This is a genomic window from Streptococcus sp. SN3, from assembly GCF_030439905.1.
In genome coordinates this window covers 1-115,343 of sequence record NZ_JAQFJF010000008.1, presented here as the reverse complement: position 1 = coordinate 115,343, position 115,343 = coordinate 1, and the positions used below count along the sequence as shown (strand labels likewise).

The following is a 115,343-nucleotide window of genomic DNA, read 5'->3' as shown; positions in this document are numbered from 1 at the left end:
CAAAATCACAACAGCTGCTGTCAGCCAGATGGTCGCCAGTTTGAAAATCTTATGCTGGCGCTTGGAGACTAGTGTCTGCTTCTCTGCTTCTTCTGCAGCCTTTTCCTGATAGGATTTCTCCAAAACAGCAACCGCATCTTCCAGACTGTCAGCCTCACGCAGTTCCACTAGGAAATCTGGCAGAGTTTCTAGCTCCAACGAGCCCTTGTAAAGCTCCATAAAGTCCAGATCTGCAAAGAGCGTCACCGCAAAGCACTTGGCCTGGCGCAAAAAGTCCTCCCGAGAAATAGCCTGAGGTGTCATGATGCCGGGAACTCCGCGATAAGCAATCTTCGCCTGCGCATCCTTGGTAATAAAGAGATTGCTAGGATGCAACAAAAAAGTAACCGGCAATTCCAGTGCCGCTTCTAGAGCAAAAACATTAAGAGCCAGACGAATCCGCTCAGAAATCGTGCGCTTTTCAATCTCTTCCTTGGACAGCCCCAAAGGCTCAATCTGATAGGTGAAGTAGACACTATCGTGGTCGGCCTTAGTCTCCTGTTCCAAGAAAAGCGGATGGTGCAGGTCCAAAAGCAAGAGCTCCCGCAAATCTTGCGTTGCTACATCCGAACGCTTCAGTGTTAGGCTCCAATTCTTGTCATTTTTTTCATAGATAAACTCTTGTTCAGCAAATACAAATTTTTCCTCAGTCACCTTAAATCTCCTCAATCTCTACTAAATCTCCTGTTGTGACTGGATAATCAGCCAAAACCTTGCCCTCATCCAGTATCAGCCCCTTGTTAATAATCCGCAGCTGATACTTATGGCGCTTCCCTTCGATATTGAAAATCTGATCAATCTCCCGAATGAAACGACGGACCTCAATCCGCTTAGGAATGCGAATATCCACGTCCTTATCCCGCAAACGGAGGGTGATGTTGATATGTCCTTCCATTTTATACTTCTCCCTTACTGATACGATAGCTGACAAAGACAGTCATACTGACCAAGAGTATGGCTGCTACAAAGTAGACTACTCCTGGCAGAAAATCATCCCAGCTGCTTTCTTCATCGCTTTTCAAACTCGTCTGCAGCTTGGACAATTTTTCCGTTCCCGGCTGAAAAAGCTCCTTGGAATGGTAAATATCCGTCGGCCCCTGTATAGCAGAAAACAGTTGTCCCGCTTCTGTGGCCAACTGTTTATTTTGATACTGCTTCATTTCCTGAATTTTTTCCTGATTCTCAGCAACGAAAAGAGACTTGGTGCCTTCCGATTGTGCACCAAAGTTCAGTTCTTGCTCTTTTTCAATCCGCGAATTATCTATCTGCAGGCGATTATCCTTTAGCTCATCTGCGGCGACAGCCGTCACCGCAAACGAACTTAGAAGTAGGAATAAAAACAGAATTCTTTTCATACTCTTTTAAACTTCCTCAGTTTTTAATGTTCTAGTCTTGATAAAGATATTAGCTGCAACTAGCAGAGCCAGCAAGACAATCAGACCAAAGATGGCAAAGAAGCCAGCGGTCTTGCCGTCAAAGTAACCTGACAGCATGCCTTCTAGCACAGACAAGGCATTCAAACTCTTGATAAAGGCCGGGAAGCCAGTCAGACTAGCTGTCGTACCAATAGCATTAGATAGGTAGACAAAGCTGATAATCATGAAGAAAGCTAAGCCCATGCCCATCACGCGCAGATGCTTGAGGAATAAATACTGCCCCTGAATCAAGACAAAGCTAGCAACCACAATCAACAAGACCCAAGATGGAACATATTCCTTGCCGATATGAAGCTGCATGCTGGAGACAATCCCAATGACCAGACCAATCGTCAGAGACAGGAAGCCTAGAATGCCCACAGTCATAATATCTGTATCTTGTAGTTTATTAAGCTTAAAGCGATCTTTAACCTTGCGCACAATATTTTGCGTTGCAAAGATATAGGCCGTAAAGAGACTAACAACCTCCAACAAGAGAATCCAAGTAAATGGACGGTAAACATTGACAGTCGCTTTGACAGATGAAGAAGACTGAGCAACTGGATTAGACAGGAAGTCCAGTAACACTTCATTAGGAACCCCGTTCTCATAGGCATTATTAAGAACCTTGACAAAGGACTCCACAAAGTTGCCATTATCTTCCAATTCCTTATTGAATTGCCCCATCAAACTTTCAGCATTCGCAGACAATTTCTCTGTCGTTCCTTGTGCATTTTCCAGTTCACGATTGAAGCTACTGAAGATCTGGTTGACACTATCAGCTGCCTGCACATTGGTCTGTGAAGAAGACTTAACACCAGAAGTTGAAGACAGCAAGGATGAGAATTCTGAATTCAGAGATGACAAATCAGCATCCGTCTTATTCAGTGCATCAGTAGAGGATTCTCGTGAAGTCCTCATGCTTTCCACCTTCTCTGTCAATTGAACATACAAAGCCATCTGCTCCCTCATGCTGTCTGTCAGGGCCTTATTGCTATCTTCAATCTGTTGAAGATTAGCTGTTAAGTCTGGTCCCAATTTGTTCAGCTCACTCAGAGCATTATCCAATCTCTCTTTAATGCTTCCATTTTCTTCAGTTTTTTTCTGATTATCTTGATTTTGATTCTTATTATCTTGATTATTAGCTTTTTCAATACTGTCCTGATAGCCCTTAAGGTTGCTTTGAACAGCATCAAACATCAGATTAGACAAAGCCTTGGAAACATCTTCATTTTTGAGTTTGACAAAAGCAGAATAGACATCCATCAGATTTTTAGCATTTTGATAAGCAGAAGAAAGTTCTTGGACTTTAGCACCGTATAAAGCGGCAGCTTTTTGAGCTTCCTTTACATTCACAGGTGCGCTAGCAACCGCGACGCCATTTAAAGAAATATCAATTTGGGTATCGAATGGATTGGCTACAGCATCACTAGCCACACTGTATTGAACAGAAAAACTACCATTTGCATCTAAGTCAATCGCCTCACCAACTGTTACTGGTTTCCCATTGTAAGTAATAGAGTTAACTGTTACCCCAGCTGGTGAATGAACAGAAACAGTAGCTTTGCTGCCGGCTTGGCCACTAACCTGATCGGTAGTAGAACTGGCTGCTTGATTTGCCGCAACTGCTAGTGCTCCCAATTCATCAGCTCCATTTCCTTTTGCTCCCCCAAACTGCTGAGCCGCTTCATAATCAAAACCATTCATCGAAACAGAAAGTTCGAATTCCTTTTCAGCAGGATAGTTTTTTGGTACAGTCGCCAATGCTGCGATTATTTGGTTTCTCAGAATCTCTTCATAGCTATTGAGGGCAGTCGAACCATCCCTTCCGAGCAATGTTTCCAAAGTAATTGATGTATTTTCATCGACACCATAGTAGGATGCTAATTTTGTCTTAACAAATCCTTCAATGTTTTCTTTAGTTGTATGCTCATCCAATTTAGCACGTTCAGCCTTCAAACTATTTGTTAAAGCTGTTATTTGATCATTAACATCTCCAGTTAGTTGTGCATAAGACTTATCTGCACTTTCGGAAGAACTCAACTGCTTTTCCAATTCTTTAAGTGTCGTCTCCATTTTAGCATAAAGCTCTTGAGTATTATTATGGACAACTTTTTCGTCCATTTCCATCAGTTGCTTCATAAATGCGGCATAGTTAACTTGGTCATCCGCTCGCTGTTTGAGAAGACTATCAAAATTCTTTCCATAAGTGGCCTGAGAGTTATCCAAGTCGTCAAAAGCCTTAGCATAAGTCTCCAGAGTCGTCTTCAGAGAGTTATTGGCTTCGACAGATGAGGCAGACATACTAACCAACGTTGGGAAGATATTCTTAGACCCAATAGCAGACTCCAACAAGTTGGTTCGATAATTGCCAATATTGGTAATTTGCACCTCTGAACTAGCCTGCACATTTTGCTGGGCTGTATAAAGATTGCTCAGGATACTAGCCATATACATATCAACCAACTGGCTATTCAAATCCGCGATAATATCCTTAGCTAGATTATTAGCTTCATTTTCAATCTGCTGATTTCCAGCAGCATTGACCTTATAAGTGACGATTGTCCGATCTGCGCTGATAGCATTAACATCTAGCACCTTCTCTGAAAAGTCACTTGGAATCGTTACGACCAGTTGATATTTGCCATTTTCGAGACCAGTATCCGCAGCTCCACGCGTCACAATATACCAGTTTTGAGAGTCATCTCGTTCCAGATTCTTGACATAGCTAGCACCAAGATTGTACTCTTTCTTGTCAACCTTGACAGCCCGATCCTCATTGACAACCGCAACATTCAGTTTAGTCTTTTGGTCTGTTTTGATCTTGCTGTCTCTAGCACTGCTTGTATTCTTTTGCACTGCGACATTCAGCGTCACTACTGCAGCCAGCAAGGCGATAACCAAAACAACGTTTCCTATATACTTAAGTAATTTTTTATTTCCCATGGATGTAAATTTCTTTTTCTTTTTAAATTTCTTTAGTTTATTGTTACATAAAAAAGCACACAGAAAGACACAAACAGCTCTAACAGTCTAATTCAGATATTGATTCAGATTGTCAGAGCTTGCCTTTACATTGCAGCGATTTTCTTATCAAACATGAAAGAAACTGCCATTTTTTCATTTTTAATCTTTACAAAAATAGGAAGGCTCTTGCCTTCCTAAAGCCGTTATAACAAAATTAGTGAATTTGTGCAGCGATATCTTGGTCAGTTTGCTCAACAATGTCAGCAACTTTAACCAATTGAGCATTAATATCTTGAAGCAAGGTTGCAAATTCTCTGATTTTTGGAGTCAATTCATTGAATTGTGCTTCAAAGCTATCAAATGCAGAACCATCCCAGTTATCTGAGATAATACCTTGTTCACGAGTCAATTCATTAAGAACTTGAGTTACATTTTCAGAACCTTGAGTGTATCTTTGCGCAGATGTGCGTAAATCTTCTGGAGTTAATTTAATTTGTGCCATAGTTGTTTCTCCTTTAGCAAATTTATATAACGGGCACATTATATCAATAATCACTTTATGTTTCAAGCTTTTAATGATATTTTTTTCAAAAATATGTTGACACATTGTCAACCCGTTTCGTCGAATCTTTTGATACTATAACGTTTATGCCTGTTAGACTCAAGCCTTTAAAACCCCAATTTCTCAAAAATAAGCTGATAGTTTTCTTGGATTTGGTCTAGGCTAACAGTAATCTCTTCACGATTATGGTTGTTCTTAACAGTCACCTGACCGCTTTCCACTTCGCTTTCACCCAAGGTGATAAGAGTTTTGGCCTTAAAGATATCTGCGGATTTGAACTGAGCCTTGAGCTTGCGGTCAAGATAATCCCTCTCTGCTGCAAAGCCCTGTGCGCGGAGAGCCTGCACTAACTCCAAAGCTCTTCCATTGGCACTAGCTCCTAGAACAGCTACATACACATCCAGAGCGGTTTCAATCGGCAACTCTACTCCTTGCTTGTCAAGTACGAGAAGCAAACGTTCTAAGCCCATACCAAAGCCAACACCTGGTGTTTCAGGTCCGCCAAAGTAAGCCACCAGCCCATCATAACGGCCGCCAGCACAAATAGTCAGCTGACTGCCAGCCACCTCTGTCGTAAACTCGAAAATTGTGTGATTATAGTAGTCTAGCCCACGAACCATGTTGGTATTGATAACATAAGGAATCTGTAAGGTCTCTAGCATAGAACGAACAGCCGCAAAGTAGGCACAGCTTTCCTCATCCAGATAATCCAGAATAGACGGAGCACCTTCAACAGCGACCTTATCCTCGGGCTCTTTAGAATCCAGCACGCGCAGCGGATTCTCCTCCAAGCGCCGTTGGCTATCGGCTGAGAGGCTAGCCTTCAGTGGAGTCAGATAATCAATCAAGGCCTGGCGGTAAGCAGCTCTGCTCTCAGGATTCCCCAGCGAGTTAAGCTCCAAGCTGACATTGGTAATACCAATATCCTTGAAAAATTGAGCCGCCATGGCAATCATTTCTACATCTGTAGCAGGATTGCTAGATCCAAAGCACTCTGCACCAATCTGGTGAAACTCCCGCAGACGGCCAGCCTGAGGCCGCTCATAGCGGAACATAGAGCCCATATAATAGACTTTGACAGGCTTTTGCACTTCAGGAGCAAAAAGTTTATTCTCTACATAAGAACGCACCACAGGCGCTGTCCCCTCTGGACGCAGCGTGATATGACGGTCGCCCTTATCATAGAAGTCATACATTTCCTTAGTCACAATGTCTGTCGTATCCCCGACAGAGCGGCTAATGACTTCATAGTGCTCAAAAATTGGCGTACGAATTTCACCGTAATTATATTTTCTAAATGTCTTGCGGGCAAAGTCTTCTACATACTGCCACTTGGCTGATTCCTGAGGAAGAATGTCCTGAGTTCCTTTAGGTTTTTGTAATTTCATCTTCTGACCTCCGCCTTCTTTAGTACTTATATTCTATCATAAGTCCGCCATTTTGAGGAGCCCGAAAGGGATTTTTCATTTGGAAGAACTAAATCCGTTTTCATGTTCCAAAATAGCTTGAAAAAAAGTCTGAATTGTGAGAAAATAAAAACAATTCAACTCAGATAGAAGGGAATAGCCATGAGAGACGATATCAAAATCAATGATCGAGCAGCTGCAATTCAGGATAAGTTGGTGGAGAAGCTCGAGCGTATTTACGATCCGGATGTAGAGCTGGATGTCTATAACTTAGGGCTGATTTATGAAATCAACTTAGACGAAAACGGCCACTGCAAGGTTGTCATGACCTTTACCGATACAGCCTGTGATTGTGCTGAGAGTCTGCCCATCGCCATCATGGACTCTCTTAAGAAAATTGAAGAGATTGAAAGTGCCTCTGTCGAGGTTACTTGGTCTCCTGCTTGGAAAATCACCCGTATCAGCCGCTTCGGCCGCATTGCTCTGGGAATCAGTCCTAGATAAGAAGGAACTTAGTTTATCTACATTTAAAATAAAAACACCAAACCCGCTAGAAAAACTAGCGGGTTCTTTTGTCATATATAGGCTATTTCTTACCTGTTTCTTCTGGTTTCCAGAAGTCAGTAACAGCACCTTTAGCGGCAGACGATACCATGTGAGCATATTTACCAAGTACCCCGCGACTATAAAGCGGTGGGATAGTTGTTTCTGCCTTACGTTTCGCCAGCTCTTCGTCAGAGACTGCCATGGAAATTTCCTTGGTATCTTGGTCAACCGTGACCATATCGCCCGTACGAAGATAGGCAATCGGGCCGCCATCCTGAGCTTCTGGAGCAATGTGTCCAACAACCAAGCCATAAGTACCGCCTGAGAAGCGGCCGTCAGTTAGAAGGGCCACCTTGTCCCCTTGACCTTTCCCTACGATGATAGAAGAAAGTGACAGCATTTCTGGCATACCAGGGCCACCCTTTGGTCCAACGTAGCGAACTACAACCACATCACCATCGACCACTTCATCGGCCAGTACCGCATCAATAGCGGCTTCTTCTGAGTCAAAGACCTTGGCTGGTCCAACGTGACGGCGCACTTTAACACCAGAAACCTTAGCAACAGCGCCGTCTGGAGCCAGATTACCATGCAAGATAATGAGCGGACCGTCTGCACGTTTTGGATTTTCAAGCGGCATAATGACCTTTTGACCTGGTGTCAGATCAGCAAATTCCGCCAGATTTTCTGCTACCGTCTTACCTGTACAAGTGATGCGATCACCATGCAGGAAGCCATTTGCCAAGAGATATTTCATCACAGCCGGTACTCCACCAACCTCGTAAAGATCTTGGAAGACATACTGACCTGACGGTTTCAAATCAGCCAAATGCGGTACCTTCTCTTGAATGACATTAAAGTCATCAAGTGTTAGCTCAACATTGGCCGCGTGCGCCATGGCCAGCAAGTGCAGAGTAGCATTTGTAGAACCACCCAGAGCCATAGTCACTGTGATTGCATCTTCAAAGGCTTCACGTGTCAAAATATCAGACGGCTTCAGCCCCATCTTCAGCATTTTCACAACAGCACGACCAGCTGCTTCGATATCCTCTTGCTTGTCTTTAGACTCAGCAGGGTGAGAAGAAGAGCCTGGCAGGCTCATGCCCAGAACTTCAATAGCCGTCGCCATAGTATTGGCTGTATACATACCGCCACAGCCACCAGGGCCAGGGCAGGCATTACACTCAATGCGTCGTACTTCCTCAGCAGTCAAGTCACCATGGTTCCATTTCCCAATTCCTTCAAAGACAGAAACCAAGTCAATGTCATTGCCGTCCAGATTCCCCGGCGCAATCGTTCCGCCGTAGGCAAAGATAGCAGGAATATCCATGTTAGCAATGGCAATCATGGAGCCTGGCATATTTTTATCACAGCCCCCGATGGCTACAAAGGCATCCACATTGTGCCCGCCCATGGCAGCCTCGATGGAGTCTGCGATGATATCGCGTGAGGTCAGAGAGAAGCGCATGCCTGGCGTTCCCATGGCAATCCCGTCCGCAACCGTAATAGTCCCATACTGGACAGGCCAAGCTCCCTCTGCTTTGATACCTTCCTTGGCTAGCTTGCCCAAGTCATGCAAATGGATGTTACAGGGTGTATTTTCCGCCCAAGTGGAAATCACCCCAACAATAGGCGTTTCAAAATCTTTATCAGTCATCCCTGTCGCACGAAGCATGGCACGGTTAGGAGATTTTACCATACTGTCATAAATCTTACTTCTGTGACGAATATCCTTATCTGTCATAGCTTTCCCTTTCATTGCAGTAATCTTTGTGCTTTATTATACCACACTTAGGCTGTATTTTACAGAGGAAAATTTTTAAATTTTCAGAATTTTTCAAAAAATGAATTTTCCTTAAAAATAATAAAATTCTAAAAAGTGCGAACCAATTTACCCCCACGGATATCCAACACAATCACCTCAGAATTCCCGCCTATACCGCTACCAGAACGCTCTCTCAAATCATAGCCTACTAGGTAATAACCATCCCAAAATTGACTGTAGTCTAACTTTTTAAGCTTTTGAAAAAATACTCCGGAGTACTTATCTCTAGCTTTCTCATCATCATACAAATCATCAACTAATAGCTCATAGTTCACTCGAAGCTGCAGAGTATGTTTTTGCAGATAAGACTCGACATCAACATTATAATAACCATTGAGAGGCAGGCCTTTCTGCCTGTTCTTTTGGAAATCCTGAACTAGCTCTGCTTGCCCAGCATCCAGCATTTCTGAGGTTATTTGATTATCATCCTGATGAAGCACTTCCATTGTTTCACCTGAAATTTCTTTTAAAGTCAGATCCTCATCTTCTAGCTTTTTGAAGACCGACTTCATTTTCTTAAACTGCTTCTGAACATAAGTCTGCTGCCACATGGCTTCTAGCTGAATGCTATCATCTAAGCCAGTTTCAGTTTCCTCAGGCACGGGACTTAATCTTGAAGCTTCGTATTGCTTGGTTGTCGGATCATAATCCACGCTATCTGAGAAGGTCAAAAGTCTTCCATCAATCTTTTCTTTATAGCTAAAGTCCATGGTCTCACCATAACCTGCCGGTCTATCGTAGTTTTTGACTGTCACTTTCCCCTTGTATCCCATTCTTTGGAAATCCATAGTCAGATGCTTTTCCACTTCTTTCATAGTTTGATAATCACGAAAACTTTTCACCCCCCAAAAGACTAAAATAATACACATGATTCCCAGCCAGAATAGACTAAGTAATTTTAATGCTGCTTTCATAGTCCGCCTCCTTTGTTCCTATTATAGCATACGGAAAAACCGGTTTCTTTTAAAAACCTAAGCAGAAAAGATTTAAAAAAATCTGTCAAGTAACTTTACTTTACAAAAAAGTTTTGTTATACTGTTAAAGTTGATGAAAATCATCAAATTGAATCGAATTCATAATCTAAAAGGAGAAACAAACAATGGCAGTACCTGCACGTCGCACTTCAAAAGCGAAAAAAAACAAACGCCGCACTCACTACAAAGTGACAGCTCCAACTGTATCTTTTGACGAAACTACTGGTGATTACTCACGCTCTCACCGTGTATCCCTTAAAGGATACTACAAGGGCCGTAAGATTGCCAAAGCTGCTGCAGCAGAATAATAGAAGGGAGCTACCATGCGCGTAAATATCACACTTGAACACAAAGAATCTGGTGAACGCTTGTACCTTACTTCTAAAAACAAACGCAACACACCAGACCGTCTTCAATTGAAGAAATACTCACCAAAACTTCGCAAGCACGTTGTGTTTACAGAGGTTAAATAATTGAGATAAAGAAAATCCTTTGAAATCAACATTTCAAAGGATTTTTTCTTTTGATTTTAGCAAAATAACTGAATTATAACTGATTAAAATTTGAATACATAAAATTTTGATATAATTATCATAAGAAAATCTTTAAAGGTAGATAATATGAAAAAGACAAACAGAATCAATTTCACTAAAAAAATTTCCGAAGTTTCCAAACAAATTGAAGAAGTCAAAATCACTTGTTTTTATATGTTGAGTACTGACTTATACAAAATAGACAATAATAATTTAACAGAAATAATAATTAAGAAATTTGAAAATCATCCTGCTACAATTATGACATTAATAGCAACCGACAATAAAAAACTTTTTCAAAAAAAACATAAATCATGGAAAATCCCCAAAGAGTTACGACATTTAAAAAGCGAGGTAGACGAGAAAACAAATTACTATTTAGATTTATATTTTACAAAACTAGAAAATGCAAAACAAAATTATCTATCCGGTGCTAAATCTAACCAATTTGTTAAATTTGTTTTTGCACCTCTGATAGAATTAAGTTTAGAAGATGAATTACATTTTTTCTTTGTTACGCTCACTATTTTTCAAAACGGATCAATAATAATAGAATTATTTGAGGACTTAAGATCTTCATTCTATGCTATAGACTTTTTCAGTTCCTATACAAAAATGAAAGCCAAAATGTTTCCTGATTTCAAACAAAAAAGTCGAATATATTCTTATAATTCAAGTCAACAACTTTTTGACATTTTAAATTACATTAAACAGGAGCTGTCATCTATAAATGGAGGAATACAATTAAGTGAACGTTACTTTTTCTTACATTTTATCACTAATATGAACGAAATGAATAAATTAGATTTCTTTAAAAAAGATAAATTATACACTCACATGGTTAATGCAGCTCCAAATGTTCCAGCAGATCCATTTTCTAAAGAACGGTCAAAACATTATTTAACAAACTACTTTGATTTAGATTATATTAATTATATAAACAAAGGTGCAAATTATATCATATGGAATAACGACAATCCTAATAATTTTGAATCTAATTTTCTAAAACAAGCTAGCTTCTTTTTATCTTCAGCTACTCCGTTCTTTCAGTTAGTTTGTCTAGATGAAACTATTATGGACGGACTCGAAAAATTTCAACTTTCAAATGATAAACAGCTAATTAAATTTAATGAGTGGATTCACAACTATAAAAGATCTTCTCTTTTTATCTATCGAATCAATCATCGAGCTGTTTTTGACTTGTTTACTCATTTACAAAAGAACTCTTACTTTAAGCATGATGAATATATAGAAAAAATTAAGCAAGAAGAATTCAATTTATTAAAAAAGCGAAACCAATTTAATGAGTTACAAAAGAATAGAATTATGGAAATTATGCTTTTCATTGTTAGTTCGGTTTCTGTTCTTCAGATTGTAGATATTTTTACTAATAATATTAAAATTTTATCAATAAGTGCTTTGATTACTATCCTTTTGGCTATTGGAATACTAATGCATAGAAATCATAAATGATATTTAAAACCTTTGAAATGTTGATTTCAAAGGTTTTTTTATTTTGGCTTCAATTCCTAATTAATCAACACACTTAATAGCAGGTCTCGAAAAGAATTATTCCTCCTCTTTCTGTCTGAGTTCAAAGAGATCTTCTACTTTTAGATTGAAGACTTGAGCAATTTTGAGAGCCATTTCCAGCGAAGGGTTGTAGCGGTTATTTTCCAAGTGCAGAATTGTCTCGCGCCGCATACCGATGCGGTCAGCTAGCTCCTGCTGAGTCATGCCCTTGGATTCGCGAACGGATTTGAGATTAGTGATAATCTTGCTTTCTTTGGCCATGATCATCCTCTCCGTTCTAAGATAAGATAGACAACTGCAAAGATGCAAATCAAGGCAGCTATGCTAATAAAGATCTGGCCCATGTAAAGAGTGAGAGACCCCATGTATCCAATGATAACTGCTAGGATCATCAGTGCGCCTAGTATAAAAACAAACATCAAGCTAGCTGCCTTAGCTAGATTAGCATAGAAACGTTCGTCTGGAGTTTCCTTGACATTTTTCAAAGAGAAAAAACCAAATACAATTGCTTCAATAACGAGGCCAACTCCCAAAATCCATTCCTTAATGCTGGATCCTTCGCTTGGGGTCGCAACCCAAATTCCTACTGTATAAAAAATGGTTGCTGCAAACAAAAGCATCGTGTATAGCTTAGCAGACAAGTCAAAAATAGTCTTTCCCTTACCTTTCTGACTCTTATGAGGCCATGGTTTCATGTGCAGCCAGCCCCAAATAGCTACAATCTGACCTAATACTGAAATACCAACAATAATCAACTTGGGTCCCCAACTAAGATTAGAACTAAATAAAACAGTAAAATCAATAAAGAGAGCTGCGGCAATCATCGCAATGAGACCACCCGTTTTTTGACTATTTTTCATGATAGACTCCTTTCCTTGTGTTAGAAATATTTAACACTCTTTATGTTATAAATATATCACACAGCGATTTGGAAATCAAGTATTTATGTGCTAAGGTGGCAATTATTTGAAAAAATTCTATAATAAAAGCTCTCGCCAGATAAATAACTAGCAAGAGCTTGTGTTTCTATTGACTATTCATAGAGTAGCAAAGTCCCTTATTCCATCTCTCTGAGATAGTTCAAAGCTTCGTTGAAGGTTTTGACAGGGACGATTTTCATTTTACTCTTGATTTTGATAGAAGCACGAAGTGCCTCATGGTAGTTAGAGCGCAACTTGGGATTGTACTGGGCAATATCGGCATCAATGGTGTCATCAGGGACAAAGAAAATCTCCGCGCCTGCCTTATCGGCAGCCATGACCTTCATCTCTATCCCGCCAATCCGGCCAACATTTCCCTTGTGGTCAATCGTTCCAGTACCAGCAATAGTTTTTCCTTTAGTAATGTCTTCAGACACGAGCTGATTGTAAAGCTCCAGACTGAACATGAGTCCACCAGAGGGACCTGCTACACCGTTGCTCTTAAACTCCGTCAGAGGATTCATGGCAACACTAGCTTTAGAACCCAATTCGATTCCCAAACCAGGTTTACCAGTTGTCTCATCCACAATTACAGGACCGCTAGCCAAACCGATTACACCATTTCGACTGTACTCAATTGATACCACATCGCCGACTGTCCGCTGTTCCATCTGATCAACGATGTCGTATGGGCTAGTGTAAGTCTGATTGTCAATCTTTAAAATCACATCGCCTTTCTGCAGCTCCTTTGACAGAGGTGTCTCACTGCTGATGCCACCTACGTAAATCTCTTTATGTCTAATCTCAACTGTACGACCAGCAGCCTGATAAGCCACTTGCAAGGCATTGAGATGGGAAGATCCCATAGTGCTGTTCTCTCGCTCTTCCCGTCCCTTTTCCTTATCGAAATAGTTTTCAGGAACAGAGACATACTCTGTTTCCAGCCTGTAATTAGGCAGCAGAGTCAAAAAGAGACTGAACACTCGGGCCTTGGAAACACCAACAGCCATGACATAGATTTTACCTTTTCCTTTATCAGTTCCTCCTTGAACTTGGACAAAGTCTTTGGCATTCAAAGCCGGCCTCACGGTCTCTAATTCATAAGGGAGAGGAATAAAGCCTATCCCAGTTAGCACCAAAGCTGTTATTAAGATTCTTGTTACTGATTTCATACCCTTCCTCTTGTTTCTATTAAGTATTGTCTGGTCTTTCTACTTCCTAAATTAATCACCAAAATCCACCACTTCGGCATCATTTTCCATCAGAGTATCAGCAAAAACTGTCCGAACAACCAGAACAAATACACAGTAAAAGCTACTGAAAACTAGGACAGGAATCATCTGAATCAGGTCAAGTAAATCATCCAGTTCCCCCAGCAAGGGACCAATATACTGCCTTATCAGATCCATCAGGAGATGAGTACCCAAGCCAATCATCCCACCAAAAGAAGCTAGAAAAAAGCTGAGCAGAACATAACGACCCCTGCGCTCCTTCATCAGCAGGACTGACTTTCTCAAACAGCCATAAAAAGAAAGCGGCTTGGCCAGATTGTCTCTTGAGCTAGTATCCTGAATGATATAAGACAGCAAAAAGAAGTGCGAATCAACCAGATAAGTGAAGAGCAGGTAAAAGACCATGAACAAGAAAGGAAAAAGAAACTGGAAAATTACAATGGCCTCTGGACTTACTGCTCTCCGATAAAAGGCAAAGAGACTAGCCACCCCAAGATTGATGCCAATTGCCGACCAACCCATGTACAGAATCAGAACCTGGACTGCACTGACAATGAAGGAATAAAAGAGGCGAGTAAGCAAGCCATCTGAGATACTGTACCAAACCGCATAGCCAAAATAGAGCTTAACCATCTGCGGATTTCGTATCACTGTCAAGGCAAATTTATTGACATAAGCAAAACCGAAGGCAATTATAAAAGCCAAACAGGTCAAGACTAAAATGGACCGGTAAGACCAACTCGAAACCAGCGGAAAAAGAAACCAGCCCAGCACTGCAAGCGGGATTCCGACCAGCAAAAGGCCTTTCAGCCAGACAAAATAATATTCTGTAACAAAAATCCAAGCTTCTCTGAAAACCCTTGTTACTTTTACATCATTCATCGTTCATTATCCTAAATCCTAAAACCCTTTCTAATTTTTTCATAAATATTAATCTCCAAAATTAACTATTTCCCGATCATAAGACATCAGGATGTCAGCCATGACCGAGCGGGCTGCCAAGGCATAAATCAGCAAAAAGCCATTTATCATACTAACAATCATTCCCACAATATTAGACACGCCAGCACTAAAAAGTAAACTCAAAATTTCTATCAGACCCAATACTACAGGAATAAGCTTTAAGACAAGCTCTACCAGTAAGTAACGCCCCCTCTGACCATTCATACAAGAAAAGGACTTGCCCAAGCTGCCAAAGGCTGACAGAGGACGCATTAGGTTATCAGAGGAGTTGGTATCTTGAATAATATAAGGCAACAAGAAGAAGTGAGAGACTATAAAATAACTGTAAAACAAATGGAATACCAAGTTAAACATTGGTGCTATCAAAAAAAGCAGGAAGAGCATACTAGCCATCTTCTCTGGGTTATTTGCAACCCAAATAAGCCCAGTTCCTATAATCTCTTGAAAATTTGCATCTGACATCAAGGCATTATAGAAGTATACAAAAAGAAGTAACATAGCCAAGAAAAACATGAAGACGTAAATAGACATAGAAAGCAAACGCCCAAAAAAGCCATCAGAAATACTGTAGCCAACAGCCCTCCAGAAGTTTCTTCGCACCATCTGCGGATTACGAACCATGGTCAAGGAAAACTTATGGATATAAGCAATCACAAAAGAACATAGAAATCCCAGCAGAATTATACTTGGAAGAAATGTAGAAGTCAATGGAGAAAAAAATAGAATTAACAGCCCCAGAATAAAAAACGGCAGTTGAATGATAGCAAGCCCTGCTGTCCATACAAAAAAGTAATCAACAGTCAGTCCCCAGGCTTCCTTTAAAACATCGCTTACATCAAACTTTCTTTTCATAAATCCCCTAATTAAGTCATTTTTCGCCATAAAAGACGATGTCGCAGAAGCAAGTTTTTATTTTTTAGTCCTGAGAGGATGATTAGGAATTTTTAGAGCCTCAAAGAGCAAGAAAAACCCCGTCAATAACCTCACCAAAAGAAATTCTTTCTATAATAAAGCAAGCTGAGACACGATTGTCCCAGCCTCCTTAACCTTTTTTCAAAAAATTTCGAATACGAATCATAATCTTGCTTGACCAAGTTTTGTCAGATGCGTATCTTACATTGATAGCAGCCATGCTCTTACCATTGTAGAACTGACCGCCAGGCTTGAGATAGTGCTCGCTGAGATAGCGGGCAACGGTATCTATACCATCATCAAATGTTGCGAAATTTCCTGCACTGGAAAAAGGACTGGAGTCATAAGCCATAAAACCAAACAGGTTGTGCTTGGCTTGAGCAATCTGACTGCGGCCGTAATCCGATTCGTGAATAGCCAGCCCTACGAGAAAAATTGCATTAACTCCATGATCTTTCTCTGCTTTTTTGAAAGCTTTTCCCAATCCAGCCATCGGTGTGCCAGCCAAACGACTATCAATGAAATCGGCTGACACTGTGCTTGGCACTGTTACATCTTCTGAAAAGACGACTGCTCCTGTCTTCTTGGCCTGAAACTGATCTGACACCTGCACTAAAGACGGATCCAAACTGGCCTTTTCATTTGCCGCTAGGCGGCTGACAGGCAACACACTGCCTGAAAGGACAGTAGCTGTCGCTAATGCTATGATAACTTTTTTCTTCCTAAACATTTTTTCTATCCATTTCTATTGTCGCTTTTGGTTTCCTAGATTCCTCCCCAGAAATATAGGATGACCGCCATGATACTCATAGCAGGACCAAAAGGGACTTCTTCTTTCAACTTAAATTTGAATTTCTTAAAGATGGTTGCGATTAAGAGAATAGCTCCAGCCACAAAGAAAGAACCATATCCCAAAATCAGCGTATTCAAAGGGCTAAACCAACTGCTCAGGGCAGCTAAGTAAAGGATGTCTCCCATCCCGAAAGCCTCTTTCTTGTAATAAGCCTTGGCCCCAAAATAAATGAGAGAGTAGAGACCAGCGCCGACTAGCAGCGAAAGGAGCAGGTCCCAATTAAACTCATTGGTAAAAAACGTAACAGCCATACGTCCCAGCCAGAAAACCAGCAGAACCGAGTCCGAGATGTACTGAGTATCAAAATCGATATAACCGATAATGAGACAAAGCGAAACCAAAAGACAGGCTGAAACAACCATCCATGGCCCCTGATCTTGAAAGATCAGATAAGAGGCCAACCAGAGCAGACCCGTCAGGAGCTCCACAATGAGATAGCGCGGTGAAATCGGCTCCTTGCAGTGCTTGCATTTAAAGCCCTGCATGATAATCGACACAACCGGAATCAGTTCCACCGAAGTCAAGACATGACCGCAGGACGGGCACATGGACCGACCTTTGGCAATGCTCTTTTCCAGCGGCACACGGTAGATGACGACATTGAAAAAGCTCCCAAATACGACACCTAATATAAATACTAAACTTGCAATCATAATTTTTCCCTTTTTATACTCTTTGAAAATCTCAGGTAACAATGTCAAACTTCGACTTCCCTTGAGTATCACTTAGATGCCAGAATGATGGATACTTGTCCCTCCTCCAAACTTAATGAAAATACCATATCTGTTTCTGTATTGTTTTGAATGGTCAATTCGGTCAAACCTTCAGCAGGCGTTCCGATGTTGAAATACTGTCCTCGATAGGAAATAACATTGGTCCGTGAAAAGGCGAGCTGCTGAATGGCATCTATAATCTGCTCAGCACCCTGACCGTAAACTTCTTTATTATCCTTGCCCTTGACTGGCAGATAGCCAGACTCCGCATTCAAAGCTCCCAGCAACTCTGAGATAGACTTGGTCTCGCCAGGAGCCAAGTAAACATTCTGCAGCTTATAAAAGGCCGTTTTCATGTTTTGAGCTTGGGCAGCGTTGGTCGGCAGTGGTACTTCCTTACGCTCTATAAAGTGCGTATATTGGCTCAGAAGCTCACTTTGATCTTCTGCTTCGACAGGCATACTCTCAACCTTGACATCATCAAATTTACCAGTCTTGGCAATCTCCTCAGATGCTTGGATAAAAGCAGCAGGGTCAATCTTATAGCCATTAGACTTGTCTCCCACCTTTACATTAGACTCGCCGTCCATGACCAGGTGATTGGTCGTTGGAAGCTGACTGAGAACATCGGGATGGGCAGCTAAGACATCGTTTAAAGGTCTAAGCCAAAAAAGACGGTTAGGATAGATGGAAATCTGTAGATTTTCCTTGGTATCGAAAAACGGTGTAAACTTATCCCAAACTGTCTTGGCTGAAATATTATCCAGCCGCTTAAGCTCTTCTTCTGTGAAATAGCTCAATCCTAAAAAGCGCATATCTACAGAGAAGTGTTGCCCCGTAGACAGCTGAAAAGTCGCCTTATAGGGCAGTTCTCTGTAAACTTCAATCTCAGCTTCGCTCCGAGAGCGAACCTTCATAGAGGGACGGCCATTGATACTCAGGTCAATCGTTGGATTAAAGACAAAAATGACATAAAATAAACTACCCAGCAGAAAGGCAGCAAGTGTCGCTGCTGGAAGTAGTTTTTGATATTTTGATGAAACCTTTCTTTTTCTTCTTGACATGAATCTCATCCCAACCTTATACTACGCATTCAGCTAAGCGGATAAGGAATTTACGGTCGATACGGCGAAGAAAATCAATGATGTCATCTGAAACAGTATCTCCGGCATTCAGGATTACTCCTCCATCTGCATTAACAAGATCTTTTTGCAGTGTTTTACCTACCAGAAGACGTTTTTGCCGATCGATAAAGTCATTAACAGCTTTCTTTGCTCCTGACTCTTCTTCAGCAACTGGCGCTGTGCTGATAGTTGTTTCTACTTCCTCAGCAGGGGCTGCCAATACTTCTTCCAAAGCAGCATCCAGACTCAGCGCTGCATCTGTTTCTTCAACTTCTTCTTCAGCTGGAGCTGTTGTTTCTTGTACCAAGTCTTGAACTTCTGGTTCTTCTGCTGTCTCTACGACTGCTTCAGAAAACTCCAACTCAGGAGAAGCAGCTCCCAGACCTACAGCAGCCAAGGCCTCTGTCAAATCTGTCGCAACTTCTTCTTTTACATCTACTTTTTCATCTACAACTGGCTCGAATACAGGTGCTTCAGCAACTACTTCCTCAATTTTTTCGGCAGGTTTTGCAGCTTCAGTTTCATGAAGCAGATCTGCTGCAGCCAGACGGCCCATTTCTACATCTGCTTCAAGATGAGGAGCTGTCTTTTTTTCATCATTGAGGATGATGTACTCTTTACCAATCATCAAGATGCGTGATTTAGGAATCTGAATTTCCTCGCTGGCATCTTCAGAATTAACCACCAAGTAACCAATTTCATTCTTTTCATCAATATGATAGTCAACAACAGTTCCCACCTTGTTTCCATCAATTGTGATGACAATTTCGTCAAAGACGCTACCCTGCTTGTCGTTCAAGACCTTCAGATCAGCCTCTTCCAGCTCTTGAAAGACTGAGCTGTTTTCTACCATGACCGCAAAGTCACCGATGCCTTGGATGTTCTTGCTAGACAGCAAGGCAAAAGGCTGTTCAGACTGCTTTGACTTAATAACAAAAGTCAGATTGACCCCCTCGTCAACAAAGACTTCATGGACTTCACCCAGTCCCATCCCTTTTTCAATCTCAATGACAACGGTCCCTGTGATTGTTTTACAACTTTTCATAATTTCCCCTAAAACCCTTCTAATTGATTACAATCAATTGTATGTTTATATAGTATTAATTTTTCACGATTTTGTCCAGCATGTTGAACGCTTCTTGACGAAGATTTTGATCTGAACTGCCTTGAACAATTTCTTTCAGATAGCTCTCAGCTTCTTGAACTGCATTTGAAGCCAATAATTCCTGACTTTCCAGTAGGAGGAATTGGAAATAGACTTCTTTATCTCCCGCTGTTGCTGCAGCTGGTCTTGCTTCTGCTGCTTCCTCAGCCTTGAGGATATCAGTGATTTTCTGAAGCAAATCTTCTTCTGTCTCATCTGTAGCCGGAACGACCGGAGCAGCTTTGACTTGTGCTTCCTCAGCTTTGAGGATGTTAGCAATTCCCTTGAGCAAGTCTTCTTCTGTTTCATCTGCAACTGCTTCTTGAATAGGCTCAGCCTGTGTCCAAAGAGCGTTTTCAGAAACTGATTGAACAACTGCTGGTTCAGCAGCTGCTTCAAACTCAAACGTTTCTGCAGCAGGTGAGAAGCTGCTTTCTTCCTCCCAAGTCTCTGCCACTTCAGCAGTCAAATCTTCCTCTTCAGATCCCAACAAATCATGCTGAATCTGGCTGAGAATATCTTGATAACCCTGAATATCAGCACGATCACGGCTAACCATAGACTCTTCAGTAGCAGAAAATTCTGGCTCTGCAGCTGCTTGACTGAAGGCGGAATCCATCTTAGCTTGTGGCTCGACATCTGAGTCAGCAAAGAAGAGAGATTCTAAGCTGTTTGCTGCTCTCGACTCTTCTGCTCTAACTGGCTTGATATCTCCCGTAGCAGCAAAAACATCTTCCAGGCTGTTGCCTACTTCTTCTGCCACTGGCTGCTGAGCTTGTTCTTGCTCAGTGAAGAATTCTTCCTCATCTTGAGAAACAACACCTGTCACCTCAACCGCCTGCGGTCTGAAGTTGCCATAGCTAGACTCAGTATAGGACATCGGTCTAATCTTAGACAGAACAGCAGTCTCAAAGGCTGGATCATCTATATCTGTATAGCCTTGATTGCCGGCTGCATTTGCTTCCGTAGGCTGAATCAGAGAGTTGGCCACCTTAATCTTAGTAGAACCCTTTCGGTGATGAAGCAGGGACTGCAAAAATTCATCATTGGCCTTTTGTGCGCTGTGGTCCATACCGACCTCAGCTGCCGCTAGCTGACTGTTTGGCTCATATTCTCCAAAGGCAGGAGCTGTAGCCAGATTATCAACCGGGTAGAGAGGTTTTACTTTCTCAAATCTTGTCATATCCTTTTTGATAGAACGGTCTGCTAGGGTGCGACCAGAAGCAGATACCCTCTGCCTTGCCGGACTTTCCTCAGCCTGAACCCTTTCTTTACTTTCCTTTCTCATCCTACCGGTTGAAGCATCGGAGAAGTTCAAATCTCTAGCAGATGACAAGCCTGCGCTCGTCGCTTCCACTTTCTTGCGTGAGCTCTTGGTATGCTTCTGGCTTCTGCTTCGCGCTGAAGCAGTTGCTCTCTTCTTGACAGGAGCTAGCTCCTGTGAAAAGAGCAGCACCATATAGACAGCCAAGGCCAAAGCACAGAGTCCAACAAAGGCTATGCCGGGAACTTGTTGAAAGAGGAATGGAGCACCAATCGCAAATAGCATGACCCATACTACGAGAAAAAGGCGCTTTATTAATGAAATCCTAGAAACAAATAAAATGCTAATCGTATGCAGCGCTATAAGCCCTGCTCCAAAAGGTAAAAAATATGCCATTTGAATATTTTCGACACCCCCCACTTTCTAAATGATATTAAACTTTTTCAATGCAAAACCAGTCTTGATTTTGTTTTTCCATAAACTCCATTAAAACCCAAAATAGACTCGGGCGTCTATTCTGAGTTTGCTTGTATTATACTTCAAATATCTCTATGTTTTAGTTTACTATAAATGCACCGTGAATACTAGTCTAATAACTTGGTTTTTAGCATTTTTTTAAGAAAAATTTACTCATGCTCTTGAAATTTTAAACCATAGACTTATTTGGTATTTTTTCAAAATGTTTTAGCTAACTACCAAGTTGTTCACAGATAGGTTATCCAGCTTCATAGTCGTTTCAGGGCTTTCTCCGCTCGGAGTTTCGAAGTAGTAACCTACAATAGTCATTGGATAGCTAAATCCTGGAATGTTTTCAGGATCGAAGCTAACTTCGCGCCAGCCAGTCCAGCTGTTGGGACGAATGACGTGAAGGTAAATCTTCTGCCCACTGGCATTCTTGACAATCAAGCCAATCTTGCCCTGCCATTGATTAGACAGAGATAGAGAGAAGCTGATAGCATCAGGCTTATTGTTCAAGGATACATACGGTGCTGCAAATTCCATTTCATACATAGTAGATGATTTTGTTGCTGGAATCTTAACCACGTTGGAACCTGAACCCTCTAGGAAGTCCGTATTGTCAACTGTCACATCATACTGATTGCTGCCGCCTGACTGAGTCAGCTTCAGTGGTGATTCGAAGCGGTAGATAGTTGATGAATTGTAATATGCTGACAGACCATCATTTCGACTAGACTGAGTGCTAAGCTGCTCCAAATAAGACGGAGCCAGATTGGTACTGCTGCTAGCATTTGCGCTGCTAGTTGTATTGGTTGTTGCGGCCCCCAAACTGCCCTTATTGCCAGTTGCATCAGTGCCGCCACCAGCTGTCGTTACAGATATAGAACCTGCCTGCCACGTTGGAATGGCAAATGGAGACTGCCAGTTAGCAAACTGAATCGGTGTCTTATCGACGTTGCTCTCTAAGGTCACATAGCGCTCGACGTCTTTAACCTGATAGAAACGCAGCTTGATTTTACCGCTGGTCAATTCTGGGTTTTTATTCTCCTCAGTGCTAGACAGGCTTTTCTTTCCGCCCAATTCCAGCTCACTGGAAACGATTTTTTGCTGATTGCCATCAATCAATTCCAACAATTTCAGAACCTGTGTATAAGTTCCTTCGAACTCAATGTCCGCTGTCATCTGCGTGATGTTAGTATTATTGGCCGTTCCGTTCCCTGGTGTTGCTGTATTAGCTGCAGTTGTTGTTGCAGTATTGGCATCTGATGAAGAGCTGCTACTAGATGAAGATGAGGACGATGTACCAGACGAGCTAGAGGTCGTACTGGATGAAGAAGACGTCTCACTCGAGCTTGAACTGCTAGTCGTTCCAGAATTGTTGGAATTTTGACCATTGGACGAAGTCGCAGCCAATCCCTCTTTCTGGAGTTCCAACTCTGTGCTCTCAGTGTAGTTGACAGACTTGAATTTAATACCGCTTTCGTTGACCAACTTGTCAATCAAGAAGATGAACTCCCCTTGATTGGTCGTACCATAGTACTTCTTAGCCTGATCCAGAGTCTTAGCATTCAAAGTTTGGAGCTGCTTGGTAAGAGACTTCCTCTGACTAATCTTGGCATTTTTGCCTTCCAACTCTGTCGAGATAGTTGCATGCTCTTCAGCTAACTGCGCCATCCGTGTATAAGAATTTGTTACCAGATACCCTCCACCAGCAAGGACCGCTACTCCTCCAACACAGGCCAACAATTTCTTGTCCCGCTCATTTAAATTACTCAGGATTTTTTTCTTTTCTTTCTCATTTTTGCTCTTCATTGAAATCTACATCCTTCGTCAAAATTTTAATGTTAAACTTGTACACTGTATTGTTATCCTTTTCCTCGCGAGTAATGTTATCCACAAAAATATGGTTAAACTTCTCTGACTTACGAAGCTCTTCCTCAAACTTAGCGATGGAAAGATGCTCTTGAGACGAACCATTGATTTCTACATTGTCGTTATTAATCTTGATATCGTCAAAAACCAGGTTCCGTGTCACGTTTTTATTGAGGAAGTCCATAAAGGCTTTGTTTACTCGGTGCAAGCGGCGGAAGTCGCCTTCCAGGCTGGTAAAGAGAAGTTCGTCATTCTTGACCGTAACAATCTTATCTTCAGTCTCAGAAACTGCCTTCAGCTCTTGAGCCATCTCTGGGCTCTTGAGCGTCTGCTCCGCTCGGTCAATCTCACCTTGGAGGTGCATAGCGCTAAACTGGAAGAAGCCAATCAGCACAATCATAATCGCTGCAATCCCAGCAAAAGCGGAAATAGCAGCAAGTTTCAGTGGACTGGTTTTAGCCGGTGCCACATGATATTTTGAAAAGTAGTTTAAATCTCTCCGCATTAGTTTGCTCTCCTAATCAACATGGCTGTAGCCGGAATGAACTCCGCATTAAACTCCGCAGAACCTTCCCACAGTACATTCTCATAATCTACATTATCAATTGAGATGAATTCCCGATTCATGTTCTGCTTCAAAATAGATGCCAACTGCCAACAGATGTCCTGGTCCCCAAAGACATAGAAACTGTCAATGTTGAGACCGGTTGATCCGCTGAAGAAGTTTTCAGTATTGAGAATGTGGTTCTTAGCATCAGCCACCCACTCATCCAAGGCCCTCTTCAAAAGACCTGTATCCAGATCATCTGAAGCCACTGCTGGAAGCTTCTGCAGCAGACTAGCGTCGTCTGCATAGCTTAGGATGTCCTTGTAGCCACGGTTGAGATAGTTACTAGTCACAAACTTTCCTTCTGAGTAGAGATAGACACCAATGAAGCTCTTGCTCAGATGTACCATGCCGACATTTTCCTTGGTCAGCTTCTTAGCGCGATTGTTAACCGCCTGAACGCGTTCCAGCCATTTTTCAAAGGTATTAGACTGAAGGTCAAAGACATAAGGTGTCAGCTTCAAATTCTCAGCCAAGCCCAGATATTGCTCTACCACGCCTTTTGGCACAGCATAGACCATGAGTGAGCGGGTATCTTCATCAAGCGGAAAAGCTGAATTAGACTCTTGCTCTTGGAATTGAATAACATAGGAAGTCGGATCAATATCCAGATATTGCTGGAGCTCGTAAGATACCAAGCCCTCAATATCCTCATCATTCTGCACACTAGCTGCCACATCAACCGAACGAGCGATGATATTGGTATTGCCCAGAGCAAAGAATGCATACTTAGCAGTGATAGCATGCTGCTCCATCAGGTCACTGATAATGTTTTTGAGAGTAATCGGGTCGATAATCTCACTATTCAGTACAACACCTTCTGGCAGATTGGCAGATGCCATTTTGATAATCTCCAGCTCATTGCGCTTCTGTCTAGCAACAACCAGATAGACTGATTCGTCAGTGAAGTCAATGGCCATCAGATTACCCTTGATTGGTTTACCAAACATAGTGTAAGGTGCATGCATTCTAGTGACCGGCTGGCTCGCCGCACCACTGCCTTTCTTAGCAAAGAGTGAACGATTGCCAGACTTAGCAGGCATGTCATCACTGCCACTATTCTTAGAAAAGAGCGGCTTGTTGAGCTTGGTTAAGAAGCTCCCTTTTGCTGTTGACTTTTCCTCATCGTCAAAGTCTTCTTGACGATCTGACTTGATTTGAACTCCTTGAATAGATAAGTGTTCTTTATGTTTCCCTTTTGATGAGAAGAGCGGTTTATTTAATTTTCCTAAAAATGAGCCTTTTTTCTCATTATCTTCTTCGTCCAGAGCTCTTCTGCGCCCCTTGGACGAAAACATATTTTTTGCCATAATCTCCTAATCTCCCTTATTTTTCCTAAAAACTATTTCCTTGTTAGCTTGCCTTATACTTATCGCGGAAGTATTCAGCTAGCTTGTTTATATCCGGATCTCTCAAAGCTGTTGTATAAATAGCAAACTCATTAATGTAAGTATTACCGCTAAAAATGACCTTACCACTGCTAAAGTTATGAGTCACTTGAGTACTGCTTAGTCTTATGTTCTCGGTATGTACTAACTGACCATTAACGAAAACTTCTATAACTAGACTTGTGTTGTTCACTACAGCACTCCGCACTTGGATAGAATTATCTTTGTTATAATCTATCCTCACTGATGACGGTTGCTGCCCCCCACTGTTATCTACGCTTTTATCTGTTTTAATAAAATCTAATCTACCATCTGCCTCTAGATTAATACCCCAAGACAAAGTGTTGTCTAACTGATAAGTCAGAATTTTCCCTGACTGCTGACGATTTCCAAGTAGGATAGATGTTGTCAGACCATTGCTAAAGTCTCTCGTAAATCCCATTTCTTTTTTATCGTTTGGTTTATCACTAAGAGCAATGAATTGACGTGGCTGTTTAATAGCTTCCTCATAGTAGCTCAACACCGGATAGTTCCCAACATACGGCTGATTTGGCTTGGCGTGATTTTGAATGTCAGTATCTGTATGAGAGACTCCATCAGAAGGTAAAAGAGATTTACTTCCATCCCCATTCTTCTGCAAAATCAAATCAGCATCCGTATGAACCTCTAAATTATTAGTGACAGGAAGTCCCATTACCCAAATACGTTTTTCAGCCTCTTGGTACTCGCCAACACGACCGAAAGAGTTAATAGCTCTTGCCGCATAAGTTAAATACTTCCCTCGCATACTATCAGTAATAGTAAACTTCCTATTGGATAAATTAGGTTTTAGAGTAAAATCTCCCGGCATACTTGGAAAGACAATGCGGGAATTGTTGCTTGCGATTCTATTCCCTGGTGTACCAATAGGAACAAGGCGTTCCCCGTCTTTTTCAATGTTTCTATCACCTTCAAACCAGCCAGATTCAAGATGAATTTTAGATTTGTTATTTTGCTGTCCCTGATTCAGACTTGCTTCACCTTCTGGAGCATCTTCTCCAACATAGTAGAACCCCTTTGAGTCTTTAAGTCTAACAGATAGGTCAGTTGGGATATCGAGGACACTTTCCTTGGCATTCGCTACAAAAAGACGAAGAACTTTCTTTTTATCATCATAAGAGAGGGTCTGACCTTTGACAGGTATGGACCGAGAAGCCTCGTTTCCCTTCCGATAGACAAAGTTTTCTGTCTCTGTTCCGTGGCCACCTTCTCGCTTAATCTGAGATAGTCTCTTCTCAAAGGACTCCTGCGCATCAAAGTTTTCAATGTTTTGACCACGCTGACGCATAATAGATTGATAACCTGTTGAGAAGAAGGCCAATAACGAAACAGTAACGACAGACAGAATAATCAAGGATATCAGAACTTCCACAAGGGTTACACCCCTTCTCTTTTGTAAAAAGTGCTGTTTCATATTTCCTCCTTACTACGGTCCATTTACAAACCACAAATCTTGCTCTACTTGCTTTTTGATATCAGCAAATGTCTGCTCAAGCTGCTTATCATCTGATACATCTGTATAGCTAGTTTCTGGAACCCCTTCTTTAATAGCAGCAGTTAACCTACTTCCCTGCTGCTTGTCAGCTTCCTTCGCTGAAAAACCAATGACATTTACTCGCTTGATTCCTTTTTTAAACTGCTTTGAAACCTCACCAGAATATTCTATAGCTCCATCTACTGCCCAGCTAGGATTCCCACCTGCAAAAGCAGAGTTTGCTCGGGTCGAATGGAAGCCCGTTGATAAGTCATACTTCCAAGTATTAAAATAAGCCTGGTTTACGAATCCATCCCTTGTTCTAGTTTCAATCTTATTTCCCCAATAATTATATTGAGGACCCACCATATAAGAATTTGGTACCCCATCTGTCAGTAGAACTACATATTTAAGTTGGGCCGCATTGCTTTGAAGACTAACCATTCCATAACGAAGACCATCACCTGGATTAGTTGCATGTTCTGGATTCAGATTATCAATCGCACTATTAATAGAAGTTAGCCCCTTGTCTAGCTCAATAAAATTTTGCTGTACAAAGCTAGCATGAGAATTAAACTGAACAAGATTGACACTGACATTTCCGATTGGCTGAAGATCCGCCATCATCTTCTTAGTCTTTTCTCTCAGGATATCAATACGACTTCTATTTTTCAGTGGGTTATTAGAATAAGGATTTACTTTTTCTGTACCATCCAAGCTGAACTCCATAGAACCTGAAGCATCAAAGACAAAGCTGATTGCTACATTGGCCTGACCTTCGATTGGATCATCACGATAAGCCAGAGCTATGCCTCTTTTCCCTTTAGCAACCTTAGAAAACACTTGCTTAGTATTAAGAGCTGACATAGCTGTGTGTATACTCAGCTGATTTTGAGAACCTGCGTATTTCCCTTTCAGTTCATAAGAAACCAGACGATTATCCTTATAGTCATCATTTTTCTTGAAATCTAACTCCATTTTCAAATCATAGAGTGATTTTGTTCCTAGCTCTCTGATTATCCAATCGTTATTTGCTTTATCCCATATATAGTTGAGAATCTTTTTCCCATCCTCAGAAAGCCCAACATAACTCCAGCCTTTAGTAAATTTTGATTTATTGCCATATTTAGAGTCATCGAGGATGAAAATCGCTGTAGATTTACTGATAGTTCTATCCACATATTGCATGGAAGTTCTCATATCTGCCTGAATGGATGCTTCCTGTTGAATCAGCTTTCGGCTTGTGAACATGGTATTAAAGATAACTCCCACAATCAGCAGAACCATTGAAGTTAGCATGATACTAACCATCAACTCGACCAGAGTGAAACCTTTTTTTAATTTGTTCATCTGCTCTCCTTTATTCATTTGTAACTAATCGCCCCTTTTCCGAACGAATCCCACTGGTAGCCCATTTAAAGACGACTGTGTGCTCATAATAACTTTTACTTCCAGTAAGATAGGATTTGGAAACTATTGTAATATAATAATTCTCGCTTCCACTAGTAGCCCCTTCAAAAGATCCATTGATTTCAATCTCTGCTTTGGCACCATCCTTAAAAGTGTGAGTTGACTTGATTGGCTCCCTAGATCTATTTCGACTTTCAGCCCGAGCTCCAAATTCATTATAAAGAATTTTTCCGCCTTCATCGCCAAAATAAGCTCCTAGAGCTAGCTGAGAACCTGAAGTCGCTGCATACTTTGCTTTCATATAACTATACATACGTTGAGTCTGTACCTGCCCCGTGTCCACGATAGATGCCATAATACCCAGCATAGCCACCAATAGTACAATGGTCACAATAACCATAGGCAGGGTTGACCCTTGTCTTTTTTTCCCTTTCATGGATAATATCTCCTAATTTTCTTTTTTGATATTGCCAAAATAGTTGTCATCACCTGACAACTACTTTGGTAATATCCGACTGCCTTGGCAGTCGGAATAGAGATTTTCTCTAATTTTCTATTATTAGCTAGCGCTATTAGATCTCCAGTCAAATTCCCAAGTAATAGGCTTCCCGCCACTAGCAGGCGTATAAGTCGAAATCAGCTTATGACTCGTCTTATTAACCTCATGGGCAATCTTACCATTATCTGCTGCGAGGGTCTTAGAAAGCTCTCCTGAACCCTGAGATTCTTTGGCTATATAAGGCTTGAGCGCATCAAGATCTGGCACATCAGCCGTTTCTGGTTCAACTTGCGAGCCAATATAGGACTGTACAGCCTGAACAAGCTGACGATGTTCCGACTGGATACGTGCCTTGCGAGCAGTGTCCTGGAAAGAAACAAGAGAAGGGATAGCGACTGCTGCGAGAACTGCGATGATGATAATCACCACAATCAACTCAACCAAGGTAAAACCTTTACCTTTTTTCTTCAAGTCCTGACGGAACTTTTGCAGTTTCTTTAGCATTCGTTGATGTTCTCCCTGTTTTTACATCTAACTGTTTATTATTGCGAATTACTGTTAGACTTCCAGTCATAGGTCCAAGTCTTAGCAGCACCGCCACTCTTTGGAGTATAAGTTGAAATCAACTTGTTACCAGTAATTACGTGAGCTGGGCCGTTATTTGTTCCATCTTTAGCAAGAGTATCGGCAAGAGTGCCTTTACCTTGAGAGTTTTTCGCAATGTAAGGGCGCAATTTCTCAAGAGTTGGTGCTTCAGCAGGATTTTCAGGATCTACTTGTGAACCAAGATAAGATTGAATAGCTGATACCAACTGGCGGTGTTCTGTTTCGATACGGCTTTTACGTGCGCTGTCTTGGAATCCTGTGATAGCTGGGATAGCGACCGCTGCCAAAACAGCGATGATGATGATTACGACAATCAACTCAACCAAGGTAAAACCTTTACCTTTTTTCTTCAAATCCTGACGGAACTTTTGCAATTTATTTAACATTTGAATTATTCTCCTATTTTTCTTGATTTATATATCTTACTTCTTTTTAAGTATCCCAAAGGTAGGGTTTTACTAGACTTTGAGATAACATCTTCAATTACAACGCTAGTTTTTTATTTTCCACCGTTAAGTGGAAAATTCACTAGATAAATTAAGGTGTTGCAGTTGGAGCGCTGTTTTCTTTCCAGTCATAGGTCCAAGTCTTAGCAGCACCGCCACTCTTTGGAGTATAAGTTGAAATCAACTTGTTACCAGTAATTACGTGAGCTGGGCCGTTATTTGTTCCATCTTTAGCAAGAGTATCGGCAAGAGTGCCTTTACCTTGAGAGTTTTTCGCAATGTAAGGGCGCAATTTCTCAAGAGTTGGTGCTTCAGCAGGATTTTCAGGATCTACTTGTGAACCAAGATAAGATTGAATAGCTGATACCAACTGGCGGTGTTCTGTTTCGATACGGCTTTTACGTGCGCTGTCTTGGAATCCTGTGATAGCTGGGATAGCGACCGCTGCCAAAACAGCGATGATGATGATTACGACAATCAACTCAACCAAGGTAAAACCTTTACCTTTTTTCTTCAAGTCCTGACGGAACTTTTGCAATTTGTTTAACATTTGAATAGTTCTCCTATTTTTTCATAATTTTTACTATTTCCGCCCACAGGGGCATTCGTTTTGTTCCTAGCTGGGAGACCCCACAAACTCCCAGCATCCGAACGGTTTTCCTAACTTTTTGTGCAGAGCAATTACTCTGCGAATCCTAACTTTTTTCTGTAAATAATCTTTTATTGATTTGCTTCAGCGCCCTGTTGAACAGCATTAGCAATTTCAAACATTGGTAACATAACAGAAGCAACAATACCTCCGATGATAACCCCCATGAAGATAATCATGGCTGGTTCCAAGAGTGAGAGCAACTGCTTGATAGCTGCTTCAAGTTCTTCTTCATAAAAATCTGATGTTTTATTGAGCATAGACTCCAGAGACCCAGACTCCTCACCAATCTTGACCATCGAGAGCATCATTGGAGGGAAGAGACCTGTCGAGGTCAGCATACCCGTCAGACGTTCCCCTTTTTGCAGACCTTCATTGGCAATTCTCAACTTGTCAATAACAACAGCGTTATTGGTCGTTGCAGCAGCTGAATCAATGGCCTCTACCAGAGGGATACCCGCACTGGTAAGAGTAGCTAAGGTACTGGCGAAACGAGCAGTGACAATCTTCTGCATCGGTCCTTTGACGACTGGCATCTTGAGCTTGAGCTGGTCCAGTTGATAGCGTCCTGCTTCAGTACTGCGATAACGCAGGAATAGGAAGACTAGAAGCCCAACCCCACCAAAGAGGATATACCAGTAAGACTGGACAAAGTTACTAGCTGCCAAGACGATACGTGTTGGCAAAGGTAATGCTACACCACTCTGCTCAAAGATTCCCGAGAAGTTAGGGATAACGACATAGAGCAAGACCAAGGTGGCAGCTACTGCCAGAAAGGCAAGGACCGCTGGATAGATCATAGCTCCGCGAATCTGGCGACTTGTCTTGAGCTCCTTATTATAGTGCTCAGACATTCTTTCCAGTACCTCGTCTAGCTTACCAGTCTTTTCACCGGCCTGTACCATACGGATCAAGAGGTCGGGAAAGAGACCATTTTGCTCGATTAGAGCCTTGGACAGCTGATTCCCTTCCTTCAGGCCTTTACTGATAACCTTCAGACTTGCCTTCAAGTTTTTGGCATCTGTCTGCTGCTCTAAGATATCCACTGCATTGTTGAGCGGGATACCCGAGTTTAACATAACCGACATCTGCTTACAGAAGAGCGATATGTCCTTGAGCTTAATCTTCTTACTTTGGAAAAGGGTGATTTCCTTAGAGCCCATGACCTTTTCTTCGACACTGATCGGCTTACCTTTGAGACGGATCCGATTGACGGCGTCTGTCCGGTTTGGAGCATCCACCTCTAGTGTAACGACTCCTTGCCGAGTGTCTAAGTATTTACAAACATATACTGTCATGCTCTAGTACCCCACTATTCCTAGGGATTTTTCAACTTGAGCGCGGTCCACTGAGTAGGACAGCAGCGTTCTTTGGTCGATGACATTGCGACGGTAGAGTCCCATGAGCGAAGTGTCCATGGTAATCATGCCTAGCTGAGCCCCTGTTTGGATTGGGGTCAGCAGCTGGTGGGTCTTCCCTTCGCGAATGAGGTTGCGAATAGCGGGTGTCCCCAGCATGATTTCAAAGGCGGCTACACGACCTTTTCCGGTCGCTGTACGCATGAGCTGCTGCGATACAACCCCTTCCATAACGGCTGAAAGCTGTACGCGGATTTGCTCCTGCTGCTCGGCTGGAAATACGTCGATAATCCGGTCCATGGTGTTTACGGCACCGACCGTGTGGAGAGTTGACAGGACCAAGTGACCTGTTTCCGCCGCACGCAGAGCGATTTCAATCGTTTCCTTATCCCGCATCTCACCGACTAGGATGACATCCGGGTCCTGACGAAGGGCACCGCGGAGGGCATTGCCGAAACTCTGCGTATCCGCTCCCAGCTCACGTTGGTTGACCAAGCACTTATTATGCGTGTGCATGTACTCGATCGGATCTTCAATCGTGATGATGTGCTCGTCCCGCAAGCTGTTCATGTAGTTGATCATGGTTGCCAGGGTCGTTGACTTTCCGCTTCCTGTTGGCCCGGTAACCAATATCAGCCCCCGGCGTTTCTCAGCCAGTTTTTTGATAACTGGTGGCAATCCCAGAGATTCCATAGATGGAATATCCTTGGGAATGACCCGCAAGGCGATCCCGCAGTTGTTTTTCTGCTTAAAGATATTGACCCGCAAGCGATAGCCATTGTCGACCTCGTAGGCACAGTCCACTTCACCGACTTCTAAAAGATGGGCAATCTGCTTCTCATTTAAAATATGCTTGGTGAAGCGAACCGTGTCTTCGTTGGTCAAAATTGTATTGTTGAGTTGTGTTAACCTCCCGTGCAGACGCATGCTTGGCTCAGCGCCAACCGTGAAGTGGATATCTGATGCACCCGCTTCAATCGCCTGCTTAATTAACTCATCCAAATTCATCCTAAACTTCCCCTTCTAGACTGAAGGCAATCTTCATTGCTTCTTCAATCGTTGTAGTCCCCTGTTTTGCGATATCAATGGCCTCCTCCGCCAAGTCTCGCATACCATTTTTCTTAGCTTCTGCTCGAAGCTGTGACGTTGTTCCACCATCATTAATTAGTGACTTAATCTCCCGTGTCACCGCCATGATTTCGTGGATGGCAATACGTCCATAGTATCCCGTACCGCTGCAGTAGTTGCAGCCGCGTCCGCGATACAAGGTGTCTCCTTTGTGAATACCGATACCTGCATGTTCATTTGTTTCTACAGTATACTCAGTCTTACACTTAGGACAGATACGCTTAATCAAGCGCTGTGCGATAATACCGACAGTCGCCGTTGAGACCAGATAAGGCTTGATGCCCATATCGACCAAACGGTTGACTGTACTAGCTGTGTCATTGGTGTGGATAGTCGAGAGAACGACGTGACCAGTGATAGCGGCACGAACCGCGATACTAGCTGTCTCTTCGTCCCGAATTTCCCCCAAGAGAACGATGTCCGGGTCCTGACGCAGGATACTTCTCAAACCACTCGCAAAGGTCAGTCCAGCTTTATTATTTACCTGAACTTGGTTGACCCCTTCCAATCGGTACTCAACCGGATCTTCAACAGTGATGATATTTTTTCCTACATCATTGAGCTCACGGAGCGCTGTGTAGAGAGTGGTTGTCTTTCCGCTTCCCGTAGGACCAGTCAGCAAGATAATGCCTTCTGGCGCCTTAAGAATATCTTCAAAGAGCTTCTGGTTGGTTGGCGAGAATCCCAGCTCCTCTTTACTAAGGAGAGTTGCATTCCGGCTCAAAATCCGAATAACGATTTTTTCACCGAATACAGTAGGCAAGACTGAAACCCGCATATCGACTTCTTTGCCGTCGATGGTTGTCTCAATCCGTCCATCCTGAGGAATCCGCCGCTCAGCGATGTCCAGACCACTCATGATCTTAATCCGTGTCGCAATGGCTGAGTGAGCATTGGCTTTCAACTGCATGTTTTCCACCAAGGTTCCATCAACCCGGAAACGAACACGAACAACTTTTTCAAAGGGCTCAATATGGATATCGCTGGTCCGCGTCTTGATTGCCTGACTGATAATCGAGTCAATCAAACGTACAACCGGAGCGTTTTTGATTTCGAGATCTTCTTCGACGATCTCTTCATCCACATTAAAACCTTCGATTTCGGTCGCTGCCTGTTGGGCTTCTTCTCCTTTGGAATAGTATTGATCGATATACTTCTCAATATCATCCCGAAAAGTTACATAAGGTTCTACCGCCATCTTAGAGACGATTTTAACATCGTCTAGGGCGATATAGTTGCTTGGATCTGCCATCGCAACTACTAACTTGGGTTCTTCTCCCTCTTCTCCATCTGTGAAAGAGATCGGAATCAATCCATGACGTTTAGCAACTTTTTCTGAAACCTTCTCGACAGCTTCCTTTTCTATCACAAACTGTGATAGATTGACATGAGGTACACGGTAATAGTAACTCATGACTTTCAGCATATCTTCTTCTGTCACATAGCCTTTGCTGATTAGATATCTCTCTAACTGCATGTTTGATTGTGGCATATCTTGAAGAATTTCTTCTTTTTGAGCTGCCGTTATCAGATTGAATTGAACCAATATAGCGATTAGTGCCATTTGTTTCTCCTGTCTGTGATTTTTTGTAAAAATCCTTCAATTCTTTCTATGCGTTAATAGATAACAGCTTTCTTAAAAAAATCTCCCTCGCTTAAAGTTTCCTTTAAGGTTTCTTTAAGCTTTTTAAGTTAGGCTAGTACATGGAAAATTTACCAATAGAACCAAACTTAATGTTTTAAGTTAGATGCTTTGAGCAGTATCTCCATCTGATAAACCTAGTAACAGTCCTTAAAACAATCCTAGGATTGATAAGGGGCGTTCTAATTTTGTCAAAAGGGGCGCAAAAAAGCAGATGCCAAAAACATTTGTTCTTGCGTTCTTAAATACTATACAAAGCAAGTTCTCTTGCAAAAATTTCTCATGCTTTTAGATGCAGGTTAAACCGTGTGTGTGTGAAGTTGGTTTAACCCGAATCATCAAGCAGCCAGTGCCATAAGATAAGAATTCTTGTCTTATGGCTTTTCTTTTTACCGATATGCATATTTTGGTAGGAAATGCTAGGAACAAAAGCTTTATTTGCTTTAAAAAACATTTACCTATCACAGTATATGACATAATTTACATCTTGTCAACAGGTTTGCCTCGAAAAAAATGATTACATTTAAAAAAATGTTTAATTTTGATAAAACCTTGTTATATCAAGCTTTTTGACACTTTTTTAAAGCGTTTTTTTACTTCGAGGATAAAAAAAAGCAAATTTTTTTGAGGAAATTTCCCCTTTACTGCTTCTTTTTCAACCTTCAGATGGACAGTGTGACAGCATCTGTCCTTTTCTGATCGGTAGTCGATATGCTTAGGAAAGGCGCTTCAGGACAAGGCTTAGCAAGCTTTGCCTGTTTCTTCCTACCCAATAGTATATGCTAAAGAAAAAGCATTGTCAATGTATTTGCATGGATTTTAAACTAAAACCTATCTAAAAATGCACATTGTGCGCGGCTTGTCTATTTTTTCTTGAAATCCCACAAAAACAAAAAAGCTAGAATTTTCAGACAGGGAAATAGAGGAATTAAATAAGAAGAAAATCATAAAAATAGAACCAGTTAAGTGATGAAAATTAGACTGCAAAACGAAAAAACAGCCCGAAATATCGGACTGCAGAGATATAGTTTATAGTAGTACTATTTAAGTATGAGGTTTTAAATCGCCCTCCCCACCTATGCACCACTCTTCGTGCTCTTCCAAGCTACTATCCGTCTGGATAGTGATTTTAGTAATCCCGTAGGCCTGCAGTTCTTGACGCAAAGTAGTCTGGGTCTCAATTAGAAGGTCTGGATTTTCAAGACAGATATGGATCATAGCAAATTTTTCCAAACCGTCTGTGGTCCAGACATTGAGCTGGGTAATAGCCTGAACGTTTTCAACTGCCAGAATTTCTTGATAAAGCTGGCTCAAATCAATATCGCTAGGGATATGATCCAAAAAGATCTTGATATTTTCCCAGAACTTAGGCAGGGCTTTGCTGAGGATGAAGCCTGCAATGAGCAGGGAGAGCAGCGGGTCAAGAAAATACCAGTCGGTAAAGCGCAAAACGATAGAGACCAGAATAACAGCCAGCCATCCCAGAATATCCTCTAAGAAATGGAGACTGAGAATGGACTCATTGTGACTGTGTCCATGGCTATGTCCATGACCGACTACCTTACTGGCTGCTAGATTGACCACAATGGCAATAATCCCCAGCACCAGCATACCGTCATAATTGACCTTTTCAGGCGCAAAGACCTTGGGTACATTTTCGATAATCACCAAGGTAGAGCCAACCAGCAAGATGACCGAAGTCAGCAGGGCTCCCAAAAGGCTGTAGCGCTTATAGCCCAGAGTGTATTTCTTGTCTTCTTTTTTATTAGAAATTTTTTCAAAAAGGGTGGAAAGTCCGATGGCCATCGCGTCTCCTGTATCGTGTACAGCATCGGCTAGTACAGCGCTGGAATTGAACATGAAGCCAAAGATAAACTCAAGAATGGCAAAGGAAAAGTTTAACAGAAAGGCAATAGTCATATTTTTACTAGATTTCACAGCAGCCTCCTTTCAGTTTGGCTAAATTTATAGTATAATGTAATCAAAACGGAACACCTTGTTCAGTTTTCTTCATCTTTATTATCCCTTATTCTCAGAAAGGAAACAAGAAGCAATTGAGGGGCTTTGTCCGTTACTGAACAATCCCGCTCTTTTGTTCCGAAATACTATGGACAGACGAGTCAAGAAATCACGCGCAGCTATTTACCAAGCTTTTATCAGCCTGCTGCATCAAAAAAGCTATGAAAGCATCACGGTGCAAGAAATCATCGACCTGGCAGATGTTGGCCGGTCGACTTTTTATGCCCATTTCGATACTAAGGAAGCCTTGCTAGAGGAGGTTTGCCAAGACCTCTTTCAGCATACCTTTCTTGAGCGCGACGACGGCAAGGATCTCTTTGAAGCAACCGCCCATATTTTCAAGCATTTCCAAAAGAATCAGGACAAGATTGCAACCTTGCTGCTTTCGAAAAATATCTATTTCACCAATCGCTTAAAGATTGAGCTGGAAAACTATCTCTTTCCGATGATTCAGGAGCAGCTCCTGCAGAAAAAATCCCAGCTGCCAGAAACCTTTCTGAGAAATTACGTGACCTCTACCTTTGTGGAGACTGTCAGCTGGTGGCTCCAGCAGAAGAAAACATTGCCAGAAACAGTTATCAGCCAGTATTTTCTGGATTTGATGAACTGATTTTATTTTGATACTTATATAGGAGGAAACTTAACTTTATGAAAAAGAAACATTCAAAATTTTTACTTCCAGGTATTCTGATGGTGGGGGTTGTCCTGCGGGCGCCTTTTGCAGTACTGCCCGTTGTTCTGGGTGATATTGCTAAGGGACTGCAAGTTCCCGTCAACTCACTGGGACTGCTGACTAGCCTACCCTTGGTCATGTTTGCCCTCTGCTCAGCCTTTTCCCCACGCCTAGCTCAAAAGGTCGGCCTGGAAAAGCTCTTTACCCTAGCCATGATTGTGCTGACTCTGGGCTCTTTTATTCGTATCTTTAACCTGCCTCTACTCTACGCAGGTACAATCATGCTAGGGGCTGCCATCGCTGTCTTAAATGTGCTCCTGCCTAATGTCATTCAGGCAAATCAGCCAGAGAAAATTGGATTTCTAACCACGCTCTATATCACTTCTATGGGACTGGCCATCTCAGTCATGTCTCCCTTGGCTGCGCCTATTGTCCGCTTAGCTGGCTGGAAAGGACTGATTCTCGCCCTGACTCTCATCTGCTTACTGGCCTGCTTAATCTGGCTGCCCAACAGTCGGCATAATCACAAACTGACTAGCAAAAGCCGAGAGCAGCAAATGGGGTCTCTGCTAACAAATCCTAGAGTATGGGCTCTGATTGTTTTCGGCGGCCTGCAGTCCTTGCTCTTTTATACAGCTATCACTTGGCTGCCGACTCTTGGCCAGTTGGCAGGACTTTCCGATGATGCTACTGGATTCTTAGCCTCTATCTTTTCAATTATCAGCCTTCCTCTGGCTATGACGATACCTAGTCTGACAACGCGTCTATCCGCTAAAAAACGCTTGGGGATGATTGCTCTCTTTTCTGTAACTGGTATGGTTGGTCTGGGCATGCTGTTGGTCTGGACAGATTCCTTTGTCTACTGGCTCATCCTCAATCTGCTAATCGGTATGTCCGTCAGCGCCCTCTTCCCTTACCTTATGGTTACTTTCTCGCTCAAAACCAGTACTCCTGAGCAAACCGCTCAGCTATCTGGCTTAGCCCAGACTGGTGGTTATATTCTGGCCGCCTTTGGTCCTAGCCTCTTTGGATACAGCTTTGATTTATTCCATTCCTGGACTCCAGCCATCCTCATTCTCATTGGCTTGGCTGCCATCGTGACACTAACTCTCTTTTACATTGAGAAGTTTGACAAGATATAATAAAGACGAAAAACGCTTAGAAATCCTAAGCGTTTTTGCAATAGTTTAGGCATTCTTCCAGGTCCACATCTCGCTCTAAGTGCTCTGGTGTCCAAGGAATCAAGATATCCGGCTCAACTCCCTTGTCATTCATGCCCTTTCCTTGATCAATCCTAGTGTCACGTGAAGTGGGAAACAGGAGCTCATAGTCACCAAAATCCTTCACGCAGCAATTGGAATAATCTAGAATTCCCATAGTCGGACGCCCTAGAACCGTAACCTTGGGCATCTTTTTCATGGTATCAACAAAATTATCACCTGAAGACCCACAGGTCACATCTGCTAGTACAAAGACTTTTTCAGGTCGAGCTAGGCCTAGAACGTCTGGCAAAAAGTTCTGATTGCTGTCCTCATCGCCATAAAGGACATACCCTTTCCCCCGATTTTCATCTAACTCTTTTAGAAATTCTTTGAGAATCTGGTGAGTTTCTGCTGACAAGTTTGGATCTTCTAAGAACTTTTGCATCAGTTGCTGACGCAAATCAACATTTCTATCCGTATAGAGAATCTCCATCCCATCATCGCTTGGCAAATCTAAGTCACTGAAGGCCTTCCCCTGAGGGAGAGTATATTTGAAAAGTGGATAATAAAGCGAGTCCGTCCCGCCATAATTGACTCGAACATCAATGATTAAATACTTGGCCTGCTCAATAGCTGCTTGGCTGTCTGCATATAGCTGGCTGATAGCAACCTCATCCGTAAAATCTTCTAACTTGAGATAAACGATGTCCTCAGAAAGATTGCGCCATTCAAACTGCGGTGGCTTCTTTGGGTGAGCGGTCGGCTGAACATGCAGTTGCTCCTCCTTGCCATTGCGTACCACCGTAACTTCTCCTGCATGCCCCACAAAGTAAGCCCACTCCTTGTGCTGTCGCTCTGGTGTGGAACTGACAAAATAATCCTTGTGATCTTGATACACCTGAGGCAAGGCTTTTCCATCTAAGGCTAGAATCTGGTCTCCACGTTTCAGCCCCGTATCGCTATTTGCCTGCAGGACGTAGAGGCAGTCTTGGTAGTATCTCAGTTTAAAGCCGGGCGTTTGCGTTTCCTTAAGTCCAAACCAAACATGAGACAAAATTCCAAAACTGGCTATATAACAATGCATCTGGTAAAGAAAGTCCTCTTGGCTCATCTGGTCTGTGATACGCGCTCGATATTCTTCGGGATTTGCACCCAGAATGTCTTTCTTTGTAGAGGAATCCTCTCGCATAATTTCTACGACTTGCTCAAAAATCTCTGTTTTCTTCATCTTTTACTCCTTCTTCCAAGTGTCCTCATCATCCAGCAGGCCTCGCTTGGGCACTTTTGAGACATGACGATTGCCGGCCACATAAAAGCCTAAGGGCTCCTCCCGCCAGGCATCTGTGCAGGTCACGCCAATCCGCGAACGGCTGGCAATCTGATTGGGAGTCAGATCATGGGCTAATTGCAGACTGGAAGTCGCTAAACTCTGTCCATCAAAGCGCTTATCAATCCCAGCATACTTGGTTAACTTGCCGGGGCCGTTAGCTAAAAGTCGGCCATCCGGCAGCTCCAAGGCTCGAATCAGTACGGCTTCAGCAACATTTTCAGCCTTGGTCACCAGATTCAGCATCTGATGGCCATGAATCTGATAGACATACCAGTGACCAGCTGACAGATACATGGATTCATTCTTAGGGGAGCGGCGCCCTCCAGCAGAATGACAGGCACTATCCTGACCTCCTAGATAGGCTTCTGTTTCGACAATTCGGCCTAGCTTCTGGCCATTTAGAATCAATTGCATACCTAGCAAAGCTCGCGCTGCTGCAACTGTGTCTGTCTCGATTAGTTTCTGAAAATCTCTTGATAACATAGGTTGATTATAGCATGATTTCTCCATTTACAGAGGAAAAGAAATGTTGCAAAAATGTTATTTTTCTCCTTCACATAGACTCATTATTTATTACAAAAAGATTACGATGCAAACAGCCAAAAAATCGTGGAAAAGCTTATAAAATCTATGCATTATCTATTTATCGTACATATATTTTGTAACATTTTTATTAACAGAGTATGTTATTTATGTATCAATCCAGTTTTTCATTGCTTCAAATGAAATATTTGTTTAATATTATACTAGAAGGAGGGGTAAGATGAAAAAATTATCTAAAATTTCTTTATTTTTATTACCACTAATTGCACTTTTCTTTTTAGCAGCTTGCGGAAATTCTGCAGATAAGAAGACTGAAGAAAGCTCAAGTTCCAGCTCAAGCGTATCTTCTTCATCTAAAGCTAAGACAAGCTCTAGCAGCACATCTGAAGAAAGCGGCAGTGCCAAAGTCAACGTAAACGGCGGTGATACTAGCGTTAATGTAAATGGCGATGACGAAAGCGGCGATGCTTCTGTTGAAACTAACGGAGACGGTAGTGCTAATGTACAAACTGACAACGCTGGTGTTAGCGTAAATGAAGATGGCGTTCATGTCCAAGGCGGCGGCGTTGATGTTAAGGTCGGCAGCGATGGATCTGTCAATATTCAAACACCTTAATTGAAAAATATATTTCGATTATTATAATTCATGAAAACCGAGATTTGCTCGGTTTTTTGATTTTCTCCTGCGCATTTCAAAAAACTTGTAAAACATTAAAAAGACTTGTAAAAACTTATTTGCTATGTTATACTCTATTTAGAAAAGCAAGGAGGGACAAGCATGTATCAAGAACAACGCTTAGCTGAAATCTTAGAGCTCTTAGCTGAGAAAAAACAGCTATCAGCCAAGGATATGATTGAGCATTTTCAGGTTTCTAAAGATACTATTCGGCGAGATTTTTCGATTTTGAGCGAGCGTAGGCTTGTACAGCGCACCCACGGAGGTATTATCCCGCTGGATACTAGCCGGCAAATCCCCTCCTTTAACGACCGCATCAGCCAACTAAGTCAAGAAAAAAAGGCTATCGCTCAGAAGGCCCATGACTTTCTCAAGCCGGGGCTGATTGCTTTCTTTGATGTCTCAACCATCGTTCTCCATCTGGCTCAGCGCATCAAGGAGCCTATGACAATCTACTCTCATTCTCTGGATAATGCAATCATGCTGAGCAGTCAGGACAAAGTTGACTTTCACCTCTTAGGTGGAAAATTCTATCCCAAAAACCGCTTCTACTACGCGCTCAATGAAGCAGAGCTGTTGCAGCAAATTTCCTTTGACATTGCCTTTATCGGAGCAGCTAGTGTCTCTGATGGTCTGGTCAGCTTCGAAGACGAGGCCGATGCTCACCTGAAAAAACTAGCTTTGAAACACGCCAAGGTTAAGATTCTGCTGGCTGAGCAAGACAAATGGCAGAAAGAATCTAAGTACATCCTGGGTCCTGTCAGCGACTTTGACTACTGGATTACGGACCAAGAGCCCAACCCTGAAGTCCAAGAACTGATAGGAGACAAGGTTAAAATAATTTATTAAATCGATCCATTAGACACAAAGGAGGAAGAGCTATGACAAACCAACCGATTCGCCTGATTATCAGCGACATTGACGGCACCATTTTGGATGACCAGCACCAAGTAGATTCTAAACTCAAGGACATGATTCCCCTGCTAAGCCGAGAAAAAATCCCTTTCGTTCTCGCTTCTGCCCGCTCTCCTCTAGGCATGGAGCCCATTTCGCGTGAGCTGAAACTGGGAGATAATCCGTTAGCCTGCTACAATGGCGCTCTGGTCATCAAGGGCGACCCGCAAGCTTATGAGACCATTATCGAGCACCCTCTGGATAAGGAAGAAATCCGCACTTTTCTGGAACTGGTCAAGGCTGAATTTCCTAGCGTGTCCATCAATCTCTACTCTGGTAAGGATTGGATCGCTGACCGTCTGGATAAGTGGGTGCAGATAGAGGCAGCTATTACAGGTGAGCGACCGATGATTCAGAATGAGCTAATCCCAGTGCTGAATGCGCAAATGCCTGTCCACAAGCTACTCCTGATTGATCAAGCGCCTGTCATCCAGAAACTCCATGACTACCTACAGACCTTGGACTTTGCCAAGACAGCCTTCTATCTCTCTAAGGACAACTACATGGAAGTCACGGCCAAGCATGTCTCCAAGGAGCAAGCCTTATACGAAATTGCCCAGCACTATCAAGTGCCTCTAGAGCAGGTTATGACAATCGGAGACAACTTCAATGACCTTCCTATGCTCCGCCTGGCTGGACTTGGAGTCGCTATGGGCAATGCCCCCGAAGCAGTCAAAACCGAGGCAAAAGCCGTCACCAAAAGCAACAATGAGCACGGAGTTGCAGAAGCTGTAGAAAAGTATGTTTTGATATAACGCAAAAAATCTGCTCAAGGGCAGATTTTTTTATTGATGATAGTCATAAGCCAGGCGAGGACTGCCATCAGCCACATAAATAATGCCACACTCCCTAAAGCCGTAGTTCAGCACAGCAGCCTGCATAGCTTGATTGTCCGCATGGGTATCGATTCGCAAGTAGGGAATCTGCTGGCGGCAAAAATCAAAGACCTGACGGGACAGGCCTCTGACTTGCCCGTTCGAAGCGATGCGGTGAATGGTGCCGTAAGGCTCTGCAAAATGCCAGGTTCCCTTTTCGATGACCTGATAGGTCGGGTCTTCTCCAATGATAAAGGCAAAGGTGCCAACCGGCCGCCCTTCTTCCTCGACAACAAAGGAGTGGCCAGTCGCAATGTCATCCTCAATCAAGCTCGCGCTGGGATAGCCTCCATCCCACTGAGTCGGATTGCCTTGGTCTTTCATGAACTGACGAGCCACATCATAAATCGCCATAATGGCTGGGATATCTTCTATTTGGGACAAACGAATCTTCATCTTTCCTCCTTTATAAAAATAAGGCTGGAAAGTCCCAACCTTATTTGAATTCTTCTGGTTTGCCAGTATACTGAGACCATTCCTTGCTGAAGAAGCGGTCATTGATCTGATAGTTTGGCGCCGGCTGTGGATTGGCTACAAAAGGATCAACCGCCTTGTCAAAGGCCAGCCAGCCATTCCAGCCCATGTGAATAGTGTCCTGCATGAAGTAAGGCTTGTCGCCGTCCTTAGAAAAATCAGCAATGTTGGTAAAACCCTGACTTTCCAGCTGGTAACGAATCTTGGCCACCGTCCGCTGGTACATTTCAGGACCGAGTCCTGTATACTCCATCCACTTAGAATTGACCGGTGGAATGATGAAGATGACATTGGTCTTTGACTTGGCAAACTGATCCAGAACCAGCTGCAAGTCGTTGTACTCAGGGGATTTTTCATAAGATTGTTTGGTCTGAAAACCTCTGAGCTTGGCAACCTTGCCGGCTAGACGGGTCTTGTAAAATTGATTGTCTATGCCGAATTGGTTATTATTGGTCTTCTTCTTGGCTTCTGCTGTGGCAATCTCTTCCAAAGCCTGATAGGAGAAGGTGTCTGGCAGATCAGCCATATAAGGCAAAATTCGCTGGTCATAGTTTTCATTATTGAGGGCAGCAAAGTTGCTGAAAAAAGCATCTTGGCGCTCATTAAGATGAGCCATCATCTCAATATGACGCTCTTCAAAGCTGCTCAGCTTTTTACCTTCAGACAGCTTCTGGACGCTCTCTGCCATAGCAACATCTGGATAAAGCTGCAGGAGGCGCTGGGCTGCATATTGCGCCGCCGCATCTCCTTGCTGCTGAGACAGATAAGCCGTCAGCTGATCACTGTTGAAGTACTGCTGAAAGGCCGAAGCATCATAGCCGGTCTTGGTAAACCACTGGGGCGACACCACATAGACCGCCGTTTGTCCCTTCAGCTCAGAGGACATCTGCTGCATGCCAAAGTACTGATTAAATGATGCTGCCCCGCGCTGGCCTAGAAAATAAGGCCGATAGGAGCGGTCGTACTTCTCGGCAAGGACCGCCGGATGCATGCTATCAAAGCGCAGCCATTCACTAGAGCCAAAGAAGGGAACAAAGCGCATCTTCTTATCGGTCAAGGCTGTCACCTTCTTGCTGCGGCTCTTGAAGTTTTCTGCTGTCAGGGTCACTGCCGAGCGCTTCTCTGCTTCTATATCATGCTTTTTATCAAGCGGATAGAAGAAAAAGAGCAGGGCAACCATGACCATGGCGCAGAAAACCGGCCCCAGAATCAGCCAGAGTCGTTTAAGCATTGCGAAGCTCCGTTACGCCTTCAACGATTTTATTGGCTGTGTTCCAGTCATCGCGGCCAAACTCTGACACTGGCACGCGGATATCAAAACGGTTTTCTAGCTCAACAATCAGCTCGACCGTTCCCATACTGTCTAGGACACCAGCGTCAAACAAATCCTCGTCCATCATATCTGACACATCTTCCATAAATAGTTCTTCAATAATTTCAATTACTTCTGCTTTTATATCCATTTTTCTTCCTCATTCATTTTTATTTTTTAAACCAAAGCTCATTTAAAAATCCAGAAAAGATTAAAAATGAGAACATGACTGCGTGAAAGGTCACCACAATCCCCAAAGCTTGGGTCCATTTATTGTCTGGCAGAGGCGGAAGCCCCTTAGCCTTGCGCTCTTTGTTTAGGGTTTTCTTCTTGCGCAGCCAGGCATCATTGACCACCAGCCCAGCTCCATGAAAGAAACCGTAGGCGATATAGTACCAGGTCACGCCATGCCAGAAGCCCATAATCAGCATGTTAATCAGATAGGCCACACTGGATGTCGTATTGCGGTTTTTAAAGACCTTATTGCGCATCAGGACCATGACCAGCCGCATAAAGACAAAATCACGGAACCAAAAGGACAGACTCATGTGCCAGCGATTCCAAAATTCTTTCAAATCACGTGAGAGAAAGGGCTTATCAAAGTTGATAGGGCTCTTGATTCCCATGAGATTGGAAATAGCTAGCGCAAACATCGAATAACCGGCAAAGTCAAAGAAGAGATCCAGACCAAAGACATACATAACGCCTAGAGTTCCCAGATTAAAGAAACCGCCGGTATAGAGAGCGTAGGTCTTGACATGCCCCAGCAAGAGATGTCCAAAGATATGGGCTAGGATAAACTTATAAAGGAAGCCTAGCATGATATACTTGACAGACTGCTCCAGCATATCCAGCAGCTCATCGCGCTCAGGAATGTTCAAATAGTCTTCATTGAAACGTTTGAAACGATCAATAGGACCGCTTGAAAAGGTCGGCATGAAGAGCAGGAAACGCAAGAACTCCCAGAGCGTGAACTCTGTCAGAACCCCATCGCGCATCTCAATCATCATCCCTACCGAGCGAAAGGTCAGATAGGAAATCCCCAAAAAGCCAAAGAGGGACTGATGACCGCTGATCGCGGGCTCTACCTTAACAAGCACAAGCGGCAGAACCGCCAGCAAGGTATGCAGATAAAAGATCCACTTGCTGTCCCGCGACCGGCGATAGAGCTTGTATGAGTAAACCCAAACTATCTGCCAGATGACATAGCCTAACAAAGCACAAAGCTGCGCCAGACTAGGACCTGTCAGCATCAGGACGATAAAGACCAAGCTGACCAAGGCTTCATAAAGGGGAAAGCGTTTCTTAAAGAAAAGTCCGACAAAGATTGGCAGAACTGCCAGAACGATATAGACAAAGTAAATTGGATTGCCGTAGGGTTCCAAGTGAGGCAGCTGTTTCAAGAAATCCATCATCGCTTATTGACCTCGCTAATCAGCCCCTTGATGTCAATCTTGCCATTTGGAGTCAGAGGCAGGGTCTCTCGATAGAGGAACTTGGACGGCATCATATAGGACATCATGATATCCTGCAGATCTTCCTTGATTGCCTTGGTAATATCAATTTCCCGCTCAAACTGCTCAGCCACACCGTCTTTGAGGATGACGTAGGCCAACAGATTTTGGACCTTGTGGTCCTTATTGTAGCGGGGCACAGCCACTGCAGATTCAACGTATTTCGATTTGTTCAGGTTCTGAGACACATCCTCCAACTCAATACGGAAACCATTAAACTTAATCTGGAAGTCCATCCGGCCGCCGTAGAGCAGCAAGCCTTCATCTGTCATCGAGCCGACATCTCCTGTATGATAGGCTGGCAGACCTTCAAATTCAAAGAAGGCCTCCGCTGTCTTCTCAGGATTATTCAGATAGCCTTTGGATACAGCTGGGCCGCAGACGATGATTTCTCCCTGCTGGCCATTCGGCACCTTCTGCCCTTCTTCATCAATGACAAAGGTCGGAGAGTCCGCCTTGGTATAGCCAATCGGCAGGCGCTTGCAATTTTGCAGCATCTCGTCTGTCACTGCTACCGCAGACAGGGCCACTGTTGCCTCAGTCGGACCGTAAGCATTGATAATGCGAGCTTGAGGAAAGCGATCGCGCAGCTTCTGAGCTGTCTTGACCGTCAACTCCTCGCCGTCAAAGTAGAAATGCGTCAGCTGAGGCAGCTTCTGGCTGTTAAAGTCATCCGACAGCAAGGCCATGTCCGCGAAGGAAGGTGTAGACGTCCAGATAGCAATAGGCAGACTGAGAATCGTCTCAAACAGCTGCTTGAAATCCTGAGTCACAGCCGAAGGCAGGGCAAAAAGAGTCCCTCCCAAGGCCAAAGTCGGCGCCCAATACATGACCGACAAGTCAAAAGAATAAGGCGGCTGAGCCAACATTTGAGGACGCTCCGGAGTCGCAAACTCTTTATCCGTAATCATCCAATTCGTAAAGCTGAGCAGATTATTATGGGAAATCTGCACCCCCTTAGGCTTGCCAGTCGTCCCTGATGTGAAAATGATGTAATAATTATCATCTCCCTGCACCGGATGGCTAAGCTCATAGGATGCTCCCTCTCTGAAAGCCGTCTGAACTTGCTCCGCACTAAAAATAGGAGCTGCCACATCTACCAGCGGAAAATCATTGATGGCAATAATCAAGCTTGGCTCAGCAACTTCCACAATCGCTGCCACGCGCTCCAAGGCTGAGTGGCTGTCGATAGGAATGTAGGCATGACCAGACTTAGTCAAGGCCACAAAAGTAGCCAGCATTTCGTATTCCTGGCCGCCAAAGACCACAACCGGAGACTTGTCAGGAAGTCCCAAACGGTCAATCTGAGCCGCCAGCGAATCGGAATCCTTCTTTAAATCGCCATAAGTATGAACTTGACCTAAAATATCATAGACCGGAAAATCCGGCTGCACCTGAGCAAAATGCTCAATAGCTTCAATCATATCATGTATCACTTTATTTGACATTGTTTCCTACTCTCTCACATTAAAATTCATTATAGATAAAGCCACCCTGACCCTGACCCAGATAGCTAAAGAAATAAAGCAAGGCCAGAAAGATAACAAAATATAGTAGGGTTTGGCCCAAAAACTTATATAGGGTTTGATGTTTTTTCATTGATCTCTCTTATATTTTTAGTTAGACTTACACCATTTTACCATTTTATGGAAGATGTTTTCAACACAAAAGCTAAGGAAGATGTAAAGTTCTTGTAAGGAAGAAAGGTACTTTGATGTGCCTTATAAACAGCCATTAAAAGACTTTTTCAAAAAATATATAAAAATTTTATATATTTTGCTTGACTTTTTCTCTAAGAGGTTGTAGACTATATATAGAAAGATTATATATAAATATTTTACACAAGGAGGTGGTCCTATGTCTTTCCCCACATCATCGGCTTTGATTGAGTTTCTCATCTTAGCCATCCTTGAAAAAGACGATTCCTACGGTTATGAAATCAGCCAAACGATCAAGCTGATTGCCAATATCAAAGAATCAACACTTTACCCTATTCTGAAGAAGCTGGAGCAAATTGACTGCCTCACGACTTATTCGCAGGAGTACCAAGGACGAAAACGAAAATACTATTCACTCACTGCCTACGGGCATGAACATCTACTCACTCTAAAAGAAGAGTGGCAAACTTATACTACGACCATCAGCGGTATCATAGAAGGGAGCATCCGTCATGACAAGAACCGAGTATCTAGCTGAGCTAGAAAAATATCTAAAAAAACTGCCACGCAAGGACTATGAGGAAGCTATGGATTACTTCACTGAGTACTTCGACGAGGTAGGCCCAGAGGGCGAGGAAGCCGCTATTGCTGATTTAGGCAGCCCAAAGGAAGCGGCTCACGAGATTATGTTGAATCTTTTGGACAAAAAAGTCGAGGAAGATAATCAAGACAGCAGTTCATCAAAAAACACTAAGAACATCGTCCAGATTGCTATCCTATCCATTTTGGCAGCACCCTTGGCTATTCCGCTCTTTATAGTAGCAGCACTTTTGACTTTCGTTTTCTTCCTCTTAGTCTTTATCTTTGCTCTCGTCATGGCTATAGGTGCCTTTGCCTTCTTTATCTTTGGCATCAGCCTGATCTGGGACACTTTGACAGTGGGACTGACAACATCGATCCCGGCCTTCCTGTTCACTCTGGGGCTCAGTGTTCTAGTTCTGGGACTGTCCGGCATCTTCTACGCAGGCATTTCTCCTGTTACTCAGTTTGGCAAGGCTGGCTTTGTCAAACTAGCTCAACTTTTCGCAAAGAAAGGAACACGTCATGGCTAACATCAAATTGAAAAAACCTCTTTTATCTGCAGCTATTTTAGCCTGCCTCTTTGGTGGAGCCCTGACAACTATCGGCTCCATTACAGGCGGTGTCAATGACTTGGTCAATTCTACCAAAAGCAAGGTAAAACTAACGAAAAAAGAAGAAAGTTTCTCTGATCTTTCTTCCCTAAATATCAACTTAGCAGCTAGAAACCTCGTCATCAGCGAATCTCCTGATGACAAGGCTCACTTGACCTATTACCAAAGAGACGGCAACTATCAGATTGGCGGCAGCATGCTTGGAAAAATAACAACAAGTTCTGAAAATGGAAACTTAAACATCAAGGAAGATGGTGCAGACTCCTTCCACATAAGCACTGACATCCGCTCCTTCCACATAAGCACTGGCATCCGCTCCTTACTCAGCTTATTTGACCAAGAATCTCAGGAGAAGCGTACTGTGGAGCTTTCCCTGCCCAAGGGGACCAAGCTTGAGACATTCAGCGGCAGTTCGTCATTAGGAGATGTTACGCTGTCCAATCTATCAGCCAAAAATGCTGACTTCTCTCTATCTCAGGGCTCGTTGACTGTGAATGATGGCCAATTCGCATCTGGTAAATTTAAGAACTCTCTGGGAGAGATTACCATCAATAACAGTCAGATTAGCTCTGGAAAAATCATTGATTCTTCGGGTACCATCACTCTGAGCAACAGCCAGTTCGCATCTGGCGAAATATCAAACTCTCTGGGAGAGGTCAATCTAAACTCGAGCAAAATCTCCGACAGCACTCTGAAAATCTCAAGCGGCTCACTGAACTCTGAACAGTTGGAATTAGCTGGTACAATCTCTATCACTAACCAACTGGGCGATATTAATCTGCATCTGGTTTCTGGCAGTTTGTCGCAGCTATCCTTTGATCTGAAAACGGATCTAGGTGAAATTGACATCCCTAGTAGTATAAGTGTAGAGCACTCCAAAGGCCATGAACTTGGCGGCTCTGCCATCCGTAAAGTCGAAAATCCGACAACTACACTTACTGCCAGCGCCCAAAGCGGTAGCATTAAGCTCAGCGAATAAATCATAGAAAAGAATATATACAATCAGGGAGTCCTCAGCGACTCCCTTTTTTAATAAAAATTCCCGTAATGCCCTAAGATGCTTTACAGGCCTTGGCCTTTGTGCTATGATATTCTATAAAAATTTATCACAAGGAGGTCCCTATGAAAAAACTCACACCTGGTATGCACATTCGAATCGTCAGCCCCTCGTCGTCAATCGAACGCCTTGGTGGCTTTGAGGCCAATCTAGCCGCCAAGGAGCGCTTGGAAAAGCTAGGATTTACCGTGTCTTTTTCGGAGCATTATCTGGAAAATGATATACTAGGCTCTGCCTCCATCGAAAGCCGAGTGGCAGACATCCATGCTGCCTTTTCAGATGACTCCGTTGATGCTATTCTGGCCACCATCGGCGGTTTCAACTGCAATGAGCTCCTGCCCTATCTGGACTTTGAATTGATTGCTAGAAATCCTAAGATTTTCTGCGGCTACTCAGACACAACAGCCTTGCTCAACGCTATCTATAGTAAGACCGGCATGAAAACCTACATGGGACCGTCTTACTCCAGCTTTAAGATGGATGCCCTGCAGGACTATCAGACCGAGAGCTGGCTCAAGGCCGTCAGCCAGACTTCTTATGAATTGACTCCTAGTGAAAAATGGGGCGACAATGCTTGGTATCTGCCCGATGCGCCACTGACCTTCCATAAGACGGAGTGGAAAGTCTATCATCACGGACAAGCCCAAGCCACTGTTATCGGCGGTAATCTCTCCACCTTCTCACTCCTACGTGGCACCCCCTACGCCCCGACAGATGAAAACTATGTCCTCTTTGTTGAAGAGGCAGAGGAAGATGATTATGTGGAATTTGACCGCAATCTTGCCGCCCTCCTTCAGGCCTATCCTAACCCGCAGGCCCTCCTCATCGGCCGCTTTCCAAAAGAATGCCATATGACAGAGGAGCTGCTCCTTTATATCTTGGATAAACATCCAATTCTAAAGACGATTCCCGTCCTCTATGACTTGGACTTTGCCCATACTCAGCCACTCTTTACCATTACCATCGGTGCTCAAGTGACAGTGGATACGGAGAAGATGTTGATTAAGATAGATGAGTAAGGCATATCATAATTACTGTGGAGGTAGTAAAATGTCAGCTCATAAATGGTTGTTTTTTGACATTGGCTCTACTTTGATTGATGAAAAAGAAGCCTATCAAGATAGAATTAGGAGAGCAATTACAGGGACAAATATTAACTACGATATTTTTTATGCTCGTATGGTTGAACTGTTTAAAGAAGGCAAAAAGGGAGACTTGGAGACAATAAAAGAATTTAACTTAGAACGTCCCATTTGGAACTCTAATTTGGAGAAATTATACCCAGATGCCCAAGTGGTCTTAAAAGAATTGCACAACCGATATAAAATCGGAATCATCGCCAACCAACTACCTGGCCTAAAAGAACGTTTGAAAAAAATGGGACTATATCAATGGATTGATTTAGTTGTCTCTTCTGCAGAGCTCGGACTTGCCAAGCCTTCCCCTGCCATTTTCACTTTAGCTTTAGAGAAAGCTCATTGCCCTTCTCAACAAGCTGTCATGATTGGTGATCGAATAGACAATGATATCATACCTGCTAAAGCACTAGGAATGACAACTATCTGGTTAAAACAAGGTTTTAGTGCTTATTACCAACCCCAACGACTAGAAGAAAAACCTGATTTCACCATAGAAAATTTATCGTCCCTCTTAAGTCTTCTATAAAAGATTGCTTTGCAGAAACATAGCTGCATCCCCGTCTTTTTCATAAATTAATAAGGCAGTTCAAATTGAACTGCCTTATTTTCTTATCGTCCACCAAAACCGCCTTGGCCGCCTGGGGCACCGCCGCCACCAGGTCCACCAGCGCCAGGTCCGTCTGTTGTGATTTCTGTTCGGCTTTCACCATTGACCGTGATGGTACCGCCAGTGTAGGTAGCCGTTCCATCAAAGTCAAAGGCAGATACCGTAGAAGTAATATCTAAGTTTCCTCCTGACATAATGACATCGCCGTTGGAGTCGATAGCATCGGTATCGCCTTCACCGACCTCGACCTTGATATCGCCACCGGTAATCTTGATAAAGATATCAGCGCCAGTTACGTCACTAGCTGCATTGATACCATCATCTGTCGCATAAAGATCCAGCTTACCGCCGTTAATGGTGACATTGGTTCCCTCCAGAGCTTCTACACTCTTAGAAACCGTAATCGTTCCACCATCAATCAAAGCGATATTGCTAGCGTGTAGACCATCATCACCAGCATTAATCGTGATGGTGCCGGACTGGATATAGAGATTCCCCAGAGAAGTATCTTCATCATTGTCCGCGTGGATAGCATCTTCTGTCGCTGTGATATCGATAGTAGCGTCCTTGATATTAATGGCTGAAGCTGCAGACAGACCATTCTTAGCTGCCTTGAGCGTATAAGTGCCACCTGTCACCCGCAAGGTCTGCTCAGACTTAATCGCTGTTTCATACTTGCCGTCAACTGTCAGACTTCCAGAGCCATTGAGAGTCAGATCAGAGTTACTATAGATAGCTGCATCTGCATCCGTATTGCTATGATTTGATGAATCTGAGATTGTGTTTTGGCTGCCGTCAGCCAGAGTTAGGCTTGTTTTACCCGCATTTTCTACTAGGATAGCTGCGTCTGTCCCGCTCATGGTTACACCATTTAGGACGATTTGAACCTTGTCGCTATCACCTGCTTTGACGACAATCTGCACATTTTCACTCGTTCCGGAAACGACATAGGTCCCAGCTTCTGAGATTGTTACAGTAGAGCCAGAAACACTAGCACCGTCACCATAAGTCTTAGCACTAGAGCCGCTCAGGCTGATAGTCGTCGCCTTAGACTCATCATAAGAAGCGCCTGAGTCTTCTGAAGCAAAGTAATCAGAAGTATTGGTCTTAGTCTGACTGGTGCTGGGAGCATTAGCAGTCTGAGTGGTGCTTGAAGCTGTAGAACTGCTGGCGTTTGAGCTACATGCTCCCAGCACTGCTGTCATCAAGACCAGTGGAATCATCAATTTAATTTTTTTAAGGGTTGATTTTGATTGTTTCATTTTTCTTTTCCTATCTATTTTATTTGCTGCTGATACAGTTTGCTTTTTTATAAGCAAAGCCATATTTGGAGAAAGAGCTAGGAGACAGCTGGTAGCGATCCATAATCTCGCTCAGCCATAGCGGACAAGCTTCTGGAATCTTAACTTCCATAATCACGTGGTTGGCTGGTAGGAGATGATCTCCATGGCGACCAGCCAAGAGACTCAGATCATAAGGACGGTAGGTCAGGTCGTGATCAAAGGTAATCCGAATCCGCTCGTCCTCAATCCCCTTCATAGAATAACGATTGTAGCCGATATACATCATAGGCTGAATGTTGCCAAAATGCTGGGTCAACCAAGCCATTTCCTTATCTATCTGAAGGTCAGTCAGCTGACTGTAATCACCGTCCAGGTAGGCTTCCGCTGTCAGCAAATCTGCTGCAAGACGGCGTTTGGTGACCAGATTCTCCGTCTTTTTCTTGATTTCCAAAAAGACTTGACTATCCTCGGTCGGATGCTCTTGATAAGTCCGCAAACGCACCTTCTCATCAAAGCAAGGATTTTCCAAGGACTCACGAATAAGCTGATAAGATGGCGTATCGTAGTAGAGATTGTTAATGGTCGAATAAGCTCGCTCATCCTCCACCAGATATCCTTCAAACTCTAGCAATAGATCCAGCAAAGTTTCCTTGGAAATGATGTATTTGGTTTCAAAGCGCTGAAAATGATGTTGAAAAAATTTTTCTGCCATGGGCTTCTCACCTCTCTATCTTTCTTGAATGTAATGCAATTTTAAAGATGAAAACTTAAAAGAAAGATAAAGAAAACTTAAAGAAAACAAAACATCTCCCTTTTCAGGAGATGTTGGTTAGAGAAAAAGTAAACGAATTACAGATAGACTTTTCATCTACATTTTTACAGATTCATAAAAGCACGAACCCTAAGCTAGCTGTTTTTTATCTGTTCGATAAACTAGAGTACCAAGTGTCATGAAAAGAACTAAAACAAAAGTAAGGAAGAGGACCTGAGTACCGATTTGACCATTCATGGAAATCGTTTGACGTAAGCCCGATACAGAATAGCTCATTGGCAGCCAAGGGTTGATAACTTGGAAAATCTTACTAGTCAGCTCCAGCGGATAGGTTCCTGCACTAGAAGCCAGCTGTAAAAGCAAGAGAATCAGAGAAGCAAAGGCGCCGAGCTTGCTATCCCAAGTAACCAAAGCCGTCACAAGAGCCATAAAGGTCATGCTGGCTAGGACAATCAAACCAAGGGTTGCCCACTCATGGTTTGCAGATAGGCCTATCAAGTGCACAGCACCATAGACCAAAACACCCGCTACGACAGATATGACTCCATTTACCTCTATACGGGCCTTCAACCAGTCTCGTCTCGTCTTAGGTTCTTGACCTGATGGAAGTGTGCTAAAGATGATATTAGTTGAAATAGCTGCCACAAATAAAGCTACTGAAATCATATAAGGCGCCATTCCAATGCCGTTTTTCTCTACCTTATTCTCATCTGTCTTGCTCAGTGTCAGAGGATCTGCTAGAGTTTTTGCATTGTCTTCCTTGGTTGAAACAGCCGACAATTTATCGCCTGCATCTGAGAGGCCATTGGACAAATCGCTCGTTCCCACGGTAAGTTTAGAGAGATTATCCGTTAAAGCACTGCTGCCATCAGCCAGCTTCTCTGTGCCACTCGCTAATTGATTGGTTCCATCTGCTAATTTCCCGAAACTAGAGGTCAATTCTGGCGATTTATCTGTTAATTGGGCAGCCCCGTTTGCTAATTTTGTTGTATTTGCTAGCAAATCAGGGTTCTTACTTGCCAAAGCTGATGTCCCCTCAGATAGCTGACCGACTGCATTGGTATAACTTGTCACCCCTTGCTCCAATTGTGTCGCGCCGGTCGTTAATTTTTCATTTAGGGTATCTACACCTGCGACTAGTTGATTGGCTCCTCCGCTTGCTGAACCGAGGCTAGTACTCACCGTTGACAAGCCATTATAAAGGCCATTTATCAGATTAGATGCTTGGGGTAAAACCTGAGTAGAAGTGTTTCCCAATTGACTAATTTTCGTTTGACTGGTAGCTTTTATCACTTCAAGAGAAGCCCTCATCGTATCAACTTCTGATAAAATTGCCTGAGCAGATTGATCACTTCCTGCTTGACTAGCACCGACTGCTGCGTCAATCTCAGCCTTAGCCTCACTAGAAAGCCCTTGATAAGCACTGGTCCCTTGGACACTTGCCAAAGCTGCGGCCTTGGCATCCTGATTGTTATTGATAATGGCTTGAGCGGATGCTGCTATGCTAGTCAGTGAAGCTTCAATGCTGTCTGTCGACACTGCTGAGTCACTTGCTGCAGCTTGAATACTAGCATTCAACTGTGTCAAACCGTTTGCTAAATCATTGACGTTTTGCTGGTTGTTAGCTAAGGTGGTATCTACCGAGGACTTTAATGTGGCCAAGCCAGTATTCAGATTTGTCACACCTGTCGATAAGGCCTGAACTCCATCTCCTGACTGGGTGAGCTGTTGGACTCCACCCAATAAGTCTGCTGATCGACCCGACAGCTGATTTGCACCTGTGGCCACAGTACTTACACCACTAGTATAAGTGTTTATCCCATTTGACAAACTACCCAGTCCAGACGATACTTGTGCAACACTCCCAGTATAAGTCTGTAGTCCTGTGTTAAATTGAGCTGCACCGGACGATAATTTGCTCGTGGCTTGATTCAGAGTTCTTAAATTATCTGCAATTGTCTGACTGCCTGAACCTAGTTGTTGGCTGCCAGATGCTAATTGCTGAGCACCATCGGATGCCTTCACCAAGCCAGTTTTTAGATCTCCCATATTCTTAAATAAGGCGTTTGTATAAGTATCCGTGACATTTTGCGCCACCGTCTGCTTCAAAGAAGCCATGGCTGAATCACTCATCTTACCAGCAATAAAACTGTGGCCACTAGACGTTTGATAGTCAATCTTCATTTGCTGAGGATTATCGGTCAAAACACTGGCTGCACGTTCAGATAAATCACTTGGAAGCGTCACAACCATGTAGTAATCACCCTTTTCCAGACCATTTTGAGCGTCTTCTTTACTGACGAAGTGAAAATCCAGATTTTTATTTTCCTTGAGGCTGGAAACAACATCCTCGCCTATAGACAAGGTCTTACCACTAGCAGTTACAGCTTTATCCTGATTGACGACCGCCACTGGCAAGTCCGATACCTTTCCATACGGATCCCACATGGAGCTCAGGAAAATAACATTATACAAGGCAGGAATCAAAGAGACTCCTAACATCACAATGATAAAAGTCGGCTTTTTTAAAATAGCTTTCCATTCTTTTAACATATCTACCTCCTAAAATTATACACAGTGTCCAAATTTCAATAAAATTGATTATACACCAATCGAAAATTATTACAAGTTTATTTTTTAAAAAAATGGACACCGTGTCCAATTTTGTTTAAAAAGATTGCAAGGAAGCGGAATAAGTTAGTCCTACTGTCTTTAATCCCTGAATAATCTGTAAACAAAAGGTATTTTCCCATAGGTAGGTACACAGAAAATCAGTTTTATGTTAGAATTATTAGCGGAGCATATAGAATTAAATGTCAAACTTTTAAATTAATTATATGGTTCCATGTGAAACACTGTTGTCAGCAGATGCCTCATATCACAATAGCTCAAGTAAGATTGAGCATAGTAAAGAAAGGTTTAAGATAATGAAAAAAAGAACACTATTTAGCTTATTTTCTCTAGCTGCAGTACTATTTCTGCTGTCAGCCTGCCGTTTCCTTGTACCATCTAATTCAGATTCTACCACTCGCTCTTCTAATTCGGATAAATCAGGAAAAAAAGTTAGTTTAAAGGATTCCTCAAGCTCATCAAAGCAATCTTCCAAAAGTAGAAGCAGCTCCCCTAGCAGCAGTAGTTCTTCCAGAAGTTCTAGTAAAGAAAATAGTAGTTCTAGTAAGGATATAGAAAAAACCACAGATGGTCTTCCAGAAGATGCCGATCACGCTAAGAATGATAAGATTTATGCGACTGGCAATGCCAAGGTCTATTACCAATCCTATGAATCTGGCGGTTTTGAAGCTCAAATTCCTGAATTTAAAGGATATACCCAAGAAAAAGTCAAAAGTATTCTCGGCGAACCAGAAAAAATAAGCACCGATCTCGCTTCTGAATATGAAGCCTTCCAAAACAAAGAATTAGAAAATCTTAAAAGACTGGTTCAGGAGCAAAAAATAAGTACCGAACAAGCGCGTGCTTTCTTAGCGGGTGTAGTTGACATTGCTCAAGCATCAAGATTACAAAATACCTACACAATTTACTCTTATAAAAATGAACAAATTTCTATTATCTTCTCACAGGAAGGCGAGCTACTTTATGTCACTCCTGACCCTGACTACCTCTACTTTAAATAATGTTCATAACAAAAGCCGAGACTTTACTTTAAGCCTCGGCTTTATTATTTTACCAGTCGACTAAGCCTAATCAGATAAAATTTTGTCTATCTATGCTTAATTCCGGAATTTAACTCTTTTCCACTGGAAAAACATTTGATATAATAGTACACGGAGAAAAAGAAAAAGTAGTTTGCTATGATGGCTATTCGCTTGAAGAGCAGACTGAGGCTTAGCCTCAAAGGGAGATTTTATGTTAGAAAGCAATAAACGCCGAAAAACCAAGGCTATTATTGAAAGAGCCATGGTTTCACTACTGCATAAGCAGTCCTTCGACCATATCACTACTGTACAGCTAGCTCAAGCTGCTGGCATCAGCCGTAGTAGTTTTTATACTCACTACAAGGACAAGTACGATATGATTGAACGTTATCAGCAAAACCTCTTTCATCAGTTGGGATATATTTTTGAGAATAATCAAGAAGATGTTCAAACTGCGATTACAGAGGTCTTTCAGTTCCTCCAGCTAGAGCCACTCTTGGCTGCTCTTTTGACAGAAAATGGCACGAAAGAGATTCAGAATTTTCTGCGCCATAAGCTGCAGGTAATGTTGGCAGATAGTCTGCAGGACCGTTTTAGTAGACGTGTTTACAATAATTTTGAAAAAGAATACAGCAGAGTCTTTCTCGCCAATGCCTTCTTTGGTGTCTGCCAAATGTGGATTGCTAGAGGAAAAAAAGAAAGTCCTGAACAAATAGCAGAATTTCTTTTGAAAATGCTGTAAGAAGTTGCTGGAACCCAATGGGTTCCAGCTCTTTTCATATTTTGAAAAATTAAACAGGGTGTACAAAACCTCTTTTGGTTCTGTACACCCTATTTTCCTTATATTATAGTTTCATAGCCAGCATATTAACTGTCATACCAGCTGCTGTTCCCATCAGAGCGATGGTGTCCCCTTCCTTGACTAGATTACGCTCCAGAGCATAGCAGAGAGAAAAAGGCACTGCTACTGACACCATATTCCCATAGTCTTGCACAATATTAAGGTATTTATCATCAGGAATACCCAAGCTGCGCATGACCATTGGCAGAGCCCGACTCGCCTGATGCGGAATGATATAATCCAAGTCAGATAGGCTAAGGCCACTCTTTTCTTTAAATTCTTTAAACATTTCTGGAATTTTTCTGGCAGAGAGCAAGAGAATCTTCTTGCCATTCATGTCAAACATGTAGTGAGTCTTGGTAGCATCTGAATACTCCTTAGGCTGAAACGATGTCAAACCACCGCGAATCTCTGTATCATGAGCTCCCTCAGACCAAGTCCGCTGCAGGCTGGAGATGACCCCTCTCTCTTCCTCTGTTGCTTCAAAAATCAAAGCAGCCGCACCGTCACTGAACAACTCAAAACTTTCCTTCTGATTGGGATTGAGACCCAAACTTCCAACCTCACTGGACACAATGAGAATCCTTTGATACTCACCAGCCTCCAACAAATGAGACATGAGACTCAAAGCCGAGATAAAACTGGTACAGGTCGTATTGATATCCATGGCTGGAATGGACAAGCCCTTGGCTACCAACTCATGAATCAGGGCCGCGGTGCAGGGAATAGGCTGAACGCCCACTGCACTAGCTGACACGATACAATCGATGTCTTTGATTGTCAAACCCGCTTGCTCTAGGGCTTTTTCAATCGCCTTAACCGCCATGGAAAGCTGGGTTTCTTCATTTTCCACTACCCGATATCGAGTCTGATCCTTAAAAGTCACGGTATTTCTAGGTAGATGCGTACCGTAACCAACTATCTTTATATGATTCTTTACTGCAGTCATATTAAACTCCTTCTTGTCAGACTTGGGGCTGCTCGGCAGCTGGGTAAACTGCCAAAGCACTTCAGCCTCTGATTCATATGTTTTTCCACTTGGAGCATTCTTAAGCCCGATAGATACGTTTCAACTTACGGCTTCTGTCCCGCTGATAATCTTCAAAAGAAATAGCCGGCATAAGAAAGTCTTTATCAGTCGCCAAATTCTGAAACTGCTGGATAATCTCGTCTTCTCGCTGCTGACTACGATGTTCGATAGCAATGGTCAGCGAGTAGTCCTTTTTCTGAGCGACTTGATATTCTCCAATCCCATCAACCAAGAGCAGACAACGGCGGATAAAGTCTGGAAAGACCTCCACCGACTGACCTGCAGCATTTTCAAAAATGAAAATATCATCTGAGCGCCCCTCAATCCTGTCAATCCGTGTAAAGACCGAACCGCAAGGGCAAGGTTCAGGATTTTCCACCAAGATATCATTCAGCTCATATTGAAAAATTGGCTGAGAAGTCCGCTTAAAATCCGTAATAATTGGATAAAAGCGCCTATCATCCAGGTAGCGCTTATCTACATGGACAATATCTTCGTTTAGATGAAGATTGCCGTAGGCACAGCTGCAGGCTAAAAAGCCCTCGGTCGCTTGGTAGACCTGATCCACCATTTTCAGACCAAAACCTGCTTGAATCCTCTGCCGATCTGGCTCTTCCAAAATCTCTGCCACCGATACGACTTTGCTAGCGGCAATCTGCAAATTTTCTGCCTGGACTTGTTTTGCCAGCTCCAAGAGCATTGATGCTGGCGCTACCAAAATCGTCGGCTGGTAAGCATTCAAGCGCTCTACGTGTTCTTCAGCTCCCTGGAAAGTATCAAAATACTCCAGAGAAATCAAGCCTGAATTGACAGTCTGATAGAGTTGGTTGTCTGCCCGAAGAAAGAAGGCAATTTTGTGCCCAAAGAGTTTGCCTTTAGGCAGCATCTTGGCCAAGATGGCTGCCGCCCACATACTGCGCTCCTTTTCAGTGGTGACAAACAAGCCTCGGTGACCGGATGTCCCCGAAGACAAGCCGACAGCGATTTCTCCTATCATGGGACTGAAATCACGTGTCCGCTCACTCTCTAGGGCCAAAGCTAGCAACTCATCACGATCCAGTCCCTGAGTATTGAGCTCATTGAAATGCTCCATCATGAAGGCCTTATTCATCTTAAAATCTGCTGGAATACCTGATTTAAAATAAGGTGATTCCTGCTGCAGAAATTCCCGATAGGCTGCTAAAGCCTTGATTTGATAGCATTCCAAGGCCTGTCGATCTTTAAATCGATGCACCCAGCGCATGACGCTAAAGGTTTTTAGAAATGTTCCTAGTTTCATACAAAATCTGCTCCGCTCTCTCAGCCGGATCATGACTGACTAGCACCTGATAGCCAACAGCAAGTAACTGCCGAAGCAAGGCCACACCGGCCATGTATTCTTCCTTGCTATCTTGGATCAGTGACGGCAAGAAACGCATCTGCTCTGTATACGGCAACAGATCCACGCCCCAGCACAAATCAGCTCCGATAAACAGATGATAATCTGGCAAAAAGAGACACGCTTGACCAGCAGCATGGCCATCAACTGAGGCCAGATATATACTGCCATCCCCAAACAAGTCGACTGTCTTGCGATAGAGGAATGCTGCTTGCACCTGCTGAGGTTCCACCACTTCCAACCGACTCTCAAAATCCTGCGGAAGAAATTCCTTAAAAATCAAATCCTTCAGTTTGGCATGCTGATACGTTTTGAAAACGGTCTTGGTCAGAATGAAGCGGGCCTTGGGAAAGAAAGCGGCTCCGCCGATGTGATCTGGATGCAAGTGCGACAAGATGACATAAGAAATATCTTCTGGCGCAATTCCTTTTTGCTCAAGCAGACGATCTACACGCTCCTCTTCTGACATATCAACAGGCGTTCCCAGACCATAAAGCCAGTATTTAAAATTGGGCTTCAGAATAGCTGGAGAATAGCCAGTGTCGTAGAGAATATAGCCTTTCTCACGATGCTTCAAGAGGAAAACACCAGCTGGAAAAATCATTTTTTTCTTGGCAACTCCCTTAAACATCTGCTGCAAGTGACTGCTGCAGCGTCCAGGCTGAAGATACTCAATTTTCTCGATAATGTTGGACATATTTTGCAATCCCTTCACTGATTGTCAACTTGGGTTGATAGCCCAAATCTCTTACTGCTGCTGATATATCCAGCGTTTGACTGTAACGCATTAAGTAATAAGTGTAAAGAGTCAGAGGAGGCTCTTTTTCAATGTTAAAAAAGCGATAAAAGCTTTCAAAGCCCTGTGCCAGAAGACCTAGAAAAGCAGCGGGCAACTTAACATAACGTTTACGAACCTGTAAACTATCTAAAGCTTCATCCAGCATATCCTTGAAACTACGCGATTCTCCGTTGGTAATGTTGTAAACTTGTCCTTGAGCTTCTGGAATTTCCAAAGCCAGACGAACAGCCAAGGCCACATTTTCCACACAAGTCATGTCCATCATTTGCTGGCCATTTCTGATAAGTGGAATCGCCAGTTTTTGGCTCAACCGCAGAATCCTAGGAAAGATACTGGTATCCCCAATACCAAAAAGCCCTCTAGGACGCAAGATAACCGATGGAACTTGAGGATAACTTCGGACAATCCGCTCAGCCATGAGCTTGCTTTTGATATAAAAATTCAGCTCATTTTCCTGAGGAGCAGCCTCTTCTTTGATAGCAAGTTGGTCACGCGCCGCAGCATAAACACTTGGAGAGGAAATATAGACCAGTCTTTGCATTCCAAAATGCCGGCAGGCTTCCATAACCAGTTTGGTTCCTACCACATTAGTCTGATAAAACTGCTCCCAGGGTCCCCAAATCGTTGAGAGAGCCCCAGCATGAACCACTGCATCCACTCCTTCGCAGGCTGCAAAAATTTCTTCTTCTCTGGTAAAATCACCAGCAAAAAACTCTACTAAAGGACCTTCTAACTGCCGACCAGCCTTCAGATTACGACCAAAAGCCCGCACCTGATAGCCTTGTTCAGCCAGCTCTTCAACAACATACTTTCCTAGAAAGCCTGTCGCTCCTGTCACCAGAACCTTCATCGCTACTCCTTTCATACAATTTTCTGTTTCTGTCTTGTCCCCATTATACACCATTTCAGCAAATCTTCCGTAAAAAAGCTGGAAAAAATCTTTACAGAGTGTCTCACCTGATTAGATAGGAGCAGAAAGAAATCAGATAATATCCCAAAACAGCTGTCTCAATCCACTGAAATTTTTTTAGTTGGAAATAGCTCTATTAGTTCATTGAGAATATTAAAAAAGAAGCCGGTTTCCCGGCTTCTGAACAAATACAAATTAAAGCATTTTGTTGTAGAATTCAACGATAAGTGCTTCGTTGATTTCTGGGTTGATTTCATCGCGCTCTGGAAGGCGAGTCAATGAACCTTCTAATTTTTCAGCATCGAATGATACGAATGCTGGACGTCCAAGAGTTGCTTCAACAGCTTCAAGGATTGCAGGCACTTTCAATGATTTCTCGCGAACTGAGATCACTTGACCTGGAGTTACGCGGTATGATGGGATATCAACGCGTTTGCCGTCAACAAGGATGTGCCCATGGTTTACGAATTGACGAGCTTGACGACGAGTAGTCGCAAGACCAAGACGGTAAACAACGTTATCCAAGCGACGCTCCAAGAGAAGCATGAAGTTGAAACCAAGGATTCCTTCTTTGATTTTTGAAGCTTGAACAAACAAGTTACGGAATTGTTTTTCACCTACACCGTAAGTGAAACGAAGTTTTTGCTTTTCAGCCAATTGCAAACCGTATTCTGACAATTTGCTGCGGTTGTTTGGTCCATGCTGACCAGGTACATAGTTGCGGCGAGCCAATTCTTTACCTGTACCAGTAAGAGAAAGACCCAAACGACGAGCTTGTTTCCAAGATGGTCCTGTATAACGTGACATAAAAATGTCCTCCTGTAAAATATTTTTGAGGAAATAGTCACTTAGAAAGCCCTGATTCGTGCAGAACATTTTCGCCCAAACAGCTAAGGCTACTTTTATAGCTGATGTTCTGTTGACGAGCTCCATGCTTTCCTGCTGCTATTTCACACAAAGGCTATTGTACCATGAATAAAGTCAAAAGTAAAGGGGCTCATGCAAAAAATCAAGCCAAAAGGCTTGATTGAAGTTGTTTCTTGAAAGCAAAAGAATTCCGACAGTTGCTTCACACTCCTAAAATCCTCAAAATCTCCTGCTTGTATCGCAGCTTCTGCAATTCCTTATCCTCACTGTCTGACCAAGTCAGTTGGAGATCTGCAACGACTTCCCCAGGCCGATTTTTCAGAATATAGATATGGTCGCTGAGAGCCAGAGCTTCCTCGATGCTATGAGTAATGAGAAGAGTCGTCAGACCCAGCCTGCGATGAATATCCAGATACCAAGCGTGCAGCTCCATCTTAGTCAGCTCATCCAAGGCACTAAAGGCCTCGTCCAGAAGAAATAGCTTGTGACCGAACATATAGGTCCGTAGCAGAGCCACTCGCTGCCGCATCCCTCCACTCAGCTCATGAGGATACTTGTCTGCCACATCAAAGAGCCCAAAATCTTTCAAAATCTGACTTGCCTGCTCCGTCGCTTCCTTTTTAGATACTTTTCGGATTAGCAGGGGCAAGATGACATTGCCCAACACCGTCTTGTGCTCCAGCAGCAAGTCCTTCTGCAGCATATAACTCACCCGGCCCTTGGGATTTTCCTGTCCATCTAGGAAAATCCTGCCCGACTGGACCTCCAAAATCCCAGCAATTAGATTAAAGAGGGTCGTTTTCCCGACTCCACTAGGCCCCAAAATCGTTACGACTTGGCCTGCTTCTACCCGTAGGCTGATATCTTTCAAAATCTGCTGCTCATCATAAGCATAGCTTATATTTTCAAGTTTAATTTCTGTCATTATTTTATATAATCGTTGCTAAATCCCTTGTCACTCAAGTCATTGTCCACGATACCCTTATCCTTGGCCCATTTGTAAAAAGCATTCCAACGACTAGCCTCAAACTGACCCCACTTGTCCTTATCTGATGCATATTGCTCGGACAAATATTTTTGAGAAGCCAAGACAAAGTCACGCTTATTTTTCAACTCTGGCGCATGCTTGATTAAAATATCTGCTGCTTCTTCAGGGTGCTCCATGGCATATTGATATCCCTTCTTGATAGCCTGCAGGACCTTTTTCGCCTCATCCGGATTCTTCTTCAGATAGTCATTATTAGCAATGATGACTGGAGAATAATAGTCAAACTCCTTGACGTAATCCTTCATGTAAAAGAAATTAGTGTCCATGCCTTGCGTCTCTGCCATGATGCCGTCCCAGCCATGATAAATCCACGCTGCATCAAACAAACCATTTTCAATCGGCGTAATAGAGTTAGAATCGTTGTTAGGAACTTTTTCCACTTCATCAAACTGGCCGCCTTGGCTTTCAACCAAAGTTTTGAGCATGCCTAGCTCCACTGGATCATTCCAAGTGCCGTATTTCTTGCCAGCTAGGTCCTTAGGTCCAGTAATCCCTGCAGACTTCTTTGAAATAATGCCCGAAGTATTATGCTCTACAATGGCCGCGACAGCTGTGATTTCTGCGCCCTTATCCAGTTTTTTAGCCATGGAGTCCTGGAAGTAAATACCAAAAGGCGCCTTGCCGTTGATAATCAAATCCGAACTGCTATCTTCAGGCGGCAACTTGATATCCACATCCACTCCCGCTTCCTTGAAGTAGCCCTTTTCTTGAGCTACATAAAGGCCAGTATGGTTGGTGTTAGGTGACCAGTCTAGGATAAAATCAATTTTTTTATCCTTGCTTTCAGATGTAGATTTCGACTGACCGCAGGCCGCTAGGCCGATAATTGACACAGCAGCCAAACCTGCCAACAAGACTTTATAACTTTTTTTCATCATTATCCTCTTTTCTTTCTTTGGAAAATAGCAGAGCTGAGCTCCTATTTCCACTTAATGACATATTTTTCACTGACAGCCACCAGCTTCATCCCCAGAAGACTGATGACCGAAACCAATATAATAATGGCAAACATGGTGTCGTACTGGAAAAGTTTCTTAGACTGGATCATATAGACACCCAAGCCTTCGAAACCGCCCAGCCATTCGGAAACCACAGTCGTGATAAAGGCATAGGAAACACTGACGCGCAAGCCCGCATAGAAATAGGGCAGACTAGCTGGAATCTTAAAATGCCAGAGAATCTGCCAGCGATTGGCCTGCATTAGCTCAAAGAGAGTTAGAGTATCCCGATCACAATGCCGAAAACCATCCAGAATACTGACGATAATTGGAAAGGTCGTCGTCAGAATAATCAGCACAATCTTGGGCAAAATCCCATACCCCAGCCAAAGAACCAGGATTGGCGCCAAAGCAATGGTCGGAATCGTCTGCACCACGACCATCATGGGATAAATCAGATCATTGAGCCAGCTCATGCTGTCCATGAGTATAGCTAGTATACAGGCCAAGATGACGCCCAAGACTAAACCCAGCAAAGCTACTTTTAAGGTCGCCCAGCTATGACTTGCTAGAAATCCAGCATCTCTGATAAAGGCCTGACCGATTTCCAGAGGTGTCGGCAGGATAAACTTAGGCAAGAGCTTGAGCCAGCCCATGACCTGCCAGATGACAAATACACCCAGCATACCTAAGAGACCGATTTGCTGTCGCATCAGCCTTTGTAGTGCTTTCATTAGAACGATTTTCCTCCCTTCCTGCATTTTTGCGCTGCAATTCTTCAAGATATCACCATTCAATAAAGATAATAAAAGAAAAAGCCTTTTCCGTATATGGAAAAGACGCACAATACCACTGTTTTTCGGTATGATTCCTACGCTGGCATTACCCAGATCAGGTGCGGTCGAAGCTTACACTTCCTCTCAGACTGTACACAGACTCCCATATATAGGACTATGATAGCGCAATCATCAGCAAATGTCAAGGTTGGAGCTTGGACTCACTACTTTTCAACGATAAGTGAAGCAAACGATCATCAATCAGTCAAACTTTCCTTTCGCGGCCAGCAAAGTCTCCATAGCCCTGATATTCTCTGTCTCGCTTGTGGATAAGATGGTTTCAAAGCCCAATTCAGCTGCCGTATCTAAGTTAGCCTGAATATCATCAATGAAGACGGATTCTACTGGATTCAGATTATATTTTTTCAACAGCTTTTGGTAAATCTCTGCTTCTGGCTTGACGACACCGACCTCTGAGGAAAGGATATAGCCCGACAGCAGTGGGTAAATAGGCAACAAACCAGCTTTTTCAATATGATAAAAAATCTCACAAGTGGTTGACAAGATATAGATTCGATAGTCCTGGGCAACCCATAGCCGAATCCTTTCCTGTAAATCACTGTAAACATACACGACTTCGTACCAATGGTAAAAGATATTCTTAATGGCAGAATGATAGGAAGCATCTAGCTGAGTCAGGACCTCCTCACAAGCTTCTTTCAAACTCAGCTCTCCCTTGTCCGTCTGATGCCAGACACCCGACTCAAAAATGGCCTGCCTAAGGACCTGCCGCCGCTCTTTCTCAGGTTCAAAATATGTCAAGATTTTCTCAGAATTCCATTCAATCAGAACATTGCCCAAATCAAAAACTAAATTTTTAATCATGATGACCACCTGTTTTCTTTGCTTATCATCCTCTATATAAGTCGATTTGACTGAGGAATTGCCTCAAATATAAGTAAAAAGGCCCACTGGACCTTTCTATTCATCAAAATAACGGATGAGGTTCTTTTCTGTCAAAATGTCAGAATAAGTATAAGACTCCACATAGGTATTGGAGATTTCCCCTGGCTGACCGCCTTCATTGGAATATTCCACGATAAACAAAGACGGATAGACTTCAATCAGACGGCCTTGCTTGCTTTTTTGGCGCTTACGACCGTTTTCCAGAGTCATCTCAACAATTTGTCCTTCATGCGCCTTGATATCTTCTTTGATTTTTTTCATTTTTGCCACATCTGTAAATGCATCACTCATCTTTATTCGTCCTCTCTTTTGGAAATACTTGAGAATTTATTATACTCTTTCTGGAAAATTAACTCTACTGTACCACGCGCACCACTCCGGTTTTTCTCGATAATGACTTCAACCTTGTTGTTGGGGATGCCTTCTTCCTCCTCACCGGCCCGATCATAATAATCATCCCGGTAAAGGAAGGCAACGATATCCGCATCCTGCTCAATGGAACCTGATTCCCGAATATCAGACAGCACTGGTCGCTTATCCTGCCGCTGCTCTACGCCACGCGAGAGCTGACTCAGCGCAATGACCGGCACCTTGAGTTCCTTAGCCAAGATTTTCAACTGCCGGGAAATTTCCGAAACCTCTTGCTGGCGGTTTTCGCGCCCAGTTCCTGTAATCAGCTGCAGATAGTCAATCAAGACCAGCCCTAGATTGCCCGTTTCCTGAGCCAGTTTTCGAGCCCGCGAGCGAATCTCTGTAATCCGAATCCCTGGTGTATCATCAATATAGATACTAGCGTTGGCCAGATTAGCTGTCGCAATGGTATATTTTTGCCACTCTTCATCTGTCAGTTGCCCCGTACGAATGGAGTGAGAGTTAATCACCCCTTCTGAAGCCAGCATCCGGTCCACCAAGCTTTCCGCCCCCATTTCCAGAGAGAAAATGGCTACAGTCTTATCCAGCTTGGTTCCGATATTCTGAGCGATATTGAGGGCAAAGGCTGTCTTTCCGACCGCTGGCCGGGCCGCCAAAATGATTAATTCTTCCTCATGAAGACCAGTCGTCATCTTGTCCAGCTCACGGTAGCCAGTCGCAATCCCAGTGATATCTGATGTCTGCAGAGACCGAGCCTCCAGATTGCCAAAGTTAAGGTTCAGCACATCACGGATATTTTTAAAACCGCTGCGGTTAGTAGTTTCACTGACATCAATCAGGGCTTTTTCAGCTCCAGCGATAATTTCCTCTGACAGCCGATCACCATCGTAAGCTTGATTGATAGACTCTGTCAGGCGCGAAATCAGCCGCCGCAGAATGGCCTTTTCTGCAACGATTTTAGCATAGTATTCAGCATTGGCAGAGGTTGGCACAGAATTGACCACTTCCACCAAGTAGCTGAGACCGCCGATATTCTGCAAGTCACCCTGACTGTCTAAAATATTACGAACCGTCGTTGCATCAATGGCATCACCGCGGTCAGCCAAGTCAATCATAGCCTTGAAAATCAAGCGATTGGCATACTTAAAGAAGTCAGCAGGCTCGATATACTCACGAACAAAGACCAGTTTGCTCTCATCAATGAAAATGGCTCCTAAGACGGACTGCTCCGCTAAAATATCCTGAGGCTGAGCTCGGAGTTCATCAATCTCTGCCATCGGTAAATCCTTCCTTCAAATCACTATTATCCTTCTTTAACCCGCAAACGAATCACCCCAGTTATATCCTGATAAATTTTCACTGGAACATCTATCAGACCAATGGAGCGAATCGGTGAGTCCACCTTAATATGGCGCTTATCAATTTTAATGCCAAACTGCTTCTGTAGCTCTTCTGCTATTTTCTTGCTGGTAATAGAGCCAAAGGTACGGCCGTCCGGACCAACTTTTTCAGTAAATTCAACAAGAGTATCTTCTTCTGCTAACTTAGCTTTAATAGCTTGAGCTTCTGCCACTAGTTCTGCGTGAGCTTTTTCTTCGGACTTTTGCTTGCCGCGCAGTTCACCAATAGCCTGCGCTGTTGCTTCCTTGGCTAAATTTTTCTTAATCAGAAAATTTTGAGCATAGCCAGTCGGCATTTCCTTGATTTCGCCTTTTTTGCCCTTGCCTTTTACATCTGCTAAAAAAATTACTTTCATCCTTTTTTCTCCTCGTCTATTATTACTTCCTCTTTAATGACTTGGTCCATAATTTCTTGATTCAGCGACTGAAGGACCTCAGAAACTGTTTTGCCTTCAATTTGAGCTGCTGCCAGATTGAAATGACCGCCACCTCCCAGCTTTTCCATAATTCGCTGAACATTGATCTTGCTGCGACTGCGAGCCGAAATAGACACATAGCCTTTGGTATTCTTGCTTACAACAAAAGTGGCTTCAATTCCTGACATAGAGAGCATGGTATCAGCTGCCTTACTGATGACAACTGTATCGTAAGTGTTCTCCTCTGGACCAGCTGCTACAATGACATTAGGCAAAATCTTCTTACCATTTAAAATCAGCTCATTAATCGCACGATATTCCTCAAAATTCGTAGCGGAAATGTCCTGAATCACAACACTGTCACTGCCTCGAGTCCGCAGATAGCTGGCCACATCAAAGGTCCGACTGGTGACTCGAGATGAAAATCCTTTGGTGTCAAGCATAATCCCCGCCATGAGAATGCTGGCTTGCATCTTACTGAGACGATTCTTTTTAGAATTCTGGAACTGAATCAGCTCCGTTACCAATTCACTGGCACTGCTAGCCCCACTTTCGATATAGGCAATCACAGCATTTTCCGGAAAATCTTCATCACGGCGATGGTGGTCGACTACGATAATCTGACTGAATTGATCAAAGAAATCCTTAGACAGAGTCAGAGATATCTTGGAGTGATCAACCATAATCAAAAGAGAACGATTGGTCACCATATTTACTGCTTCAGAAAGCGGCACCAGATAGTCAGCCCCTTCCTGCTGGAGCTTTGTAATGGAGCGTTCAATGTCAGAAGCCATCTGGGACGGATCATAGACCACATAAGCTTTCTCAATGATATTACTGGCAAAGAGCTGCATACCAAGAGAAGAACCCAAGGCATCCATATCCAGATTTTTATGTCCGACTATAAAGACCTGATCCACACTCTTAATCTTATCAGAGATCGCAGTCATCATAGCCCGAGTTCGGGTGCGCGTGCGCTTAACAGCTGACGCCGTTCCTCCACCAAAGAAGATTGGGTTCATATTGTCATTATTTTCTTTGACAACAGCTTGGTCCCCACCGCGAACTTCAGCTAAGTTGAGGTTAAGCAGGGCAACCCGACCGATTTCATCATGATTGCCATCACCATAAGAAAAGCCCATACTGAGTGTCAGTGACAGCTCTCGATTTTTAGCTTCCGTCCGGAATTGGTCAATGATAGAAAATTTATTTTCCATCAGCTGTTCCAGCACTGTGTAATCCGTAAAAAGATAGAACCGATCCATGCCAACCCGACGGTAAAACATGTGAAACTGCTCAGAAAATTCTGCTACGAAGTTGGCCACAAAGCTATTGATATGACTGATATCTGTGTCTGAAACGACATCTTCCAAATCATCATAATTATCCACCGAGATAATCCCGATCACCGGGCGCGTTGTTACCAGACCAACGGTGGCTTCGTATTCATTGGATGCATCAAAAAAATAAAACACACTGGATGCACGGTCCAAGTAAACCGAATATTTCTTGTCTCCAACCGTAGCATAATGACCAGAGTCTGAATAAGCAGCCTTCATGATATTCTTGAGCATATCAGCATCAAAATCACCATCTTCAGTTGTAAAAATCAGTTCTGCATAGGGGTTAAACCACTCTACATCACCATTATCTTCACTGATTTTAATGACACCAACGGGCATCTTATCCAGCAAGGAAGCGAGGCTTCCTTCTGCTTGATGATTGACATAATGAATCTGCTCAATCTCATCTAGCTCGGATACTCTCTGTTGCTGGATAAAAAGCACAATCAAAAGAGCCAGCACAAGCATGAGAGCAGCTAGCATGGCCAAACTATCACCAAAAAGCCTCAGACAAATAGCTAAGATTATAAAGGAAATTAAACCCGCCATCGCCAAGTGAATTGGGGCAAAACGAAATTTTTTCATCATAGACCTCTTATTCCGCCATTTTACCATAAATCCTAGAAAAAAGCGAATTTCTCCCAATAATCAAAGCATTTAACAATGGTAAAGGAAGCGAAAAACAGTCTTTCAAAGTTTACAACATTGTAAATCTATTGTAAATTTACACAAAAAGGCTGCTTCCCAAAGGAAACTAAGCCTTTTACAAGAGTTACTTCGCTTGATTTTTAGAAATGCTTCTGGACTTGCCTTCTAGGTAAACCATCAAAATAGAAATATCTGCTGGATTGACACCAGAAATACGACTTGCCTGACCAATCGTTTCTGGATTAATTTTCTTGAACTTTTGACGCGCTTCTGTCGCAATCGAATCAATATCATCCCAGTCAATATTAGCTGGAATCCGCTTCTCTTCCATACGCTTCATCTTTTCAACCTGATCGAGAGCTTTAGAAATATAGCCTTCGTACTTAATCTCTGTCTCAATCAGCTCGATAATCTTTTCATCAAGCTCCTCTGCCGCCGGACCAATGAACTGAACTACATCTTGGTAAGACACTTCAGGACGCCGCATAAATTCTTTGGCAGTTACTGCATCTGTCAGAGGCTTAAAGCCTAGCGCTTCTACCTTAGCATTTGTTTCCTTGACAGGTTTTAGCTTGATCGATTCCAAACGCTTCATCTCGTTGTCAAATTGATTCTTTTTAATCTCGAAACGAGCCCAGCGCTCATCATCTACCAGACCAATTTCCCGTCCCATCTCTGTCAAACGCATATCTGCATTGTCATGACGGAGAATCAGACGGTACTCAGCTCGACTGGTCAAGAGTCGGTAAGGTTCTACCGTGCCCTTAGTCACCAAATCATCAATCATGACTCCAATGTAACCATCACTTCGCTTCAAGATCAACTCTGGCTTCCCTTGGATCTTCAAAGCCGCATTAATCCCAGCGATAATCCCTTGACCTGCAGCTTCTTCATAGCCAGAAGTTCCATTGGTTTGACCCGCTGTAAAGAGCCCTGAAATTTTCTTGGTTTCCAAGGTTACCCGCAACTGGTGGGGCATAATCATATCGTACTCAATGGCATAGCCTGTCCGCATCATCTCAGCATTTTCTAAACCTTTGATAGAGTGAACCAAGTCCTTCTGTACATCTTCTGGCAAACTGGTTGACAGCCCCTGCACATAAACTTCTTCTGTATCACGACCCTCAGGTTCTAAGAAAAGCTGGTGGCGTTCCTTATCCGCAAAACGGACAATCTTATCCTCGATTGACGGGCAATAGCGAGGGCCCACACCCTTAACGATACCTGAAAACATAGGAGCCCGGTGCAGGTTATTTTGGATAATTTCGTGACTTTCTGCATTGGTATAAGTCAACCAGCAAGGAACTTGATCTTTCACATAGTCCTCATCACGAGATGTGTATGAAAAATGATTGGCCTTTTCATCACCTGGCTGAATCTCAGTCACATCATAATTGATAGATGATGCCTTGACACGCGGTGGCGTTCCAGTTTTAAAACGACCAATTTCAAAACCTAGATCACGCAGGTTATCTGCTAAAGGAATGGCTGCCAGACTGTGATTAGGACCAGATGAATACTTGAGATCACCAATGATAATTTCTCCCCGCAAGGCTGTTCCAGTCGTAACAATAACAGCTTTAGCTGCATATTCCTGATGGGTCGCTGTCTTAACCCCAATTACTTTACCGTCTTCTACCAAGATTTCATTAATCATGGTTTGCCGCAGAGTCAGATTTTCTTGATTTTCGACAGTCTTCCGCATTTCTTTGGAGTAGACTTCCTTATCCGCCTGCGCCCGAAGAGCCCGAACAGCGGGTCCTTTACCAGTATTGAGCATCTTCATCTGGATATAGCTCTTGTCAATATTCTTAGCCATCTCTCCGCCCAAAGCATCTACTTCACGAACGACAATGCCTTTTGCAGACCCTCCGATAGATGGATTGCAGGGCATAAAAGCCAGCATCTCAATATTGATGGTTGCCAAAAGAACCTTACAACCCATTCGACTAGCAGCCAGCGATGCCTCAACCCCAGCATGTCCTGCTCCAATCACGATAATATCATAACTTTCAGTAAAATTGTGTGACATTTCTTTTTCCTTCATTTTTTCACCAAAAAAGGCCAAGTCTCTAGAAGTGCAGGACAAAAAAGCCTGCAACATCCATGAGCTTTGACCATCATAGGTATTGCTTATCTTATTTTAGCAGATTGAGCTGAATTGTCAATCTAAATGTACTGCAAGACTTGACCATTCTTATAAGCTCTGTCAATCAAGCCTCCACCCAGGCACTCATCGCCATCATAGAAGACAACTGCTTGACCTGGAGTAACAGCCCTTTGCGGTTGATCGACGTTGACAACAGCCTTGTCACCCTTTACAGCAACTGTCACCTTAGAATCTGGCTGACGGTAGCGGAACTTAGCTGTACATTCCATAGTAAATTCTTCTGGCATTTCTTTTGTGAAATGAACCTGACTAGCGTCAAGGCTGGTTGACATTAAGTTGTCATGATAAAAGCCCTGACCGACATAAAGAATATTTTGGCTGAGGTCTTTTCCAACTACAAACCAAGGTTCATTATCTCCCCCGTGCTGACCACCAATTCCAAGACCACCTCGCTGGCCAATGGTATAATACATCAACCCAGCATGCTGGCCCATATCTCGACCTTCCAAGGTCATCATGCGACCCGGCTGGGCTGGTAAATATTGACTCAGAAACTCTTTAAAATTCTTCTCGCCAATGAAGCAAATACCAGTCGAGTCTTTTTTCTTAGCTGTAGCTAAACCAGCTCTTTCAGCAATTGCTCGAACTTCTGGTTTTTCTAAATGACCCAGAGGAAACATAGTCTTTTGCAGTTGTTCCTGTGATAGTTGGCTTAGGAAGTAAGTCTGATCCTTATTGTTGTCCTTGCCACGCAGCATGTGAACCACGCCTTCTTGGTCTCTCTTCACCTGAGCATAGTGACCCGTTGCAACGTAATCTGCACCCAATGTCAAGGCATAGTCAAGGAAGGCTTTAAACTTGATTTCCTTGTTACACATGACATCTGGATTTGGAGTCCTACCTGCTCGGTATTCCGCCAAGAAGTATTCAAAAACGCGATCCCAGTACTCTTTCTCAAAGTTGACAGAGTAGTAAGGAATGCCAATCTGATCTGCAACAGCTGCTACATCCTTGTAGTCTTCTGTGGCTGTGCAGACACCAAATTCATCTGTGTCGTCCCAGTTTTTCATGAAGATGCCAATCACATCGTAACCTTGCTCTTTCAAGAGCAAAGCAGTTACTGATGAATCGACGCCTCCGCTCATACCAACAACGACACGAGTCTTAGAGTTATCACTCATTGTGTTCTCCCATCTTTTCGTTATTTCACGATTGAAGGTCGTGCTGTGCTTTCAACGATTGAAGATCGCTTGAGCAAGGCCTATTATAGCACGAAAGGACTAGGAAAACAAATCAGAAATTCAACTAAATTTATTATCTGTAAAGAATATTTACAACGTTGTAAAGTTATTGATTTTCTCGTTTACTTTCCTATCTAACGAAATTTTATAATATCCACTTTTAATTCATTTAAAAAATCAGCAGAAAGCCCTTAACTTTGTTATAATGAAAATAATAAATTAGCCGCAAGGAGAAATCATGACTTCACTAAGATTTCAATCTGTTTTTGATATTATCGGACCCGTTATGATAGGCCCATCAAGCAGTCATACAGCAGGTGCCGTCCGTATCGGAAAAATTGTCTCCTCTATTTTTAACGATGAGCCTACAGAAGTAGAATTCCAGCTCTTTAACTCTTTTGCCAAAACTTACCGAGGTCACGGAACTGACTTGGCTCTTGTAGCAGGGATTTTAGGTATGGATACAGATGATCCAGAGATTCCTAACAGCCTTGAAATCGCGCATAAACGCGGTATCAAGATTGTCTGGACCATTCAAAAGGATAGCAATGCACCTCACCCAAATACGACAAAGATTACAATCAAAAATGACCATAAAACAATCAGTGTGACTGGAGTCTCTATCGGTGGCGGCAACATTCAAGTAACAGAGCTGAATGGCTTTTCAGTATCTCTGAGCATGAATACTCCGACCATCATTATCGTCCACCAGGATGTCCCTGGTATGATTGCCCATGTCACCGAAGCTCTGTCACGCTACAATATCAATATAGCTCAGATGAATGTCACTCGTGAGAAAGCTGGGGAAAAAGCGATTATGATTATTGAAGTTGACAGCCGCAGCTGTGAGGAAGCCATCGATGAAATTCGCAATATTCCTCATCTGCATAATGTGAATTTCTTTAAATAGGAGAAAATATGTTTTATTCCATCAAAGAATTGGTAGAGCAAGCTGACCTGGATTACCAAGGAAATGTTGCTGAATTGATGATTGCTACCGAGTATGAATTGACTGGTCGTGAAAGAGATGAAGTCCTGCGGTTGATGCATCGCAATCTGGAAGTCATGAAAGCCTCTGTCCTTCTTGGACTCGATGAGAGCAAGTCTCGAAGCGGATTGACTGGTGGAGACGCGGCAAAACTTGACCATTATATCCAGTCAGGAAAGGCTTTATCAGACCACACTGTGCTGACTGCTGCAAAAAATGCTATTGCTGTCAATGAGCATAATGCTAAAATGGGTTTAGTTTGTGCCACACCAACGGCCGGCAGCGCTGGCTGTCTGCCAGCTGTTCTCACATCTGCAATTGAAAAGTTGGGACTCTCAGAAGAAGAACAACTAAACTTTCTATTAGCTGCAGGCGCTTTTGGCCTAGTCATTGCCAATAATGCTTCAATTTCGGGAGCTGAAGGTGGCTGTCAAGCTGAGGTCGGCTCCGCTTCAGCTATGAGTGCAGCTGCTTTAATTCTGGCTGCTGGAGGCTCACCTTTTCAAGCTAGTCAAGCTATTTGTTTTGTCATCAAAAATATGCTGGGTTTGATTTGCGATCCAGTAGCTGGTCTGGTCGAAGTGCCTTGTGTCAAGCGAAATGCTATGGGAGCCAGTTACGCCTTTATTGCAGCTGATATGGCTCTTGCGGGAATCGAGTCTAAAATTCCTGTTGACGAAGTCATTGACGCTATGTATCAAGTCGGGTCAAGTCTGCCTACCGCTTTCAGAGAAACAGCTGAAGGCGGTCTAGCTACAACACCTACAGGTCGCAGACTTTCAAAAGAAATCTTTGGAGAATAACCTTGACAAATTTGTCAAGTATATTTACTAGATAGTAAACAAGGAGACAAGATGAATCATTTGAAATATATCTTCTTTGATTTGGATGGAACCTTAGTTGACAGTTCAAAGGGCATCCAAGAATCCTTTGAATACAGCTTTAAACAACTTGGAAAAGAGTGTCCTGAAGAAAGTATTATAAAAAGTTTTATGGGTCCTCCTCTGGAAGTAAGCTTCGCTTCTGTTCTTGAAGAAAGCCAAGTTCCAGAAGCAATTAACTATTATCGCAGCTTCTATAAGGAAAAAGGCATCTGGGGCGTCCGCCTCTATGAGGGGATACCAGAATTGCTGAAACAGTTAAAAGAAGCCGGCTATCAGATTTATGTAACAACGAGTAAAAATCAACCCACAGCACAAGATTTATTAGCAAATCTAGCTATCTCTGACCAATTTGATGATATTTTTGGCTCACTGCCAGATTCATTCCACAAAGCAGATGTTCTGCGTCGAGCTCTGCAAACACTAGATGCAAATCCAGAAGAAACCATAATTATAGGTGATACAAAGTTTGATATGATTGGCGGTAAAGAAGTAGGAATCTCAACTTTAGGAGTCCTTTGGGGCTTTGGCAGCAAAGAAGAGTTACTAGAAAATGGAGCAGATTTGCTAGCTAATTCTCCTAACTACATTTTAAAAATATTGAACGAACACTTTTCATAACTTTACACATCTGTCAATCCAGATAAGATTGTAACCTTTAAATCTTTATCTACACTATCATTTTCTGCTTATAAATTGTCAATTTTATGTAAACCAAAAAACCACAGATTTCTGTGGTTTTTTTAGTTCTATCTTAATAGCCCCAAGCTGAAAGTCCTTGAGCACTGTAGGCACTATATGCTGATTGAATTTGATCATCAACAGTAGCTGTTGATCCCCAACCTGGCATTGTTTGGAAAAGGCCACTTGCACCTGAAGGGTTGTAAGCATCTACTTGACCATTTGATTCACGGGCAATGATAGCTTCCCAAGTTGATGCAGGAACACCAGTCATTTCTGCCATACGTGATGCTGCATAAGAGCCTGTTGCACCAGCAGTATTACCATTGCTAAGTACAAGGCCTCCTGATGTTGCTGCTGAATTAGCTGTTGCTGCAGGTGCTGCATAATTATTTACGGGAGTTGCAGTTGCTGCTACGCTTGTTTCAGACGTTTTGGCACTATTTCCAAGTTCCAAGATTTGACCAACACGGATGTGATTTGGATCTGCAATCTTGTTTAACTCTACTAATTTCTCAAGAGTTGTATTTTTTTCGTTAGCAATAGCTGATAAAGTATCACCGGCTTCAACTGTATAGGTCTCAGCATTTGCAATACCTGAAACCAAGAAAGCCGCTGCAGCGACTGCACCTGTTAAAGTCCATTTTGCTGTTTTTTTGTTCATTAAAATGTAATTCTCCTTTCGGTGATAATACTATCTTACACATAAAATATTACCAAAAAGTTACATTAACAAGTCAAACGTTACAATAACATTTAGTTTAGACGTTAAAAACAGACTTTTACAGCTTTTTTGCCAAATATTTTCTTTGATCAAGCAAAAAATAGACAAGTTTAACTTATACTATTCTCTAAAAACACTTTAAACAGCAGGTCAGTTTTTCAATATATAAAGCAGAACACCTAATATAAATAAGCTAATAATAGCCAAGCTGTCATTTCTTTTCCATACCAAACGACGAAAACGTGTCCGACCTTCACCTCCATTATAGCCACGTGCTTCCATGGCAATAGCTAGAGCATCTGCCCTTTTAAAACTAGAAGCAAATAAAGGGATTAGAATGGGAATAATAGATTTAACCTTTTGAACAAGCTTTCCCTCACCAAAGTCAACACCACGCGCCCTCTGAGCATTCATAATCCTAGTAGTATCATCCATTAAAGTTGGAACGAAGCGCAGGCTCATAGAGAGCATCAGGCCAATCTCATGTGCTGGCACCTTGAAAACCTTCAGAGGTTTCAGCAAACACTCAACTGCATCGGACAAGCTTAAGGGCGTCGTTGTCAGAGTCAGAAGAGTAGAAAAGAAAATAATCAGAATAAAGCGGCTAAAAATAATGCCAGCCTGTGACAGTCCTGCTTCTGTAATTCTGATAAAAGCGAACTGAAAAATTGTTGCGCCTCCCGAGGTCAAAAACAGCTGGAACAAGGTGGTAAAAGCTATGATAAAAACCATGGACTGGATACCCTTTAAAAAGAACTTCAAAGGAACCTTAGACAGTAAGACCAAACTAAAAACAAAAACAAACAGCAGCAGATTGGTCACAAGATTATTAGCCCAGAAAATTAATAGAATAAAAAGAAACATCGCCAGCAACTTGCTCCGCGGATCCAAACGATGAATAATTGAATTTCCGGGAATATAGCGGCCTAAAATCAACTTATCCATGCAAGATCTCCTTGAATTCTTCAATTGTAATAGGATAGTGCGAGAAAGTCATCCCTTTCTCCGCCAATTCGTGAGCAAATTTTGTAATCTTAGGAACACCCAATTGAATACTCTCCATAAAATCAAGATCCTGAAAGACCTGAGCAGGCTGACCGCTCTTGACGACTCTGCCCTTATCTAAAACATAGACTGTATCAGCAAAGTTGGCTACATCATCCATTAGGTGTGTTACCAAAACAATGGTCATACCGGCACGATGCAGCTCTTCAAAGAGCCTCATCAGTTCTTTTCGACCAGATGGATCAAGTCCTGCTGTCGGCTCGTCCAAAACCAAGATATCAGGCTCCATAGCCAGTATACCTGCTATGGCCACCCTACGCATCTGGCCACCAGAAAGTTCGAAAGGACTGCGATTGAACAAATCCTCAGAAATTCCGACTAAGTGCAGCTTTTCACGCGCCAAAGCTTCCGCTTCTTCCTTAGAAACACCAAAATTCTGAGGACCAAAAGCCACATCTTTCAAAACTGTTTCATCAAAAACTTGACTTTCTGGAAATTGAAAGACCAGACCGACCTTCTTGCGTACCTGTTTAATGTCTTTATTGACGGAATCAGCTGTGATGACTGTACTGCCTACTTCAACACTACCCTGATTGGGAACCAGCAAGCCATTTAAAAGCTGAAGAATGGTTGACTTACCGCTGCCAGTATGCCCGATAAGAGCTGTATAACTGCCCGATTTTATCTCCAAATCCACTCCAAAAAGCGCTGGTCCCTCAAAAGGAGTGCCAGCTTGATAAGTATAACTTACATTTTTGAGAGTAATGCCCATAGTTGATCCTGCAATTCTTTTTCTGTTAAGTAAGAGTCTGGCAGAGAAAGCCCTGACTGACGCAAAGCCACCTTTACCTGATTAACAAATGGCTGATCCAATCCTAGCTCTTCTAAATCTTCTCGAGAAAAAAGTTCTCTCGGGGTAGCGGTAGATTCAACCTGCCCCTCTTTCATGACCAAAACACGGTCGCTTAAGGCTATTTCATCCAGGTCATGAGTGATAGAAATGACGGTCAGCTGATTACTATCTTTAATTTTTTTCACGGTCTGGATAAGAGCCAAACGTCCCTCTGGATCCAACATGCTGGTTGCTTCATCCAAAATAATAATATCCGGCCTCAGAGCTACTACACCTGCAACAGCTACCCGCTGTTTCTGACCTCCGGAAAGACGAGCTGGTTCACGCTCCTTAAAATCCTGCATTCCGACAAGCTCTAATGCCTGCTGGACTCGCTCTACCATCAGATCATAGTCCAGCCCTTGATTTTCCAAACCAAAGGCTACATCGTCTTCTACAGTTGCACCGACAAACTGATTATCTGGATTTTGGAATACCATGCCAATCTGTCTGCGTTTTTCCCAGACGTTTTCAACTGTCAGCTTATCGCCTGAAATAATAATATCTCCGCTTTCCGCTTCTAAAAGGCCGTCAATCAAACGAACAGTGGTTGATTTTCCACTGCCATTATGGCCAACAATGGATAACCATTCCCCTTTTTTTACTTGAAAAGAGACATCATTTAAAGTGTAATTCTCAGACTCACTATCGTATTTGTACTTAAGATTTCTTACTTTGATGATATTTTCCATATTATTTAAAGGTGTCTTTAAAGAGATAGGCACTTCCCTTGAAGTAGTCATATCCAGAATAAATCGTAAAGATTAAAGCGATATACAGAAGGACTTGCCCTAAGAGAGTCCAATGAATCAGTAGAAAAATAATAGCAAACATCTGCGTGAAGGTCTTGATTTTACCTGGCATAGCAGCCGCTAAGACTGTACCGCCTGTTTCCACTAAAAGCAAGCGTAGACCTGTTACTGCCAATTCCCGGCAAATAATAATAGCCACAACCCAGGCAGGAGCCATTTTCATCTCGATCAACATGATAAAAGCAGACATCACTAAAAGCTTATCAGCCATGGGATCAGCAAATTTACCAAAGTTTGTTACCACTTCCCACTTTCGAGCCAAATAACCATCTAGATAATCAGTTATACTGGCAAAAGCAAAGATAAAAGCCGATAAAATATGCATGGTGTAAGAATGACCGAATGTTAAAATCACAACAAATACAGGGATTAAAGCAATTCTAACAAGAGTTAAGGCATTTGGAATATTTTCTTTTTTCATGGTATTCTCTTCGTTTTTATCCTTTCGTAATGTTCAAACTAATGGTTCCACTATCACTAGTCAAAGCCGAAGTATCTAGTTTTTGTCCCTCTATCGTTACAGTTGCTCCTTTAACAGGTGCTAACGTAATGAGATACTTATTTCCTGGCTCAAGAGAAACCGTCTGGCTTGATTTTTCAGGAGATAAGGTGATACCTTCGGCTAGTTCTGAATCGCTTATGCTTACCAAATTGGTCGTTTGCTCCACAGAAACGGTCACTTTGACAGGCTGACTTGCTCCGCTGTACTCAGCAATCAAATTATCTCCGCTTCCACCAACTGTCAACTTGCTAGCCGAGGAAGAAACTGACTTAGAATCAGCCGAAGAAAAGGAACCCATCTGACTATTAGTACTTGTAGAAGACACCAGACTATAATTGCTGTTAGATGCTTTGAAACTTACCGAATTAGTGTGAGCATAGCTCCAGATATAGTATGCCACGAAAGCAGCAATAGCTGAAGCCAACAAGAGAAAATAGAACAAGGGCAGAAAAGAGCTTTTATTTTTATTTTTTCTGCTCCTAAATTCCTCATCTGCTGCCAGTGCCACTTCATCAAAGACAATCATCTCACCAGCTTCGTAAGCCTCCAAAATAATGGATTCATCCAAATCTACAGCCCAAGCATATTTCCGCAAGAAGCTACGGGCATAGAAAGGACTAGGAAGCAAATCATAATCATTTCGTTCCAGCGCTTCCAGCAAATCCTGCTGGATATCTGTCTTTTTTGACAGTTCCTCTAAGCTCAGCCCTTGATTGGTCCGGGCAAGTTTCAACACTTCTCCTATCGTTTTTTTTCTCATACGTACTTTTCCCTTATTTCTATTTTTCACTATTTTAACAAAATTTTAAAAACGATTCTGGAATTATTTTGGAAAAATAGTAAAATCTGTCATATCACACTGATCGATAAATCGATGACCTAGTTTTATCACATCATTCAAGCTGATGTCCTGTAAAATTTTCGGCAAATCAAACAGATTCTCACCCGTCAAATGCGGTTCATATTGGGTTGCAATATACTCAAGCGAGTTTAAACCATGCAGAAAATCACCAAACATCTCACTTTTAATCGTATCCAAATGCTCTTCTGTCACATCTGGATCCTTATCAAAATTCTTGATGGCTGAGCGAAATTGATGAGAAAGTCCCACCGGCTCCTGAGTGTCCATCGTCAGCATGACAAAGTGAAAATCTTTTTCTACTTCCACTTCCAGCGTTAAAGAATTATCCATTTTCCCACTTTCATAGAGGGACTGGAAACGCTTGGAAGTCCAGCCAAACATCATGGCAAATAGGAGTTTCAAAGTGATTTTATAGCGATACAACTCCGATTCATCAACAAAGTCCGTACCTCGAATCCCAACTGCCAGTTTTGGACTAGCCACCTCCATTCGGTAGGTATCCGTTGACACAACTGGGTGAAGGCTAACAGGAATTTTTTCAATCGGTTCCGAACTCCCAGCAAAAACTAGTTTTTCCTGCTGTTCTGCAATCTCTGCAGCTATCTGTTCCAAATCAAAATTACCAATTACAAACAAAGTCATATTAGAAGGATGATAAAAGTTACTGAAATTTTCCTTCAAATTTTCGACGGTAATCTCAGAGATGGACTCTTTCGTTCCTGCAATGTCTTCTGCCAGAGGTGTTTGAGGATAGAGATTGGCCAAGGCTCCAAAAAAGAGATGATAATCCGGATTATCCTGATACATTTCAATTTCTTGGCCGATAATATCCTGTTCCCGCAAAATGGATTCTTTTGTGAAATCAGCCCGATGCACAAGTTCTTGCAAAAGCTGTAGATTTTCTGAAATGTTATCTGTTGCAGAAAACAGATAGCTGGTCCGAGTAAAGCTTGTAAAGGCATTGCTCTCAGCCCCTAACTTAGTAAATTCCAGCAGCAAATCCTTTCCCTGCGGGCCTTCAAAAAGCTTATGTTCCAAAAAATGAGCTATTCCAGCCGGATATTGAGTGACCTGCTTGGTTTCACGTGAAACAATCCCTGTATCCACTGAACCAAAATTAGTTGAGATAATCCCATAAGTTTCATTAAAATCATTTTTAGGTAGAAGAAAAACACGCAAACCGTTTGCTAATACTGTCTGATAGACAGTTTCTCCTACTGCTGAATAATTGATTTTTTCTAGCACTTCTCCCTGCATTATTTTCCTTCCATAAAGTAAATAGCTTGTAATTTTAAGAGACCAGCTGCCTTGATAATATCATCCTTACGAACCTGTTCCAAAGCTTTCAGCCAAGCTTCAAGAGATAAGAATTTTTTCCCTAAAACAGAAGCCATATAAGCTCTCTCTAAGATTGTATTCTGTCGATCCTGAGCTAACAATACCGAATTTCTCAGCATTTTCTTGGTTTGATTCAGTTCTTCCTGACTAAAATTCCCACGCTTCAAATCAAGAATCTGTCGGTTGATTAAAGCAACTGTTCTGGTCCGATTGCTGCGGTCAATACCAGCGTAAATCCGCATCATTCCTGAAAAAATATCAAAATTGCTAGAAATTGTATAAGCCAGCCCTTCCCTTTCACGAAGATTGACAAATAATTTCGAATGGGCAAAACCACCTAGCAAAGCATTTAAAACGACCAAAGGCAGGTGCTCACTCTCTCCGTACTGAATAGGGAAGTGATAACCTAACTCAATAATTGACTGATGCACGTCCTTCTGCTCCAGTCCTTCTCGCAAAACATTGGAATATTCTTGCTGATAAACTAACTGAAGTTCTTGCTGGCGAGGTGCAAAATTGAAAGATTGAATTTTCTCCCGAACAGCCACTTCATTAAAGTCCCCAATAAAGAAAAAGTCAATCTGATTTTCCTGAAGCATCTGCTGAAAAGCAGCAAAACTACTTGTAGCGGTCTCTTTCTGGATTAATTCAATCGTCCCAACACGAGGCATCTGCATTTCCTCGACTTCATAAAAGAGTTTATCTAATTCTCGATGAGCATGATAAAAATGATTCTCAATTTCAGCTTCCAAATCATTCAAGATATTTTTCTTCTCAATTTCAAAAGCAGATTCATCAAAAGCGTCCTGACTTACCAATGGAGAAAACAAGCTGGCTTTCAAAAAATCAAGCATGGCATCTGTCAGGACATTCTTGCGACTCAAAAATTTATCCCGCACAAAAGAAAGATTGATATCTAAATAATGGACCAATCCTCTCCTTGAAAGACTCGTAGAATAATCAGCTCCATACAAATTGGCCAAACGTTCCCTGAAGGCCTGCGAAGTAGGATAAACCGCATTGACAGTTTCTAGCATACTGGCTGTTAAAACCCGACCAGCTACTGTTTCTTTGGACATAGGCGCTGAAAAACGAACCCTAATTTTGTTTGTTTTAAATTTTTCTGATTGAATAAAATGGAGACGAACTCCTTTAGTGATTTCCATGACGCCCCTCATACTGAATAATATAGACTACTATTATATCATGAAATGCCTCTGATTTGTTTGTTCTACCAAGCTTTTTGCTGATTAAAACGTTTTCTGATAACAGGAGAAAATTTCCGATTTTATCCAAAGCACCTCAGCACTTTTTACTAACAAATATGGTATAATGACAGGGTTGAGGTGAAATATGGAATACAAATTATTTGATGACTACATCACGCTACAAGCCCTTTTAAAAGAAACAGGAATTATCCAAAGCGGCGGAGCAATTAAAACATTTCTAAGTGAATATCCAGTTCTTTTTAACGGTGAGCCAGAAAACCGTCGGGGAAAAAAACTCCGTGTCAATGATATCGTCTCCCTTCCCGAGCAAGGAATCGAAATTAATCTGACAGCTCCTAGTCAAGAAGAAATTCTGCAACACCAGAAAGAAATCGCAGAAAAAAAACGAGTTGCTGAACTTGTCAAAGCCATGAATAAGGATTTAAAAAAATCTCAGACTTCTAAAAAAGAAAAGCGTAAGAATACAGGGCTACCTAAAAAGCAGAAAACTACTAAAAGCCCTGTTCGCTTCCCTGGTATCTAATCATGTGGCTACAATCATTAAAAATCAAGCATTTCCGAAATTATCAGGAAGCTGATATTGACTTCCATCCTGGCTTAAATGTCTTTCTAGGCCAGAACGCACAAGGTAAAACCAATATTTTAGAAGCTGTTTATTTCCTAGCCTTGACAAGAAGCCACCGCACACGCTCAGATAAGGATCTGATTCATTTTACAGAAAATGACCTCCTTGTCTCTGGCCTCTTAGAAAAAAAGACTGGTAAAGTTCCCCTTGACATTAACTTGACACCAAAAGGTCGCATCACAAAAGTCAATCACTTGAAACAAAGTAAATTATCAGACTATATTGGAACTATGAATGTTGTTCTTTTTGCTCCTGAGGATTTACAGCTGATTAAAGGTTCTCCCAGTCTACGCCGTAAATTTATAGACATTGAGCTTGGACAAATTAAGCCTGTCTATCTATCGGATTTATCCAATTATAATCATGTCCTTAAACAACGCAATGCCTATCTGAAAGCTAATGACAAAGTTGATGAAACCTTCTTGACTGTCCTTGATGAGCAACTGGTTGACTACGGCTGTCGTGTAATCAGGCATCGGTTAGATTTTTTGCAAAAATTAGAAAGCTTTGCTCAGGACAAGCACTGGGACATTTCTCAGAATCTGGAAAAGTTGACTGTCAAGTATCTGTCATCTATTCCTTTACAAAAAATTGACAATTTAGAAGAAACTTACCGCTCTTCCTTAATAAGCAGCCGTAAACGTGATCTATTCAAAAAAAATACAGGTGTTGGTCCTCAACGTGACGATATTGCTTTTTTTATCAACCAGATGGATGCCAACTTTGGTAGCCAAGGTCAGCATCGCAGTCTTGTTTTATCACTGAAACTAGCCGAAATCAAGTTAATAGAAAGCATTACAAAGGAAACACCTATTTTGTTGCTTGACGATGTAATGAGCGAACTTGACAATAACCGTCAACTAAAATTATTAGAAACTATCTCTCAGAATATTCAAACTTTCATTACTACAACAACTTTAGAACATTTAAAAAATCTTCCACAAGATATAAAAATTTTCACCATCCAGCAAGGACAAATTGTATCTCAATCCTAGCATTACACAAACTTTACGTTTTTGTAAATTTCATTTACAAAATATTGCTTATAGTGTAAACGAATTATATCGAATTGTTATTAGAACAGCTTTTATAGTCTTTTAAATTGTAAACATATGTCAATTTAAATCGTAAATTTAAAACGAGGTTAGGAAAAATTCCCGACCTCGTTTCATTTTTTTATTGAACTGAATAGTTAGGGGCTTCATTTGTAATTTGCACATCATGAGGGTGACTTTCCTTTAATCCAGCACCACTCATCTCAATAAACTGAGCATTATCGTGAAGTTCTTGCAGATTTGCAGCACCAACATAGCCCATTCCAGAGCGGATACCACCCAGCATCTGGAAGACAATATCTGCAGCAGCTCCCTTGTAAGCCACACGGCCTTCAATTCCTTCTGGAACTAGCTTATTAGCTTCATTAACAGACCCTTGGAAGTAACGGTCACTAGAGCCCTTCTTCATAGCGGCAATAGAGCCCATACCACGATAAGTCTTAAATTTCCGACCTTGGAAGATTTCCGTCTCGCCTGGCGCTTCGTCTGTTCCTGCAAACATTGAACCTAACATAACAGCATTTCCGCCTGCAGCCAAAGCCTTGACAATATCTCCAGAATACTTAATTCCACCATCAGCAATGATGGTTTTTCCATATTCACGTGCCACAGCAGCCGCATCATAAATAGCCGTTACTTGAGGAACACCAACACCAGCAATGACACGGGTTGTACAGATAGAACCTGGGCCAATTCCGACCTTAACAACATCCACACCTGCATCAAAAAGTGCACGCGCACCCTCAGCAGTTGCAATATTTCCAGCAATCAAGGTGCGATCAGGGAAATGAGCACGAATCTCAGCAATCTTGCGCAAAACCCCAGCTGAGTGTCCATGAGCAGTATCAATAACAATCGCATCTGCACCCGCTTCAAAGAGAGCTTCTGCACGTTCAAAAGTATCTGAAGTAACACCGACAGCACCAGCGACCAAAAGACGACCAAATTCATCTTTAGCAGCATTTGGAAACTCAATAACCTTTTCAATATCTTTAATGGTAATCAAACCTGAAAGGCAGCCCTTATCATCAACCAAAGGCAACTTTTCAATCCGGTGTTCTTGCAAAATACGCTCTGCAGTTCCCAAATCTGTTCCAACAGGCGCCGTTACAAGATTCTCACTGGTCATATGGCGAGAAATAGGTTGGTCATAGTCAGAAATAAAACGCAAATCACGATTAGTTAGAATCCCTACTAACTTACGATTTTCAAGAGTTTCTACAACAGGAACACCACTGATGCGGTAACGTCCCATTAGCTCATCTGCTTCAGCAATCGTATGCTCTGGCGTTAGGAAAAAAGGATCAATAATAACGCCATTCTCAGAACGTTTAACCTTTCGAACTTCATCGGCCTGTTGCTCAATAGACATATTTTTGTGGATAACTCCAAGACCGCCAGCACGGGCAATAGCGATAGCCATCTGACTCTCTGTAACAGTGTCCATAGCGGCAGTAATGATTGGGATATTCAAGGTCAAATTCTCAGCAAGCTTGGTACTCAAATCAGCATCGTTGGGCAGTACATGGCTCTCAGCTGGAATCAGCAGCACATCATCAAAGGTAAAACCTTTTTTTAAAAATTTAGTGTCCCAGTTAGACATCCACAGTTTCCTCTTTTCCTTCTTATTTGAACTAATACCCAAAGAAAATTGAAGTTCAGATTTCTTTGAATAAGAGCTGGTTTTTTTGTTGTTAATATCATACCATTCTATAGGAAATTGTCAATCATTATTATACAAAAAATAAAAACCATCATTTTTTAAACTAAAAACGATAGTTTTTGTGATTCATAATCAATAATATTCGTTATTTAAAATAATTAATCCCCATCGCAGACTTCACTTCCGAAAGAGTCTGACCGGCAGTCTGACGTGCCTTATCGCATCCTTCTTGCAGCATCTGATAGACCTGTCCCATGTCTTTAGCAAACTCCACACGACGCTCACGAATCGGACCTAACTCTCGCTCTAAAATTTCTAACAGATAGCGTTTGGTTTTGACATCTCCCAGACCACCTCTTTGATAATGCTCTTTCATTGCAGCAATATCAGCAGCATCTTCGGGGCGGCCAAAAACATCCAGATAATGAAAGACCATATTTCCCTCAACTTTTCCAGGATCTTCCACTCTGATATGATTAGGATCTGTATACATGCTCATAACTTTCTTTTGCAGAATATCCATATCATCTGCCAGATAAATACCGTTATTGAGAGATTTAGACATCTTAGCATTGCCATCCAAACCAGGCAAACGTCCAGCTGCTTCATTTTCAGGATAAATTCCTTCCGGTTCTACCAAAACATCTGTCTGGTAAGCGTTGTTAAAAGAACGAACAATCTCCCGAGTCTGCTCAATCATAGGCTTTTGATCATGTCCTACTGGTACATAATTAGCTTTAAAAGCAGTGATATCTGCTGCCTGAGAAATAGGATAAACTAAAAACCCAGTCGGCAAACTTTCACCAAATCCTTTTTGCGCAATCTCAGTCTTGACAGTAGGATTACGCTCAAGACGAGCCAATGACACCAAATTCATGTAATACATTGACAACTCTGCCAACTCAGGAATCTGACTTTGAATAAAAATAGTCACCTTTTCAGGATCCAATCCAGCCGCTAGATAATCTAAAGCTACATTACCAATGGACTCAACAATTGTTTGGGGGTCCTTTGCATGATCTGTCAAAGCTTGCTGATCAGCCAAAAATACGAACATCTCATATTTACCTTGATCCTGCAAAAGCACGCGGTTCCGTAAACTTCCTACATAATGACCAATATGCAATTTTCCTGTCGGACGATCTCCTGTTAAAATAATTGGTTTAGTCATTTATTACTCCTCAATTTATAATGAGTTCATTATATCATTTTCAATGAAAATGAGAAAGAAGTTTCTAGAAAAAAGCAAAAAATCCAGTTTTTACAATTTTATTGACAAGCCTTTACAACATTTGTAAACTTAATTGACAAACTATTCTAGCTGTAAAACCTAAAAGTCTTAGTTCATTCTATTCTCCTTTTTTCTTTCTGCTTTGATTTTTTCTTTTTATCTCAGAATTATTTGAAAAAAGTTCTGTTTTCTAGTAAAATGAAGAAGATTATATATATAGGAGAAAGACATTGCTTACAGTATCAGATGTATCACTGCGTTTCAGTGACCGAAAATTGTTTGATGAAGTCAACATCAAATTTACAGAAGGAAATACTTATGGATTGATTGGAGCTAACGGCGCTGGAAAATCAACCTTTTTAAAAATTTTAGCTGGTGATATCGAGCCAACAACAGGCCACATTTCTCTAGGACCAAATGAACGTCTTTCAGTCCTCCGCCAGAACCACTTTGACTATGAAGAAGAACGGGCTATTGATGTTGTAATTATGGGAAATGAGCATCTCTACAACATCATGAAAGAAAAAGATGCTATTTATATGAAGCCTGATTTTTCTGATGAAGACGGTGTACGTGCGGCCGAGCTTGAGGGAGAGTTTGCTGAACTAGGTGGTTGGGAAGCTGAAAGTGAAGCCTCACAATTATTGCAAAATCTCAATATTCCGGAAGATCTTCACTACCAAAATATGAGCGAGCTCTCTAACGGAGACAAGGTTAAAGTACTCTTAGCCAAAGCCCTTTTTGGTAAACCTGATGTCTTACTTCTGGACGAGCCAACTAACGGTTTGGATATTCAGTCTATTACTTGGCTGGAAGACTTTCTTATCGATTTTGACAATACAGTTATTGTTGTATCCCACGACCGCCACTTTTTGAATAAAGTCTGCACTCATATGGCCGACCTTGACTTTGGAAAAATCAAGCTCTATGTCGGAAACTATGATTTCTGGAAAGAATCAAGTGAACTAGCGGCTAAGCTGCTCGCTGACCGAAATGCCAAAGCAGAAGAAAAAATCAAGCAACTTCAAGAATTTGTTGCTCGTTTTTCTGCCAATGCTTCAAAATCAAAACAAGCAACTTCTCGTAAAAAGATGCTTGACAAGATTGAGTTAGAAGAAATTGTTCCATCTAGCCGTAAATACCCATTTATCAGCTTCAAAGCAGAACGTGAGATCGGTAATGATCTCTTGACAGTGGAAAACCTTTCTGTCAAGATAGACGGAGAAACTATTCTTGATAATATTAACTTCATTTTACGTCCTGGCGATAAAACAGCTTTGATTGGTCAAAACGACATCCAAACAACAGCTTTAATTCGTGCTTTAATGGGTGATATTGAGTATGAAGGAACTGTCAAGTGGGGTGTCACAACCAGTCAATCTTACCTACCAAAAGATAATTCTCGTGACTTTGCTAGTGGTGAATCAATCCTTGACTGGCTGCGTCAATTTGCTAGCAAAGAAGAGGATGACAACACCTTCCTCCGAGGTTTCCTTGGACGCATGCTTTTTTCTGGAGATGAGGTTAACAAGTCTGTCAATGTCTTGTCAGGAGGAGAAAAAGTTCGGGTTATGCTATCTAAGCTGATGTTGCTTAAATCCAACGTTTTAGTCTTGGACGATCCAACCAATCACTTAGATTTGGAATCAATCTCCAGCTTAAATGATGGCTTGAAAAACTTCAAAGGATCCATTATTTTTGCCAGTCACGACCATGAATTTATTCAAACCTTGGCCAACCATATCATTGTCCTGTCTAAAAATGGTGTGATTGACCGCATTGACGAAACCTATGATGAATTCTTGGAAAATCAAGAAGTTCAGGCAAAAGTCAAAGAACTTTGGAAAGATTAATCTCTTGTCAATTTACGTTTACAAAGCTTTACAGAGGCATGAAACAACGTTTCTGCCTCTTTCTATATAAGAAATATGAATCACATTAAAGAATATTTTAAAAAAAATTGGCCTTATTTTTGTGCCTTCCTTCTTCCATTTTTCATCATGTTCTTTATCTACTTGATGTATGGAATTTATTGGAATAGTGAGACGTCTCCCTTGCTTGGTGATGGTTTTCATCAGTATGTCATTTTTGACACCAACCTAAGAAATATCCTTCATGGCACAGATAGTATTTTCTATACTTTCTCCAGCGGACTTGGGCAGAATTTCTATGCTTTATCCAGTTATTATTTAGGTAGCTTCTTATCTCCCTTGGTTTATTTCTTTGATTTGAAATCAATGCCAGATGCCATCTATCTATTTACCTTAATCAAGTTTGGATTAATTGGACTCTCTGCCTTTATCAGCATCAAAGGAATATTCAAAAAGATTCCAGCTTTACTCATCATCACTCTTTCGACTTCATTTTCTTTAATGAGTTTTTCAGTCAGTCAATTGGAAATTAAAACCTGGCTGGATGTGTTTATCCTTGCACCTTTAATTGTTCTAGGTTTACATAGGTTGATAACTGGAAAAGGAAGAGTACTATACTTTACAACACTGTCAATTCTCTTCATCCAAAATTATTATTTTGGATATATGATGGCAATCTTTTTGGCCTTTTGGTACCTTCTTCAATTATCTTGGGATTTCAAAAATAGAATTAAAAGTTTACTTGACTTTACAATCGTATCTGCTTTAGCAGGTCTGACTAGCCTAATCATGATTCTGCCAACTTACCTAGACATAAGTACTCATGGTGAAACCTTGACAAAAGTTTCTTCTTTGCTGACAGAAAAAAGTTGGTTCTTAGATGTGTTTGCTAAAAATTTTATTGGCAGTTTTGATACAACCAAGTATGGTTCTATCCCTATGATTTATGTCGGCACCTTCCCATTGATTCTTGCTATCTTATTTTTCACCTTAAAATCTGTTAAGTTTCACGTGAAACTTTGCTACTTTTTACTCATTGCAATTTTCATAGCTAGTTTTTATCTTCAATATTTAGACTTACTTTGGCAGGGAATGCATGCTCCGAACATGTTTCTTCACCGTTATTCTTGGTTATTTTCTCTGGTAGTTATCTATATGGCTGCTGAGACTTTAAATCGTTGGAAAGATGTGAAAGTAATGAATGTTGCCATTAGTTTCACTTTGCTCAGCCTCGGATTCATTATGACGTTTATTCAGAGAAAACATTATGACTTTTTGGGTCCTGAGAATTATATTCTAACATTAGAATTTCTGCTGGCTTATCTCTTGATTAGCTTTGTCTTAGCAAAATCTTCGATTCAACCAAAAATCATTCTCCCTGTCTTGCTTTTCTTTGTTACTTTTGAATTGTCGCTTAATTCCTATTATCAAGTTGGAGGAATTGCTAAAGAATGGGTATTTGCCACTCGTTCATCTTATGCTAGCCACCTTGACGAGATTGACAAGCTTGTCAATTATTCCAAAAAGAAAAATATTGACTTCTTTAGAACTGAAAGATTGAATCCACAAACGGGAAATGACAGTATGAAATTCAACTACAATGGAATTTCCCAGTTCTCATCTGTCAGAAATACTCAGGCAAGTTCCACTTTAGATAAACTTGGTTTTAAATCAGCAGGAACAAATCTGAATCTCCGTTATCAAAACAACAGTATTTTAATGGACAGTATTTTTGGTGTTCGCTACAATCTATCTGAAACAGATCCTCAAAAATTTGGTTTTCTTCCTGAAAAAACTGAAAAAGAAATGTCTCTCTACCAAAATGATGCTGCACTTGGTTTAGCTTTTCTGACCAATGATATTTACCATGATGTCAAGTTTACAAATTTGACTTTAGATAATCAGACAGAATTTTTGAATCGATTGACTGGCTTTGATTTTAAATATTATGACAAAGTAGATGCTATAACTACTAATGAAAATGTCAAGCAAATTGGTAACAGAGTGACTGTGGATGTTGACAGAGAACAGAATACAAGCTTTGCTAGCGTAGTCTATACTGTCAATGTACCTGCTAACAGTCAACTATATGTCAATGTCGCTGGGATTGATTTTAGTAATGATGATCAGACAGATGTTGACATTACTGTCAATAACTTTACAGAACATTATACAACTAATAATGTTTTCCCTTTCTTTAATGCTGGCTATTTTAGTCAAAGTCAAACAGTATCTATTCGCTTTACATTCCCAGACAATTCGACAGTTTCATTTGATACGCCAGAATTTTTTGCCGTTAATGCTGAGCAATATCAAAATGTCATTCAAAAATTAAAAGAGCAGCCCGTTTCCACAACTACTGATTTAAACACAGTAAAAACAAATTATAGAGCGGAAAAGGATACTTCATTATTCTTTACCATTCCTTATGATAAGGGATGGTCAGCCACTCTTAATGAGAAGCCTGTCACACTAAAACGAGCTCAAAACGGTTTTATGAAATTAGATGTGAAAAAAGGAGAAGGAAAAGTTGTCCTCACTTTCATTCCTAATGGACTGAAAGAAGGTGGCATTGCCTTCATATCTGGCATAATCTTATTTGTTTGCTATAATTTTCTACGTAGGAGACGACATAGAATGTAAATATATAAAAAATAAGGCTCTTCATTAAAATGCTAGTGAAGGCCTTTTCTTGAACAATAAAAAAACACTCACTAGGAGTGTCTCTAGCTCCGGCAGTAGGACTCGAACCTACGACATCATGATTAACAGTCATGCGCTACTACCAACTGAGCTATGCCGGATAATATAGTCCGTACGGGATTCGAACCCGTGTTACCGCCGTGAAAAGGCGGTGTCTTAACCCCTTGACCAACGGACCATATGGTATGCTCTCTTTCAGAACATATTCCATTATATCAGGTTTTTAAGCTTTGTCAACTCTTTTCCCTTTATTTTCGAAAATATCTTTCAGATATTTCACTCTTAAACGAGTGACCGGACAGCGATGATTTTCGTAAAAAATAATTTCTCGATTTTTCTTGTCATAATCAACAATGTTGCCAATATTAACCAGATAAGATTTATGTGGTGAAAAAAATCGTTTGGATTGCTGATCTTTTTCTTGAATATCTGTTATTGTTCCATAAAATTCCTTAAGAAAATTTTTACCGACAATCCGAAGTTTATGAGAGCTCCCTGTCGTTTCGATATATAAAATATCGTTATAAGGCATTCGAACATCATTGCCACGATAACTATATTCAAAATAATCTACCATATTGGTATTTTCAATTAGTGTACTCTTAGTGTAAAGAATACTGTCTTTGATTCTATTTTTAAAAGCATCATTGTTGATATCTTTATCGATAAAATCAAGTGCTGATACTTTATATTTAAAAGTCATAGTAGCAAATTCAGATTTTGAGGTTACAAAAACTATAATGGCATAAGGATTATGATGACGGATAAATTGAGCTACTTCCAGCCCTTTTGTTTCCTCCCCCTTAATGTCAATATCCAAAAAATAAAGCTGGTTAACGTCTCCATTTTCAATATATTTTTTGAATTCTTTTATTTTTCCTGTAACCTGAACCTGGATGTCAATTCCAAGTTCCTCAGCAATTTCTGCTAATGTCGTTTCCATCCTGACTTGATGAGATACGGTATCCTCTAAAACTAACACTTTCATAAATTCTATCTCCTAATTGTTAAAATCTGTGTGAAATTGTTTGGCTCAATTTGTGTATCAAGAGTTATAAATTCATACCTATCTAAAATTTCCTTGATGTTATTCAATCCATAGCCTCTATTTTCTCCTTTAGTTGAAAACTCGGGCTGATAGAGTTCTTCCAAATCCAATTTTCCTTCTTTACGAGAATTTTGAACAACAAAAATGGTTCTATCATCCAGTTGAACCAGAGAAACATGGACAATTTTTTCCAGGCTGTCAATGGCACTCTCAATAGCATTATTTAATAAAATACTAGCAATTCTCACAAGATCTAACAACTTGATTGGAAGGCGTTCCACTTTATCCTTAACTTCAAAAGTCAGCTGAATCTGATGTTCACGCGCTTGAAAGATTGTCTCGGTCATGACACTTCTTAAAGCTGAATCTCCTACATTATTCAAATCAAAAACTGTATATTTATCTGAACGCAGGTTCAAATTTGCATCAGCCAAGACCTCTTGATAAATGTGCTCAATTTCCTTGATATCTCCAGTTTGAATAGCCACTTGCATACTCGTCAACATGCTAGCATAATCATGACGAAATCCTTTGATTTCATAGTACAATCTCACAATTTCATCAGTATATTCCTGAAGTCGAAGCTGTTCAGATTCTTTTTGACGCAAATGCTCTTCTTTTTCGTATTTCTCACGGCTGTCCTTGAACGTCACCAAGGTAGAAAGAAAGGCCAAGAAACAAATAGTAGCAATCATACTGCTAAAACTGTTGAAATGCTTTATATTACTAATCCAGTGAGAGAGATTTAAAATCAGCCAATTCATTGCATATAAACTACTAATCATCAGGATCTGAGATTTAAAGAAACTTCTTTTAAGATAATCTATTCTGAAATCAAAAATATCAATAACCTTTACCATAAAGAACAAGGATATTAAGTTGATACATGTCAGAAACAAGCCCATGTACTGAGCTACAAAATCATCTCCTAAAACAGATGAAATAATAACTGAAAAGAAAGTAGTAGAACTATCAATTGACAGACATAAAAAGAAGGAAAGTAAGAAAGATTGATATTTTTTAATTTTTTCAACTCTACAAAAATACCAAACTATAAATAGAGGGAGAAAAAATGACAGTGCATATGATGGAAATGAGATTTCAAATGAAAACACATGCCCTAAAAAAGCAATTATAAACGGAATTATAATCTCAAGACCAAAGCAAACACCTACAAAAAAGTAAGTATGCTTAATTTTAGTGATTTTTGATAAAATCACTAAAAATGCAGCTACATTAATAAAAGGATGAACAATTAATCCTATTATTTCAAGTGACATAAATTTCTCCCCTAAACTTTAAAATTCTTATCTTCCAAAAATCCAATCCCATGGATTTGGAATACCTCTTATATCCCAAAAGGTTTGAACAAGTGAATTGCTATTTGCAGCAATTTGAAAAGAATAGATTTTCATAACTATCTCCTATCTTTTTATCTTGTAAGTCACCTTACATTTATCATTATAGAAAAATAGAAAGAGTTAGTGACAATTTTCCCTGAAATGTCATTTTTTATCCCCAAAATGACATTATACCAAAAAAATAGAAGAAAAAAACACGAAATATTGTAAAATATTTCGCATTTTTTTACCTTTCTGATCTCAGCAGGATTCGAACCTGCGACCGTTCGCTTAGAAGGCGAATGCTCTATCCAGCTGAGCTATGAGACCAATACCATCTCATTCTATCAGAAAATAGGGTTGCCGTCAAGATTACTTATGATAAGGACTCCCCTGCTGAATCATAAAAGCTCGATAGATTTGCTCTATTAAAACAAGGCGCATCAGTTGATGAGGTAGCGTTAATTTGCCAAAACTCATTAGAAGATTTGCCCGTTTTTTTACTGCAGGAGATAAACCTAAACTTCCCCCAATAACAAAAGTGATATCAGAAAAGCCATGCACTGTAGTATCCACCATGAGCTGACTAAACTTTTCTGACGGAAATTGCTTTCCTTCAATTGCCAAAGCAATAACGAATTCACGCTCGTTGATTTTAGCAAGAATTTTATTTCCTTCTTTTTTAAGAATCTGCTGATTTTCTAAATCACTAGCTTTATCAGGTGTTTTTTCATCCGCTAGCTCAATCATTTCTACCTTGCAGAATCGATTGAGACGCTTCATGTATTCAGCAATTCCATCCTTTAAATATTTTTCTTTCAGTTTTCCAACTGTTACAAGTTTTATTTTCATAAGTTTATTCTATCATATTCATCTATACTTCACACTTTATTAACAAGTAAAATTTATCTGGGAATCGGCTAATCTGTGTATTTTCTAATGCCTATCAACAGTTTTTCTAAGTTTTCCACAAGGTGTGGAAAACTTAGAGGATTTAAGTTATAATTAAGTTTAGCTAACTATAATTTCATCAATTGTAATTCAAGGAGGAAAACATGAAAAACTCTTCAAATGCCATCAAAAAGGCTTTATTGCTTTTTGCAGTGTTAATTGTAGGTTTTATCGGTGGAAGTTTAGGAAATTATGTTACTACATTAGTAACTTCACGTGTAAAAATGAATGGAAATTCAACAACTAGTGTAGCTACTTCATATAAAAACTCTACAGATATTTCAGAAGCTGTGAAAAAGGTTCAAAATGCAGTTGTTTCAGTAATTACTTATGCTGAATCTTCTAGCAGCGTTATCAATGATGAATCTTCCAACGATGAATCACAAATCTCCAGTGAAGGTTCTGGCGTAATTTATAAAAAAGATGGAAAATCAGCCTATCTGGTAACCAACACCCACGTTCTGAACGGATCAACTAATGTAGATATCTTGCTAGCTGATGGAAACAAGGTTCCAGGTGAAGTAGTTGGATCAGATGTTTATTCAGATATCTCTGTCGTTAAAATTAGCTCTGAAAAAGTAACTGATGTCGCTGAATTTGGAGATTCTGGTTCTCTGACAGTTGGTGAGACAGCTATCGCTATCGGAAGTCCTCTTGGAACAGAATATGCTAACTCTGTAACACAAGGAATCATTTCTAGCCTAGGCAGAAACGTTACGTTACAATCTGAAAATGGTGAAAATATTTCAACAACTGCACTGCAAACAGATGCTGCAATCAATCCTGGTAACTCTGGCGGCCCATTGATTAACATCCAAGGACAAGTTATTGGGATTACTTCAAGTAAAATTTCAACAAATGGGCAAACCTCTGTTGAAGGGATGGGATTTGCGATTCCGTCTAATGATGTCGTAAATATTATCAATCAACTAGAGAAAAATGGAACAGTCACACGTCCTGCTTTAGGAATTCAAATGATGGATTTATCTAATTTAACAACTTCTGATTTTTCTAAATTAAATCTTCCTTCTTCAGTGAAATCAGGTATTCTTGTTCGCTCTGTTCAGCAAGGGATGCCTGCTGATGGCAAACTTCAAAAAAATGATGTCATTACAAAAGTAGATAACACAGATGTGGAATCCACTAGTGACCTTCAGTCTGCTCTCTACAAGCATAGCATTGGAGATGAGGTAGAGATTACTTATTATCGAGATGGTAAATCTCAAACAGTCAAAATCAAACTCACTAAATCAACAAAAGAGTTAAGCTCAAATTAACCTATTTACAAGATTGTCAACACACCTTTACACAATCGTAAAGGTGTGTTATTCTATATACAAATGGAAAACTTTCAATATATTGCACTTAAAGACATTCGAACCAATCCTTATCAGCCTCGTAAACAATTTTCACAAAAAAAGATTGAAGAATTGGCAGCATCAATCAAAGAAAATGGTCTCATTCAGCCAATCATTCTTCGGAAATCTTCACTTTTTGGTTATGAAATTTTAGCAGGAGAACGGAGATTTAGAGCTACCTCTTTTCTTGGCCTAGAAACGATCCCAGCTGTCGTCAAAGAATTATCTGATGATGAAATGCTGAAACAGGCCATTATCGAAAATCTTCAAAGAGAAGACTTGAATCCTATAGAAGAAGCTGAGTCTTATCAAAATTTGATTGACAAAGGCTTGACACATGATGAAATTGCTAAAATTATGGGAAAATCTAGACCCTATATCAGCAATATTGTCAGACTTTTACAGCTGTCTAAAGAAGTTCGCCAAGCTATCAAGGAAGAAGAGATTTCTCAAGGACATGCTCGCCTACTGGTTCCCTTGAAAGAAGAGGAACAGTTACTATGGCTGGAAAAGATCTGTCGAGAAGATTTATCGGTTCGAGCAGTTGAAAAGCTTCTCCAGAAAAAAAAGAGCATCAAAAAGAAATCTAATAAAGAACTGTTTGCTAAATCTGAAGAGGAAAAAATTAAAAAAATTCTCGGTCTGGAAGTTTCTATTCAGTTAAAAAACCAGAGTAAAGGAAAGCTGATTATTCCTTTTGAAAGCGAAGAAGAATATCAAAGAATTATAAACAGTTTTAAATAAAACTGTTATTTTCTTTTTTTAAAATAACAAAATTATCCACTGTTAAATCAATTAGGAAGCCTATTAAAATAAGAAATTTTAGCTTTATTCACATTCTGTGGATAACTTCAGCTAACAATGTGAATTCTTTTCCAGTTCTTGTGGAAAACTTTGAACCTTTATGATAAAATAAGATGCGTATGAATCAGAAAATTATAGAAAAGGAGGGAAGTTATGACCAAAGAACAGGACTTTTGGAATCGTATTTTAGAATTGGCTCATGCTCAGCTAAAACAGACAACTTATGATTTCTTTGTTGCTGAAGCCAAGCTTGTCAAAGTTGAAGAAAAGCAAGCTGTTATTTTCCTAGATAGTCCAGTAAAACAACTATTTTGGGAGCAAAACTTAGTAGGAGTTATTCTTACTGCAGGATTTGAAATTTTTAATGATCAGATTGCTGGAAAATATATTTTTGAAGAAGAAACTAACACTGAAACTCCGAAATCTGCAGTAACCAGTCCTCAAATCAGCACTGTTCAGCCAAGCTTGCCACCTATTGATACTGGCTTAAAGTCAAAATATACCTTTGATAATTTTGTTCAGGGAGACGGAAATATCTGGGCTAAAGCTGCTGCCTTAGCGGTATCTGAGAATCTAGCCACAACCTATAATCCTCTTTTTATCTACGGAGGACCTGGCCTGGGCAAAACTCATTTATTAAATGCTATTGGCAATCAAATTTTAGAAAATATTCCAGATGCGCGTGTCAAGTATATACCGGCTGAAACCTTTATTAACGACTTCCTTGAACATTTAAGATTGGGAGAGATGGATAGCTTTAAAAAAATCTATCGTAGTCTGGATCTTCTGCTGATTGATGACATACAATCTTTGGGAGGGAAAAAAGTTTCAACTCAGGAAGAATTTTTCAACACTTTCAATGCTCTTCATGGTGAAAATAAACAGATTGTTTTAACCAGCGACCGCAGTCCTGATCATCTGGATAATTTGGAAGAACGCTTGGTAACACGTTTCAAATGGGGATTAACTCAGAATATTACACCGCCAGATTTTGAAACACGAATTGCAATTCTGCGAAACAAAATAGAAGATTTAGATTATATTTTCCCGAATGATACCTTAGAATATCTTGCAGGACAATTCGACTCCAACGTCCGCGACTTGGAAGGTGCTTTGAATGACATCAGTCTCATCGCTAGAGTTCGACATCTAAAAGAAATCACTATTGATATCGCTGCGGAAGCTATTCGAGCTCGCAAGCAGGATTCAAGCCAGGTAACAGTAATCCCGATTGATAAGATTCAGTCTGAAGTTGGGAAATTTTATGGTGTTAGTGTCAAAGAGATGAAAGGCAGCCGTCGAGTACAAAATATCGTTTTAGCTAGACAGGTAGCTATGTATCTGACTCGTGAGCTGACTGACAATAGTCTTCCTAAAATTGGTCGTGAGTTTGGTGGGAAAGACCATACGACCGTTATCCATGCACATGGAAAAATCAAAACCATGATTGAGTCAGACGACAATTTACGTTTAGAAATTGAAAGCATCAAAAATAAAATTAAATAGCGTGTGGAAAACTACAGAATTTTTTCAAAACTTATCCACACTTTGTGAACAAGTCTCAAAACTTGTTAGAATAAGGATGAAACTATTTTTCCACATAATTCACACAAACTACTATTACTATTAATCTTATAATCATAAATAAAAAGGAGATCCCATGATTCATTTTTCTATTAATAAAAATCTCTTCTTACAAGCTTTAAATACCACTAAAAGGGCTATCAGCCATAAAAATGCAATTCCTATTCTTTCTACTGTAAAAATCGATGTTACCAAAGAAGGAATCACCTTAATCGGTTCAAATGGTCAAGTGTCGATTGAAAACTTTATTTCTACTCAAAATGAAAATGCAGGCTTGCTTGTCAACTCAACAGGTTCAATTTTATTAGAAGCGACTTTCTTTATTAATGTTGTTTCCAGCTTGCCAGATATTATTTTGGATTTTAAAGAAATTGAACAAAAACAAATCGTCTTGACTAGCGGCAAATCAGAGATTACCCTGAAAGGAAAAGACGCTGACCAGTATCCACGAATCCAGGAAATTTCTGCCAGCAATCCCTTGATTCTTGAAACAAAAATTCTCAAAGATGTCATTAACGAAACAGCTTTTGCAGCCAGTGTTCAAGAAAGCCGTCCAATTTTGACTGGTGTTCACTTTGTTTTGACAGATAACCGTTCTTTGAAAACAGTTGCAACAGACTCCCACAGAATGAGTCAAAAGAAAATTACTCTGGAGAAAAACGGAGATAATTTCGACGTAGTCATTCCAAGTCGCTCTTTACGGGAATTTACGGCTGTTTTTACCGATGAAATTGAAACGGTAGAGGTTTTCTTTGCTAACAATCAAATTCTTTTCAGAAGCGAAAATATCAGCTTCTACACCCGTCTCTTAGAAGGAAATTATCCAGATACAGATCGTTTGATTCCGACTGAATTTACGAGTGTCCTTACTTTTAATACTTCTGATTTACGTGCAGCTATGGAACGCGCTCGTCTCTTGTCTAATGCCACACAGAATGGAACAGTTAAATTGGAGATTGCAGACGGTATTGTCAGTGCCCATGTAAATTCACCAGAGGTCGGCCGTGTTAACGAAGAAATTGATACAGAAAGTGTAACTGGCGAAGATTTGACCATTAGCTTTAATCCAACTTATCTGATTGATGCTTTGAAGGCCATTGACAGTGAAAAAGTAACGATTAGTTTTATCTCATCCGTTCGTCCTTTCACCTTGGTACCGAGTGAAGACACAGAAAACTTTATTCAGCTGATTACACCTGTCAGAACTAATTAAGATGAAAAGCAGTAGGCCAAGTTAAAGATTTTTACTTCTTGGTCCTAAGGTCTTTTCATTTACAAAGTACGATAGATGCTTAAGTTTTCTTCCTGGACAATGATAGTTCCTTGAAAGGAGAAAAAAATGTATGAAATTGGTCATTTTGTAGAGATGAAAAAGCCCCATGCCTGCACCGTAAAAGCGACTGGGAAAAAGGCGAATCGCTGGGAAATCACAAGGGTTGGTGCAGATATCAAAATCCGTTGCACCAATTGTGAACATCTTGTAATGATGAGTCGTCACGATTTTGAAAGAAAAATGAAGAAAATAATTGATTAGACGAAAACTCATCGTATGTTATTGTGGAAAACTAATTTGCATTGCTGAAGATCAGATTTAGATTTAATTTTTCAAGCAAAAATGGATAGGACTTTTTAAGTCCTATCCATTTTTGCTTTTATTTAAGATTTTCAAATTTACCGTTTTTGACTTCTTTATAACCTGCTTTTTCGAGTAATTTAGCAGTTTCTTTATAGCTGATGTAATCAGCTTTTTGATTACCAGATGTTTGAAGAAGCTGTTTACTTTGTAGTTCTTCAATATCAGCTTTACTGAAATCAATTGTCAGTTTTTCAGTTAGATAATCATCTTTGTACTCGATTTTATGAGTTAATCCTTTGATACCCTCAATAGATTTAGCATAGGCTTCTGTCTGCTCTTTAGCAGTGTCTTTTGTCAAGCCAACTGGTTTATAGTAGAAGGTGTTGTTTGTTTCGTTTATAAGAAGCTCATCACCTTTATATTCAACAGTGATACGACTATCTTGCTTAGTACTTTGGTCAATCAGCTGGAAATAAGCTTTTTTAGGACTGCTGCAGGCAGCTAAAACAAACAAAGCGGAAATCGCAAGGAAGGAAAGAAAAAGTGTTTTGAAAGTATTCTTTTTCATTAGGGACTCCTTTAATAAGAATATTAGCTATATTATACCATTTTTTTCTTCAATTTATTTTACATTTTTGTAAAGAAAGCTAGAAAAAATAACTAAAATCCGCTGTTTAGGATAAGGATTTATGGTATAATGGTTTGGATTGAAAAGATGAATGGAGAAGATAAGAATGGCTTTGACAGCAGGAATCGTTGGTTTACCCAATGTTGGTAAGTCAACTTTATTTAATGCAATTACAAAAGCAGGTGCAGAAGCAGCTAATTATCCTTTTGCGACAATTGATCCAAATGTCGGGCGGGTAGAAGTTCCGGATGCTCGTTTGGATAAATTAACAGAACTCATCAAACCACAGAAGAAGGTTCCAACAACCTTCGAGTTTACTGACATTGCTGGAATTGTGAAAGGTGCTTCAAAAGGAGAAGGACTAGGGAATAAATTCTTGGCTAATATCCGTGAAGTAGATGCTATCGTTCATGTAGTACGTGCTTTTGATGATGAAAATGTCATGCGGGAACAAGGCCGTGAATCTGATTTTGTAGATCCAATGGCAGATATTGAGACCATTAATCTAGAATTGATTTTAGCAGACTTAGAAAGTATTAACAAACGTTATGCGCGTGTAGAGAAGATGGCTCGTACTCAAAAAGATAAGGATTCAGTGGCAGAATTTAATGTTTTACAGAAAATTAAGCTTGTCCTGGAAGATGGTCTGTCAGCTCGTACAATTGAATTCACAGAAGAAGAGCAAAAAATCGTCAAAGGACTCTTTCTTTTAACGACTAAGCCGGTTCTCTATGTGGCCAATGTCAGTGAATATGAGGTAGCAGATCTAGATAATATTGACTATGTGAAGCAGATTCGTGAATTTGCAGCTACAGAAAATGCTGAAGTTGTTGTCATTTCAGCACGTGCAGAGGAAGAGATTTCTGAATTGGACGATGAAGATAAGTCAGAATTTCTGGAAGCTATCGGCTTGACAGAATCAGGTGTGGATAAACTGACCAGAGCAGCTTATCATCTGTTGGGACTTGGAACCTACTTTACAGCTGGTGAAAAGGAAGTGCGTGCTTGGACCTTTAAGCGTGGAATGAAAGCTCCGCAAGCAGCTGGCATTATTCACTCAGACTTTGAAAAAGGCTTTATTCGAGCAGTGACTATGTCTTATGATGACTTAGTGCACTATGGCAGCGAAAAAGCAGTTAAAGAAGCTGGACGTTTGCGCGAAGAAGGAAAAGAATATATCGTTCAAGATGGCGATATTATGGAATTTAGATTTAATGTGTAAAGTATTTGTAAAGTCTAAAAATTCTAGGTTGGAAATTTTTTTCCAGCCCTTTTGGCTTCTATAAAGGAGAAAAATGGTAAAGTTAATAGTCGGTCTGGGAAATCCAGGAGAAAAATATATTGAAACGAAACATAATATTGGGTTTATGCTAATTGACAAGATTTGTAAAGATCTTGATTTAAAGTTTACAGCTGATAAAATCTTTCAAGCAGATATCGCCTCTACTTTTCTAAATGGTGAAAAAGTCTATTTTGTCAAACCAACTACATTTATGAATGAGAGCGGAAAGGCCGTTCAAGCTTTACTGGCATACTATGGTTTAGATATAGAGGATTTATTGGTCATCTATGATGATTTGGATATGGAAGTTGGTAAGATTCGTTTGCGCAGCAAGGGTTCAGCTGGTGGCCATAACGGTATTAAATCTATTATCAAACACATTGGAATTCAAGAGTTTAAACGGATAAAGATAGGTATTGGCCGTCCAAAAGAAGGTATGACAGTGGTTCACCATGTTCTAGGAAAATTTGATACAGATAATTATATAACAATTCTGAAGACTCTTGATAAGGTTGACAATGCTGTAAATTATTATTTACAGTCAGGCAATTTTGAACAAACAATGCAGAAATACAATGGATAATAAAATGAACCTGATTGACTTATTTTGTCAAAACCAGCAAATTTCAGATTGGAAGAAAAATCTCCATAAAAGCAGCAGACAGTTGATAATGGGACTGTCTGCATCAACAAAAGCGATTACTATAGCGGCTGGATTAGAAGAAGCGGATAAAATCCTTGTGCTGGCTTCTAGTCAAAATGAAGCAGATCGTTTGGCTAGTGATTTGATTTCTTTGTTGGGAGAAGACAAGGTCTATACTTTCTTAGCAGATGATACTCCTATAGCAGAATTTGTTTTTGCTTCACAGGAAAAAATATTTTCGAGATTAGATGCTCTAAACTTTTTAATAGACCATCAAAAGTCTGGAATTCTAGTTACTAATGTCGCAGCCAGCAAATTACTCTTGCCTGATCCTATTGATTTTAAAAATACCAATATAAATTTGACAGTTGGACAAGAATATGACCTAAATAATCTTGTAAAGATGTTGTCAAGTTCAGGATACAAGAAGGTGTCTCAAGTTTTAAGTCAGGGAGAATATAGTCTAAGAGGAGACATCTTAGACATTTTTGAGCGCTCAGCAGAGGCACCTTATCGCCTGGAGTTTTTTGGCGATGAAATTGATGGTATTCGGATTTTCAATCCAGAAAATCAAACTTCAATTGATAACATAGAAAGTATTTTGATTAAACCTGCTTCTGATATCCTGCTTTCTGAGAAAGATTATGCTCGAGGACGGGAAAATCTGGAAGCTATTTTAGAAAAAGCTGTTGATCCTGCTTTGAAATCTTACTTAGAAGAGCTACTAATAAGTGCCAAAGAGGAGTTCCATCATGCAGATATTCGCAAATTCCTTTCTTATTTTTATCAGAAAGAATGGACTATTTTAGACTACTTGCCTGTTCATAGTCCTGTGTTTTTTGATGATTTTCAAAAAATTGTGGATCGACATGCTCAATTTGAACTGGAAACAGCTAGTTTGTTGACAGATAATTTACAAAATTGTAAAGCTTTATCAAGTCAGAAATATTTTGCAGATAAGTACCAAGATTATCGTCAATATAAACCAGCAACCTTCTTTTCAAGCTTTCAAAAAGGTTTGGGAAATCTGAAATTTGATGCTTTGTATCAATTCAATCAGTACCCAATGCAAGAATTTTTCAGCCAGTTTCCCTTGTTCAAGGAAGAGATTAATCGTTATAAAAAATCTGGCTATACAATAATTTTACAAGCAAATTCTTCGGTAGGTTTACAAAGTTTACATAAAAATTTACAGGAATATGATATTCATTTAGACTATATAAAAGAGGCTGAGATTCACAAAAATGCAGTTCAGCTTATAGAAGGAAATCTTGTTCAGGGTTTTAATTTCGTAGATGAGAAAATTGTTCTTATTACAGAGTACGAAATTATTCACAAGAAAATAAAACGAAAAATCCGGCGACAGAATATCTCAAATGCCGAACGACTGAAAGATTATAATGAGCTAGAAAAAGGGGATTATGTTGTCCATAATATTCATGGGATAGGACGTTATTTGGGAATAGAAACGATTGAAATATCTGGTGTCCACCGTGATTATCTGACGATTCAATATCAAAATTCTGATCGTATTTCGATTCCAGTTGACCAGATTGATCTCCTATCAAAGTATGTTGCCAGCGATGGAAAAACACCTAAGGTAAATAAGCTAAATGACGGTCGCTTCCAGAAGAGTAAGCAAAAAGTTCAGCATCAGGTTCAGGATATTGCGGATGATTTGATTAAACTATATGCTGAACGCAGCCAGCTAAAAGGTTTTGCTTTCTCAACGGATGATTCTAATCAAGAGGAATTTGACAATGATTTTCCCTATGTTGAAACAGAGGACCAGCTAAGAAGTATTCAGGAAGTGAAGAAGGATATGGAAAGCAGTCGTCCAATGGACCGGCTCTTAGTTGGTGATGTCGGCTTTGGAAAAACAGAAGTAGCTATGCGGGCTGCTTTTAAGGCTGTCAACGATCATAAACAGGTGGCTGTATTAGTACCAACAACGGTTTTAGCCCAGCAGCACTATACTAACTTTAAAGAACGCTTTAATGATTTTGCGGTTAATGTCGAGGTACTCAGCCGTTTCAGGAGTAAAGCAGAACAAAAACAGACTCTGGAGAAGCTGCAGAAGGGACAAGTTGATATTATCATCGGAACCCACCGACTCTTATCAAAAGATGTAGAATTTGCGGATTTAGGTTTAATCATCATTGATGAGGAGCAGCGTTTTGGAGTTAAACATAAGGAAACATTAAAAGAATTGAAAAAGAAAGTTGATGTCTTAACTTTGACAGCAACTCCTATTCCTCGAACTCTTCATATGTCTATGCTGGGGATACGCGATTTGTCAGTCATTGAGACCCCGCCTACCAATCGCTATCCTGTTCAGACCTATGTTTTAGAAAGCAATCCTACAGTAATTCGAGAAGCTGTCTTACGTGAAATAGACCGAGGTGGACAGGTTTACTATCTTTACAACAAGGTTGACACAATTGAACAGAAAGTTTCGGAATTAAGAGAGTTAATCCCAGAAGTTTCTATAGGCTATGTTCATGGTCAAATGAGTGAGATTCGTTTAGAAAATACTTTACTGGATTTCATCAATGGAGAATACGATATTTTGGTGACCACAACCATTATTGAAACTGGAGTTGATATTCCAAATGCCAATACTTTGTTTGTAGAAAATGCTGACCATATGGGGCTGTCAACCTTGTATCAACTTCGTGGACGGGTTGGCCGCAGTAATCGGATTGCCTACGCTTATCTGATGTACAGACCAGATAAGATCCTAACAGAAGTTTCTGAAAAGCGTCTAGAGGCTATTAAGGGATTTACAGAGTTAGGTTCTGGATTTAAGATTGCCATGCGAGATTTGTCTATTCGAGGGGCTGGCAATATTTTAGGAAGTATGCAATCTGGCTTTATTGATTCTGTTGGTTTTGAAATGTATTCACAGCTTCTAGAAGAAGCCATTGCTAAAAAGCAGGGGAGAGAGAATAAGCGTCAAAAGAGCAATGCAGAGATTAATCTGCAGATTGATGCCTATCTGCCTAGTGACTATATTTCTGATGAAAGACAGAAAATTGAAATTTACAAGAGAATTCGTGAGATTGACAGTCGTGTAAACTATGAAAATCTACAGAATGAATTGATTGATCGCTTTGGTGAATACCCTGATGTTGTAGCCTATCTGTTGGAGATTGGACTTGCTAAGTCTTATTTAGATCAGGCATTTGTAAAGTCAGTGGAACGCCAGCAGAATGCAGTAATTATTCATTTTGAGAAGATTTCGCAGCAACTTTATCTAACGCAGGATTATTTTGAAGCACTTTCGATGACGAATTTAAAAGCTCGAATTGGTGAAAAAAATGGCTTAATTGAAGTGATTTTTGATGTGAGGAACAAAAAAGATTATGAGATTTTAGAAGGTCTAGTTAATTTTGGAGAAAAGATGCTGGAAATTAAACACCGCAAGGCAGAATAAAGGTTACAATTCAGTGAAGTTTGGCTTTTTAAGCTCTATTTTTCTCAAAAAATGGTAGAATAATAAATTAAGAGAAAATGAGGTAATAGGATGAGATTAGATAAATATTTGAAAGTGTCACGGATTATCAAGCGACGTCCAGTGGCTAAAGAAGTAGCTGACAAGGGCCGGATAAAAGTGAACGGTATCTTGGCTAAGAGCTCAACAGATTTGAAAGTGGATGACTTGGTTGAAGTACGCTTTGGTAATAAACTCTTGACTGTAAAGGTTCTGGAGATGAAAGATAGTACCAAAAAAGAAGATGCAGCTAAAATGTACGAAATAGTCAGTGAAACAAGGATAGAAGAAGATGCCTAAAAATATCGTCCAACTCAATAATCGTTTTATTCAAGATGAAAATCAACGCCGCAGATATGTGGATCAGGAACGGCGGAAACGCAACCGTTTTATGGGCTGGGTTCTGATTTTGGTGATCCTCTTATTTATTTTACCTACCTATAATTTGTACCAGAGTTATCAAACCTTGCTGCAGCGTCGTGAACAGTATTCTAAACTCCAGGAGAAATATCAGACACTCAGCGAAGAAAAGGTCTATCAATCTGATATAGCAACAAAGTTAAAAGATGACAGCTATGCTGCTAAGTATGCACGCGCTAAATACTCTTTTTCAAAAGAGGGTGAGTACATTTATACTATCCCAGATTTATTACCGCAGTAGTTATGGAAGATTTACTAAAAACAATTGAGCAGTTCTTGGCCTTTTCAGATGAGAAATTAGAAGAACTGTCTGAAAAAAATCAAGCTTTGAAACTTCAAGAAAATCAAAAGGAAAGGGGAAAACATGCGTAAGTTTTTGTTACTGATATTTTTGCTGCCAGCTTTATTTAGCAGTATCACAGTTATTAGTACCGAAAAAGATTTCGTATTAGACGAGGAAGAAAAATATCATTTTACAAGCACTGCGTATGGACGCTATTATGATAGCATCCCGACAAATCCTAATGTTTATGAAGAAACTCCTACATTTACAGATTCTACTCTGAGTAAGATTGCTGGAAAGCTAATTCCAGACCAGCCTATCCAGATAACAGGATTTTATGTAAATGAAGAAGGAGTCCCGATTTTCAAGCTGAAAAATGGGCAGTTTGTGATAGCGGATAAAAATACAATTTACGAAGATACTGTCCAGTTAATCGAAGATATCCATCAAGAAATGTGGCTGAAACCCGGCTTTACTCTTTATGATAAAGCCAATATCAACGGAGCTAAAAAAATCAATACAACGGTAGCTCCATATACAAAAGTAAACATTGTCCAAATTGTCCAGACAGTCAAAGGAACTTTTGCCCAGATTGAAGGACAGGGCTGGGTTTCTATGGAATTTCTGGATGAAACTGATAATCGAATGGACAAAGTTCAAGAAATTTTGAGCAGTAAGTATAACAAGGCGGACTACTCTATCTATGTCAAACAGCTGGACACAGGCAAAGAAGCAGGCATAAATCAAGATCAAGAGATGTATTCGGCCAGTGTGACCAAACTGCCTTATCTTTACTATGTGCAGGAACAGCTGGATCAGAAAAAATTTTCGTTAGATCAGAAGTTCAAGTATATTGGAGCAGTCAATGATTTTGCAGGTGCTTATGAACCAGAAGGAAGTGGCAGTATTGCTAAGTCAGCTGATGACAAGGAATATTCAGTTCAGGATTTGATAAATCGAGTGGCCAAAGAATCAGATAACGTCGCCCACAATATCTTAGGCTATTATGCAACCAATCAATCTGATAAAAATTTTCAGCAGACAATCAACAAAATAGCTGGAAAGAAATGGGATGTGGAAGAAAGACAAGCTTCTTCACGTATGACTGGAAATATTTTAGAAGCTATCTATGAGCAAAATGGCATGATTATCGATGCCTTGTCTCAGACAAATTATGATAATCAGCGGATTTCTAAAAATATTGATGCTAAAGTGGCTCATAAAATTGGCGACGCCTATGATTTCAAGCATGATGCTGCGATTGTCTATACAGATTCTCCTTTTATCATTGTCATTTTTACTAATAATGCAACCTACGATAATATTTCTCAGATAGCAGACGATGTCTATGGAGTCCTGAAATGATTAAGCAAGAATTTCTTAAAAAAATGCAGGAGAAAAAGTATTTCCAAGACCATCGAAAAGTTTTGATTGCTGTATCAGGTGGACTGGATTCTATGACACTGCTGCAGCTGTTGATTGATTCTCAAAAAGAACTGGCTATCGAGCTTGCGATTGCTCATGTCAATCACAAACAGCGGCCAGAGTCAGATCAAGAAGAAAAGGCATTGGTAAAGATTGCGGAACAGCTTGGTGTAAAGATTTTTACATCAAGTTTTTCTGGTAATTTTTCAGAAAATGCTGCTCGGCAGTTTCGTTATGATTTTTTCGGGAAAGTGATGCAGGAGGGGCACTATACAGCTCTGGTAACTGCCCACCACGCAGATGATCAAGCTGAGACTGTTTTTATGCGGCTGCTGCGTGGAGCTAGACTTCGTCATCTGTCCGGCATGAAAGCTGTCCAGCCTTTTGCTTGTGGGGAGCTGATTCGTCCTTTGCTTACTTTTCATAAGTCAGACTTTCCGGATATTCAACATTTTGAAGATAGCAGTAATTTTCAAAATGACTATCTCAGAAATCGAATTCGCAATCTTTATCTGCCGGATCTAGAAAAAGAAAACCCACAATTTAAGGATTCTTTGCGGTATCTGGGAAAGGAAATTGAAGATTGGCAGACCGCTTTGTCTCACTTGACCAGAGATTTAGATATAGAAAATGTCCAAGTCTTTCATCAGCAAATCCCCCAGGTTCAACGTTTTCTATTGCAGAACTATCTTGAAAACTTTTCTGGACTGAATTTGAGCAAGCAGCAGTTTGAGGAGGTTTTAAACATCCTGCAGACTAAGGCCAATTATCAGCACACTTTGAAAAAAGACTATGAGCTTGTTAAAGATTACCAGCGTTTTGAAATTAGAAAAATCAGTCGTAAGCCCGATTTAAAAATGGATTCAATTTTGTTAGAATTTGAGAATCTGATTGAGTTTGGGTATTATCGATTTTCATTCGGGATTCCTTTGAGTGGTGAAAATATACAGAAAATTTTTGTTTCGCGTGAAACTTCGCTGACACTCCGTTTCCGAAAAGAGGGAGACAGTATTTTGCTGAACGGTCATCACAAGAAACTTCGTCGTCTTTTTATTGATAAGAAGGTTTCCTTTGAAGAACGGAATTCATCTGTAGTAGTGGAACAAAATCATCAAATTTTAGCAATCTTAAATATTGCTATCAGTGATTTGAGTAAGGCATTAAAAAGTGATATAATGAGTACTGTACTTTATATTCAGAAAATAGATGGGTAAAATTATGCTAGAACAAGATATCAAAAAAATATTGATTTCCCATGATGAAATCGTGGATGCTGCAAAAAAGCTTGGTCAGCAATTAACCAAAGATTACCAAGATAAAAATCCAATTTTTGTTGGAATTTTAAAAGGTTCCGTGCCTTTTATGGCTGAGTTAATCAAGCATATTGACACACATATTGAGCTTGATTTTATGTTGGTCTCCAGCTACCATGGTGGTACTGCTAGCTCAGGTGTCATTAATGTTATTAAGGACATTGATCAAGACATCACAGGACGTGATATCCTATTTGTTGAGGATATTATTGATACTGGTCAGACTTTAAAAAATCTGTGCAATTTGTTTAAGGAAAGAAATGCTGCATCAGTAAAAATTGCTACACTTTTGGATAAGCCAGAAGGCCGTGTTGTTGAAATTGATGCAGATTATACATGTTTCACAATTCCAAATGAATTTGTTGTTGGATATGGATTAGATTACAATGAGAACTATCGTAATATTCCATATATTGGTATTTTGAAAGAAGAAGTTTATACAAAATAAAGGTTTACTATTAATAGATGAAAAATAAGCAAAATAATGGTTTTATAAAAAATCCATTTCTCTATATTCTGATTATTGTTGTCCTAGTGACAGGGTTTCAGTATTTCTTCTCAGGAGATACTGGCGGTCGCAGTCAGCAAATCAATTACACAGAATTAGTGAAGGAAATTAAGGAAAATAATGTCACAGAGATGAGCTACCAGCCAAATGGCAGTGTCGTCGAGATTTCAGGTACTTACAAAACACCTCAGGAATCGAAAGAAGATACAGGGATTTTATTTTTCACTCCAAACATTTCTAAAGTAGAAAAATTCACAAGTATTATTTTACCGTCAGATATTACAATTTCTGATTTACAAAAATTAGCCTCTGAGCATAACACTGAAATCAGCATAAAGCGCGAAAGTTCAAGCGGAATGTGGATTACAATCCTCACTTCCATCGTTCCTTTTGTGATTGTCATCTTCTTCTTTATGTCCATGATGAATCAAGGTGGAGGCGGTGGTGCCCGCGGTGCCATGAATTTTGGTCGCAATAAAGCGCGTGCTGCTAACAAAGAAGATATTAAGGTTCGTTTCTCGGATGTAGCTGGTGCCGAGGAAGAGAAACAAGAACTTGTAGAAGTCGTTGAGTTTTTGAAAGATCGGAAACGCTACACCAAGTTAGGTGCTCGTATTCCTGCCGGTGTGCTTCTAGAAGGCCCTCCGGGAACTGGTAAAACCTTGCTTGCTAAGGCAGTTGCTGGGGAAGCTGGAGTTCCTTTCTTCAGTATCTCAGGTTCTGATTTTGTAGAAATGTTTGTTGGGGTCGGAGCAAGCCGAGTTCGTTCTTTGTTTGAAGATGCGAAAAAAGCAGCTCCTGCTATTATCTTCATCGATGAAATTGATGCAGTCGGTCGTCAGCGCGGTGTTGGCCTTGGCGGTGGTAACGATGAGCGGGAGCAAACCCTCAATCAGCTCTTGATTGAAATGGATGGTTTTGAAGGCAACGAAGGAATCATTATTATTGCGGCTACTAACCGTTCGGATGTATTGGATCCAGCCTTGCTGCGTGCTGGCCGTTTTGACAGAAAAGTGTTGGTCGGCCGTCCTGACGTTAAAGGTCGGGAAGCTATTCTCCGTGTTCATGCTAAGAATAAGCCACTGGCTAAAAATGTTGATTTGAAACTAGTTGCTCAACAGACACCAGGTTTTGTTGGTGCTGATTTGGAAAATGTCTTGAATGAAGCTGCTTTGGTTGCTGCTCGTCGTAACAAGAAAGTCATTGATGCAGATGATATTGATGAAGCAGAAGATCGGGTAATCGCAGGACCTTCTAAGAAAGATAAGATGGTGTCTGAACGTGATCGTCAAATGGTTGCTTATCATGAAGCTGGACATACTATTGTTGGTTTGGTATTGTCAAATGCGCGTGTCGTACATAAGGTAACCATCGTACCTCGTGGACGTGCTGGTGGCTATATGATTGCCCTGCCTAAGGAAGACCAAATGCTTCTATCTAAAGAAGATATGAAAGAACAATTAGCTGGTCTTATGGGTGGCCGTGTGGCTGAAGAGATTATCTTTAATGTGCAGACAACAGGTGCTTCTAATGACTTTGAACAGGCAACTCAGATGGCCCGCAGTATGGTAACAGAATATGGAATGAGCGAAAAACTTGGTCCGGTTCAATACGAAGGCAATCATGCTATGTTTGGTGCAGCCAGTCCTCAAAAATCAATTTCAGAACAGACTGCATATGAGATTGACGAAGAGGTAAGAGAACTTCTTAATGAAGCTCGTAACAAAGCTGCAGAGATTATCCAGTCCCATCGCGAAACTCATAAATTGATTGCTAAAGCGCTTCTTAAATATGAAACTTTGGATAGCAATCAGATTAAATCATTGTATGAAACTGGCAAAATGCCAGAAGAGTCTGAACTTGAATTAGACAAAGAAGCTCATGCGCTTTCTTATGATGAAATTAAAACGAAAATGGAAGAAAAAAGTTCCGAGTAGAAGAAGTTGGAGAAATTCCAACTTTTTTCTCTTTTTCTGAAATAGTTATTGACAAAGGAATAAAAGCTGATATAATGGAATATGTTCTGCAGAAGGACAAGAAATGGTCCGTTGGTCAAGGGGTTAAGACACCGCCTTTTCACGGCGGTAACACGGGTTCGAATCCCGTACGGACTATATAATCCGCCATAGCTCAGTTGGTAGTAGCGCATGACTGTTAATCATGATGTCGTAGGTTCGAGTCCTACTGGCGGAGCTAGGTTTAAAAAATCAAATGTGTTAGCATTTGATTTTTTTCTTGCTTTCAGACTTCCTATAAATCCTCCCAAATGACTAAATATGTGCCTGAAATGACTTAAAAATAGTTATTCGAGTCAGAAGAGCTCCTAAAATATGCTTTTTAGAAGAAAGAGCCCATCTTGCTTTCTATTTACAGTAGAATTAAGCCAAGTAAAATTTAAGGAGGAACTATGGATTTTAGAACTACTTATGAGAAGGTGAAATGGATAGTTTGGAAGTGTAAGAAAGACTATTATATTCATTTGTGGGAACATAGTGATTGGGAGCAAGAAGGGATGTTAGTTTTATACGAACTTCTGCTTAAAGAAAAAGGAATTGAAAATGATGAGGAAAAACTCTATCGTTATTTCAAAACAAAATTCAGGAATCATATACATGATAAAATTCGTAAACAAGAAAGCCAAAAGCGCAAATTGGACCGCCAGCCTTATGAAGAAGTGAGTGAGATTGGTCATCGTTTGAAATCAAAAGAGTTGTTTCTAGATGAGTTAGTTGCCTTCAGAGAAGCGATTGACAATTATAAAAGAACTCTTGATGATGTTGGATTGGATAATTATCAGAGGTTGATGAGCAACGAGCGCTTTAAAGGAAGAAGAGCCATGCTTAAAGATTTAAAAAATCACTTAAAAGATTTTCAAGATAATACGATTTTGTAATGAACAAACTTGATGACTTTATTTCTGTTTTTCTAGAACAGGTTAGAGCATCAAGTTTTTTTATTAAATAAAAATCAAAAAAGATTAAAAAAGGTATTGACAGGTTGGTGGTATAGGTGATATACTAATATAGTTGTCGCGAAAGACAAAGCCCTTTGAAAACTGAACAAGACGAACCAAGTGCAGGGTGACATAGAGATATGTAACCTGTCA

General features: G+C 41.1%; 111 protein-coding genes, 5 tRNA genes and 1 riboswitch (1 of these 117 running past the window's edge). Of the genes, 41 read left to right on the top strand and 75 right to left on the bottom strand.

What is annotated here, in order from left to right:
* The 6 genes from essB to hisS form a co-directional block, all read right to left on the bottom strand.
* Nucleotides 1–693, bottom strand: partial view of a type VII secretion protein EssB gene (gene essB, locus PCY71_RS12720; RefSeq protein ID WP_080980261.1) — the 5' portion only. The gene continues 567 nt to the left of window position 1, outside the view; the window shows 693 of its 1,260 coding nt (coding positions 1–693); it begins with the start codon at nt 691–693; the stop codon falls past the left edge of the window.
* A 1-nt stretch (nt 694) separates the two neighbouring features.
* Nucleotides 695–934: an EsaB/YukD family protein gene (locus PCY71_RS12715; RefSeq protein ID WP_002894139.1), complete on the bottom strand. Its 240-nt coding sequence runs from the start codon at nt 932–934 to the stop codon at nt 695–697.
* A gap of 1 nt (nt 935) precedes the next feature.
* Complete coding sequence (gene essA, locus PCY71_RS12710) at nt 936–1,394, bottom strand: type VII secretion protein EssA (protein ID WP_002901864.1); 459 nt, start codon at nt 1,392–1,394, stop codon at nt 936–938.
* 6 nt (nt 1,395–1,400) lie between these two features.
* A complete protein-coding gene (gene esaA / locus PCY71_RS12705; RefSeq protein ID WP_048773775.1) occupies nt 1,401–4,400 on the bottom strand; it encodes a type VII secretion protein EsaA in 3,000 nt (999 codons plus the stop codon).
* 235 nt (nt 4,401–4,635) lie between these two features.
* Nucleotides 4,636–4,923 carry a WXG100 family type VII secretion target gene (locus PCY71_RS12700; RefSeq protein ID WP_032909143.1) on the bottom strand — a complete coding sequence of 96 codons (288 nt, stop codon included), beginning with the start codon at nt 4,921–4,923 and terminating at the stop codon, nt 4,636–4,638.
* 167 nt (nt 4,924–5,090) lie between these two features.
* The gene (gene hisS / locus PCY71_RS12695) at nt 5,091–6,371 is read right to left on the bottom strand and encodes a histidine--tRNA ligase (RefSeq protein WP_002908262.1); all 1,281 of its coding nucleotides are present in this window, start codon (nt 6,369–6,371) and stop codon (nt 5,091–5,093) included.
* A 180-nt stretch (nt 6,372–6,551) separates the two neighbouring features.
* On the opposite strand from hisS, the gene PCY71_RS12690 reads away from it, so the two are divergent.
* The gene (locus tag PCY71_RS12690; protein WP_048773772.1) at nt 6,552–6,893 is read left to right on the top strand and encodes a metal-sulfur cluster assembly factor; all 342 of its coding nucleotides are present in this window, start codon (nt 6,552–6,554) and stop codon (nt 6,891–6,893) included.
* A gap of 82 nt (nt 6,894–6,975) precedes the next feature.
* Here the strand turns inward: PCY71_RS12690 and ilvD are convergent, their stop codons facing one another.
* A complete protein-coding gene (gene ilvD / locus PCY71_RS12685) occupies nt 6,976–8,679 on the bottom strand; it encodes a dihydroxy-acid dehydratase (protein WP_032905356.1) in 1,704 nt (567 codons plus the stop codon).
* Nucleotides 8,680–8,807: 128 nt separating this feature from the next.
* Nucleotides 8,808–9,674: a hypothetical protein gene (locus PCY71_RS12680; protein ID WP_002908268.1), complete on the bottom strand. Its 867-nt coding sequence runs from the start codon at nt 9,672–9,674 to the stop codon at nt 8,808–8,810.
* Nucleotides 9,675–9,859: 185 nt separating this feature from the next.
* Between PCY71_RS12680 and rpmF the strand changes: the two genes are divergently transcribed.
* From rpmF to PCY71_RS12665, 3 genes are all read left to right on the top strand, one after another.
* Nucleotides 9,860–10,042 carry a 50S ribosomal protein L32 gene (gene rpmF / locus PCY71_RS12675; RefSeq protein ID WP_002908270.1) on the top strand — a complete coding sequence of 61 codons (183 nt, stop codon included), beginning with the start codon at nt 9,860–9,862 and terminating at the stop codon, nt 10,040–10,042.
* A 15-nt stretch (nt 10,043–10,057) separates the two neighbouring features.
* A complete protein-coding gene (gene rpmG / locus PCY71_RS12670; protein ID WP_001265622.1) occupies nt 10,058–10,207 on the top strand; it encodes a 50S ribosomal protein L33 in 150 nt (49 codons plus the stop codon).
* A gap of 147 nt (nt 10,208–10,354) precedes the next feature.
* Nucleotides 10,355–11,740 carry a hypothetical protein gene (locus tag PCY71_RS12665; RefSeq protein WP_002908272.1) on the top strand — a complete coding sequence of 462 codons (1,386 nt, stop codon included), beginning with the start codon at nt 10,355–10,357 and terminating at the stop codon, nt 11,738–11,740.
* Nucleotides 11,741–11,836: 96 nt separating this feature from the next.
* On the opposite strand, the gene PCY71_RS12660 is transcribed toward PCY71_RS12665, so the two are convergent.
* The 23 genes from PCY71_RS12660 to PCY71_RS12550 all read right to left on the bottom strand — a co-directional run bounded on the left by PCY71_RS12660 (nt 11,837) and on the right by PCY71_RS12550 (nt 36,440).
* Nucleotides 11,837–12,061, bottom strand: a complete 225-nt coding sequence (locus PCY71_RS12660; RefSeq protein WP_009659184.1) for a helix-turn-helix transcriptional regulator — start codon at nt 12,059–12,061, stop codon at nt 11,837–11,839.
* 2 nt (nt 12,062–12,063) lie between these two features.
* Entirely contained in the window at nt 12,064–12,660 is a 597-nt protein-coding gene (locus PCY71_RS12655) for a membrane protein (RefSeq protein ID WP_009659207.1), read from the bottom strand.
* Nucleotides 12,661–12,857: 197 nt separating this feature from the next.
* The gene (locus PCY71_RS12650; protein WP_002899613.1) at nt 12,858–13,892 is read right to left on the bottom strand and encodes a SepM family pheromone-processing serine protease; all 1,035 of its coding nucleotides are present in this window, start codon (nt 13,890–13,892) and stop codon (nt 12,858–12,860) included.
* A gap of 51 nt (nt 13,893–13,943) precedes the next feature.
* Nucleotides 13,944–14,834, bottom strand: coding sequence for a hypothetical protein (locus PCY71_RS12645; protein ID WP_009659195.1), 891 nt, complete (start codon nt 14,832–14,834; stop codon nt 13,944–13,946).
* A 48-nt stretch (nt 14,835–14,882) separates the two neighbouring features.
* Nucleotides 14,883–15,797, bottom strand: coding sequence for a hypothetical protein (locus tag PCY71_RS12640; protein ID WP_032905357.1), 915 nt, complete (start codon nt 15,795–15,797; stop codon nt 14,883–14,885).
* A 160-nt stretch (nt 15,798–15,957) separates the two neighbouring features.
* The gene (locus tag PCY71_RS12635; protein ID WP_002894168.1) at nt 15,958–16,557 is read right to left on the bottom strand and encodes a glucosaminidase domain-containing protein; all 600 of its coding nucleotides are present in this window, start codon (nt 16,555–16,557) and stop codon (nt 15,958–15,960) included.
* Nucleotides 16,558–16,592: 35 nt separating this feature from the next.
* Nucleotides 16,593–17,405 carry an A24 family peptidase gene (locus PCY71_RS12630; protein WP_032905358.1) on the bottom strand — a complete coding sequence of 271 codons (813 nt, stop codon included), beginning with the start codon at nt 17,403–17,405 and terminating at the stop codon, nt 16,593–16,595.
* Nucleotides 17,402–18,466: a VanW family protein gene (locus tag PCY71_RS12625; RefSeq protein ID WP_032905359.1), complete on the bottom strand. Its 1,065-nt coding sequence runs from the start codon at nt 18,464–18,466 to the stop codon at nt 17,402–17,404. Before PCY71_RS12625 ends, PCY71_RS12630 begins: the two co-directional genes overlap by 4 nt.
* A gap of 7 nt (nt 18,467–18,473) precedes the next feature.
* A complete protein-coding gene (locus tag PCY71_RS12620; protein ID WP_048773769.1) occupies nt 18,474–19,562 on the bottom strand; it encodes a hypothetical protein in 1,089 nt (362 codons plus the stop codon).
* Nucleotides 19,563–19,617: 55 nt separating this feature from the next.
* Nucleotides 19,618–21,345, bottom strand: coding sequence for a major facilitator transporter (locus PCY71_RS12615; RefSeq protein WP_048773767.1), 1,728 nt, complete (start codon nt 21,343–21,345; stop codon nt 19,618–19,620).
* 264 nt (nt 21,346–21,609) lie between these two features.
* Nucleotides 21,610–23,196, bottom strand: coding sequence for a hypothetical protein (locus tag PCY71_RS12610; RefSeq protein ID WP_048773766.1), 1,587 nt, complete (start codon nt 23,194–23,196; stop codon nt 21,610–21,612).
* Nucleotides 23,180–23,761, bottom strand: a complete 582-nt coding sequence (locus PCY71_RS12605; protein ID WP_002899352.1) for a PilN domain-containing protein — start codon at nt 23,759–23,761, stop codon at nt 23,180–23,182. Before PCY71_RS12605 ends, PCY71_RS12610 begins: the two co-directional genes overlap by 17 nt.
* Nucleotides 23,761–25,173: a pilus assembly protein PilM gene (gene pilM, locus PCY71_RS12600; protein WP_048773764.1), complete on the bottom strand. Its 1,413-nt coding sequence runs from the start codon at nt 25,171–25,173 to the stop codon at nt 23,761–23,763. The genes PCY71_RS12605 and pilM overlap by 1 nt, the downstream gene beginning before the upstream one ends.
* A gap of 43 nt (nt 25,174–25,216) precedes the next feature.
* Nucleotides 25,217–26,704 carry a type II secretion system protein gene (locus PCY71_RS12595; protein ID WP_048773763.1) on the bottom strand — a complete coding sequence of 496 codons (1,488 nt, stop codon included), beginning with the start codon at nt 26,702–26,704 and terminating at the stop codon, nt 25,217–25,219.
* A gap of 12 nt (nt 26,705–26,716) precedes the next feature.
* Complete coding sequence (locus PCY71_RS12590; protein ID WP_048773761.1) at nt 26,717–28,132, bottom strand: VWA domain-containing protein; 1,416 nt, start codon at nt 28,130–28,132, stop codon at nt 26,717–26,719.
* Nucleotides 28,125–28,610 (bottom strand): hypothetical protein, encoded by a 486-nt coding sequence (locus PCY71_RS12585; RefSeq protein ID WP_002907544.1) that lies wholly within the window; start codon nt 28,608–28,610, stop codon nt 28,125–28,127. Before PCY71_RS12585 ends, PCY71_RS12590 begins: the two co-directional genes overlap by 8 nt.
* Before the next feature lie 123 nt (nt 28,611–28,733).
* On the bottom strand, nt 28,734–29,177 hold the full coding sequence (locus tag PCY71_RS12580) for a prepilin-type N-terminal cleavage/methylation domain-containing protein (RefSeq protein ID WP_002907548.1): 444 nt from the start codon (nt 29,175–29,177) through the stop codon (nt 28,734–28,736).
* A gap of 38 nt (nt 29,178–29,215) precedes the next feature.
* Complete coding sequence (locus PCY71_RS12575) at nt 29,216–29,665, bottom strand: prepilin-type N-terminal cleavage/methylation domain-containing protein (RefSeq protein WP_061583796.1); 450 nt, start codon at nt 29,663–29,665, stop codon at nt 29,216–29,218.
* Between the two features lie 151 nt (nt 29,666–29,816).
* Nucleotides 29,817–30,275: a prepilin-type N-terminal cleavage/methylation domain-containing protein gene (locus PCY71_RS12570; protein WP_002919962.1), complete on the bottom strand. Its 459-nt coding sequence runs from the start codon at nt 30,273–30,275 to the stop codon at nt 29,817–29,819.
* Nucleotides 30,276–30,445: 170 nt separating this feature from the next.
* The gene (locus tag PCY71_RS12565) at nt 30,446–31,672 is read right to left on the bottom strand and encodes a type II secretion system F family protein (RefSeq protein WP_002919963.1); all 1,227 of its coding nucleotides are present in this window, start codon (nt 31,670–31,672) and stop codon (nt 30,446–30,448) included.
* A gap of 3 nt (nt 31,673–31,675) precedes the next feature.
* A complete protein-coding gene (locus tag PCY71_RS12560; protein ID WP_011837691.1) occupies nt 31,676–32,740 on the bottom strand; it encodes a type IV pilus twitching motility protein PilT in 1,065 nt (354 codons plus the stop codon).
* A gap of 1 nt (nt 32,741) precedes the next feature.
* On the bottom strand, nt 32,742–34,424 hold the full coding sequence (locus PCY71_RS12555; protein ID WP_002899360.1) for a GspE/PulE family protein: 1,683 nt from the start codon (nt 34,422–34,424) through the stop codon (nt 32,742–32,744).
* Between the two features lie 1,122 nt (nt 34,425–35,546).
* On the bottom strand, nt 35,547–36,440 hold the full coding sequence (locus PCY71_RS12550; protein ID WP_048773806.1) for a cation diffusion facilitator family transporter: 894 nt from the start codon (nt 36,438–36,440) through the stop codon (nt 35,547–35,549).
* Between the two features lie 169 nt (nt 36,441–36,609).
* Between PCY71_RS12550 and PCY71_RS12545 the strand changes: the two genes are divergently transcribed.
* Nucleotides 36,610–37,131, top strand: a complete 522-nt coding sequence (locus tag PCY71_RS12545; protein ID WP_048773807.1) for a TetR/AcrR family transcriptional regulator — start codon at nt 36,610–36,612, stop codon at nt 37,129–37,131.
* 38 nt (nt 37,132–37,169) lie between these two features.
* Entirely contained in the window at nt 37,170–38,336 is a 1,167-nt protein-coding gene (locus tag PCY71_RS12540) for an MFS transporter (protein ID WP_048773808.1), read from the top strand.
* Between the two features lie 25 nt (nt 38,337–38,361).
* On the opposite strand, the gene PCY71_RS12535 is transcribed toward PCY71_RS12540, so the two are convergent.
* Nucleotides 38,362–39,624, bottom strand: coding sequence for a S41 family peptidase (locus PCY71_RS12535; protein ID WP_048773809.1), 1,263 nt, complete (start codon nt 39,622–39,624; stop codon nt 38,362–38,364).
* A 3-nt stretch (nt 39,625–39,627) separates the two neighbouring features.
* Entirely contained in the window at nt 39,628–40,209 is a 582-nt protein-coding gene (locus PCY71_RS12530; protein ID WP_032912347.1) for a DNA-3-methyladenine glycosylase, read from the bottom strand.
* 280 nt (nt 40,210–40,489) lie between these two features.
* On the opposite strand from PCY71_RS12530, the gene PCY71_RS12525 reads away from it, so the two are divergent.
* The 3 genes from PCY71_RS12525 to PCY71_RS12515 all read left to right on the top strand — a co-directional run bounded on the left by PCY71_RS12525 (nt 40,490) and on the right by PCY71_RS12515 (nt 42,654).
* Nucleotides 40,490–40,885, top strand: a complete 396-nt coding sequence (locus PCY71_RS12525) for a hypothetical protein (protein WP_002907568.1) — start codon at nt 40,490–40,492, stop codon at nt 40,883–40,885.
* A 162-nt stretch (nt 40,886–41,047) separates the two neighbouring features.
* Nucleotides 41,048–41,794, top strand: a complete 747-nt coding sequence (locus PCY71_RS12520) for a DeoR/GlpR family DNA-binding transcription regulator (protein ID WP_002908308.1) — start codon at nt 41,048–41,050, stop codon at nt 41,792–41,794.
* Between the two features lie 32 nt (nt 41,795–41,826).
* A complete protein-coding gene (locus tag PCY71_RS12515; RefSeq protein ID WP_002908309.1) occupies nt 41,827–42,654 on the top strand; it encodes a Cof-type HAD-IIB family hydrolase in 828 nt (275 codons plus the stop codon).
* A gap of 30 nt (nt 42,655–42,684) precedes the next feature.
* On the opposite strand, the gene PCY71_RS12510 is transcribed toward PCY71_RS12515, so the two are convergent.
* Genes PCY71_RS12510 through PCY71_RS12485 form a run of 6 tightly spaced genes read right to left on the bottom strand, consistent with a single transcriptional unit; the run spans nt 42,685 to nt 47,673 of the window.
* Entirely contained in the window at nt 42,685–43,170 is a 486-nt protein-coding gene (locus PCY71_RS12510; RefSeq protein ID WP_048773813.1) for a GNAT family N-acetyltransferase, read from the bottom strand.
* 40 nt (nt 43,171–43,210) lie between these two features.
* A complete protein-coding gene (dltD, locus tag PCY71_RS12505; protein WP_048773815.1) occupies nt 43,211–44,479 on the bottom strand; it encodes a D-alanyl-lipoteichoic acid biosynthesis protein DltD in 1,269 nt (422 codons plus the stop codon).
* Nucleotides 44,472–44,711: a D-alanine--poly(phosphoribitol) ligase subunit DltC gene (dltC, locus tag PCY71_RS12500; protein ID WP_002894204.1), complete on the bottom strand. Its 240-nt coding sequence runs from the start codon at nt 44,709–44,711 to the stop codon at nt 44,472–44,474. Before dltC ends, dltD begins: the two co-directional genes overlap by 8 nt.
* Nucleotides 44,712–44,730: 19 nt before the next feature.
* Nucleotides 44,731–45,975 (bottom strand): D-alanyl-lipoteichoic acid biosynthesis protein DltB, encoded by a 1,245-nt coding sequence (gene dltB, locus PCY71_RS12495; RefSeq protein ID WP_048773816.1) that lies wholly within the window; start codon nt 45,973–45,975, stop codon nt 44,731–44,733.
* Nucleotides 45,972–47,522: a D-alanine--poly(phosphoribitol) ligase subunit DltA gene (dltA, locus tag PCY71_RS12490; protein ID WP_002908314.1), complete on the bottom strand. Its 1,551-nt coding sequence runs from the start codon at nt 47,520–47,522 to the stop codon at nt 45,972–45,974. The genes dltB and dltA overlap by 4 nt, the downstream gene beginning before the upstream one ends.
* A gap of 19 nt (nt 47,523–47,541) precedes the next feature.
* Nucleotides 47,542–47,673: a teichoic acid D-Ala incorporation-associated protein DltX gene (locus PCY71_RS12485; protein WP_002894209.1), complete on the bottom strand. Its 132-nt coding sequence runs from the start codon at nt 47,671–47,673 to the stop codon at nt 47,542–47,544.
* A gap of 258 nt (nt 47,674–47,931) precedes the next feature.
* On the opposite strand from PCY71_RS12485, the gene PCY71_RS12480 reads away from it, so the two are divergent.
* The 5 genes from PCY71_RS12480 (at nt 47,932) to PCY71_RS12460 (ending at nt 51,647) form a co-directional block, all read left to right on the top strand.
* Nucleotides 47,932–48,270 (top strand): PadR family transcriptional regulator, encoded by a 339-nt coding sequence (locus PCY71_RS12480; protein WP_048773819.1) that lies wholly within the window; start codon nt 47,932–47,934, stop codon nt 48,268–48,270.
* Nucleotides 48,245–48,844 carry a DUF1700 domain-containing protein gene (locus tag PCY71_RS12475; protein ID WP_048773821.1) on the top strand — a complete coding sequence of 200 codons (600 nt, stop codon included), beginning with the start codon at nt 48,245–48,247 and terminating at the stop codon, nt 48,842–48,844. The genes PCY71_RS12480 and PCY71_RS12475 overlap by 26 nt, the downstream gene beginning before the upstream one ends.
* Nucleotides 48,837–49,904: a DUF4097 family beta strand repeat-containing protein gene (locus PCY71_RS12470; RefSeq protein WP_048773823.1), complete on the top strand. Its 1,068-nt coding sequence runs from the start codon at nt 48,837–48,839 to the stop codon at nt 49,902–49,904. Before PCY71_RS12475 ends, PCY71_RS12470 begins: the two co-directional genes overlap by 8 nt.
* Nucleotides 49,905–50,047: 143 nt before the next feature.
* A complete protein-coding gene (locus tag PCY71_RS12465) occupies nt 50,048–51,001 on the top strand; it encodes a S66 peptidase family protein (protein ID WP_002908317.1) in 954 nt (317 codons plus the stop codon).
* Nucleotides 50,994–51,647 (top strand): HAD family hydrolase, encoded by a 654-nt coding sequence (locus PCY71_RS12460; protein WP_002908318.1) that lies wholly within the window; start codon nt 50,994–50,996, stop codon nt 51,645–51,647. The genes PCY71_RS12465 and PCY71_RS12460 overlap by 8 nt, the downstream gene beginning before the upstream one ends.
* An 83-nt stretch (nt 51,648–51,730) precedes the next feature.
* On the opposite strand, the gene PCY71_RS12455 is transcribed toward PCY71_RS12460, so the two are convergent.
* The 3 genes from PCY71_RS12455 to PCY71_RS12445 all read right to left on the bottom strand — a co-directional run bounded on the left by PCY71_RS12455 (nt 51,731) and on the right by PCY71_RS12445 (nt 56,336).
* Nucleotides 51,731–52,990 (bottom strand): carbohydrate-binding domain-containing protein, encoded by a 1,260-nt coding sequence (locus PCY71_RS12455; RefSeq protein WP_048773825.1) that lies wholly within the window; start codon nt 52,988–52,990, stop codon nt 51,731–51,733.
* 19 nt (nt 52,991–53,009) lie between these two features.
* Nucleotides 53,010–53,723, bottom strand: a complete 714-nt coding sequence (locus PCY71_RS12450; protein ID WP_002908321.1) for a polyphosphate polymerase domain-containing protein — start codon at nt 53,721–53,723, stop codon at nt 53,010–53,012.
* A gap of 189 nt (nt 53,724–53,912) precedes the next feature.
* A complete protein-coding gene (locus tag PCY71_RS12445; RefSeq protein ID WP_048773826.1) occupies nt 53,913–56,336 on the bottom strand; it encodes a YhgE/Pip domain-containing protein in 2,424 nt (807 codons plus the stop codon).
* Nucleotides 56,337–56,710: 374 nt separating this feature from the next.
* Between PCY71_RS12445 and PCY71_RS12440 the strand changes: the two genes are divergently transcribed.
* Nucleotides 56,711–57,415, top strand: coding sequence for a DUF4947 domain-containing protein (locus tag PCY71_RS12440; protein WP_009659567.1), 705 nt, complete (start codon nt 56,711–56,713; stop codon nt 57,413–57,415).
* A gap of 232 nt (nt 57,416–57,647) precedes the next feature.
* A complete protein-coding gene (locus PCY71_RS12435) occupies nt 57,648–58,178 on the top strand; it encodes a TetR/AcrR family transcriptional regulator (protein ID WP_048773828.1) in 531 nt (176 codons plus the stop codon).
* Nucleotides 58,179–58,281: 103 nt separating this feature from the next.
* Here PCY71_RS12435 and PCY71_RS12430 read toward each other — a convergent pair whose 3' ends face one another.
* The 15 genes from PCY71_RS12430 to mnmA form a co-directional block, all read right to left on the bottom strand.
* Nucleotides 58,282–59,226 carry a 3-oxoacyl-ACP synthase gene (locus tag PCY71_RS12430; RefSeq protein WP_023917132.1) on the bottom strand — a complete coding sequence of 315 codons (945 nt, stop codon included), beginning with the start codon at nt 59,224–59,226 and terminating at the stop codon, nt 58,282–58,284.
* A gap of 100 nt (nt 59,227–59,326) precedes the next feature.
* Nucleotides 59,327–60,586, bottom strand: coding sequence for a F390 synthetase-related protein (locus PCY71_RS12425; protein ID WP_002908327.1), 1,260 nt, complete (start codon nt 60,584–60,586; stop codon nt 59,327–59,329).
* Complete coding sequence (locus PCY71_RS12420; protein WP_048773834.1) at nt 60,555–61,382, bottom strand: MBL fold metallo-hydrolase; 828 nt, start codon at nt 61,380–61,382, stop codon at nt 60,555–60,557. The genes PCY71_RS12425 and PCY71_RS12420 overlap by 32 nt, the downstream gene beginning before the upstream one ends.
* Nucleotides 61,357–62,388 carry an NAD(P)-dependent oxidoreductase gene (locus PCY71_RS12415; RefSeq protein ID WP_048773836.1) on the bottom strand — a complete coding sequence of 344 codons (1,032 nt, stop codon included), beginning with the start codon at nt 62,386–62,388 and terminating at the stop codon, nt 61,357–61,359. The genes PCY71_RS12420 and PCY71_RS12415 overlap by 26 nt, the downstream gene beginning before the upstream one ends.
* A 201-nt stretch (nt 62,389–62,589) precedes the next feature.
* Nucleotides 62,590–63,201, bottom strand: a complete 612-nt coding sequence (gene rpsD, locus PCY71_RS12410; RefSeq protein WP_002899562.1) for a 30S ribosomal protein S4 — start codon at nt 63,199–63,201, stop codon at nt 62,590–62,592.
* Nucleotides 63,202–63,463: 262 nt separating this feature from the next.
* Nucleotides 63,464–64,186, bottom strand: a complete 723-nt coding sequence (locus PCY71_RS12405; RefSeq protein WP_002899391.1) for an ABC transporter ATP-binding protein — start codon at nt 64,184–64,186, stop codon at nt 63,464–63,466.
* On the bottom strand, nt 64,186–65,184 hold the full coding sequence (locus PCY71_RS12400) for an ABC transporter substrate-binding protein (RefSeq protein ID WP_048773838.1): 999 nt from the start codon (nt 65,182–65,184) through the stop codon (nt 64,186–64,188). The genes PCY71_RS12405 and PCY71_RS12400 overlap by 1 nt, the downstream gene beginning before the upstream one ends.
* 44 nt (nt 65,185–65,228) lie before the next feature.
* Nucleotides 65,229–66,008, bottom strand: a complete 780-nt coding sequence (locus PCY71_RS12395; protein WP_185774660.1) for an ABC transporter permease — start codon at nt 66,006–66,008, stop codon at nt 65,229–65,231.
* 90 nt (nt 66,009–66,098) lie between these two features.
* Nucleotides 66,099–66,200: riboswitch (TPP riboswitch) on the bottom strand.
* An 84-nt stretch (nt 66,201–66,284) separates the two neighbouring features.
* Nucleotides 66,285–66,908, bottom strand: a complete 624-nt coding sequence (locus PCY71_RS12390) for an HAD family phosphatase (RefSeq protein ID WP_185774657.1) — start codon at nt 66,906–66,908, stop codon at nt 66,285–66,287.
* Between the two features lie 96 nt (nt 66,909–67,004).
* Nucleotides 67,005–67,280: a Veg family protein gene (locus PCY71_RS12385; RefSeq protein WP_002894239.1), complete on the bottom strand. Its 276-nt coding sequence runs from the start codon at nt 67,278–67,280 to the stop codon at nt 67,005–67,007.
* Nucleotides 67,281–67,282: 2 nt separating this feature from the next.
* On the bottom strand, nt 67,283–68,638 hold the full coding sequence (gene dnaB, locus PCY71_RS12380) for a replicative DNA helicase (protein ID WP_048773843.1): 1,356 nt from the start codon (nt 68,636–68,638) through the stop codon (nt 67,283–67,285).
* Nucleotides 68,639–68,664: 26 nt separating this feature from the next.
* Nucleotides 68,665–69,117, bottom strand: a complete 453-nt coding sequence (gene rplI / locus PCY71_RS12375; RefSeq protein ID WP_002899398.1) for a 50S ribosomal protein L9 — start codon at nt 69,115–69,117, stop codon at nt 68,665–68,667.
* On the bottom strand, nt 69,114–71,135 hold the full coding sequence (locus PCY71_RS12370; protein ID WP_002910955.1) for a DHH family phosphoesterase: 2,022 nt from the start codon (nt 71,133–71,135) through the stop codon (nt 69,114–69,116). The genes rplI and PCY71_RS12370 overlap by 4 nt, the downstream gene beginning before the upstream one ends.
* A gap of 157 nt (nt 71,136–71,292) precedes the next feature.
* The gene (mnmG, locus tag PCY71_RS12365) at nt 71,293–73,200 is read right to left on the bottom strand and encodes a tRNA uridine-5-carboxymethylaminomethyl(34) synthesis enzyme MnmG (protein ID WP_032912556.1); all 1,908 of its coding nucleotides are present in this window, start codon (nt 73,198–73,200) and stop codon (nt 71,293–71,295) included.
* Nucleotides 73,201–73,337: 137 nt separating this feature from the next.
* Nucleotides 73,338–74,483, bottom strand: coding sequence for a tRNA 2-thiouridine(34) synthase MnmA (gene mnmA, locus PCY71_RS12360; protein WP_223310488.1), 1,146 nt, complete (start codon nt 74,481–74,483; stop codon nt 73,338–73,340).
* Between the two features lie 274 nt (nt 74,484–74,757).
* Here mnmA and sdaAB point away from each other — a divergent pair, with 274 nt between their 5' ends.
* The 3 genes from sdaAB to PCY71_RS12345 are packed head-to-tail and all read left to right on the top strand — an operon-like array spanning nt 74,758 to nt 77,009.
* The gene (gene sdaAB, locus PCY71_RS12355) at nt 74,758–75,429 is read left to right on the top strand and encodes an L-serine ammonia-lyase, iron-sulfur-dependent subunit beta (RefSeq protein WP_002908339.1); all 672 of its coding nucleotides are present in this window, start codon (nt 74,758–74,760) and stop codon (nt 75,427–75,429) included.
* An 8-nt stretch (nt 75,430–75,437) separates the two neighbouring features.
* A complete protein-coding gene (gene sdaAA, locus PCY71_RS12350) occupies nt 75,438–76,310 on the top strand; it encodes an L-serine ammonia-lyase, iron-sulfur-dependent, subunit alpha (RefSeq protein WP_048773847.1) in 873 nt (290 codons plus the stop codon).
* A gap of 51 nt (nt 76,311–76,361) precedes the next feature.
* On the top strand, nt 76,362–77,009 hold the full coding sequence (locus PCY71_RS12345) for an HAD family hydrolase (RefSeq protein ID WP_048773849.1): 648 nt from the start codon (nt 76,362–76,364) through the stop codon (nt 77,007–77,009).
* Between the two features lie 133 nt (nt 77,010–77,142).
* On the opposite strand, the gene PCY71_RS12340 is transcribed toward PCY71_RS12345, so the two are convergent.
* The 8 genes from PCY71_RS12340 to PCY71_RS12305 all read right to left on the bottom strand — a co-directional run bounded on the left by PCY71_RS12340 (nt 77,143) and on the right by PCY71_RS12305 (nt 84,370).
* A complete protein-coding gene (locus PCY71_RS12340; RefSeq protein ID WP_002894257.1) occupies nt 77,143–77,733 on the bottom strand; it encodes a LysM peptidoglycan-binding domain-containing protein in 591 nt (196 codons plus the stop codon).
* 210 nt (nt 77,734–77,943) lie between these two features.
* Nucleotides 77,944–78,738, bottom strand: a complete 795-nt coding sequence (locus PCY71_RS12335; protein ID WP_002908341.1) for an energy-coupling factor transporter transmembrane protein EcfT — start codon at nt 78,736–78,738, stop codon at nt 77,944–77,946.
* Nucleotides 78,731–79,570, bottom strand: coding sequence for an energy-coupling factor ABC transporter ATP-binding protein (locus PCY71_RS12330; protein WP_002908343.1), 840 nt, complete (start codon nt 79,568–79,570; stop codon nt 78,731–78,733). The genes PCY71_RS12335 and PCY71_RS12330 overlap by 8 nt, the downstream gene beginning before the upstream one ends.
* Nucleotides 79,546–80,382: an energy-coupling factor ABC transporter ATP-binding protein gene (locus PCY71_RS12325; protein WP_048773851.1), complete on the bottom strand. Its 837-nt coding sequence runs from the start codon at nt 80,380–80,382 to the stop codon at nt 79,546–79,548. The genes PCY71_RS12330 and PCY71_RS12325 overlap by 25 nt, the downstream gene beginning before the upstream one ends.
* Nucleotide 80,383: 1 nt before the next feature.
* Nucleotides 80,384–80,923 carry a CDP-diacylglycerol--glycerol-3-phosphate 3-phosphatidyltransferase gene (gene pgsA / locus PCY71_RS12320; protein WP_048773852.1) on the bottom strand — a complete coding sequence of 180 codons (540 nt, stop codon included), beginning with the start codon at nt 80,921–80,923 and terminating at the stop codon, nt 80,384–80,386.
* A 16-nt stretch (nt 80,924–80,939) separates the two neighbouring features.
* On the bottom strand, nt 80,940–81,794 hold the full coding sequence (gene rodZ / locus PCY71_RS12315) for a cytoskeleton protein RodZ (RefSeq protein WP_075202717.1): 855 nt from the start codon (nt 81,792–81,794) through the stop codon (nt 80,940–80,942).
* A gap of 33 nt (nt 81,795–81,827) precedes the next feature.
* The gene (locus tag PCY71_RS12310) at nt 81,828–83,123 is read right to left on the bottom strand and encodes a pitrilysin family protein (RefSeq protein ID WP_048773855.1); all 1,296 of its coding nucleotides are present in this window, start codon (nt 83,121–83,123) and stop codon (nt 81,828–81,830) included.
* Nucleotides 83,123–84,370 (bottom strand): pitrilysin family protein, encoded by a 1,248-nt coding sequence (locus PCY71_RS12305; protein ID WP_301280213.1) that lies wholly within the window; start codon nt 84,368–84,370, stop codon nt 83,123–83,125. Before PCY71_RS12305 ends, PCY71_RS12310 begins: the two co-directional genes overlap by 1 nt.
* Before the next feature lie 187 nt (nt 84,371–84,557).
* Here PCY71_RS12305 and yaaA point away from each other — a divergent pair, with 187 nt between their 5' ends.
* Complete coding sequence (gene yaaA / locus PCY71_RS12300; RefSeq protein ID WP_002920027.1) at nt 84,558–84,956, top strand: S4 domain-containing protein YaaA; 399 nt, start codon at nt 84,558–84,560, stop codon at nt 84,954–84,956.
* A gap of 2 nt (nt 84,957–84,958) precedes the next feature.
* Nucleotides 84,959–86,053 carry a DNA replication/repair protein RecF gene (gene recF / locus PCY71_RS12295; protein ID WP_002908353.1) on the top strand — a complete coding sequence of 365 codons (1,095 nt, stop codon included), beginning with the start codon at nt 84,959–84,961 and terminating at the stop codon, nt 86,051–86,053.
* Nucleotides 86,054–86,234: 181 nt separating this feature from the next.
* Here the strand turns inward: recF and guaB are convergent, their stop codons facing one another.
* Both guaB and trpS read right to left on the bottom strand, forming a co-directional pair.
* Nucleotides 86,235–87,716, bottom strand: coding sequence for an IMP dehydrogenase (gene guaB, locus PCY71_RS12290; protein ID WP_032908038.1), 1,482 nt, complete (start codon nt 87,714–87,716; stop codon nt 86,235–86,237).
* A gap of 205 nt (nt 87,717–87,921) precedes the next feature.
* Complete coding sequence (gene trpS / locus PCY71_RS12285; RefSeq protein WP_002908355.1) at nt 87,922–88,947, bottom strand: tryptophan--tRNA ligase; 1,026 nt, start codon at nt 88,945–88,947, stop codon at nt 87,922–87,924.
* Between the two features lie 290 nt (nt 88,948–89,237).
* On the opposite strand from trpS, the gene PCY71_RS12280 reads away from it, so the two are divergent.
* Both PCY71_RS12280 and PCY71_RS12275 read left to right on the top strand, forming a co-directional pair.
* Nucleotides 89,238–90,860: an ATP-binding cassette domain-containing protein gene (locus PCY71_RS12280; protein WP_002899531.1), complete on the top strand. Its 1,623-nt coding sequence runs from the start codon at nt 89,238–89,240 to the stop codon at nt 90,858–90,860.
* A gap of 75 nt (nt 90,861–90,935) precedes the next feature.
* Nucleotides 90,936–93,521, top strand: coding sequence for a YfhO family protein (locus PCY71_RS12275; RefSeq protein WP_002908356.1), 2,586 nt, complete (start codon nt 90,936–90,938; stop codon nt 93,519–93,521).
* Between the two features lie 87 nt (nt 93,522–93,608).
* Here PCY71_RS12275 and PCY71_RS12270 read toward each other — a convergent pair.
* The 7 genes from PCY71_RS12270 to rlmH form a co-directional block, all read right to left on the bottom strand.
* Nucleotides 93,609–93,682, bottom strand: a tRNA-Asn gene (locus tag PCY71_RS12270).
* A 5-nt stretch (nt 93,683–93,687) separates the two neighbouring features.
* Nucleotides 93,688–93,759 (bottom strand) — tRNA-Glu (locus PCY71_RS12265).
* 45 nt (nt 93,760–93,804) lie between these two features.
* On the bottom strand, nt 93,805–94,569 hold the full coding sequence (gene comE, locus PCY71_RS12260) for a competence system response regulator transcription factor ComE (protein ID WP_002899424.1): 765 nt from the start codon (nt 94,567–94,569) through the stop codon (nt 93,805–93,807).
* 5 nt (nt 94,570–94,574) lie between these two features.
* Nucleotides 94,575–95,909, bottom strand: a complete 1,335-nt coding sequence (gene comD, locus PCY71_RS12255; RefSeq protein WP_048774160.1) for a competence system sensor histidine kinase ComD — start codon at nt 95,907–95,909, stop codon at nt 94,575–94,577.
* Nucleotides 95,910–95,936: 27 nt separating this feature from the next.
* A complete protein-coding gene (locus PCY71_RS12250) occupies nt 95,937–96,044 on the bottom strand; it encodes a hypothetical protein (protein ID WP_032909851.1) in 108 nt (35 codons plus the stop codon).
* Between the two features lie 181 nt (nt 96,045–96,225).
* Nucleotides 96,226–96,299 (bottom strand) — tRNA-Arg (locus PCY71_RS12245).
* 42 nt (nt 96,300–96,341) lie between these two features.
* Nucleotides 96,342–96,821: a 23S rRNA (pseudouridine(1915)-N(3))-methyltransferase RlmH gene (gene rlmH / locus PCY71_RS12240; RefSeq protein WP_048774163.1), complete on the bottom strand. Its 480-nt coding sequence runs from the start codon at nt 96,819–96,821 to the stop codon at nt 96,342–96,344.
* Between the two features lie 203 nt (nt 96,822–97,024).
* Between rlmH and PCY71_RS12235 the strand changes: the two genes are divergently transcribed.
* The 5 genes from PCY71_RS12235 to PCY71_RS12215 all read left to right on the top strand — a co-directional run bounded on the left by PCY71_RS12235 (nt 97,025) and on the right by PCY71_RS12215 (nt 102,200).
* On the top strand, nt 97,025–98,197 hold the full coding sequence (locus PCY71_RS12235) for a trypsin-like peptidase domain-containing protein (RefSeq protein ID WP_002899524.1): 1,173 nt from the start codon (nt 97,025–97,027) through the stop codon (nt 98,195–98,197).
* Between the two features lie 63 nt (nt 98,198–98,260).
* Nucleotides 98,261–99,022 (top strand): ParB/RepB/Spo0J family partition protein, encoded by a 762-nt coding sequence (locus PCY71_RS12230; RefSeq protein ID WP_048774165.1) that lies wholly within the window; start codon nt 98,261–98,263, stop codon nt 99,020–99,022.
* A 213-nt stretch (nt 99,023–99,235) separates the two neighbouring features.
* Entirely contained in the window at nt 99,236–100,588 is a 1,353-nt protein-coding gene (gene dnaA / locus PCY71_RS12225; RefSeq protein WP_009659520.1) for a chromosomal replication initiator protein DnaA, read from the top strand.
* Between the two features lie 154 nt (nt 100,589–100,742).
* Entirely contained in the window at nt 100,743–101,879 is a 1,137-nt protein-coding gene (gene dnaN, locus PCY71_RS12220) for a DNA polymerase III subunit beta (protein ID WP_048774167.1), read from the top strand.
* Nucleotides 101,880–102,005: 126 nt separating this feature from the next.
* Nucleotides 102,006–102,200: a DUF951 domain-containing protein gene (locus tag PCY71_RS12215; protein ID WP_048774169.1), complete on the top strand. Its 195-nt coding sequence runs from the start codon at nt 102,006–102,008 to the stop codon at nt 102,198–102,200.
* Between the two features lie 118 nt (nt 102,201–102,318).
* Here PCY71_RS12215 and PCY71_RS12210 read toward each other — a convergent pair whose 3' ends face one another.
* Nucleotides 102,319–102,810 carry a DUF1307 domain-containing protein gene (locus tag PCY71_RS12210; protein ID WP_048774170.1) on the bottom strand — a complete coding sequence of 164 codons (492 nt, stop codon included), beginning with the start codon at nt 102,808–102,810 and terminating at the stop codon, nt 102,319–102,321.
* Nucleotides 102,811–102,976: 166 nt separating this feature from the next.
* Here PCY71_RS12210 and ychF point away from each other — a divergent pair, with 166 nt between their 5' ends.
* The 13 genes from ychF (at nt 102,977) to PCY71_RS12145 (ending at nt 115,130) form a co-directional block, all read left to right on the top strand.
* A complete protein-coding gene (gene ychF, locus PCY71_RS12205; protein WP_048774171.1) occupies nt 102,977–104,092 on the top strand; it encodes a redox-regulated ATPase YchF in 1,116 nt (371 codons plus the stop codon).
* 73 nt (nt 104,093–104,165) lie between these two features.
* Nucleotides 104,166–104,735, top strand: a complete 570-nt coding sequence (gene pth / locus PCY71_RS12200; protein ID WP_048774173.1) for an aminoacyl-tRNA hydrolase — start codon at nt 104,166–104,168, stop codon at nt 104,733–104,735.
* Complete coding sequence (gene mfd, locus PCY71_RS12195; RefSeq protein WP_048774175.1) at nt 104,728–108,231, top strand: transcription-repair coupling factor; 3,504 nt, start codon at nt 104,728–104,730, stop codon at nt 108,229–108,231. Before pth ends, mfd begins: the two co-directional genes overlap by 8 nt.
* A gap of 90 nt (nt 108,232–108,321) precedes the next feature.
* Nucleotides 108,322–108,588, top strand: coding sequence for an RNA-binding S4 domain-containing protein (locus tag PCY71_RS12190; RefSeq protein WP_002894302.1), 267 nt, complete (start codon nt 108,322–108,324; stop codon nt 108,586–108,588).
* Nucleotides 108,581–108,949 (top strand): septum formation initiator family protein, encoded by a 369-nt coding sequence (locus PCY71_RS12185; RefSeq protein ID WP_002899511.1) that lies wholly within the window; start codon nt 108,581–108,583, stop codon nt 108,947–108,949. Before PCY71_RS12190 ends, PCY71_RS12185 begins: the two co-directional genes overlap by 8 nt.
* Nucleotides 108,950–108,951: 2 nt before the next feature.
* A complete protein-coding gene (locus PCY71_RS12180) occupies nt 108,952–109,080 on the top strand; it encodes an SP_0009 family protein (protein WP_002916259.1) in 129 nt (42 codons plus the stop codon).
* The gene (locus tag PCY71_RS12175; RefSeq protein WP_048774178.1) at nt 109,073–110,356 is read left to right on the top strand and encodes a serine hydrolase; all 1,284 of its coding nucleotides are present in this window, start codon (nt 109,073–109,075) and stop codon (nt 110,354–110,356) included. Before PCY71_RS12180 ends, PCY71_RS12175 begins: the two co-directional genes overlap by 8 nt.
* Nucleotides 110,353–111,630 carry a tRNA lysidine(34) synthetase TilS gene (gene tilS, locus PCY71_RS12170; RefSeq protein ID WP_048774180.1) on the top strand — a complete coding sequence of 426 codons (1,278 nt, stop codon included), beginning with the start codon at nt 110,353–110,355 and terminating at the stop codon, nt 111,628–111,630. Before PCY71_RS12175 ends, tilS begins: the two co-directional genes overlap by 4 nt.
* Before the next feature lie 4 nt (nt 111,631–111,634).
* A complete protein-coding gene (gene hpt, locus PCY71_RS12165) occupies nt 111,635–112,177 on the top strand; it encodes a hypoxanthine phosphoribosyltransferase (protein ID WP_032913750.1) in 543 nt (180 codons plus the stop codon).
* A gap of 17 nt (nt 112,178–112,194) precedes the next feature.
* Nucleotides 112,195–114,174: an ATP-dependent zinc metalloprotease FtsH gene (gene ftsH / locus PCY71_RS12160; RefSeq protein WP_048774183.1), complete on the top strand. Its 1,980-nt coding sequence runs from the start codon at nt 112,195–112,197 to the stop codon at nt 114,172–114,174.
* A gap of 105 nt (nt 114,175–114,279) precedes the next feature.
* Nucleotides 114,280–114,351, top strand: a tRNA-Glu gene (locus tag PCY71_RS12155).
* A 5-nt stretch (nt 114,352–114,356) separates the two neighbouring features.
* Nucleotides 114,357–114,430 (top strand) — tRNA-Asn (locus PCY71_RS12150).
* Nucleotides 114,431–114,644: 214 nt separating this feature from the next.
* Complete coding sequence (locus tag PCY71_RS12145; protein WP_002894314.1) at nt 114,645–115,130, top strand: sigma-70 family RNA polymerase sigma factor; 486 nt, start codon at nt 114,645–114,647, stop codon at nt 115,128–115,130.
* Nucleotides 115,131–115,343: the final 213 nt, after the last annotated feature.

Bases quoted from the DNA above. Each gene is read 5' to 3' on its own strand.
- PCY71_RS12310 (WP_048773855.1), bottom strand. From the start codon at position 83,123: ATGCAGGGAGAAGTGCTAGAAAAAATCAATTATTCAGCAGTAGGAGAA.
- comE (WP_002899424.1), bottom strand. From the start codon at position 94,569: ATGAAAGTGTTAGTTTTAGAGGATACCGTATCTCATCAAGTCAGGATG.
- PCY71_RS12435 (WP_048773828.1), top strand. From the start codon at position 57,648: ATGTTAGAAAGCAATAAACGCCGAAAAACCAAGGCTATTATTGAAAGA.
- PCY71_RS12175 (WP_048774178.1), top strand. From the start codon at position 109,073: ATGCGTAAGTTTTTGTTACTGATATTTTTGCTGCCAGCTTTATTTAGC.
- PCY71_RS12325 (WP_048773851.1), bottom strand. From the start codon at position 80,382: ATGGAAAATATCATCAAAGTAAGAAATCTTAAGTACAAATACGATAGT.
- rpsD (WP_002899562.1), bottom strand. From the start codon at position 63,201: ATGTCACGTTATACAGGACCATCTTGGAAACAAGCTCGTCGTTTGGGT.
- PCY71_RS12450 (WP_002908321.1), bottom strand. From the start codon at position 53,723: ATGGCAGAAAAATTTTTTCAACATCATTTTCAGCGCTTTGAAACCAAA.
- PCY71_RS12555 (WP_002899360.1), bottom strand. From the start codon at position 34,424: ATGGCACTAATCGCTATATTGGTTCAATTCAATCTGATAACGGCAGCT.
- PCY71_RS12145 (WP_002894314.1), top strand. From the start codon at position 114,645: ATGGATTTTAGAACTACTTATGAGAAGGTGAAATGGATAGTTTGGAAG.
- rplI (WP_002899398.1), bottom strand. From the start codon at position 69,117: ATGAAAGTAATTTTTTTAGCAGATGTAAAAGGCAAGGGCAAAAAAGGC.
- PCY71_RS12475 (WP_048773821.1), top strand. From the start codon at position 48,245: ATGACAAGAACCGAGTATCTAGCTGAGCTAGAAAAATATCTAAAAAAA.
- PCY71_RS12420 (WP_048773834.1), bottom strand. From the start codon at position 61,382: ATGTCCAACATTATCGAGAAAATTGAGTATCTTCAGCCTGGACGCTGC.
- PCY71_RS12635 (WP_002894168.1), bottom strand. From the start codon at position 16,557: ATGTTTAGGAAGAAAAAAGTTATCATAGCATTAGCGACAGCTACTGTC.
- dnaB (WP_048773843.1), bottom strand. From the start codon at position 68,638: ATGGCAGAGATTGATGAACTCCGAGCTCAGCCTCAGGATATTTTAGCG.
- ftsH (WP_048774183.1), top strand. From the start codon at position 112,195: ATGAAAAATAAGCAAAATAATGGTTTTATAAAAAATCCATTTCTCTAT.
- PCY71_RS12620 (WP_048773769.1), bottom strand. From the start codon at position 19,562: ATGAAAAGTTGTAAAACAATCACAGGGACCGTTGTCATTGAGATTGAA.
- PCY71_RS12390 (WP_185774657.1), bottom strand. From the start codon at position 66,908: ATGATTAAAAATTTAGTTTTTGATTTGGGCAATGTTCTGATTGAATGG.
- sdaAB (WP_002908339.1), top strand. From the start codon at position 74,758: ATGACTTCACTAAGATTTCAATCTGTTTTTGATATTATCGGACCCGTT.
- PCY71_RS12655 (WP_009659207.1), bottom strand. From the start codon at position 12,660: ATGAAAAATAGTCAAAAAACGGGTGGTCTCATTGCGATGATTGCCGCA.
- PCY71_RS12515 (WP_002908309.1), top strand. From the start codon at position 41,827: ATGACAAACCAACCGATTCGCCTGATTATCAGCGACATTGACGGCACC.
- PCY71_RS12210 (WP_048774170.1), bottom strand. From the start codon at position 102,810: ATGAAAAAGAATACTTTCAAAACACTTTTTCTTTCCTTCCTTGCGATT.
- PCY71_RS12215 (WP_048774169.1), top strand. From the start codon at position 102,006: ATGTATGAAATTGGTCATTTTGTAGAGATGAAAAAGCCCCATGCCTGC.
- guaB (WP_032908038.1), bottom strand. From the start codon at position 87,716: ATGTCTAACTGGGACACTAAATTTTTAAAAAAAGGTTTTACCTTTGAT.
- PCY71_RS12610 (WP_048773766.1), bottom strand. From the start codon at position 23,196: ATGAAGAGCAAAAATGAGAAAGAAAAGAAAAAAATCCTGAGTAATTTA.
- PCY71_RS12590 (WP_048773761.1), bottom strand. From the start codon at position 28,132: ATGAATAAAGGAGAGCAGATGAACAAATTAAAAAAAGGTTTCACTCTG.
- PCY71_RS12230 (WP_048774165.1), top strand. From the start codon at position 98,261: ATGGAAAACTTTCAATATATTGCACTTAAAGACATTCGAACCAATCCT.
- PCY71_RS12480 (WP_048773819.1), top strand. From the start codon at position 47,932: ATGTCTTTCCCCACATCATCGGCTTTGATTGAGTTTCTCATCTTAGCC.
- dltC (WP_002894204.1), bottom strand. From the start codon at position 44,711: ATGGATATAAAAGCAGAAGTAATTGAAATTATTGAAGAACTATTTATG.
- essA (WP_002901864.1), bottom strand. From the start codon at position 1,394: ATGAAAAGAATTCTGTTTTTATTCCTACTTCTAAGTTCGTTTGCGGTG.
- rpmF (WP_002908270.1), top strand. From the start codon at position 9,860: ATGGCAGTACCTGCACGTCGCACTTCAAAAGCGAAAAAAAACAAACGC.
- hisS (WP_002908262.1), bottom strand. From the start codon at position 6,371: ATGAAATTACAAAAACCTAAAGGAACTCAGGACATTCTTCCTCAGGAA.
- trpS (WP_002908355.1), bottom strand. From the start codon at position 88,947: ATGACTAAACCAATTATTTTAACAGGAGATCGTCCGACAGGAAAATTG.
- PCY71_RS12445 (WP_048773826.1), bottom strand. From the start codon at position 56,336: ATGTTAAAAGAATGGAAAGCTATTTTAAAAAAGCCGACTTTTATCATT.
- PCY71_RS12185 (WP_002899511.1), top strand. From the start codon at position 108,581: ATGCCTAAAAATATCGTCCAACTCAATAATCGTTTTATTCAAGATGAA.
- pth (WP_048774173.1), top strand. From the start codon at position 104,166: ATGGTAAAGTTAATAGTCGGTCTGGGAAATCCAGGAGAAAAATATATT.
- rlmH (WP_048774163.1), bottom strand. From the start codon at position 96,821: ATGAAAATAAAACTTGTAACAGTTGGAAAACTGAAAGAAAAATATTTA.
- PCY71_RS12690 (WP_048773772.1), top strand. From the start codon at position 6,552: ATGAGAGACGATATCAAAATCAATGATCGAGCAGCTGCAATTCAGGAT.
- PCY71_RS12405 (WP_002899391.1), bottom strand. From the start codon at position 64,186: ATGACAGAAATTAAACTTGAAAATATAAGCTATGCTTATGATGAGCAG.
- PCY71_RS12345 (WP_048773849.1), top strand. From the start codon at position 76,362: ATGAATCATTTGAAATATATCTTCTTTGATTTGGATGGAACCTTAGTT.
- pgsA (WP_048773852.1), bottom strand. From the start codon at position 80,923: ATGAAAAAAGAAAATATTCCAAATGCCTTAACTCTTGTTAGAATTGCT.
- PCY71_RS12640 (WP_032905357.1), bottom strand. From the start codon at position 15,797: ATGGCGAAAAATGACTTAATTAGGGGATTTATGAAAAGAAAGTTTGAT.
- PCY71_RS12560 (WP_011837691.1), bottom strand. From the start codon at position 32,740: ATGAATTTGGATGAGTTAATTAAGCAGGCGATTGAAGCGGGTGCATCA.
- PCY71_RS12370 (WP_002910955.1), bottom strand. From the start codon at position 71,135: ATGGTAAAATGGCGGAATAAGAGGTCTATGATGAAAAAATTTCGTTTT.
- PCY71_RS12415 (WP_048773836.1), bottom strand. From the start codon at position 62,388: ATGGTGTATAATGGGGACAAGACAGAAACAGAAAATTGTATGAAAGGA.
- sdaAA (WP_048773847.1), top strand. From the start codon at position 75,438: ATGTTTTATTCCATCAAAGAATTGGTAGAGCAAGCTGACCTGGATTAC.
- PCY71_RS12400 (WP_048773838.1), bottom strand. From the start codon at position 65,184: ATGAAAAAAAGTTATAAAGTCTTGTTGGCAGGTTTGGCTGCTGTGTCA.
- PCY71_RS12470 (WP_048773823.1), top strand. From the start codon at position 48,837: ATGGCTAACATCAAATTGAAAAAACCTCTTTTATCTGCAGCTATTTTA.
- recF (WP_002908353.1), top strand. From the start codon at position 84,959: ATGTGGCTACAATCATTAAAAATCAAGCATTTCCGAAATTATCAGGAA.
- PCY71_RS12580 (WP_002907548.1), bottom strand. From the start codon at position 29,177: ATGCTAAAGAAACTGCAAAAGTTCCGTCAGGACTTGAAGAAAAAAGGT.
- yaaA (WP_002920027.1), top strand. From the start codon at position 84,558: ATGGAATACAAATTATTTGATGACTACATCACGCTACAAGCCCTTTTA.
- PCY71_RS12440 (WP_009659567.1), top strand. From the start codon at position 56,711: ATGAAAAAAAGAACACTATTTAGCTTATTTTCTCTAGCTGCAGTACTA.
- PCY71_RS12430 (WP_023917132.1), bottom strand. From the start codon at position 59,226: ATGACTGCAGTAAAGAATCATATAAAGATAGTTGGTTACGGTACGCAT.
- esaA (WP_048773775.1), bottom strand. From the start codon at position 4,400: ATGGGAAATAAAAAATTACTTAAGTATATAGGAAACGTTGTTTTGGTT.
- hpt (WP_032913750.1), top strand. From the start codon at position 111,635: ATGCTAGAACAAGATATCAAAAAAATATTGATTTCCCATGATGAAATC.
- PCY71_RS12395 (WP_185774660.1), bottom strand. From the start codon at position 66,008: ATGCAGGAAGGGAGGAAAATCGTTCTAATGAAAGCACTACAAAGGCTG.
- PCY71_RS12425 (WP_002908327.1), bottom strand. From the start codon at position 60,586: ATGAAACTAGGAACATTTCTAAAAACCTTTAGCGTCATGCGCTGGGTG.
- ychF (WP_048774171.1), top strand. From the start codon at position 102,977: ATGGCTTTGACAGCAGGAATCGTTGGTTTACCCAATGTTGGTAAGTCA.
- dltD (WP_048773815.1), bottom strand. From the start codon at position 44,479: ATGCTTAAACGACTCTGGCTGATTCTGGGGCCGGTTTTCTGCGCCATG.
- PCY71_RS12385 (WP_002894239.1), bottom strand. From the start codon at position 67,280: ATGAGTGATGCATTTACAGATGTGGCAAAAATGAAAAAAATCAAAGAA.
- PCY71_RS12585 (WP_002907544.1), bottom strand. From the start codon at position 28,610: ATGAAAGGGAAAAAAAGACAAGGGTCAACCCTGCCTATGGTTATTGTG.
- PCY71_RS12485 (WP_002894209.1), bottom strand. From the start codon at position 47,673: ATGAAAAAACATCAAACCCTATATAAGTTTTTGGGCCAAACCCTACTA.
- PCY71_RS12700 (WP_032909143.1), bottom strand. From the start codon at position 4,923: ATGGCACAAATTAAATTAACTCCAGAAGATTTACGCACATCTGCGCAA.
- PCY71_RS12510 (WP_048773813.1), bottom strand. From the start codon at position 43,170: ATGAAGATTCGTTTGTCCCAAATAGAAGATATCCCAGCCATTATGGCG.
- PCY71_RS12520 (WP_002908308.1), top strand. From the start codon at position 41,048: ATGTATCAAGAACAACGCTTAGCTGAAATCTTAGAGCTCTTAGCTGAG.
- PCY71_RS12570 (WP_002919962.1), bottom strand. From the start codon at position 30,275: ATGTTAAACAAATTGCAAAAGTTCCGTCAGGACTTGAAGAAAAAAGGT.
- PCY71_RS12275 (WP_002908356.1), top strand. From the start codon at position 90,936: ATGAATCACATTAAAGAATATTTTAAAAAAAATTGGCCTTATTTTTGT.
- PCY71_RS12330 (WP_002908343.1), bottom strand. From the start codon at position 79,570: ATGGGCATTACTCTCAAAAATGTAAGTTATACTTATCAAGCTGGCACT.
- tilS (WP_048774180.1), top strand. From the start codon at position 110,353: ATGATTAAGCAAGAATTTCTTAAAAAAATGCAGGAGAAAAAGTATTTC.
- dnaA (WP_009659520.1), top strand. From the start codon at position 99,236: ATGACCAAAGAACAGGACTTTTGGAATCGTATTTTAGAATTGGCTCAT.
- PCY71_RS12575 (WP_061583796.1), bottom strand. From the start codon at position 29,665: ATGTTAAATAAATTGCAAAAGTTCCGTCAGGATTTGAAGAAAAAAGGT.
- PCY71_RS12665 (WP_002908272.1), top strand. From the start codon at position 10,355: ATGAAAAAGACAAACAGAATCAATTTCACTAAAAAAATTTCCGAAGTT.
- ilvD (WP_032905356.1), bottom strand. From the start codon at position 8,679: ATGACAGATAAGGATATTCGTCACAGAAGTAAGATTTATGACAGTATG.
- PCY71_RS12235 (WP_002899524.1), top strand. From the start codon at position 97,025: ATGAAAAACTCTTCAAATGCCATCAAAAAGGCTTTATTGCTTTTTGCA.
- PCY71_RS12305 (WP_301280213.1), bottom strand. From the start codon at position 84,370: ATGGAAATCACTAAAGGAGTTCGTCTCCATTTTATTCAATCAGAAAAA.
- dltB (WP_048773816.1), bottom strand. From the start codon at position 45,975: ATGATGGATTTCTTGAAACAGCTGCCTCACTTGGAACCCTACGGCAAT.
- PCY71_RS12650 (WP_002899613.1), bottom strand. From the start codon at position 13,892: ATGAAATCAGTAACAAGAATCTTAATAACAGCTTTGGTGCTAACTGGG.
- PCY71_RS12715 (WP_002894139.1), bottom strand. From the start codon at position 934: ATGGAAGGACATATCAACATCACCCTCCGTTTGCGGGATAAGGACGTG.
- PCY71_RS12540 (WP_048773808.1), top strand. From the start codon at position 37,170: ATGAAAAAGAAACATTCAAAATTTTTACTTCCAGGTATTCTGATGGTG.
- PCY71_RS12180 (WP_002916259.1), top strand. From the start codon at position 108,952: ATGGAAGATTTACTAAAAACAATTGAGCAGTTCTTGGCCTTTTCAGAT.
- comD (WP_048774160.1), bottom strand. From the start codon at position 95,909: ATGTCACTTGAAATAATAGGATTAATTGTTCATCCTTTTATTAATGTA.
- PCY71_RS12605 (WP_002899352.1), bottom strand. From the start codon at position 23,761: ATGCGGAGAGATTTAAACTACTTTTCAAAATATCATGTGGCACCGGCT.
- PCY71_RS12680 (WP_002908268.1), bottom strand. From the start codon at position 9,674: ATGAAAGCAGCATTAAAATTACTTAGTCTATTCTGGCTGGGAATCATG.
- PCY71_RS12645 (WP_009659195.1), bottom strand. From the start codon at position 14,834: ATGAATGATGTAAAAGTAACAAGGGTTTTCAGAGAAGCTTGGATTTTT.
- PCY71_RS12465 (WP_002908317.1), top strand. From the start codon at position 50,048: ATGAAAAAACTCACACCTGGTATGCACATTCGAATCGTCAGCCCCTCG.
- PCY71_RS12525 (WP_002907568.1), top strand. From the start codon at position 40,490: ATGAAAAAATTATCTAAAATTTCTTTATTTTTATTACCACTAATTGCA.
- PCY71_RS12660 (WP_009659184.1), bottom strand. From the start codon at position 12,061: ATGGCCAAAGAAAGCAAGATTATCACTAATCTCAAATCCGTTCGCGAA.
- PCY71_RS12455 (WP_048773825.1), bottom strand. From the start codon at position 52,990: ATGAAACAATCAAAATCAACCCTTAAAAAAATTAAATTGATGATTCCA.
- PCY71_RS12625 (WP_032905359.1), bottom strand. From the start codon at position 18,466: ATGAGATTCATGTCAAGAAGAAAAAGAAAGGTTTCATCAAAATATCAA.
- PCY71_RS12340 (WP_002894257.1), bottom strand. From the start codon at position 77,733: ATGAACAAAAAAACAGCAAAATGGACTTTAACAGGTGCAGTCGCTGCA.
- PCY71_RS12565 (WP_002919963.1), bottom strand. From the start codon at position 31,672: ATGACAGTATATGTTTGTAAATACTTAGACACTCGGCAAGGAGTCGTT.
- PCY71_RS12335 (WP_002908341.1), bottom strand. From the start codon at position 78,738: ATGGATAAGTTGATTTTAGGCCGCTATATTCCCGGAAATTCAATTATT.
- PCY71_RS12535 (WP_048773809.1), bottom strand. From the start codon at position 39,624: ATGAAGAAAACAGAGATTTTTGAGCAAGTCGTAGAAATTATGCGAGAG.
- PCY71_RS12545 (WP_048773807.1), top strand. From the start codon at position 36,610: ATGGACAGACGAGTCAAGAAATCACGCGCAGCTATTTACCAAGCTTTT.
- dnaN (WP_048774167.1), top strand. From the start codon at position 100,743: ATGATTCATTTTTCTATTAATAAAAATCTCTTCTTACAAGCTTTAAAT.
- PCY71_RS12250 (WP_032909851.1), bottom strand. From the start codon at position 96,044: ATGAAAATCTATTCTTTTCAAATTGCTGCAAATAGCAATTCACTTGTT.
- PCY71_RS12190 (WP_002894302.1), top strand. From the start codon at position 108,322: ATGAGATTAGATAAATATTTGAAAGTGTCACGGATTATCAAGCGACGT.
- rpmG (WP_001265622.1), top strand. From the start codon at position 10,058: ATGCGCGTAAATATCACACTTGAACACAAAGAATCTGGTGAACGCTTG.
- mnmG (WP_032912556.1), bottom strand. From the start codon at position 73,200: ATGTCACACAATTTTACTGAAAGTTATGATATTATCGTGATTGGAGCA.
- PCY71_RS12530 (WP_032912347.1), bottom strand. From the start codon at position 40,209: ATGTTATCAAGAGATTTTCAGAAACTAATCGAGACAGACACAGTTGCA.
- PCY71_RS12460 (WP_002908318.1), top strand. From the start codon at position 50,994: ATGAGTAAGGCATATCATAATTACTGTGGAGGTAGTAAAATGTCAGCT.
- pilM (WP_048773764.1), bottom strand. From the start codon at position 25,173: ATGGCAAAAAATATGTTTTCGTCCAAGGGGCGCAGAAGAGCTCTGGAC.
- mfd (WP_048774175.1), top strand. From the start codon at position 104,728: ATGGATAATAAAATGAACCTGATTGACTTATTTTGTCAAAACCAGCAA.
- dltA (WP_002908314.1), bottom strand. From the start codon at position 47,522: ATGTCAAATAAAGTGATACATGATATGATTGAAGCTATTGAGCATTTT.
- PCY71_RS12595 (WP_048773763.1), bottom strand. From the start codon at position 26,704: ATGAAACAGCACTTTTTACAAAAGAGAAGGGGTGTAACCCTTGTGGAA.